Source organism: Tardiphaga sp. 841_E9_N1_2, from assembly GCF_051811065.1.
GTDB lineage: Bacteria > Pseudomonadota > Alphaproteobacteria > Rhizobiales > Xanthobacteraceae > Tardiphaga > Tardiphaga robiniae.
The window spans coordinates 1590923-1700959 of record NZ_JBPWQC010000001.1 but is presented as its reverse complement, the minus strand read 5'-3'; the positions used below and the strand labels follow the sequence as shown (position 1 = coordinate 1700959).

Below are 110037 nucleotides of genomic sequence, written 5' to 3'. Positions count from 1 at the left end.
CGCACTGGCCAACAAGTTCGGTGCGCACCTGTCGTTCCGGCACGGCGAATCCACGGGAGTTATAGACCTGCGCGATCCCATGGGCGCTGGTGTCGCGCCGCAGCCCAAGACCTCGGCGCTCGATGTGGCGCGCGCGGTGGCCGACTATAACCGGGCCTATTGGGGTCTGTGGTTGAAGCTCGCCGGCTGGGGCAAATCGTCCTGAGCCAAGAAACTATCGCGACAAAGAAAAAGGCCTCGTGGTGAACGAGGCCTTTTTTGCGACTGCGGGGAGGGCTGTGAGCGCCCTCAAAATCAGATGCGCTTGTCGTTGCCGAATTTGCGCGTCACGCGACGTTCCACGACCACCGAACGCTGAGCGCCTTGCTCGCCCGCGATGACGCGGGTGACGCGTAGCGTGCCAGTCGAACGATTCGCCTTCTTCACTTCGGCCTGCACGGCGTCGAACGGCATGCCCATTAGCGACGCGGCGATCTCCGCCTGCTGGTCGAGATCCTCGGTGATACCCATCGCGGCGAAGATGGCTTCTTCCAGGGTCGGGGGATCGCGTCGCACACGCCGCGTTCCATATTTCGTGTTCCAGTCTTCGCTCATCGCTCGCCTCAGTGTTGATTTGCGATACCTAAGGGAGCTGTTGTTGCATTGCAATATGGAATTACCGCGACAAAGCAGCCATGCAAACTTGTTCCCGGAAAACGAGAAAGAGTTTGATCGGTAGCTTTACGACAAAGCGGATGGCGGGGCGGTATCCCGTTGGGGTTGCGGCCAACGTTTCAGCGCCGCGTAACCCGCATCGGTGAGCGCGTAGGTGCCGCGCGCCGGACTTTCGAACCAGCCATAGACGTTGCGATGCAGGATCTTCTGCGCATCCGGATAATCCGGCGTGAGCTCACGCACCTTGCGCGGACCGACGACGAGCATCGCTGCGCAAGCGAGCGCCTGCTGACGATAGGCCGTCATGATCGGCGCGCGCGTGCTGCCGCCAAGGGCAGGATCGCCTTGACGTTTCTTGTGTTCGGTAACGAGGCGTGAACGCTTCTTCGGATTGCGTCGGGGCGCGACAGTGGCAGGCGCGACGAGAACCTCGACACCGCCGGCTTCCGTAATTCCGAGCATGCCGAAACCGAGTCTGCGGCACAGGTTGCGGTAGCGCGCATCGCTTTCGCGCCCCTTGCCGCGGATGGAGAGCTTGGCGGCGACCCAGACTTCATCACAGGCGCCGGCGCGATCGACAGCCTGCAGGATCAGTTCGAGATTGAAGCTGAGCTTGAGCTCGCCGATCACGACGATTGGCGGATCATCGCCATTCAGCGCCACGAGATCGCAACCTGATATCTCGCCTTTGACGGTAAAGCCAAGGCCTTCGAGGAAGCGTTTCACCGGGAGGTAGAGCGAAGTTTCCAAATCGAACGTCCAAGTCGAAGTCCATGAGACGATGCGTCGCTGCAACCGCGACTCACCGGCGGAGTTTATCCGGGTTGGCCCGCGGCGACACCCGAGGGGCTTTATCCCTGTGCGATCGGAGACCCGGTGAAGACGCTTCTGGAAATGTCGGACAGCTTTGGTCTGTTGCCGCATCTGATCGCCATGTCGATCGCCTATGTTCTGGCGCTTCCCATCGGCTGGAATCGTGAGCGCGCCGAGCGCAGCGCCGGGCTGCGCACCTTTCCGCTGGTGGCGCTTGCCACCTGCGGCATCGTCCAGGCGACCGAGGGATTTCTGAACGGTCATCCCGAAGGCACGGCGCGCATCATCGAAGGTCTGATGACCGGCATGGGATTTATCGGCGGCGGCGCCATTTTGAAAGACAATGGCTCAGTGCGTGGTACCGCCACTGCAGCCAGTCTGTGGGCAACCGGCGCAACTGGCGCTGCCGTGGGCCTCGGCGCCTATGACGTGGCGGTCGTCATCTCGCTGTTCACCTTCCTGACTCTGTGGCTCCTGGTGCCATTCAAGCAGGAGGGGCCAAAGACGGAAGAGGACGTTACAAAGCCTCCAAGCGAAATTTGAGCGACAAAATACCGGTGCTGGCGCAATTCTGTGAGGGTTAACCTCATTTAGCCTGATTTCGCCGGCACATGGCAGCAATGATTGGCCTTTTGCTGCGAAGCAGCGTAAAGCTCCGTCGATCCCGATACGCACCGGACTCCTGGACCCGACGTGACCGCCAACTGAAGGGCGGCAGATTCGTTTCCGTTTGGTCCCAAGTATTGATCCCGTGGATCCCAATGAGTCCGACCGCGACGCGGTCCGCTGCAAGCAAGGTTTACATCTGTGTCATTTCTCTCGACTGGTCCGTCGCTCGCCCGCGCGTTGGCTGAGCGCAACTACAATGAATCCACCCCCGTCCAGGCCGCCGTCCTCGCTGACGATGCTGTCGGTCGCGATCTTCTCGTGTCTGCGCAGACCGGCTCCGGCAAGACCGTCGCTTATGGTCTGGCGATTGCCGAAAATCTGCTCGAAGGCGCGGAGAAGCTGCCGAAGGCGGGATCGCCGCTGGCGCTGATCGTCGCGCCGACGCGCGAACTCGCGCTGCAGGTGCATGGCGAACTGACCTGGCTCTATCAATATGCCGGCGCACGCGTCGTTTCCTGCGTGGGCGGTATGGATCCGCGCAAGGAGCAGCGCGAGTTGGCCGCAGGCGCGCACATCGTTGTCGGTACGCCCGGGCGTCTCTGCGACCATCTGCGTCGCAACCGCCTCGACGTCTCCGAACTGAAGGCCGTGGTGCTCGATGAAGCCGACGAAATGCTCGACATGGGCTTTCGCGAGGACATGGAGTTCATCCTCAAGACCACGCCGGCATCCCGCCGTACGCTGCTGTTCTCGGCGACGCTGCCGCGCGGCATCGCCAATCTCGCCAAGCAGTATCAGCAGCAGGCCTTCCGCGTCGAAGTCGCAGGCACCGAAGGCGGTCACTCCGACATCGAATATCGTGCGATCCGGATTTCGCCGAACGACGTCGAACACGCTGTCGTCAACGTGCTCCGCTATTTTGAATCGCCGAGCAGCATCGTGTTCTGCAACACCCGCAATGCGGTGAACCATCTGCAGACCGTTCTGCTGGAGCGCGGCTTCTCGGTCGTCGCTCTGTCGGGCGAACTGTCGCAGAACGAGCGTACTCACGCGCTGCAGGCGCTGCGCGATGGTCGCGCACGGGTTTGCGTCGCCACCGACGTGGCTGCGCGCGGTATCGATTTGCCCAATCTCGGTCTCGTCATTCACTCCGACCTACCGAACGATCCGGAAGTGATGCAGCATCGCTCGGGTCGTACTGGCCGTGCCGGCCGCAAGGGCGTCAGTGTTCTCTTGGTGCCACCATCGCGCCGTCGCCGCGCCGAGATGCTGCTCAATCTCGCTGGCACGGATGCCGTCTGGGGATCAGCGCCGACCGTCGAGGAAATCCGCGTGCTCGATCAGCAGCGCATGCTGCAGGATACGTTGTTCACTGAAGAGTCCACCGAGGACGATCTGACGCTGGCGCGCGCGATGCTCGCCGAGCGTTCGGCCGAGGAGATCGCAGCGGCGCTGGCGCGGCTGTATCGTTCGCGTCTTCCGTCGCCGGAAGATGTGCAGGATCCCGGCACGTTCCGCGGTCGCGAGGATCGCCCCGGCAGCCGTCGCCGGGACGAAGAAGGCGCTCCGGTCCGCAAGACCCCGAAGAAGAGCGAACCGATGGGCGAGGGCGCCAAGTGGTTCCGCGTCGCCATCGGCCGGCAGAAGAATGCCGAAGCGCGTTGGTTGCTGCCGATGATCTGCCGTCGCGGCGGCATCGAGAAGGCCGATATCGGCGCGATCAAGATCTATGACGGCAATTCGGAATTCGAGATTTCGGCAGCCGCGGCTGAGAAGTTCGCGACCATGATCAAGCGTCCGGACAAGGAAGACAATATCCACATCGAGCCGCTAGCTAACGGTCCGGAAGGCGCGGTCGCATCGAGCCGCACGGCGCCGGAAGATCGCGACTATTCCAACAAGCGCCCGCGCAAGCCCAGCTTCAGATCCGATGGCGACCGTCCGGACTTCAAGGACAAGGGTGCCTATAAGGAGAAGTCCTGGAAGGACAAGCCGAAGAGCGACAAGCCTTACCAGGGCGACAAGCCGCGCTACGAGGGCAAACCGCGTTTCGACGACAAGCCGAAGTATGAAGGCAAGCCCAAGTTCGACGGCAAGCCGAAATACGATCCGGTGCGCGCCGACAAGCCGGCTTATGCAAAGCCCCGCAGCGAAGACACGCGTTACGAAGGCAAGCCGAAGTTCGAAAAGAAACCACGCGCGGACAAGCCGCCCTACGTCGCCAAGGCCAAGCGCGATGGCGGTGCGCCAGCTGCCAAGCCGGCTTTCGGCAAGAAGAAAAAGATCTGGGGCAACGCCGGGTAGTCTGGGCTCCGACCTCATGGTGAGGAGCGCGCTACTTTAGCGCGCGTCTCGAACCATGAGTTGGTGATATGCAATCATCCTTCGAGACGCGGCCAAGCGGCCGCTCCTCAGGATGAGGGCGGAGCGTGGGACAAATAGTGGCTAAACCCGTCCGCTTACCGGCAGCAGCGCGCCGGTCAACGCACTCGCCGCATCGCTCGCCAGGAACAGGATCACGCTGGCGAGTTCGTCCGGCGTGACCCACTTTGAAAAATCGGCATTGGGCATATCGCGGCGGTTCGCGGCTGTGTCGATCGTCGACGGCAATACGGCATTGACCGTGACCTTGCCCTTCAGCTCGGCGGCGAGCGTTTCCGTCAGCCGATGCACGCCAGCCTTCGAGGCGGCGTAAGGCCCCATGCCGGCGCCGGCCTGTAGCGCACCCATCGCACCGATATTGATGATCCGTCCGGCCTTCGACGACGTCAGATGCGGGATTGCCGCGCGCGAGGCATTGAGAGCCGTGAGCAAGTTGAGCCGATGCATCGTCTCCCAGCTCTTGTTGTTACCGTCGGCAATATTCTCGAAGGTGAATGCGCCGGCGATATTGATCAGCACGTCGATCTTGCCGAATTGTTTGACCACTGCAGCGATGGCGGCGTCGGCTTGCGCGGCATCGGAGAGGTCGACGCCGCCGATCTGCAAGCGATCTGGCGTTGAGGCCGGCGTCTTGGCGGAATGGTCGATGGCGGCAATGGTTGCACCGCTCTTAACGGCGCGTTCGAGCACGACCTGACCCAGCGCACCGGACGCTCCGGTGATGACGACGATCTTTCCGTTCATGGGGTACTCCTGTTACGCGCGATGATCCTGCCCGGAATTGGCCTTGGGTAATAGCCACAGATAGATCGCGCCGGCGGCGAGCGCCATGCCGGCCATCAGGCCGGTCATCACCAGCGCCGGATGCCCGAACGGTTCGAACACCGCGATCATGGCGCTGGCGAAGGCGCCCATGACCATCTGCATACATCGCATCACGCCGGCTGCCGCACCTGCCACATGCGGCAGGTTCTGCAAGGCTTCGTGGTTGGTGCTCGGTGCAAGCAGGCCGAAGGAAAAGATCGTGAGCGCCATCAGCGGCATCAACGACAGCGTCGTGATGGCGCCGGCAGGCACCAAAGCGACGGCTACAACAGCGCTGGCGATCATCAGCAGCAGACCGGCCATGATGATCTTGCGTGAGGCCACATGGCGGCGGCTCAGGCTTCCGCTGATCAGCGAGGCAACCAGCACGCCGCAGGAGGTCAACCCGAACAGCAGCGCAAACATCGTGGTGGAGAGACCGAGGCTGCCGATCAACACGGATGGCGCGCCCGAGATGAAGGCGAACATGCAGGCGAAGGCGAAGGCGTAGAGCAGGGAGAAGCCGACGAAGACGCGATCGGACAGCACCATGCGATAGCTCTCGATCAATTGCTTAGGGTTGAGCGAACGGCGTTTCTCGACCGGCTGGGATTCATCGAGGCTGATGGCGCCGACGATCAGCAGGATAAGTCCGACGGCGGCCTGGGCCGCGTAGATGGTGCGCCAGTCGCTGACGGTCATCACCCAGCCGCCCAGCACGGGCGCGATCATCGGCGCGATGCCGAGGACCGCCGCGATCTGCGACAGCTTGTGGCGCGCCGTGCCGTGTTCGAACAGGTCGCGCACGATGGCGAAGGGCAGGATGGCGCAAGCGCCTGCGGCGAGGCCCTGCAGCAATCGAAACACGAGCAGCACGGTGAAGGATGGCGCGAGCGCGCAGGCGCCGGCCGCGATCGAGAACAGCAGCAGCCCATCCAACAGGGTCGCACGACGACCGAAGCGATCAGCCAAGGGACCGCAGATCAGCGGCGAGATCGCAAAGCCCGTCAGGAACAGGCTGAGCGTCAGCGGCCCGCGTCCTGCGGCGTCGGCGAAACTCGCCTCGATCGCCGGAAGACCCGGCAATCCCATGTCGATCGACAGAGGGGGTAATGCGGTCAATGTGCCCAGAAAGGCAGTGAAGGCGAAACTGTCGCGCCTGAGGGCCAAAATCGATTCCTTGAAAATGCGAAAAAGTGTTTACGCGGTCGCGGCGCTATTCTGCCGGACTGATCTGCGCCGGCAAGATCCGGCGGTCAATGAAGCTGCTCAGCGTGAGCCCGAGCCCGGCCATGGCGACGAGCGCTGCGAGCAGCGGAAGCTGCGCGTAGTGCATGCCGGCATTCAGCGCGACGCCGCCGATCCATGCGCCGGTGGCGTTGCCGAGATTGAACGCGCCCTGGTTCAGGGTCGAGGCGAGGTTCGGCGCGTCCGTGGCCGCATCGACCACCCAGATCTGCAGCGGCGAGACCAGCGCGAAGGCGATACCTCCCCACAGGATCAGCAGCGCGAGCGTCGGCAGCGCCATGTGCACCACATGCGCAAGCGCGCCGAGCACGATGACGAGACAGATGAATGCACCGATGATGGTCGAGAGCAGGTTGCGGTCGGCGAGGCGGCCGCCGATCAGATTGCCGATGGTGAGACCGACGCCGATCGCCAACAGTGCGCCAGTGACACCGTGTGGCGTCAGGCCGGTGACCTCTTCGAGCAGTGGTGTGATGTAGGTGAACAGGCTGAACATGCTGACTGAAGCCATGGTCGAGATCAGCATCGGCAGCAGCACCGGCCAGCGGCCGAGCGCGCGAAACTCTTTCGCCAGTCCGCCGCGTGTGCCCGGCATGCCCGATGGAACGAAACGCGTGATCGCGAGGAACGCAACGATACCGATCACCACGACCGCCCAGAATGCCGCACGCCATCCGGCGGCCTGTCCCAGAGCTGTGCCGAATGGCACACCGAGCACATTGGCCAGCGTAAGGCCGGCGAACATCAACGACACCGCTTGCGTGCGCTGCTCACGTGGCACCAGATTACTGGCAACGACGGCGCCAATTCCGAAGAACGCGCCATGGGCAAACGCAGTGACCACACGTGCGGTCATCAGCAACCAGTAATCCGGCGCGAGGGCGCAGCCGAGATTACCGATCGTGAACAGCGCCATCAGAGCCAGGAGAGCAGTCTTGCGCGGGATGCCTGCGGTCGCCATTGCCACGATGGGTGCGCCGATCACGACGCCCAATGCATAACCCGACACGAGATAGCCGGCTTGCGGGATGGTCACCGACAGGCTGCGCGCGACGTCGGGCAGCAGGCCCATGATGACGAACTCGGTCGTGCCGATGCCGAAGGATGCCGCAGCCAATGCGAGAATAGGAAGGGATAGTCGGATAGGTATTCTCCTAAGCGGAAATATTGCGATGCAATATCAGGAGATGTGCCACGACCTCAGCGATTTGGCGACCGCCTCGCGGGGGAGGCAGCATTGCGCACCTCGGTCATCAAACTGTCGAGAGGCGTTTCGATGGAGCGGCTGTCAGCGGACAATAGGCCGGCTGTGCGATCTCGGCATAAAATGCAGGCGGACGGCTCAGACCGGAGGCCAGCTGCGCATGGCCATGTCGGCGAGTTTTCGCAATTGCTCGCGCGGTGCGCCGCCTGCGGCTTGCACGGCCATGCCCTGCAAGATGGCAGACACGTAGCGCGCGAGATCGCCGGCATCCGCGTCGGCTGGCAGATCGCCTTCGGCGAGGGCGCGTGTGAAGCGAAGGCGCAGATCGTCCTCGCTCTTCGAGCGACGCGCCATCAGTTCCTGCTTGATCGTCTCCGCGGCATCACCGCAGCAGAGGGCGCCCTGGACCGCGAGACAACCGGGATTCCTGGGATCAGTCACCGCCTCAACGGATTCGTAGAGGATATGTTCGACCGCTTCGCGGGCCGTGGCCTTCTCCAGGCCGGTGCGGAAATAGCCGCCGGGGCCATCGACGTAGCGATCCAGCGCCTTGCGGAACAGATCTTCCTTGTTGCCAAACGCTGCATAGAGACTGGGCTTGGTGATGCCCATGGCTTCGGTGAGGTCGGCCATCGACGCGCCTTCGTAACCCTTGCGCCAGAACACATGCAGCGCGAGGTCGAGGGCCGTGTCGGTATCGAATTCACGAGGACGTCCCAGTGCCACGACGGGCCCTCCAAAGTTTTCTACCGTTCAGTAGATAAGTCTCTTGACAGTGGATGTCGATAGTCCATCTATACCGGACGTTACGAATGTGTGCGTTGCAGCGAGGTGCCCGGCGGGACCGGCCAGACGCGGAATGTACAGCTTAGCTACTGAAATGACAGGGCTTTACAAGGCCCACGCAGATTAAATGGGGTTCACAATGGCACATAATCTCCCTCGCAAGATCGCTTTTGGCGCCGGAATCGCATTGGTGGCGGTCGCCGTTGGCGGCGGCGCGGCGCTGATGAATCTGTCCAGCGTAGCGGCTCAAGCCGAGTCCGGCGCGGTTGTTCCCGCTGCTGTTCAGGCTTCGGTCGCCTTGGTGGAAGCCAAGGCTACGGCGCCTTCGGACGAGTTCTCGGGCCGCCTTGAGGCCATCGAGCGCGTCGAGATTCGCTCCCGCGTCGCAGGCGCCGTCCAGGAGATCCACTTTCGCGAAGGCGCGCTGGTCAAGAAGGACGACCTTCTGGTGCTGATCGATCCGGCGCTCTACGCCGCCGACGTCGATCGTGCCCAGGGACAGGTGTCCGCGTCGCGGGCGCGCCTGATCCTGACCAAGGCCGATTTCGACCGCGGTCAGCAACTGACCAGCTCCAGCATCACCCAGCGCGACCTCGACAATCGTATCAATGCGTATCGTGAGGCCGAAGCCAACCTCAAGGCTGCAGAAGCCGCGCTCAAGACCGCCGAGCTCAATCTCAGCTACACCGAAGTGCGCGCGCCGGTCGCGGGCCGGGTCGGCAAGGTGGAGATCACCGTCGGCAACCTGATTTCGGCCGGCCCGTCCGCGCCGCTGCTGACGACGCTGGTCTCGGTCAATCCGATCTATGCAAGCTTCAATGCCGACGAACAGGTGGTGTCGCGCGCGCTGAAGACGCTGGCAGACGAGAAGACGCCGGGCGATATCGATCGCATCCCGGTTCACATGACCACCGTCACTGATAGCGCACCGGTGAAGGGCCGCATGCAGTTCATCGATAATCAGGTCGATCCGCGCAGCGGCACGGTGCGGGTGCGTGCGATGTTCGACAATGCCGATGGCCGGTTGATGCCCGGCCAGTTCGCGCGGCTCACAATGGGCCAGCCGAAGGCAGAACAGACGCTGCTGATTAGCGAGCGGGCAGTTGGCACCGACCAGAACAAGAAGTTCGTCATGGTGGTCGATGCCAAGGACAAGGCGCAATATCGCGAAGTGATCCTGGGGCCCTCGGTTGATGGCATGCGCGTGATCCTCAACGGCCTCAAAGCCGGTGAACGGATCGTCGTCAACGGACTTCAGCGCGTGCGGCCGGGTGTGACCATCAAGCCGGAGATGGTGGCGATGAACGCCGCGTCTCTCGTCTCGATCAAGGCCGTTGCGCAGAACTGATAACGACCGCCCTGTCCGCAGGGGGGCAGGGCGCACTTCCCAATACACAGCACGTCATCGAGGTCGAGCAATCGGCCGCGCGGGGCCATTGTGCCCCGCAGGTCTGGATCATCACGGAATAGCGCCATGAACTTTTCAAAATTCTTTATTGATCGTCCGATCTTTGCCGGCGTGTTGTCGACGGTGATTTTTCTCGCCGGCCTGTTGTCGATGCCGGTGCTGCCGATCTCCGAATATCCGGAAGTCGCGCCGCCGACCGTGGTGGTGACAGCGAATTATCCCGGCGCCAATCCAAAGGTGATTGCGGAAACGGTCTCGACGCCGATCGAAGAGCAGATCAATGGCGTCGAGAACATGCTTTATATGAGCAGCCAGGCGACCACCGACGGCAGGATGACGCTCAACGTCACCTTCCGCCTTGGCACCGATCCCGACAAGGCGCAGCAACTGGTGCAGAACCGCGTCTCGCAGGCCGAGCCGCGCTTGCCGGCGGAAGTGCGCGCGCTGGGCGTGACGACGATCAAGAGCGCGCCAGACCTCACCATGGTCGTTCACTTGCTGTCGCCGAACGACCGCTATGACATGACCTATCTGCGTAACTACGCCGTGCTCAACGTCAAGGATCGCCTCGCGCGCATCGAAGGCGTCGGTCAGGTTCAGCTGTTCGGCTCGGGCGACTACTCCATGCGCGTCTGGCTCGATCCGCAGAAGGTCGCCGAGCGCGGTCTGTCGCCCGGCGACGTGGTGCGTGAGATCCGTGCGCAGAACGTGCAGGCGGCAGCGGGGCAGGTGGGCGGTTCGCCCAATGAGCCAGGCCTCGATCTACAGCTCTCCATCAATGCACAGGGACGCCTGCAGACCGAAGAAGAGTTCGGCGAGATCATCGTCAAGAACGGCGACAATGGCGAGGTGACGCGGCTGCGCGACATCGCCCGTATCGAACTCGGCGCCGCCGACTATGCACTGCGCTCGCTGCTGAACAACAAGTCCGCAGTGGCGGTTCCGATCTTCCAGTCGCCCGGCTCGAACGCGATTCAGATTTCCGACAACGTGCGCAAGACGATGAAGGAGCTGAAGGAAAACATGCCGGACGGTGTCACCTACGACATCGTCTACGACCCCACGCAATTCGTTCGCGCCTCGATCGAGGCGGTGATCCATACGCTGCTCGAGGCCATCGCACTGGTGGTGCTCGTCGTCATCCTGTTCCTGCAGACGTGGCGAGCCTCGATCATCCCGCTGATCGCCGTGCCGGTATCGGTGGTCGGCACCTTCGCCGTGATGCATGTGTTCGGCTTTTCGGTGAATGCGCTGACGCTGTTCGGCCTCGTGCTGGCCATCGGCATCGTCGTCGACGACGCCATCGTCGTGGTCGAGAATGTCGAGCGCAATATCGAGCGCGGGCTCGATCCGAAGAGCGCGGCCTATCAGGCTATGCGCGAGGTGACCGGCCCGATCATCGCGATCGCGCTGGTGCTGGTCGCGGTGTTCGTGCCGCTGGCCTTCATCACCGGCCTGACCGGGCAGTTCTACAAGCAGTTCGCGCTGACGGTGGCGATCTCGACTGTGATCTCGGCCTTCAATTCGCTGACACTGTCGCCAGCACTCGCCGCGCTGCTTCTGAAGGGCCATGACGCGCCGAAGGATGCGTTGACGCGCTTCATGGACAAGACGCTCGGCTGGTTTTTCGTCCGCTTCAACCGCTTCTTTGCCAGAAGCTCCGACGCTTATAGCGGCGGCGTGAAGCGCGTCGTCTCGCGCCGCGCGGCGGTGATGGGAATCTACGTTCTGCTGATTGGCGTCACCGGTTATCTGTTCCACGCAGTCCCGGGCGGTTTCGTGCCCGGTCAGGACAAGCAGTATCTGGTCGGGTTTGCGCAGCTCCCCGACGGCGCTACGCTGGATCGTACCGAAGAGGTGATCCGCCGCATGGGCGAGATTGCGCAGAAGGAGCCCGGCGTCGAGAATTCGATCCAGTTTCCGGGCCTGTCGATCAACGGCTTCACCAACTCGTCCAACTCCGGCATCGTCTTCATCGGTCTGGATGCGTTTGACAAACGCAAGGATCCGAGCCTGAGCGGAAATGCCATTGCGTTGTCGCTGAACAAGAAGTTTGCCGGCATTCAGGACGCCTTTATTGCCATGTTCCCGCCGCCGCCTGTGTCGGGTCTTGGCACGATCGGTGGCTTCAAGCTGCAGATCGAGGATCGCGCCGGTCTCGGCTATGAGGCGCTGAACGACGCCACCAAGGCTTTTATCGGCAAAGCAATGCAGCAGAAGGAGCTGGCCGGTCTGTTCTCAAGCTATCAGATCAATGTGCCGCAGCTCTATGCGGATGTCGATCGCACCAAAGCGCGGCAGCTCAACGTGCCGGTTACTTCGGTGTTCGACACGATGCAGATCTATCTCGGCTCGCTCTATGTGAACGACTTCAACAAATTCGGTCGCACCTATTCGGTGCGCGTCCAGGCTGACGCCAAATTCCGGGCGCGGGCCGACGATATTGGCCAGTTGAAAGTTCGCTCCGACAGCAACGAGATGATCCCGCTCTCGACGCTGCTGCGCGTTAAGGAAAGTGCAGGGCCGGAGCGCGCCATGCGCTACAACGGCTTCCTATCGGCCGACATCAATGGCGGCGCGGCGCCCGGCTATTCCACCGGCCAGGCGCAGGACGCCGTGGCGCGTGTCGCCAAGGAGACGCTGCCCAAGGGCATCGACTTCGAATGGACTGAACTGACCTATCAGGAAATCATCGCCGGCAATTCGTCGCTGATCGTGTTCCCGGTGGCGATGCTGCTGGTGTTCCTGGTGCTCGCCGCGCAATACGAAAGCCTGACACTCCCATTGTCGATCATCATGATTGTGCCGATGGGCTTGCTGGCGGCGATGTTCGGCGTCTGGTTGACCAAGGGCGACAACAACGTCTTCACCCAGATTGGTTTGATCGTGTTGGTGGGTCTGTCGGCGAAGAACGCCATCCTGATCGTGGAGTTTGCCCGCGAGCTGGAATTTGCCGGGCGGACACCGATCCAGGCCGCGATCGAGGCCAGCCGTCTGCGGTTGCGGCCGATCCTGATGACGTCGCTGGCCTTCATCATGGGCGTCGTGCCGCTGGTGACGTCCACTGGCGCAGGCTCGGAGATGCGTCATGCCATGGGTGTCGCGGTGTTCGCCGGCATGATCGGCGTCACGGCCTTCGGCATCTTCTTCACGCCGATGTTCTATGTGCTGCTGCGCGCCATGGCAGGCAACCGTCCGCTGACCCAGCATGGCGAAGCGACGGTCGATCAGGCGGCGCCGCTGGCACCGGGATCGCACGAAGCGGAATCGCGCCCGCACGCCACGTCGCATTCGTAACGCCCGGGACCGGGGAAGGAGACGCCTGATGAGGGCTGCTGGTCCACGAATGCGCCGTTTCGATCCATTCTAAGGCGAGGAATTGCGTAGCCTGCGTCCAAGGCTGTTGGAATCGCCCCCAATTGGCCGGGTGCGCTTTCCTCCACTGCACATCTTCCGCTACAATGCGAAAGGCACTGCAGGGGAATGACGGGTTGCGGACGGGCTTCTACAAATGCGAATACCGGGTTGATGAGGCGGTCGGTCGCAGTGTGATGTTTGTCGAGCATGGCAGCATGCTCGGCGGCAATTCCGCTTTTGCCCATATCGGCAGCTATGAGCTCCGGGGTGACGAGGTGGTGGCGGAGATCGAGAGCCGCCGCCACATGAACGATCCCAACTATCCCTCGCTGCTCGGCCAGGATGTGGCGACCATCAGCGTCACCGGCCGGCCCTATGGTGACACCTATCGTTTTCAGGGTTCGTCGCCGCAAATGCCGGGTGCGAAATTCGAGTCGGTCATGACGACGATCGATGACGGCGAGATGCCTCCGGCCGGACCGATCGGTGCGGGTGGCATCGCCAACGGGCTGTATTCGATCCATCTGCGCACACTCGACGGCATCGATGGCGGGCTCAACGGCGTGATGCTGCTGCATGACGGCCGCATCCTCGGCGGAGACGCGTTCTTCTATTATCTCGGCGCCTATTCCTCCGCGGACGGACGCTGGAAGGGCGAGATGCTCAATCAGGAACACACGCCGGCAAAGGGCGAGAACCCTGTCTTTGGCGGCCATGAAATCGGTATCGGCTTTTCCGGCACCTGCGACGAAACCGGTGCCGAACTGGAAGCCACGGCGCTGGCCGGCAAACGGAGCCTGCGGTTGCAGGCAGTGCTGAAGCTGATCCGCAAGGCCGTGTAAGTTCCAGGCTGGCGCACGGCTTGATGGGGTGCACGCCTGTCCGTAATGTCACCGGCGAATGACACAGGTGGCGACAAATCCATGACCCAGCGTATCGGCGCGACCGCTCTGATCTGTTTGCTCGGCGTCGCCGCCGGACTGGCTGTGCTGTCCGCGCCAACACGCGCGCAGGCCCAGTCCGCCGATCTGGTTCTGTGCGATCGCCTCGCGGCCGATCCTGCCGATCCCGACAAGCCGGCCGATGTGAAGGGCGTGGCCGATATTGCCAAAGCCGATATTGCCACCGCCATCAAATTCTGCCGGACCGCGTCCGGCGGGTCGCGCCGTGCGATGTTCCAGCTCGGGCGTGCTTACGCGGCCAATGCGCAGGCAGCTGAGGCGCTCGCGGCATGGCGCAAGGCGGCTGACAAAGGCAGTACCTCGGCCATGGTCGAACTCGGTGTCGCCTATGGCAACGGAACCGGCGTCGCGCGCGACGAGGCGCAGGCGCGCAAACTGTTCGAGCGTGCGGCTGAAGCCGGCAATCCGCGTGGCGTCAGCAATCTTGCGGCACTATCCGGAGGCGCAGGCGCGGGTTCAGACCCGGTGCGCGCACGGCAATTGCTGGCGAAATCTGCAGAGACCAATGCCGAAGCACAGTATCAGCTTGGCATGATGCTGTCGGAAGGCATCGGCGGCGCGAAAGACGATGTTGCGGCACGCGGCCTGTTCGAGAAGGCGGCAGCACAGAACCATGCGGGCGCGTTGGAGCGCATGGGCGCGTTCGCGCAAAGCGGCCGCGGTGGTGCGTCGGATAAGGATGCCGCGAAGGCCTATTATGAGAAGGCCGCAGCGCTCGGCGACGACGATGCGAAGAAGGCGCTGGAGCGCATCAAGTGCCCTTATGTGCTCAAGGACAAGCGCGGCAACGTGGTCAGCAATATGTGCTTCTGATCAGCCTAGCCTGACTGCGGTCTGTCGCAGGCGCGCGCCGGCGTACCCACGTCGAATTCGCGCCGGTCATTCACCGACGGATCAACGAAATAGGTGACGGCGTTGAACGGCACCGTGACGCGCGACTTGATCCCCTTGAACCACAGGTTGACGCTGAAGCGATCCGCGGTGACGTTCAGTCGTTCGAACTGGTGCTGCAGCACGAACGTCATCTCTTCGGGATATTTGGCGCGCTGGGCATCGGGCACGATGACGCCGTCGAACGCGGTTTTAAAAGTGATTTCGTAATAATGACGGCCGCGCAGACCGCGTCTAGCGACGTCGGCAAGCGTGGATCTCACCTCGGCATATTGGGTGAGCGGGGCGGTGGTGCAGGGCTGTTGTGCTGCCGCGTGTGATGTGAGCGCGGCCAGCATCATCATGGCAACGGCGAGGGTGCGGAGGTCGCGAGGCAAGGATGGTGTCATGATCCTTTGTCGCGGCGGCAGCGGGCGGGTTCATGGGGCTGCGACAGCGATTTGCCGCATGCGTCCGCAACCATTTGTTTGAAATTGGCCGCCTAAACTCCCGACTCTGAGTCGCCTTTTGCGTTTCCCTGGAGCCGCCTGTGAACGAGAGCCTGATCGCCATCTGCCAGTTGTTTCTGGTGCCGCTGACCATTCTGTTTGCCGCGGTGGGGGTGGCCAATGCGCGCTTCGTCAAGCTGTTGGTGTGTTTGCTAGGCGTCGGTCTCGCCGGCCTCTGGCTCTATCGCATCTATCTCTGGACCGGCCTGTCGGTGATCGATCGCCGCACGGCCTACGGGCTCGCGGGAGCCTTTGCGCTATGCTGGGTGCTGACGCTGCTGCATCAGATCAAGAGCAGCTTCGGCGGCGGATACGATCGCTAGGCTCAGGCAAATCTGAATCAGGCCAGCCCGAGCGAGAAGGCCAGCGTGCCGATCGCGGCATGCGACAGGATCACCGGCCAGATGTTGCGCATCCGCAGATAGGCGAAACCCCAGACGATGCCGACCAGGAACGTGTTGAGCAACAGGACGCTGTCGCCATAGGCGACATGGATCAGCGAGAACACTGCTGCGGAATAGATCACATAGGTCCAGGGCCTGACCTGCAGCCGATCGGTCATCAGTTTCGGTATAGACCGGCACACGACTTCCTGGCAGGGGCTCGAGACCAGGACATAGAACGGCGCGAAGCTGAGCCAGACCGGCGGTTTGTGGTCGAAGGTCAGAAAGCGGGTCTGCGCCACCATGGCTGCCGCGATGCCTGCCGTGATCGCGGCACAGAACAGCCAGTGCCTGATGTCAGAGGGACGGCTGAGGCCGAGTTCCGCGACCGAGAAGCCGGCCAGAAGGCACAGCGCGATGCACAGCACGGACACCAGCAGCAACGCGGGAATGCGATATTCGAACGGCAGAAAGCCCCAGTGAATGGCGAGACCAGGCGCCAGCAGCAGCGCGGCAAATCCCGGCAGTGGAGCGATCAATCGCCATTGGAATCGTTGCTGTCGTAAAACCGTCATGATGTTCTTTAGCGGACATCATGCGGTGTTTTAATGGCAGAGCGGTCGTGCAAGCCGCTATAGACGAAAGCGTGATCGGCAACATGGTGACACGCGTCGGCCAAAGCGGCGCGTTTTGAACGTCGGTCAACGGCAATGCCGGCGGTGGATCACCACGGCCGTCTATTCCGGTTTGATACCAGCGTCTTTCACGACCCGGGCCCATTTCTGGATCTCGGTCTTGATCTGATCGGCGAATTGCGCGGGCGTGCCGCCAACGGGTTCTACGCCCTGGTCGATGAAGCGACGCCTGACGTCGTCCTGTTTCAGGATCGCATTCATCTCGGCATTGAGCTTGCGCACGATCTCCTCGGGCATGCCCGCGGGACCGACGACGCCGAACCAGACATTGACCTCATAGCCGGCCACGCCGGCATCCGAGACGGTGGGAATGTCGGGTGCGAGTGTGGATCGCGTCTTACTGCTCACTCCAAGGGCACGAAGCTTCCCGCCGTTCACTTGCGGCAGCACGTTGGGCGTGTTGTCGAAGGCGACATCGATATGGCCGCCGAGCATGTCGTTCACCATCGGTGCGCTGCCCTTGTAGGGAACGTGCACGATGTCGATCCGCGCGAGACTCTTGAACAATTCCATCGACAGATGGTTCGACGAACCGATACCGGTCGAGCCGTAGCTGACCTTGCCGGGATTCTTGTTGGCGTAGTCGATCAGCTCCTTGACCGTATTGATCGGTAGTGACGGCTTCACCACCAGCAGGTTCGGTGTCTGCCCCGCAAAGACCAGCGGCGTGAAATCCTTCACCGTGTCATAGGGCAGGTTCTTGTAGATGCTCGGATTGGAGCCGAACGGAAAGGCGACCCCGAGCAGCGTATAACCATCGGGGGCGGACTTGGCGACGGCTTCGGTGCCGATCAGCGTGCCGCCGCCGGGCCGGTTCTCGACCACCACCGGAACGCCCCAGGCGTCCTGCAGTTTCTGCGCGAAGATCCGCCCGAGCGTGTCGTTGAAGCCGCCGGGCGGATAGGGGACGATGTATTTGATCGTCTTGCTTGGAAAGGTCTCGTTTGCGGGCGCGGTCGCCTGCGCATGAACACAGGCGGTGCCGGCCAGCAGGAGAATGAGTGTGCGGCAGGCGAAGTGAACGAGACGCGAGGCGCGCAGTACAACTTCAACCTGTCGCGAATCAGACATAGCAGGGACCCTCGATCAATGGATGAGCGTTGATGAAGGCTTCGTCGATCTCGACGCCAAGGCCTGCGATCTCCGACGGCGCAACGCAACCATTGGCGTCAAGCTTGTAGGGAATGCCGCCGACTTCATCGCGGAACGGGTTGTGCTTGGCGACGTCACCTTCGAAGTAACCGGGGTCCTCGACGGCGGCGAGCACGTTGATGGTCGCGGCCATATTGATCCCGGTCGCCGAGGTGTGCGGATTGAACGACAGCTTCCACGCCTGAGTCATGCCGGCGATGCGCATGGACTCGGTGACTCCGCCGGTCTTCGACAGATCCGGCTGCACGAAGCTCACGGCGCGATCCTCGATCAGGCGATTGAACTCATAGCGCGTGAAGTGGTTCTCGCCGGCAGCAAGCGGCGTCGACCCCATCGCGGCGGCGGCCTGATAGGAGCGATAGTCGAGCGCCGGGAACGGCTCCTCGAGCCAGCCGATCTGCAGATCGTCATAGGCCGGCATCACGCGGCGGACATCGTCGAGCGTATAGCCGGTGTTGGCATCGACCAGGATTTCGATGGCATCGCCAACGGCCTTGCGGACGGCAGTGGCGCGGGCGACGTCGTCACGCGGATTGTCGCCGACACGCAGCTTCACCGCGCGGTATCCTTTCGCGATGTAACCCTGCGCTTCCTCGGCGAGCGACTCCGGCGCCTGCCAGCCCAGCGAGATGCCGCCGGCATAGGCCTTGATCGGCTTCGACGCACCGCCGAGCAGTCTGTAGAGCGGCCAGCCGGCTGCCTTGGCGCGGATGTCCCACAGCGCCAGGTCGAGACCGCTCAGCGCCATGGCTGCAGCATAACCCATGCCATGGCTCGACAGCTGCATCTGATAGACGCGGTGCCACACGCCGACGACATTCATCGCGTCCATCCCGATGACGAGTTCAGCGATTGTTGTGTCGATAAGCTTGGCGATCGCACCCGGGCAGCGACCGTGATGCGCTTCGCCCCAGCCTGTAACGCCGTCGTCGGTCGTGACCTTGACCAGCACGGCGTCACGCTTGACGGCGCGGCCGATACCGAGGCGGACATTCTGTCCCTGCGGAACGCGATAGGAAATCGGAACGGCTTTGATTGCAGTAATCTTCATGGGAGCCTCACGCTGCCTTGTGACCGGGATTGACGAGATTGAGCGGTTGTTCGCCGCGCAGGATGCGCAGCATTTCTTCGGCAGCGCCGATGGCCATGCTGCGGCTGCTGCTGGCGGTAATCGCCGCCGAGTGCGGCGTCAGCAAAAGGTTGGGACAATCGAATAAAGCGTTATCCGCGGGCAGAGGCTGGATGTCGAACACATCGAGTGCCGCGCCACCAAGTTTGCCGGCCTTGAGCGCGGTGATTAGCGGGGCGCTCTCGACGACGGCGCCGCGCGAAACGTTGACCAGAACTGCATCGGGTTTCATCTGGTCGATGCGCGCGGCATTGACGAGGCCGCGCGTCTCGTTGGTGAGCGCGCAGCAGATCACGAGGGCATCGCTGCGAGCGAACAGCTGATCCAGCGATACTTCCTCGACATCGGCGGGCAGCGATCCCTTGCGCCGAGATGTCCCGATCACCTTCATGCCAAAGCCTTGCCTAGCGATCTGCGCGACACGGCGACCGATGGTGCCGACGCCGAGAATGCCGAGCGTCGAGCCGTTCAGCTCGATAAAGCTCTCGGCGGTCGCGCGCGATGCACCCCATCCCTTGTCGCGCATCAGCGCGTTCATGAGATGAATCGGGCGGCGCTGATGCAGCAGTGCCGACATCGCATATTCCGCGACGGCACTCGTATTGCTGCCCGGTAGATTAGCGACCGCAACGCCGCGTGCCGTAGCCGCATCGACGGGGATGAAATCGAGGCCGACGCCGTGACGGACCATGCCCTTCAGGCGCGGCGCGTGATCGACGATGTCGTCGGGCAGTTTTGCGCGTACGATGATGCCGTTGGCGTCTTTCGCCCATGCGCGCAGCGTGTCCGGCTTGGTATCGGGCGCCGTGATCAGCCGCGCATGCGGCGACAGGATCGCTTCGCCATCGGCATGCATCGGGTTAGTCAGGAGAACGGTGGGCATGTCAGGCATCGAAAGCCGGTCCTTCGGTAATGGGATTGGCGAGCTGGCCAAGTCGCTCGACACTGGCGGTCACGGTCGAGCCGGGTTTCAGCCAGGCCGGTGGCCTGTGCATGGCCGCGACACCAGCCGGTGTTCCGGTCGCAATGACGTCGCCAGGCTCAAGCGGCCCGCGATGCGACAGCCAGGACACGAGGTCGGCAACGCCGAAGATCATGTCCTTGGTCGATCCCTTCTGCAGTACCTTGCCGTCGATGGTCAGCGACACCTGCAGCGCCTGCGGATCGGCGATCTCGTCAGATGAGGCGAGGAACGGTCCGAACGGGCCGAAACTCGAAATGTTCTTGCCACGGTCGAAATGGCCGTCGGCCTTGATCATTTCGCTGGCGCTGATGTCGTTGAAGCAACCATAGGCCGCGACGCATTCGAGTGCTTGTTCCTTCGAGACATTCACGGCGCGCTTGCCGATCACGGCGGCGAGTTCGGCCTCATAGGTGACGCCGCCGATCCCTGCGGGCAGGATGATCGACCGGCCGGCGGCACTGACTGTGCGCGCAGCTTTCATGAACAGGACTGGTTCGGATGGCGGGACGATGCCACGTTCGGCAACCGCGTCGCGATAGTTATGAGCAATCCCGAAGATGCGCCGCGGCGCGGGGAGCGGCGCCAGCAACGTCACTCGGTCCGCAGTCAACCGCGCGGCATCGGCCAGCCCGTGAGCCGTGATGATACTGACGACCTTGCCAAGACCTGCGTCGAGAAACGCCTGAATTTGTGGTGCTATGCCGTTGAGGCCCACCCGCATCGCCGGGTGAGCCAGATCGATGACAATATCAGTCGGACGCGTGGCGTCGCCCACAAGGACGCCGGCGCGTGTCAGGCCGGACTCGACGAAGGTGACAAACTTCATGCGTGCGTCCTCGTCATCACGCTACGCGATACTTGTCGATCACCGCGCGGTCGACCTCGACGCCGAGGCCTGCGCCGGTCGGGACAGCGATGACGCCGTTGACCTGCTGGATCGGTGTTTTCGCGAGATGGTCGCGGAACGGGTTTTCTTCCTGTTCAAATTCGAGCATCGGCGGCATCGGGAACAAGCTGGGCGGCTGGTTCGGGATCGAGGCGAGGAAGTGGATCGTGGCGGCGAGGCCGACCACCGAGCCCCAGGCATGCGGCACGCATTCGACGCCATGGGTGCTGGCGAGCGCTGCGATCTTCTTGCATTCGGTGATGCCGCCGGCGGCGCAGACGTCCGGCTGCACGATGTCCATCGCCTTGCGCACGATGGCGTCGCGAAATCCCCAGCGGGTGAATTCGTTCTCGCCGCCGGCGACCGCCATGTCGAGTGCGCGGGTGACTTCGATATAGCCGTCGATATCCTCCGGCGAAATCGGCTCCTCGAACCATTCGATATCGAGCTCTTCGAGCTTGCGGCCGAGCTTGATCGCTGCGGGCACCGTGAGGCAGTGATTGGCGTCGACCATCAGCTTGATGTCGGAGCCGATGGCTTCGCGCACGGCCTTGACGCGCTCATAGTCGCGCTTGATGGAGCCGAGGCCGATCTTCATCTTGATCGCCTTGAAGCCGGCCTTCTTGTAACCGACGGCTTCCTCGACTGCTTCATCGACAAGACGTTCCATGTCGGTGAAGTATAGGCCCGTCGCATAGCAATCGACTTCGGTGCGGAAGGCGCCGCCGATCAGCTTGTGCACCGGCTTGTTGCAGGCCTTGCCGATGATGTCCCAGAGCGCGATGTCGATGCCGCTGATGGCGGCGATCGACATGCCCTTCGGGCCATAGTCCTTGATGCGGTTGTAGAGATCTTCCCAGATCACCTCGACATCGAAGGGATCGCGGCCGATGACGCGCGGCGCCAGCTGGGTGTCGATGAAGGCCTTGGCGACAGCGGAGGGGCCGTAGCATTCGCCCCAGCCGACGATGCCGTCGCTCGTTTCGATTTCAACGAGGCAGGTGCCACGCGTCTTGTAGAGCCAGCCGCGTGACGACGTGAACGGACGCTGCACGGGAGCGGCGACGACATGGCAGGTGATCTTCTTGATATTCAATGTGGTGTCCTCGTCGAGATCGATCAGGTGGATGCGGCCGGCGGGTGCCGGCAGCGGTTATTCTTTCGGGAAGGTCTGCGCCGCGACCTTGCCAATCGCGGCGGCAACGCTGTCGACTTCCCTGGTGAGCGCGTCGCCGGTCACGTCGTCGACCAGGAAGACGTTCTTCTTGGCGAATTCCTTGAATCGCGGATCTTGGATGGCGGTGCGGAAGGCGGTGGTCAGCTTGGTGCGGACATCGTCCGGCAGGTTCGCAGGGCCGACCACATAGGCCATCTGCACGACGGGCCCATACGGGAAGACGTCGATGCCCTTTTCCTTGAAGGTCGGGACATCTGGAAACATCTCAAGCCGCTCATTGGCGAAGATGCCAATGGGCTTAAGCAGGTTGTCCTGAATCTGGCCGAGCGTTTCGGACGGTTTGAGCACGCCGGAGTCGACATGCTGTCCGATCAGATCGGCAACGACTTTCGAGCCGCCGGTATAAGGAACATTGACATAGTCGACGCCGGCTGCGCGTGCGGTCATGGAGGCGAAGATGTGGTTGAGATTATAGTTGCCGGGCGTGCCGATAGTGACCTTGCCGGGCTTCGCCTTCATGTTGGCGATGTAGTCGGGGAGGGTCTTGATCGTGCCGGTGGAAGGCACAAGCAGCATCAGAGGATCGGTGGAGACGCGCGCGACGTGGGTGAAATTGCTGTTGGTGAGTCCGTTCGCCTTGTTCTGGGCTATCAGCGCCAGCGTCGAACTGGTCCCCATGCCGATGGTGTAGCCATCCGGCGTGGAGCTCGCGACGCGTTTCATGCCGATGACGCCGGTGGCGCCGACGACATTCTCGATCACGATCTTGATGCCATGCTCGCGCAGGATCGGGTCCAGCGCACGTGCGGCGACGTCGTTGGAGCCGCCTGCATTCCACGGCACGATGAAGGTGATGTCCTTCTGCGGAAAGTTGGATTGCGCGTGAGCAGGCAGGGACCAGCATCCCAATACCAATCCGAGCGCGGCAAAGCTGACGCGTTGAACAAACATTGTTTTCCTCCCATTTTTGGTGTTTGTTATAACAAACATCTTAATGGGTCAATGGAACATTTCACCGCGGGTTGCAGGGCACGAATTTGCGGGACTCGGCAGGGTGAGGTAGCGAGCACGGAATGACCGCACTGAAACGGATCGAACGCGAACCGCTCTGGGACTTGGCGCATGCGCAGCTCCGGGACGCGCTACTGGCTGGCCGTTTCGCGCCGGGCACGGTGCTGACCTTGCGCGCGCTCGCAGAGAGCTTCGGCACGTCGATCACGCCGGTACGTGATGCAGTCACCCGGCTCGTCGCACAGGGCGTGTTGCAGCAGGGACCGCGCAATGCGGCGATCGTCCCGCATCTGACGGCGCGCGAACTCGCGGACCTGACGGTGGTACGCTGTGCACTCGAGGGGCAGGCGGCAAGGGAAGCCGCGACCCGACGCAACACGGCGGGACTCGAACGTCTGAAGTCACTACTGGCGACGATGCAGTCGCTGATTGCGGCAAAAAATCTCGAAAGCTATCTCGATTATCATCGCGAGTTTCACTTCGAGATCTATGCGATGTCGGGCGTCCCGATCCTCGTGGAGACCATCGAGAATATGTGGCTGCGCTGCGGCCCGGTGCTGTCCTTCGTGATCCCCGAATATGTCGTGCTGCTGAAGGGCTGGGATCATCACACGGCAGCGCTCAAGGCTATCGTCGCAGGCGATGCCGATGCCGCCGAGCGCGAGATCGTCGCCGATATCACCGAGGCCGCCGACTATCTCGCAAGCCTTGCCGATGCCAACGGACAGTTGTGCCGGCCGCTGCGCGAGGCGCTGGCGACGTTGTAGCTGCTGCGCTCACACATCCGTCCATGACGTGAACAGCGCCGCCTGACCGCGTCGCTCGCCGTTCTCACTTCTCAGTTCCCAGACGATGCCACCTTCGATCCAGAAGCGGCGACCGGACTTCGCGATCCGCAACCCACGATAATTGTCGATGAAGCCGTTGCGCGCGACGGCATCCAGCAGGCGCTGGCGCTCGTCGCGGTTCGGCGCTTCCGCCGACAGCCGCGACGGGATGGTGACGAATTCGTCCCACTTATATTCGAAGCAAGATTGCGCGGTGCGATTGGCATAGGTGAACGCCGGATCGGCGTCGGTGTTATGTGCGAGCACCGCGAATGGTGCGTCGCTGTAGAGCCACGCTGCATCTTGCCCAGGCGCCAACAGGGGCTTCCCGACAGTGCGGAGATAGCTCCCGGTGAGGAGTTTGAAGAAGGGTGCATCGAGTGCGAAAGCAGGGAGCGTCGGAGCGGTCACGGGACTCTCTCGGGGATAGGCTATGAGGACATAGCCCGCATGGCTCTATACGACATCGGCAGCGAAAGCGGTGCTGACTGCCCCGGAATGCATGGAGCAGCCGCTATCGGTCGGCAGGAAGGATCAGGTCGTGATCAACCTGTTTTCGAACGCCACGGTGCATTGATTCACCGAGACGGCCGCGTCCCGTTCGTCGATTGCGCGTCCCGTGTAATCCGATAGCTGCCCGGCTTATTTAGTCGTCGCATCGGCTGGGCTCTTGTTTTAGCCTCTCCCGAAAATGTCGTTCCAGGCGAAAGCCCAATGGACCGGCGCAAAGGGAGAAAACGTGAGCAACAACAAGAAGGGGCGATGGTTTGCCATCGCCGCGGTCCTTGCCGCATCGCTGTTCGCCGTAGCGCCAGGGCAGGCGCAGCAATATCCCGAGCGCAACATCATCATGGTCGTGCCATTTCCGCCCGGCGGAACGACCGACATCGTCGCGCGCATCCTCACCGAACAGCTCAGCACCGAACTCGGCAAGCAGGTGGTGATCGAGAACCGCGGCGGCGCGAGCACATCGATCGGTGCGCAAGTCGTGGCCGGTGCCGACAAGGACGGTTACACGCTTCTATTCGCCAGCGCGACGACCTTCACGACCAACCCGCATCTGCTGGCCTCCATCAAATACAAGCTCGAGGACTTTGCGCCGGTCGCGATGGTGGTGAAGGTGCCGTTTGCCTTCGTCGTGAAGAAGGACTTTCCGGCCGCCGACGTCGCGGCGTTTCGTGCCTATGCGCTGGCCAATCCGAGCAAGGTCAACAATGCCACCAACGGACCGGGCAGCACCGTGCACCTCATGGGTGAGATCGTGGCCCGCGGACTCGGCGTGAAGCTGCAGCATGTACACTATCGCGGTGCTGCGCCGGCGATGAACGACATGCTTGCGGGCATCGTCGACAGCAATGTGGAGGCACTGACCAATACCGTGCCAAACCACAAGGCGGGCATGTACCGCGCGCTGGCGGTCTTGTCCGAGGAGCGCCTTCCGCAATTGCCTGATGTGCCGACCTTCAAGGAGCTCGGATTCCCCTCGATCGTCGGCGCGACATGGTTCGCAGTCTTCGCGCCCGCGGGTACGCCGCAGCCGGTGCTGAACAGGCTCAGCGCCGCCATCACCCGCATCGTCAAGACGCCGGAATTTGCAAAGAAGATGGAGCCGATCGGCAATCAGCCGTGGCCGATGACGCCGGCAGAACTCGAAACCCATGTGAAGAACGAGCGCGACCGCTTGGGCAAACTCATTCGCGAAGCCAACATCACGGTCGACTGACCGCATGAACAAGATCAAGGGAGAACATCAATGAATGCAGCCGTCAGCTCACCCGCCGTGAAAGTCGTCCGTTCGGTGCAGGATCAGGTCAGTCCCGAGGAGTGGCAGTCGCGCGTCAATCTCGCGGCCTGCTACCGTCTCACGGCGATGTACGGCATGACCGAGATGATCGCCAACCATATCTCCTGCCGCGTGCCGGGAACGGAAGATCAGTTCCTGATCAATCCGTATGGCATGCTCTATGAGGAGATCGATGCGTCGAGCCTCGTCAAGATCGACCTCGACGGCAACACGCTGTTCAACGCGTCCGACTACGCTGTGAATGCTGCGGGCTTTGTGATCCACAGTGCCATCCACATGGCGCGTCACGATGTCGATTGCGTCGCGCATACTCATACAGTGGCCGGCATGGCTGTATCGGCGATGGAATGCGGGTTGTTGCCGGTGGCGCAGACCTGCATGCGCTTCCTTCATGTCGCCTATCATGACTTCGAGGGCATCGCGGACAATCCAGAAGAGCGGGAACGACTGATCGCGCATCTCGGCAATCACGAGGCGATGGTGTTGCGTAATCACGGCCTGCTGGTGGTGGGCAAGACCATCGCCGCGGCTTTCAACGTGCTGTTCCGGATGGAGCGGGCCTGTCAGGTTCAGGTTGCAGCGTTGTCATGCAACACCAAGCTGATCACGCCGCCGCAGAAGGTCCTGCAGGACACTTATGACCGCATGAAGCCGCGCGACAATGTTCCGGGCCTCAGCGGCGAACTGGCCTGGCCGGCGCTGCTCCGCAAGCTCGACCGGGTCGATCCATCCTATCGCAACTGAGCTTGCGCTAGAGTCTGATCCATCTTCGATGGATCAGACTCTAGCTATTTTCTCTATGAGAGCATGATCTTGTCCGAAAACCGGTGTCCACTTTTCGGGATCATGCTCCAGCAGGCTCCGCGGCTGCCGGGCCCGCAGGCGTGGCATCCACCTGATGAACAGAAGGGATGCGCGGCATCAAGAATGCGGCGCATCATAGGTTCGGCAGTCAGATGCGCGACTGCAGGTCCGCCTACGGCTTGAAGAAGGACACTGGCGTCATCAACTGGTTTTCCTGGCTGATGAGATAGGCGGCCTCGGCGCTGATCTTCAGGTAGTCGGCCCAGGCCGGGTCCTTCTGCAGCGCCTGGCGCTTGGCCTCGCGATCGGCTGGGCTGTCATAGACCCAGATGTGCATGTAGCTGTTGACGTTGCCGGTCTCGGTTTGCATGTAGGCCAGCGGCTTGCCCAGATGGCGGCTCTGGATCTCGTAACCGTGCTCGGCATACAGCGCCAAGTGTTTCTTGATCGTGCCGGGGCGGCAGGTGTAGGTGCGAACGTCAAGCAGCATGGGGTTTCCTCGAGCGGTGGCGGATCAATAGGGTCATTCGGCGGTGGCGCCGGACTGCGCGACAAGCACGGCCCAGCGCGCCACCTCGTCGTTCACGTATTTCTGGAATGTTGCCCGATCGTCGCCGACGGGGTCGGCGCCGAGCCCTTTGAGCCGCTCCTGGACAGCGGGGTCAGCCACGCTCTGAACAATGGTCTGCGCAAGCTTCTCGACGATAGCGGGGGGCGTGCCGGCCGGTGCGAACAGGCCGAACCACGAGCGCGCGTTCATGCCGGGGAACGGCGTTTCTGAGAAAGCGGGCACGTCGGGCAAGGCGGCGTGACGCGTGCTGCCCGTCACCGCCAGCGCCTTGAGCTTGCCACTCTGCACCAGAGAGAGAACTTCGGGCAGGTTGGCGAACATGATCTGCACTTGACCGCCGATCATATCGTTGAGCGCCTGCGCGCCGCCCTTGTAAGCGACGTGCGTGATCTTCGCACCAGCCAGTGTGCTGAACTGCTCGCCGGACAGATGGGACGCGGTGCCCACGCCGCCCGATGCATAGTTGACGCTCGCGGCATTGGCCTTGGCGTAAGCGGCGAGTTCGCTCACCGAATTGACCGGTACCGACGGGTGCACCACCAGCAGCAGGGGCACCGACGCCAGGTTTGACAAGGCCGCGAAATCGCGCGTGAGGCTGTAGCTGAGCTTCTGGTAGAGCGATGCATTGATCGCGTGGCTCGATGTGGCCATCAGCAGCGTATAGCCGTCGGGCTCCGAGCGCGCCGCCGCGGCACCGCCTATATTGCCGTTGGCGCCGGCCTTGTTTTCCACCACGATCGACTGGCCGAGCCGTACCGACATGGCTTGCGCCACGGTGCGCGCAATCACGTCGGTGGCACCACCGGCGGCGAACGGCACGATCACGCGTAGGGGACGTTCTGGATAATCGGCCATCGCGCTGACTGAGGTGAGGGCCAATGCTGCGGCCACGACGAGGCTCCGCAACGGGATGATTGCTTTGTGCATTTTGTTTCCTCTGCCTCTTGTTTTTATGTCCTGCCGACGGCGCTCTCCGCAGATGCGGGGCGGTCGTGGCGGTGGGCGTCATGCCATGCCGACCTGCGCATACAAACGCGCAGGTGGCGATGGCAGCGCCCGGTCAGGCGTCCATGCGGGACACTCTATGCAGCCGCGCGGCGACGGCGCTAGGACGGATCAGACGTTGTGTTGGACTTTTTCGCGTGTCAGTCCAGTGGACGGCAATGCTTCCTCCGGAAGTCGCCCGGCGTGAGGCCGGTCTGCTTCTTGAAGAAGCGCGCGAAGTAGGCCGGATCCTCGATATTGAGGCGGAACGCGATCTCGGCGATGCCCGTTTCGGTGTTGCTGAGCCAGCGCTTGGCTTCGAGGACCACGCGCTCCTGCACCACCTGGCTGGCCGTGCGCGCCACAGTGCGCTTGACCGCATCGTTGAGCTGGCGCTCGCTCACGCCAAGCGCCTCGGCGTACTGGCCGATGGTACCGAAGCGCAGGTAGTGCGTTTCCACCAGCATCGCGAAACGGCGCGCGAGCGCCTGGTGTGGACCAACGCCACCGGCGGGCTCGTTGTCGGGGCACACACGGCGCAGGCGCGTGAGCAGGATCAGCAGGCTGGCCCGCACCACATCGGGAAATCCCGGCTGGCGATCGCGTGCCTCACGCTCCATCTCGCAGAGCAGTGGCAGCATGCCGTCATGCTGAGCCTGCGTGAGATAGAGCGCGCTGTTGCCGCGCGCAGGGTGGAAGAACGGAAGTTTCGCGACATCTTCGGCGCGCGGAAACATCCGCGCGAAGAAGTCGGTGCTGAAGTTCAGCACGTAGCCGTGAGGCTTGACCGATGACGTCCAGGCATGGACCTGGCCCGGCGAAAGAAAGAACACTGAGTGGTCGCGCACGTCGAAATGCGCGAAGTCGAGTGTGTGCGTGCCGCTCGCCCGGGTCATCCAGAGCAGATGGTAGTAGTTGTGCCGGTGCAGGAAACCGCGCGGGATGTCGTCGCGGTCCTCCAGTCGTACGAGGTCGAAGTAGAACGAGCCTTCGCCCGCGAAATCCGAGGTTTCAAAGGTCGGAAACTCGCCGGAGCGGGCGGAGAGGAGAGCTTCGGGCAAGTGAAGGTGTCCTTGCGGTTTCGGGGCACGGTTATCAGCGTCATCCTATCGCAAAAAGCCGGAGAGTACCGGGTGTTGGCGAATGCGACGCCGGACGGTCTCTCCGAGGAGTTCGGCAGCTCTATAAGAATTCTGGGTGCCGCTCCATCACACCCGGGAAGTTGCGTCGGGGGATGCTCCTGCAGGCATTTTATGGCGTTCGCTCGGAAGGGGACCTGATGGAACGGACGCAGACGGCGGGTCGTCGCAACTGAGCTTGCGCTGGATCAATTGCAAAACGGATTTCGGGCGATGGCGGTTGCCGAGCTGGCCGCCGTCGCCTACATCAGGGCGCATGACGCAGACCTCCGAAATCGGCTTCACCAGCTTCCAGCCCTCCCTGAATGAAGAAAATATCGCGCTTCTGGTGCAGACCTTTTACGGCCGTGCCCGCGAGGATGATTTGCTGGGGCCGATCTTCAACAGCGCCGTGACCGACTGGGATCATCACATCGCGCAGATCAGCGATTTCTGGTCGTCGATGATGCTGAAGACCGGCCGCTACAATGGCCGGCCAATGCGTCCACATCTCGTGCTGCCGCTGAAGGGCGAACATTTCGATCGCTGGCTTTTGCTGTTCGAACAGACCGCGCGCGAGATATTTCCGGCTGAGGTCACCGAGGCCTTCATGATCCGCGCGCGCCGTATCGCTGACAGTTTCGAGATGGGCGTTGCCTCTGTGCGCGGCGAAATCGCTGCGCCGCGACATAGCGTTTAAGCGGTAGGCACGTGATGCATAGCCGGTCTTGCGAGAGCCCGTGGTTGCGCTAGGCTGCAGCTCCAACAAACCGGGAGTCGGTCCATGAAACGTCTGTCTGTCCTCGTTCTCTTGAGCCTGTTCAGTGCTGCGCCCGCAATGGCGCAATCCTGCAACGCCGTCAGCGGCGACGGCAAGCCGCTCGCGGGCGCTGCCAAGAAGAGCTTCATGAAGAAGTGCTGCGAGGACAACGCCAAGAGCGCCGAGGGCAAGCCACTGGCCGGCGCCGCCAAGACCTCATCGGTCAACAAGTGCATGAAGGGCTGAGGCTGCTGCCTCACGCATCCAGACGTGCAAAAGCCCCGCGCGCGCGGGGCTTTTCGATTCCGGGCTGAAGCGACGTCAACTCGAAGTCTTCGTCTCAGCTCTTCGCTTCGAGCTTGTCCTGCGTCTTCGTGTCGAAGTCGCTGGCGTCATGGCGTTCGCGCAACTGGCCGGCCGGGTCGCCCGAGGTGCGATTGACCATGCGACCGCGCTTCACGGCAGGACGTGCTGCGATCGCCTTGGTCCAGCGCTGCAGGTTCTTGTAGCTCTGCACATCGAGGAACGTGCCGGCATCGCCGTAGATGGCGCTCTCCGCAAGGCCGCCATACCAGGGGAAGATCGCCATGTCGGCGATGCTGTAATCCTTGCCGGCGATGAATTCGTTGTTGGCCAATTGACGATCGAGCACGTCGAGCTGGCGCTTGGTCTCCATGGCGTAACGATCGATGGCATATTCGATCTTGCTGGGCGCATAGGCATAGAAGTGCCCGAAGCCGCCGCCGAGGAACGGCGCGCTGCCCATCTGCCAGAACAGCCAGGATAGGGTTTCGGCCCGTTCGGCTCCGTCCTTTGGAAGGAAGGCGCCGAATTTCTCGGCGAGATGCACCAGGATCGCGCCGGACTCGAAGATACGGAACGGCTTGTCGCCGCTGCGATCCATCAGCGCCGGGATCTTGGAGTTCGGATTGACATCGACGAAACCCGAACCGAACTGGTTGCCGTCGATCCGGATCAGCCATGCATCGTACTCCGCGCCTGTATGGCCGGCAGCAAGCAGTTCCTCGAACATGATCGTGACCTTCTGGCCGTTCGGCGTCGCCAGCGAATAGAGCTGGAACGGATGTTTGCCGACCGGGAGCTCCTTCTCATGGGTGGGGCCGGCGATGGGCCGGTTGGTCGAGGCAAATTTGCCGCCGTTTTCCTTGTCCCAGGTCCAGACTTTGGGAGGCGTGTAGGGGGCGTCGGTCATGTCAGGCTGGCTCCGGAAAAGGGGCAGGGTTGATGGTTGCCGGGGACAGGTAGGGATGAATGCAATTGCATGCAAGATGGCGAGGCGTCCTATGCCGGAAGCCGCCTTGTGCCGGGCGAAGACATGCGATGTAACGAGTCTGCGCCGTAATTGCCGATGGCGGCGTTTCCCTCCGTCCGAAGATTCCCCTCCCGATGAGCGACACCCCAGCGCAGACCGTCGGCGCATCGCCCACCAAACGATCCTTCGCGGCGCTCCATCACCCGGGATTCCGCGCCCAATTCATCACCTATGTGCTGGCCATGATGGCCGACAATATCGAGCATGTGATCAGCTACTGGGTGGTGTTTCAGAAATTCCAGTCGCCCGCGCTGGGTGGTTTCGCCATCGTCTCGCACTGGCTGCCGTTCCTGCTGTTCTCAGTCACGTCTGGCGCGCTGGCGGAGCGTTTCGACCCGCGGCGCGTGATCCAGTGCGGCATGGCGCTGTTCATTCTGGCATCGCTGGGCTGGGGCTATTTCTTTGTCACCGATAGCCTGCAGATGTGGCAGGCGATGGTGCTGTTGGTGATTCATGGCTGTGCTGGCGTGCTGTGGCAGACGCCGAACCAGATGCTGCTCTACGACGTCGTCGGTTCCGCCGACCTGCCGAGCGCGGTGCGTCTGAACGCCATGGCGCGCTATCTCGGCGTCATGGTCGGGCCTGCGGTCGGCGGCGTAATCTTGCTCGCGCTAGGGCCGGCCTATGGCATCATGCTCAACACCATCTTCTATCTGCCGCTGGTGCTGTGGCTGATCAAGGCGCCCTATGGTCCGCGCTTTCGCACCGGCGCGCCCGCGCCTCAGCGCGCCGTGCGGGGCTTTGCGGACATCGTCCAGACCATGCGCGACGTTCGCCACCGTCCAGTGATCGTGTCCATGATCGCGCTGGCCGGCGCGGCATCGTTCTTCGTCGGCAACGCCTATAGTTCACAGATGCCGGGCTTCGCCAGTGATCTCGGCCATGGCGATCCCGGCATGTCCTACAGCATGCTGTTGGCGGCTGACGCAGCGGGCGGATTGCTTGCCGGCCTGGCGCTGGAGGGCAGGCAATTGCTGGCGCCGAAGCCGCGCACGGCGATCTTGCTGGCGCTGCTCTGGTGCGGCGCGCTGGCGATCTTCGCGCTGACCGGTCATTACGCCATCGCGCTGGTGTTCCTGTTTGCGGCGGGTTTCCTCGAACTGTCGTTCAACGCCATGGCGCAGAGCCTCGTGCAGCTCGATGCGCCCCTGGACAAGCGCGGTCGCGTCATCGGCCTGTTCAATATGGCGAGCCTGGGGCTGCGTGCCTTCAGCGGCATCTCGGTCGGCGTCGTCGGCAGCATGATCGGGATCCACTGGTCGCTGGCGCTGTCCGCGCTGGCGACTATGGTTGTCGCGGCGGGACTGTTGGCGCTGCCCTAGCGAGGAAAACCTCGGCTGTTTACCAGTCCACCATTCGGTCGTCGCCGCCGAACGCCGCGGGCATGGCAGCGTAATGTGGCAGGCCGTCGCGGACCGGAGCAATCGCCTCGCTGCAATTGATATGCAGGCTCGGCTTGAACGCATCCCCGAGCAGATAGCCGTTGATGCTGCGCATGCCGATCCCGTCGAGTTCGATAATCAGCCGCGTGGCACATTTTGCGCAACTGAGGCGCGGGGTCGTCTTCAGCGCGAACGACGTCGTGTCGCCTTGTACGACTTCAACGCCGTCAGCCGGATAGACGGCCTCGGCCACATAAGCCGCGCCGTGAACGGTCTGGCAGTCGGCGCAGTGGCACCAGAAATGAGCGATGGGATCGGCACTGATCCGGAGTTTGACAGCGTTGCAGGGGCAGGCGAGTTCCATGGCGCACCTCATGTGACGCGCAAAACTACCAGCCGACCGCAACCGCCGACAACGGCTGCGGCTTGCGACAAATCGCTCGCCGCAGTGCCCTGTCGTTATTTACCGTTCTGCAGCGCAACCGTCTGCTTGGCGAGCTGCTTGTCGAAATCCTGTTCGAGCGTTGCAGCGTAAGTGGCAAGCTCGCCTGGTTTCACGAACGGGTTCGGTGCGCCGTCCTTCATCGCCGCGCGCTTGACCTGCATGCCATAGACTTCCGGATGCGGTCCGAGCAGCACGTCGATCTTCATCGCCCTGGCCTTCGCATAGGTCGACCGATAGTCGTCGACGATGCCGGCATGGGTCGGATTGCCGACCAGCCGGTTCAGCGCCACGGTGCCGCTGCAGAAGAACAGGACCTCACGGTTCTCGCTGCCGTCCTTTACGGTCATCTCCCAGCTCGTGCAGCCTGGCGAATGGCCGGGCGTTGCATGCGCCGTCAGCGTGGTGCCGCCGAGCGTGACCTTGTCGCCTTCCGTGACGGTGCGATCCACCTTGACCGGCGGGAAACCGATATCGGTGTTCTTTTCATCGCCGGGATAGGTGCCGCTCTCGAGCAATGGCTTGTCCCGTAAGCCTGCGATCAGTTGCGCACCGGTGTCCTTCTTGATCTCCGCAAAACCGCCGGTGTGATCGAAATGGGCGTGGCTGTTGAGGATGATCTTGATATCGGTTTCCTTGAAACCGAGCTTTGCGATGTGCTCCTTGATCATCCCGGTCGATTGCGGGACGCCGGTGTCCATCAGGATGAGGCCGTCGGAAGTCTTGATGATATAGACCGCGATGCCGTCGGTGCCGACATAATAGATGTTGTCGATGAGCTGAAAAGGCTCGAATGGCGCGGTCCATTTGGCCATGGCCTGCACGAGGAAATCCTTGACGGTCTGCGCCTGCGCGTTGCCTGCAACAAGTAGCGTCAGAGCGCAGATGGCTCCTGCGAGCGTCTTCATGATGGCCTCCCGGTCTGATTCTTATTGGTTCTTCTGAACGCCTGGATTGAAACGCGATTTGGGCAGATCCCTCAAGTGTCATTCCTGCATGCCGGCCTCGCGCATGACAGGCACGGCCGGGCGGCGAATGTTGCGAGCGTGTTGAACCATCCCGGCCGTTTCGGGTTAGACTTCACCCATGAAACAACTGATCTGCCCCAGCTGCCAGACGCGCGTGTTCTTCGAGCAGAGCGATTGCGTGCAATGCGGCGAGGCGCTGATCTTCGACACCGCGCAGTCCAATGTCGTCAGCGCCGCGTTGGCCATATCCTGTGCCAATCGCGATCTGATCGCCTGCAACTGGGCCACGGATGAGAGCGATCCGTTCTGTCCTTCCTGCCGGCTTACGCGCACGATTCCTAATCTGGTGTCCGATCGCAATGTCGCGCTCTGGAAGCGGGTGGAGCAAGCCAAGCGGCGTCTGACCTACGACCTGATGCGGCTCAGACTGCCCCTTGCTGTGTCGAGCGGCGCGCATATCGCGTTCGACATTCTCTCGGACGAGACCGCCGGACATCCGATCATGACCGGGCATTTGTCGGGGCTGATCACCATGAACCTCTCGGAAGCGGACGATGCCGAGCGCGAGGCGCGCCGCGCGGCATTTCGCGAACCGTATCGGACGCTGCTCGGGCATTTCCGCCACGAGGTCGGGCATTTTTACTGGGAAGCGCTGGTCGATCAGTCGCAGCTCATCGGTCCGTTCCGGATGATCTTCGGCGATGAAACGCGCGACTATGGCGAGGCACTCGCGGCTTATCACAATCGCGCCGATCGCTCGTGGAATAGCGGTGCCTTCATTAGCGAATATGCGACCTCGCATCCGTGGGAAGACTGGGCCGAGACCTTCGCGCATTTCCTGCACATCGTCTCGACGCTGGATACCGCATCGTCGCTGCCGCTGTCACTGGACGAACGCTCGCGCCATACGCTGGACGATCCCTATCTCGAGCGTGACTTCGAAGCGTTGCTGTCGCTGTGGGATGCTGTGTCCTACAGCATGAACGAACTCAATCGTTCGATGGGCATGAGCGACGCTTATCCGTTTCACCTGACGCAAGCGGTGAGGGGAAAGCTACATTTCGTGCATCTGGCGATTCTGAAAACGCGCAGCGAAAGCTGAAAGGCCTTACGCTGTCATTCCGGTTCGGGCCGAAACGCGAAGCGGTTCGGCCCGAACCTCGGCCACTCCAATTGGAGTGGCGGGGAATCTCCAAGTGTTCATCACTCTTCAGCGCCGCGGAAGGAGGAACTCTCGTCTTGAGATTCCGGGTCCGCGACCGCCAAGTGGCGCTCGCGTCCCGGAATGACGAGGTTGGCTCTTACTGCTCCATCTTGATCCCGGCGTCCGTGATCACCTTCTTCCAGCGCGCGATTTCGTCGGTGACGAAGGCGCGGAATTCATCCGGGGTGGTGCCCATGGGGACGATACCCTGATCGTCGAGCTTCTTCTTCAGGTCGGGATCGGTGAGCGCCTTCTTTGCCTCCGCCGCCACGCGATCCACGATCTCCTTCGGCGTGCCTGCGGGCGCGATGATGCCGGACCAGGTGCCGGAGACGAAATCCGGCACGCCGGCTTCCGCCATGGTCGGCACGTCGCCGGCCGCCGGGACGCGCTCCTTGGCGGCGACGGCGAGCGCCTTGGCATTGCCGGACTTCACCTGCGACATCAGCGGGCCGATGACGTCGAACATCACATTGATCTGGCCACCGACTGTATCCTGCAGCGCGCCGGATGTGCCCTTGTAAGGAATGTGCTGCAGGTTGATGCCTTCGCGGCTTTTCAGCATTTCCATGGTCAGATGCGCCGCCGAGCCGATGCCTGACGAGGCGAAGTTCAGCGAGCCGGGCTTCGCCTTGGCGAGCGCGATGAACTCCTTCATGTCCTTGGCCGGCAGGGACGGCGTCGCAATCAAAATCAGCGGCGCGACCGAGGTCAGCGACACGTAAGTGAAGTCCTTCATCGCATCATAGGGCAGCTTCGGATTGAGCGTCGGATTCACCGAATGCGCCGCGATCACGGTGCCGAAGGTGTAGCCGTCGGGGGCTGCCTTGGCGACGGCGTCGGTGCCGATGGCGGCATTGGCGCCCGGCTTGTTCTCGATGACGATGGGCTGGCCCAGCGCCGCCGACATCTTTTCGGAAACGAGGCGCGCCATCAGGTCGGTGTAGCCGCCTGGCGTATAGGGCACGACCATGCGGATCGGCCGGTTCGGCCAGCTCTGCGCAAAGGCAGTCTCGGCGCTGCCGGCGCAGGCGGCCATCACGGCGATCACGCTCGCGGCGCGGACGAAGCTCTTCATCATGTCATTTCCTCGACTGCCGGCGCGCTCCAAGGTGGCGGGAGCGCCAAAGCGCCTGCCTCGAATCGCAGACCGTTCTTCTTGTTGTCTGCCCGTTCTGCGCCGCGACGGATGTCGCGGAATGCAGAGTCCCGTAGGCAGGCTACCGCATCGCATGGTAACGGGGAAAGTAGACGAAAGGCCGCTAACGTCTGCTGCCGCAGCGTGGAATTTGTCGATGTGAGACGCGGATGCTTGTGACCAAGGAGCATGTGACCTCCCGTGACGACCTTGTTGATTGCTGTGATGCAGGTGAGGGGATGGGCGTACGCCATCGATGCCCGCGCCTGAGCGCGTGAGTGGCAGTCCCGGTGGTCTCCCTCAAGAATGAGGGAGATGAAGCGCCGAAAGGCGCGACTTGGGTACAGTGCCGCAGCGTGCTGTCCGGATCGCCGGACCACAGAGGCCGCGGAAACGCCTTTCGACGCTCCACCGTGGCGATTTCTGTCCCCGGGACCGTTCTTCCGGGCAAAGGCGCAGAGCTCCGCACTCCGCTGATCCCGACGGTTTCCCGCCGTTCACCAATGCCACGTCCAGCCAGCATGAGTGGCAGACCCCCGTAGTGGGGCCGGACGGTGACCCAAGGCCTCCCGAGTGCGTGAGGAAACGTCTTCCTCCCGCCCGCAGGCGCCACATCCCGCCCCGCGCCAGTCGGCGTCCCGGTAACGCTCCCTCAAGTGGAGCGGGATGGATGGGAATATATACTGGAATGGATTGGCGTCAAGGATTATGTTCAGAATTGTCGCCGCGGGGCGAGGATGCCGGCGATGAAGAGATGGCATGTCAGACTCAGGAACGCCCTGAAACACCGGCGCGCGCGGGCTGTTCGGAATATTCAGCCCAGGCCTGACGGAGTATCTGCACCGAGGAGGAGAGAAAGATGAAGGCCATCACGGCGGCCACCGCCAGATCCGGCCACGCACTCGACGAGCCCCAGACTCCCAGGGCTGCGAACATGACAATGACATTGCCAATGGCGTCGTTGCGGGAACACAGCCAGACAGAGCGCACATTGGCATCGCCGTCCTTGTAACGCATCAGCAGCAGCACCGAGGCGAGGTTGGCTGCCAGCGCCAGGAAGCCGATCGCGCCCATGACCTCGGCACTTGGAACGCCGAGGATAAGCGTGTGATAGACGGTCGAACCGAACACCCACAGAGCCATGACGCTGAGCGAAAGGCCCTTGAACAAAGCCGCCGTTGCCCGCGTCCTGATGCCGGTGCCGATGACCGCGAGGCTCAGCCCGTAAGTGACGGTATCGCCGAGGAAGTCGAGCGCATCCGCTTTCAGCGCCTGCGATCCCGCGATTTGTCCCGCGATCATCTCGACAAGAAACATGATGCCGTTGATGGCAATGACCGTCCACAGCACGCGCTTGTAGCGGGGATCGACGCCGTCGAAGACCGGAACGCCCCCGGAGCAACCGCATGCCTCGGTCTCGCAGGCCGCCGGGGAGACAGGCTTCGCGTTCGCCTTCGAAAAATCGATGGGCGGCGGCTCGCAGCAGGTGTCGGTGGTGCAACAGGTCTTGTCGGACATCGGCTTCCTCTCAATGTGAGACAAGCGTACAATCTCTAGCGACTAGAGGTTCAAGGGAAAAATGGATTACGCAATCGGAGAAGCGTCGCGTCTGACGGGCATCAAGGTGCCGACGATCCGTTACTATGAGGGCATTGGCCTTCTGGCCGCGCCCACGAGGACGGAGGGAAAGCAGCGCCGTTATCGCCCGGAGGATGTCGCCCGTTTGAATTTCATCCGGCACGCACGCGAGCTCGGCTTTGAGATCGTCGACATCGCCGAATTGCTGACCCTGAGCGAGGGACCCGATCAGTCTTGCGCAGAGGTCGATCGGATCACGCGCCGGCACCTGTCGGACGTCGAGCGCCGGATTGCGCAACTCACCGCTTTACGCGGAGAATTGAAGCGCATGGTGGAAGAGTGCAGTCATGGCAGGGTCGGTGACTGCCGGGTCATCGAGACGCTGTCCGGATGACACGAAGCACGGCGGCTGCTCGCCACGTCCGAGGTGCCCGTCCTCATGAAGATGTGATGACCGATATCGGGCGACTCGTCGCGACGTGATCGGTTGCGAGCTTTGTTGTTCGCGGCATCAGACCGGATGGTCACAGTTGATCGCTAAAATGGCGCGCGACGTCGACGCGTCGGCGCACTCCCACCTTGGTGCGTGCGCATCCTCAAGCCCATGAGCCCGCGATGCCGATCCAATTCCGCAAGACCTCAATCAGATCTCGCAAGCGAACATTGGGACTGGCCGCCTTCGGCCTGATCGTGGACGCGATCGTCAGCCATCCCCGCGTCGACGTGCCGGCGATGGTGAATGTCGCGATGATGTCGCGCTTTGCCATAGCGCCTGTCATGGCGTCGCTCGGCGGTCTCTCATGGACGACCAGCACAGGTTCGAGCGACACCGTTGCGCCGACGCCGGTGATGAGCGTGGATCATGTGACACGGATGTGCGCGCGGGCGCATGGCAGCGCAAGTTGACTGACGACCGGATCTCTTAAACAACAAAGGCCCGGATGAAGCAGGCGCTTCATCCGGGCCGTGTTGGATCAGACGGTGTGTGGACTCAGGCGACGCGCTTGATGGCGTCGCTCAGGATCGAAACGATCTCGTCGATCTGGTTCTTCTCGACGATCAAGGGCGGCGACATCGCGAAGGCGTCGCCGCTCTGGCGCAGATAGAGGCCGCGGTTGAAGCAGTCGACCATGACGTCATAGCCGCGCGCAGCCGGTGCATCCTTGCGGGGCGCAAGTTCGACGGCGCCCATAAGGCCGCAATTGCGGATGTCGATGACATTGGGCAGGTCGCGGAGCGCGTGCAGGCTATCGCGCCAGTAGTCGGACAGCGAGGCACCGCGCGTCAGCAGTCCCTCGCTCTTGTAGATGTCCAGCGTCGCGATGCCCGCGGCGCAGGCGACCGGATGCGCCGAATAGGTGTAGCCGTGGAACAGCTCGATCTGGCTTTCCGGCCCGGTCATCAGCCCGTCATAGATCTTGCGGCTAGCGAACACGGCGCCGCAGGGCACGGTGCCGTTGGTGATGCCTTTCGCGGTGGTCATCAGGTCCGGCGTCACGCCGAAATAATCTGCGGCGAAAGGCGTGCCGAGACGGCCGAAACCGGTGATGACCTCGTCGAAGATCAGCAGGATGCCGTGCTTGGTGCAGAGCTCGCGCAGGCGCTGCAGGTAGCCCTTCGGCGGCGGCAGCACGCCGGTCGAACCGGGCACCGGCTCGACGATGACGGCGGCAATGGTGTCGGCGCCATGTAACGCGACCAGCCGTTCGACGTCATCAGCCAGTTCGGCGCCGTGTTCGGGTAGATCCTTCGAGAACGCGTTGCGTGCGAGATCGTGGGTGTGGCGGATGTGGTCGGTGCCGGGTAGTTGGGCTGACGAGAAGGCGCGGCGGTTATTGACCATGCCGCCGACCGAGGTGCCGCCGAAGCCGACGCCGTGATAGCCGCGCTCCCTGCCGATCAGGCGCGTGCGCGAGGCCTGGCCGTTGGCGCGATGATAGGCCAGCGCGATCTTCAGCGCGGTATCGCCCGACTCCGAACCGGAATTGGTGAAGAAGATGCGGTCGAGGCCGGCGGGTGCGATCTCGGCCAGACGATTGGCGAATTCGAAGGCGAGCGGATGGCCCATCTGGAACGCGGGGGCGAAGTCGAGGGTGGTGAGCTGCTTCTCAACTGCACTGGCGATCTCGCGGCGGCCGTGGCCGGCATTGGTGCACCAGAGGCCAGCCGATCCGTCGATCACCTTGCGGCCGTCTTCGGTGGTGTAATACATGCCCTGCGCGGATGCGAACATGCGCGGTGCCGCCTTGAACTGGCGGTTGGCCGTGAACGGCATCCAGAACGACTCGAGTTGTAGCGTGTTCGGAATCTGATGAACGGTCACGGCGCGGCTCCCTTGGCTGATTCAGCATCTGGATCATGTTCGCCCGAATGCAACAAGTCCTTTTCTCGATCTGATTAACCTGTTGATTTTATTGAATGGGCCGGGTCATATTTGTTCGATCCGAAACACTCGCAACAGGGATTTGGCGTGACCATCGATCTAGGCGAACGGCTGCGCTTCGTGCGTGGGCGTCACAAGCTGTCGCAGCGTGAACTGGCCAAGCGCGCGGGTGTGACCAATTCGACGATCTCGCTGATCGAGTCCAACCAGATGAACCCGTCGGTTGGCGCGCTCAAGCGTATTCTCGATGGCATTCCGATGGGGCTCGCCGACTTCTTCGCCATCGAGCCGGACCGACCGCGCAAAGCATTTTACCGCTCCGACGAACTGACCGAAATCGGCAAGACGCCAATCTCCTATCGCCAGGTCGGCGATAATTTGTTTGGCCGCAGCCTGCAGATCCTGAAGGAGCGCTACGAGCCGGGCAGCGACACCGGACGGGTGCCGCTGGTGCATGATGGCGAGGAAGGTGGCATCGTGGTCTCAGGCCGGCTGGAAGTGACCGTCGACGAGGAGCGCCGCATCCTCGATCCCGGCGATGCCTATTATTTCGAAAGCCGCCGTCCGCATCGCTTTCGCTGCGTCGGCGCGAAACCCTGCGAAGTGATCAGTGCGTGCACGCCGCCGACGTTTTGAGGACCTAAGCTCACGCCCGGGCTAACGGGAAGTATCGATTCCTCGCATCAGCAGGTCGATACTGGCATCGGTGAAGACCGCGACGTCGATCTGCCTTCGCGTTCCAAATAGCAGTGACCACACGGTCAACAGCAGCGCCGGGCTCATCACGATCTCGGTGAATGTGCTGGCCTGCGACGGGCGGAATTCACCAGCCGCGACTCCCGCCTCGATCACCATCCGGAACTGGTCGATAACCGGCCGCATGAACTCGTCATAGTGCCGGTCCACGAGGTCGGGGAAGCGGGAGCCGTCGGCGATCAGGAAGCGGAGTGTTTCGCGGAAAGGTCTGTCCTCGGCAATCTTGCGATACACGAAGACCATGAGCGCACGCAGGCGTGCGTTGTATGATCCTTCCAGTGTCCCGGCATAGCTTTCCAGTTCGGGAAAGAACGCCTGGGACTTGTATCGGATCATCTCGTCGAACACGCGCTCCTTGGTTTCGAAATAGAAATAGATCGTGCCCTTGGTGACGGATGCGCGGGCGGCGACATCCTCCAGCCGGGTCGCCGCATAGCCGTTTTTGGCGAATTCCTCGAAGGCCGCGTCGAGGATCTCGATCGGTCGTTCCGCTTTTCGTCGGGCGCGCTTCTTCAGCTCAGCATTCATGGGGGCAGGATAATCGATCCCTTGCAGGGGTGCTATTGACTTTTGAGTCAGTCAATAATAGTGAGTGATTGCTCACTTAACGCGCGCGGTCAAATGCATAGTGCTTTCAAAATGATGTCTCCGTTGCCAGCCGATGTGGCCGGCACTGCAGATCGGCGACGCAAGCTGATCGAAACCGTGGCCACAGCGAAAGCGAAACTGATTGCCCATCAGGCGCCCGACCGGGCGAGGGCTGCATGATGAATGCGGATAGTGACGCATCGCCGCCGCGACTGTTCCGTGGTGCCCGTGTCCGGATGAGCGTTCTCGGTCGTGAGCGGCATCCCAAATACGGCGATCGCCAGGGAGTCATCGTGGGCCGCGGCTCGCCGAGCAGTTGGCGGGTCAAGTTCGACGAGCGCACGACCGTCCAGGCGATCCACCGGGACTACCTCGAACTCGTCGCTCAACCCGCGGCGGCATCCCTTCAGGTCGCGCAGCGACGCGGTTCTATGGACGGGGCGTCGAACCCGTGAGCGCTCTCCTGACCGAACATGTCATGCGTGGCTATCGTTGGCGGCCGTCGGTTTCGTTGCTTGTCGCTGCGGCGCTGAGCCTTCTGGTCGCCGGATGTTCGTCACTGCCACGGACGCCGCATAGCGCCGCGGATGCATCCAGTGCGCGCGTCCTCGATCTTACGGACCTGCGCCGTTATGCGGACGAACCGGCCTCGACATTCCGAAGCGGTCAGAATCAGGTCGTGTTGCGGGGGCCTCGAACCTATCTGGCGCTGTCCGGAGGCGGGGCGGACGGCGCCTATGGCGCCGGCGTGCTCAATGGCTGGACCGAGGCAGGGACGCGCCCGTCGTTCTCGATGGTATCCGGTGTGAGCACCGGCGCACTGATCGCGCCCTTCGCATTTCTCGGTCCCGACTATGACGCGACCTTGCGTGATGTCTACACCAGCGGCGTTGCCGCGAGCCTGCTCGATGCACCCAATCCGTTCAATGCGATCTTTGGTTCTGGCCTGTTCGGAAATACGCGGCTACGCGAGCTGGTGGCGAAGTATATCGACGAGACCTTTGTCGCGGCTGTCGCAGCCGAACATGCGAAGGGGCGGATGCTGTTCGTCGTCACGACCAATCTGGACTCCCAGCGGACCGCCATCTGGGACATGGGACGGATCGCTTCGCTGCGTACGCCCGAAGCACTGAACCTGTTCCGGGATGTTGTCGCGGCTTCGGCAAGCTTGCCCGTGGTGTTTCCGCCGATGCTGGTGACCGCGGAGGCGAACGGCAAGCGCTTCGAGGAGATGCATGTCGATGGCGGCGTCACCGCGCCTGTCCTGACATTGCCGGAGGCCTTCCTGCTGCGCGACGCCACATTCGCCAGGGCAGAGAAGCTGCAACTCTACGTCCTGATCAACAACAAGATCGAACGGGAATTTCAGGTCATTCCCAATTCCACCATCGAAATCGCTGCGCGGGCGTCATCGACTGTGACGAAGATTCAGACACGCTCCATCCTTTACAACACCTATGCCTTCGCTCGCCGCAACAAGTTCGGATTCAATCTGACCTATATCGAGGGCGATCGACCGCCATCGCCGATGTCCGGCTTCGACACCGCCTATATGCGCGCGCTGTTCCAGTACGGTTATGAGAGGGCGCGGGGCAACCGTCTCTGGTCGAAATCCCCGCCCTCCGACGATCAGGATTCCGTGGCGGCGTCACACACAGCAATCACGCGGCAAGTCGCAAGCGGCAACTGATGCGCGATGCGACGTTCAAACCCGGCACATGCGTGCTGAAACAGGAGTGACCTCATGAGACTTTCCATGCTTCGCAAGATCGTTTCGCCCCGCCGGCTTGCCCTGGTGTCGATCCTGCTCGTCGCCGCCTCAGGTTCGGCGGCGGCGCAGTCGTTGCCGTTCACAGGCCTTACCGGATCCTGGGCAGGCGCAGGAGCGATCTCGCTGTCCGACGGATCGAAGGAGCGGCTTCGCTGCAAGGCGACATACCAGGTCAGCAATGGCGAAAGGCGGCTTCTGCAAAGCTTGCGTTGTGCGAGCGACAGCTACCGCTTCGATCTCAACAGCGACGTGGTCAGCCAGGATGGGACCATCGCCGGCACATGGAGCGAAACCAGTCGCGGAATCAGCGGAAGCATCGCGGGCAGGGAGTCCGGCGGCCTCATCTCGGCCGTCATCGACGCGCCGGGCTTCTCGGCCAGCCTGTCGCTCTCGACGCGCGGCAACAAGCAGTCTTTCTCGATATCGTCCGAAGGCGACATCCGGAACGTCACCATCAACATGAGCCGAAACTGATCGGGGGATCGCGTCGCAGCGATCGGAGGTGTTTCACAGGGGCACGTTGCGAGGCGAGGCAGGGTGCAAGTGCCAATGACTCGCGGGAGGTGAACGTCCACGAAGAACGGCGCATCCTCACTCCCAGCGATTCCTGTTGTTTCTAGCCGACGCACGCATCGCTTTCGCTGCGTCGGCGCGAAACCCTACGAGGTGATCAGCGTCCGCACGCCGCCAACGTTTTGGATGATCTAAGCTGCGCTCTCCGAGCGATGCGTGACGTCACCACGACCGGCGATCAAGCCGGCGATTGAGATATCCTCGTCAAGGGCTTCCCAATGCAGACCATGGCGGCCGATCTCGACCTGATTGCGCTGCTCGGGCGTGGCATTCAGCAGGCGCGGATACCAGGCGAGGGGAACGCCGAGCGTTCGCCCGTCGGTCAGTTCGACCCACATGCTTGCGTCATCGAAACGGACGCTGGTTGCCGAAATGGTCATGCCATGCCTTCAGGATCAGGTCGCGATTGTTCGCAACGGTGCGCAGAATAGCCGAAAGTTCGCGCGGGTTGAAGCCGTAACTGTCGGCGATCTGGATGTCTGGCGCGATCCAGACCTTGGCGTCGCAGCCGTTGCCCCTGATGTGGATGTGCGGCGGCTCGGGCGGCCGTCCTTCGTTCGAGTAGAAATAGTAGCGCAAGCCGCCGGAGCGAAATACGACGGCAAGATAACCTCCGCATGGCTTTCGCGTGATGTTCCGTGAGTGTAGCCCGGATCACGTGAAGTGCAACCTAGGGTGGATTCCTGATGCGCGGCGAGGTCACGGACGACACAACGATTCCTCTGTGTCGACGTGAGCGCGGCGCACCTGAATTTGAATGGCCGCCCGCGCGCCAAATCTCTATGCTGCGGGCATGTCGCGATTCATGTGTCTATCGATTGCTCTCGTCCTGTCGCTCACGTCCGCCGCTGCGCTGGCGGCGCCGGTCAAGAAGAAGCCGCAGCAATGGAAGGGCTACGGTTTCCTGCCGGGCTATCACCAGCCGCTCAACAACAGCGTTCCGCTGTTCATGCAGAAGCGCGCGGACCTGCGCATGGCCAAACGCGACCGGCGCCATTGGTATATCGACCGCACTCCGGTCTATTACCGCTGGTCCGACGGCGAGAAGTATTATTTCGGCCGGCCCGGCTTCTATCGCGGCCAGTACAATGGCGGCAGCATGGGCCCATGCTGGACGCGAACCCCGATCGGACCGATCTGGAATTGCGGGTGACTTGTTGATCACTCAAGCCCATAGGCGGATGAGTGAAGTGGGCCTTATTGTGCCAATCGTGGAGGACGAAAGGCGGCAGAGTCAGCATCCCTTGCAGACGTTTCCGATCATCTGTTTTATTTTTCTCTCATTCTCTTCGTAACTCTGCGCACCTGGCCGGGTCGCGAACCGGATTGGCAAACCAATCTCTTGGGGGGCCTCTTCACCGGCCGGAATGGTGGGGAACGGCTGCAGCTTCGCCAACCATTCCAGCAAATCCTGATCGACCTTCGGAGAACCCGTTCCCTTTTCGACTCTCGGTTTCAACAGCTTGCCGTCCCGGTCGAGCGAGAACACCAGAAGCACATCGATGGGGAGACGCTCGCGCGGCAATTCTGCTGGGTAACTCATTGCGTTCGCATTTACATATGACATGAGCTGCTTCTTGAAGAGCGTTGGATCCTTGGCCCACGCATGCGTCTGGACGCAGCCAATGGCTAACAGACAACAAAACAGAAGTCGCATCACGGTCGCCTAAGCTCGCGGGGCAGGGATTCATCACGCTTCATGGTCACTTCGGCGGCGAATGCGGCTCGCTGACATTCTCCTCAGTGAGTGCAGGTAACATAGAAGCTGGGCGGCGAATCTGTAAAGCAATTAAGGCAGATAAGTGCGCGCCATCCGCTACACCAATCAATGCCGCGCGGAGGAAGTCGGCTCGCTTGCGGCAGCCGGGCTCGCGGATACCGAGCTTCTTCATGCGGGTTCTGACGGCGAGGGGTGATCGCTTCAACCGCAGCGCGATCTCATTAATGCTGCGGCCGGCCGACAGTTGCCGCCGCAACTCCTCGTCCCCTGCGACGTCCGGATTTCTTGCTCAGCTTCATGGGACAATCCTAGCCAATCTTTGGGGCCGAGCGAAGCATGTTGCGCCGTGGCGATGGCGGCGGATGACGCCAAGGCTCCATCCGGTCTAGGCTCGCACCAACCGAATCTCGAATTGGACGTGCGACATGACATTGGCGATGAGCTGGGACGAATGGGCCAAACACGACGCCGTGGCGCTGGCCGCGCGCGTGCGCAAGGGCGACCTGACGCCGGCCGATCTGGCGGCGCAGGCCGCGGCCGGCATCGCCAGCACCAATCCTGCGCTCGATGCCGTCGTCGAAGTGTTCGACGACGTGGTTGCCGATCCTGCCAAGGACGGTATGAATGTCGAGGGCGCGTTCGCTGGCGTTCCTTACCTGATGAAGGACCTCGGCCCGACCCTGAAGGGACGGCTGCAGGAATTCGGCTCCATGATCATGCAGGGGCATCGCCCGGCGCAGGACAGCTTCCTGACCGGCAAGATCCGCGGCGCCGGGCTCAACATCATTGGCCGCAGCACCACGCCGGAATTCGGCGTCTGTAGTTCGGCCGAGAACAAGCTCTATGTCACCCGCAATCCCTGGGACACCGACTACACCACCTGTGGCTCCTCCGCCGGGAGTGCGGCGATGGTGGCAGCCGGCGTGCTTCCCATTTCGCATGCCACCGATGGCGGCGGTTCGATCCGTATTCCCGCGGGCGTCAACGGGCTGATCGGCCTGAAGGTCTCGCGCGGCGTCTATTCGCTGGCGCCGGCGCTGTCGGATCTCTCCGGGTTGGTCTCGATCCAGGGCTGCGTCAGCCGCAGCGTCCGCGACACTGCGGCTTTCGTCGACAATTGCCGCGGCGGCGCGCCCGGCGAATTCATGCCGTTCTGGTCGCCATCCGAGCCTTATAGCGAGCTGATCAAGCGCGATCCCGGCAAATTGCGCATCGCGCTGTCGCATGAATGGGGCGACTACAAAGCGCCGCCGCATTTCGTTGCCGAGCTTGAACGCGTCGGCAAGATGCTCGAAGGGCTCGGACATCATGTGGAATGGGCACTGCCGGAGGTGGATTTCCGCAAGGCCTTCGCCGCGCAGACCACCTGCTATATCAGCAATTTCGCGCAGGTGATTGCCGGCCATCTGGCGCGGCTCGGTCTCGACAAGCCAACGCTCGATCTGCTCGAGCCGATCAACATCAAGATCTGGGAGAGCGGGCTGAACACGTCCTACACCGAGCGCAACGCGATGCAGGCGGTGTTCAACACGACCTCGCGCGCGTTCGGCAATTTCTTCGAGCGCTACGATATCATCCTGACGCCGATCACCGCCAAGCCGACACCGAAGGTCGGCACATCGGAATATCTCACCACCAGCACCAATCCGTCGGTCCATGACTGGTTCGCCAACCTGTGGAAGAATTTCGCCTATACGCCGCTCGCCAATCTGTGCGGCATCCCCGGCATCTCGCTGCCGCTCGCGGCGCAGGAAAACGGGCTGCCGCTCGGCATCCAGGCGCAGACGCGTCAGGCCAATGACGGGCTGCTGCTGCAACTGGCCGCGCAGATCGAGCGGGCGATCGACGGCCAGTGGAATGGCGGTAAGCTGCCGGCAAAGCATGTCAGCCCGCAATAGGCGTGTCGGCGTATCTTGTCTTCGTCGCGCTAAAGATGCGTGACACAGCGGATATCGAATGGATCGAACATGGTTTCAAGCTTACCGGCTCCCGTGTCCCAGTCGGTCGCTGCCAGGCTGACGCGGGCGGCGATATTCCTGGTCGTGACGATCAATCCCGGACCGGCCCCCGAGAAGGCGGTTCGTGGCTTGTGCGGCGACCTGTCCAGCCTGTTGCGCGGCGTGGGCTTCCGCAATCTCAACGGGCAGTTGTCCTGCATCATGGGGGTCGGCTCCGAGGCTTGGGCTCGGCTGTTCGGAGCGCCGGGTCCGAAAGACCTGCATCCGTTTCGCGAAATTCGCGGCGTGCATACCGCCGTTTCGACACCCGGCGACATCCTCTTTCACATCCGCGCGGCGAGCATGGATCTCTGTTTCGAGCTGGCGACGCACATCATGTCGCGGCTCGCCGACGCGGTTTCGGCCGTGGACGAGGTGCACGGTTTCAAATTCTTCGACGACCGCGATCTGATCGGCTTTGTTGACGGAACTGAAAACCCTGTCGGTCAGGCCGCTGACGCGGCCACCCTTGTCGGCGATGAAGACCCCGGCTTTGCCGGAGGCAGCTACGTGATCGTGCAAAAATATCTGCACGACGTCGCGCGATGGAACAAGGTGCCCGTCGAGGAACAGGAGAACATCATCGGCCGGCACAAGCTGTCCGATATCGAACAGCGCGATTCCGAGAAGAAGCCGTATGCGCACAATGTCCTGACGTCGATTGAAGAGAATGGGGAGCAGCTTCAAATTCTGCGCGACAACATGCCGTTCGGCGAGGTAGGCAAAGGTGAGTTCGGCACCTATTTCATTGGTTACGCCCGTTCCCCGCAGCGCATTGAGAAGATGCTGGAGAACATGTTCATCGGCAACCCGCCGGGCACTTACGACCATCTGCTGGATTTCAGCCGCGCGGTGACAGGGACGCTGTTCTTCGTACCCACAGCGACATTCCTGGACGATGTCGATCCCGAGGCTTAACCGGTGTTCGCTTATCTGCCCGCGGCTTGCTGAAACAGGAGATTGTGCATGGGTGTCGATCTCTTGAATATCAAGGGGCTCAAAGAGATGGAGCATCAGGGCCCGGTCGTCATGGTCAATCTGATGCGCTTCCGCGAGCGTTCGCTCGACGGTGACGGGTCGGGCTGGGATGCCTATCTGCGTTACAGCGCGCTGACCGTGCCGATGATCAAGGCCCGCGGTGGCACATTGCTGTGGACCGGTGACGCCAAGGCCGTCGCGCTCGGCGAACCGGATCACCAGCAGTGGGACTATCTGGCGCTGGTGTATTATCCCTCCGTTGCAGCCTTCATCGAGATGATGACGTCACCGGACTATGAAAATCTCTGCGACCCGCACCGGACCAACGGCTGTGCCGAGCATGTGATCATTTGCACGAGCGAGGCTTACAGCAAGTTCAAGATCGGCTGAGGGGATCGACACCGGATTCCGACTTATTCGAGCCACCAAACCTCATATGAGCCGGGTGGCGATGAGGACGGAGATCACGAGCAGAACCGCGGCGATGACCACGACGAAGGGGAACATCGCGCGATAGGCGTCCCGCTCGTGGCCGGGCGTGCCGGCGAGATTGCAGACGATCGACATTCGCACCGGCGAGACCATGTTGAGCGACAGCGCAGCGGCATGCTGAAGCGCGACGACGGCGGCGACGTCGAGGCCGGCCTCGGTGGCGAGGCTGAGCTGCGAGGGCATGAACAACCCGTTGGCCGCATTGCCGCTATTGGCCAGCGCGCCGAACACGGCGGAGATCATCGGGGTGACCGTCACCGACCAGACCCCGAACGTGTCGTACATGCCGCGGGCGAGGCCGCCGGCGATGCCAGAGCGCGACAGCAGTTCGGCCATCATCGAGAACACGATCACCGTAAGGACGGCGAGCCGGCCGGTCTTCCAGGCGGCTGCGATCTCCGCAGGGAAGGCCCGCTGATGGCCGTGCAGCAGGGCGGTCAGCACGGCGGCTGCGACCAGCCAGGTGCCGGCGTGAAACAACGGCGCCCAGATAGGCACGCCTGCGAAAGGCTGGATGCTCCAGGACGACTGCAGGAGGTGATTGAGCGGCGGCACGAGGCGCGTCAGCGCGAGCCAGCCGATCAGCAGTGTGAATGGCAGCATGCGCCGTGCCGCAGCGGCGATCGCCGCGCGGTCCGGCTTTTCGTCGATCAGATAACGCAGCACGATGGCCGGCCCGAACGCCGCCAGCATCGCCGGCTCCGGCCCGAGAAACGCCGTCGCGACGATGGCGAGGCCGAGACTGCCGAGCAGCCAGACCGCTTCGCTGGCGCGCTCGCGCCAGTCGGCATGGATGCCGGCGCGCTCCGCCATGCGCCAGTAGATCGGCAGCCACAGGATGTTGAACACGAGGTAGATGAGGCTGGTGCGTAGCGCGAGCGCCGTGGGATCGGTCCGCGCGAAGGCGGCGCCGACCACCGCGCCGCTGCCCATGGCGCCCCACACGATCATGGTCTGGCTGATCAGCGAGAAGGCGAGAAGCTCGATCGGCTTCAAGCCGAGGCGGCGGATCAGCACCATCGTCCCCATGATGCCGATGCCGAAGCCCGTCGCGGATTCCGCGAAGGGGCCGATCAGATAGCAGGCGGTGAACAGCAGGCGGCGCCGCGCTCGCGCATCCGGCAGCGACGTCTCGACCGGCATGGCCGCGTCGCCAGGGCGGATCGCCATTTGCCAGAACAGCAAGCCGCCGAGAATGTAGGGCACGACGATCCAGCCGATCCATGCGCCGCGCAGCAGCGCCGTTCCAGCGTCAGCGATCCCAAACAGTTGCGGGGCGGTGGCCAGTGCGACCGCAAGTGCCGTGGCGAGGCCGATCAGCGAGGCGGGAAGCGTGCCGGCGAGCCCGCTCGCGATGGCGCCGATCACCGCCAGCGCGGGCAGCGCCCAGATCAGGTAAAGCACGTTCCGCCCCCAGGTTTCTCGTTGGGGGCTGGATGCGCGGGAAAGGCAGGGACGTCAACCGCGCTGCGCGCATAGGGCGCGTGCAACGTCGATCCGCCCAGCGCTTGCTGAACCGCAACGCGTTTTGCCCGACCAACCCATGGTGAGCGCTATCGAGACGCGGCGTCACTCAATCAGCCCCGGGAGAATGCACGTGACGTCGAAAGCATTGGTGATCGCGCTGGCGCTCCTGGCGTCTCCGGCATTCGCCGCCTGCAACGAGCCCGGGACCGGTACCAAAGACACGCCGATCTTTTCGCCGCCGCTCGGCGCCGTCGTCACCGGTACGGGGCGCCTGCAATTCCATTCGGCGCCAAGCGCGCATTGCGCGATGGCCGGTGTGTTTGTCATCCCCAGGGATCATCTGGTCGCTTATGCTGAAACGCGCGACGGGTGGACCTCGGTGATGTATGCGCGTGCGACGGGCGGCGGCGTCACAGGCTGGGTCAGATCATCCCGCCTGAAACACACCGGCACAGTCGGACCGCAATAGGCGACACGTTAGTTGTCGAAGCCGACGAACACCGTCGCTTCCTCGACCGACTTGCGTTCGGACACCACCGCATTGGCGGGAAAGCTGTCATCGGGCCATCCGAGCGCAATGCTTTTCATGATGACCTGATCGTCCGCAATCCCGGCATGCTCGCGCACCACCGGTGACTGCATGATGCCCTGGCTGTTGATCACCGCGCCAAGGCCGCGCGACCAGGCCGCGTTGACGAGCGCGGTCGCCACGGCGCCGCAATCGAACGGCGTATCGTCGCTGCCGTCCAGCACGCGGTCATAGGTCACGATCACGCAGACCGGCGCGTCGAACTGACGGAAGCCACGCAGCACCCAGTCCTGCCGCATCTCCTTGTCGTCCCTGGCGATCCCCATGGCCGAGAACAACTGCTTGGCGACGCCGACCTGCCGGTCGCGGTGATGACCCCCGAAAGCCTGACCGGTGCGAAATTCGCGTGACTGCGGGATACCTGCGATCATCCGTTCGGTGTTGCCGGCGCGGATCCTGTCGAGCGGCTCGCCAGTGACGACATAGAAATTCCATGGCTGGGTGTTCATCGATGACGGCGCGCGCATCGCAAGGTTGATGATTTCCTCGATCAGCTTTTTGGGAACCGGATCGGGTTTGTAGCCGCGGATGCTGCGGCGGCCGAGAATGACGTCATCGAACTTCATAGGCCTGGAATCTCCCGGGGGGCGTTTCTGAATTGGGCGGGATATTCCCGGTTTCCTGGGCCGTGTGCAAGATTGACGTGAGGGGCAGGAGGGGGTCGCCGTTCAGTTGCAGGGCGGAACAGCGAAGCGTATTCCGCTGCGCAAACATCTCGATGGTGGCGGATTACGCTTCGCCAATCCGCCCTGCGATTGCTAGTGTTGTTGTTCAATCCCATCATGCCGGGCCGAGGGCGATGAACACACGCAGCGATCATCTTGAAAAGCCAATGACGTTCGATGGCGTGACGCTCACGCCGCAGAAGGAAGTGGTCCGCGCCTTCTACAAGGATATGTGGGACCATGCGGACGTGACTTTGATCCCGCAAATTTTCCATGAGGATTTCACCTTCAGGGGATCGCTCGGACCGGTGCTGGTCGGACATGCCCAGTTCGCCGACTATGTCCGCTGGGTCACCGGCGTGCTGCAGAATTATACGACGGACATTCTCCTGATGATCGAGGAGGGCAATCGCGTTTCCGGCAAGGTCTACTTCCATGGCGTTCAACGCGAAGCGATGTTCGGCAATCCGCCGACAGGAAAGCTCGTTGGTTGGCTTGGAGCGCCTATCTTTTCGTTCGACGGGCCGAAGGTGCGCGACCTCTGGGTGCTCGGTGACATCTACAGCCTGCTCGGGCAGATCAGGACAGATGGCATGCAGGGCAACGAATTTTCCACGTCTCGGTGAGACTGGCTGAAGCGAACTTAACCCATCCGATTGAGTTCCTCTCCTGCAGCCACGTCCAGCGATCATGACCATGTGGCCAGACGTCGCGCTTGCCACATTTGCGATCTGGTTACTCGTTAACGTGGTAACACGCGGGCAATGCGGTACCCTGCGCATAACCATATGTTGTTACATTGTTGCGGATCGACATGAATCGCCGATCCGTGCTACCTCGCTCGCAGAGTTTGAAAGAGACGCTCAAAGTGACGATTTTCGCCCGCATCTTCCGCCATGGCCTGCTGCGCATCTCGCGCAGGGCGTTGGTGATGGTCGTGCTGGCGACGTACATGTTCGCCGGCGCCATGCACGGTCTCTGCGAATTCGATGTGACCAATCTGTCCGGAGCGACGATCGTCTCGCTTGCGGAGAAGGCGATCGGCCATTCCGACAAGGGAGTCGTCGCGGATAATCACTGCCACGGCTGCTTCTCTGTGACGGCACAGCCGCTTGTCTTCGCGGCGATGCCCGTCTCCATCGAGACCCGCACTGCGGTTTTCCATGATGTCGAACGTGGCAGCCTGCCGCGCGGGATCGATCCTCCCCCACCCAAATTCCTGACCTGACCGTCCTCGCCGGGCGCTTGGCGCCCAGACTCCGTCATTCGTCAGGTTTCCATCATGTTCTCGAAGATCGCCACGCGTTTTGCGTGCGCGGCTGTGCTGTTCGTCAGTTCGTCGCTGACGGGGGTAGCCCATTCGCAAACCCTCACCATGGGGGCTGCGCTGCAGCGCGCGCTTGCCGCCAGTCCGCGTCTGACAGCCGCCGAGCGTGACGTCGGGATCGCGCGCGGCCAGCGCATCCAGTCAGGCGCGCTGATCAATCCGGAGATTTCTTACGAGCAGGACAATTCGTTCGGTTCGGGCGCCTACAGGGGAACCCGCTCGGCGGAGACCACGCTGCAGGTCAGCCAGATGTTCGAGCTGTGGGGCAAGCGCGATGCGCGCATCGCTTCCGGTCAGGCGGGCCTCGATGCTGCGGGCATCGGACGCCAGGCCGTCCGGCTTGAAGTGCTGTCCGAGACCGCGATCGCCTTCGTGAGCGTGCTCGGCCTGCAGCGACGGATTCAGATTCTCGACGAACAGATCGAGGCCATCGACAAGATCTCGCCGCTGTTGCAGAGGCGCGTCGAAGCTGGCGCCTCATCCATCGCAGAGACCGGACGCGCCGAGGTCGCATCGGCACTGGTCAAGGCCGACCGTGAGCGCACCAGGTCGTCGCTCGCGAGCGCGCGCCGTGAACTGGCGATCCTGATGGGCGATAGCGCGCCGAAATTCGCGGCCGTCTCCGGACGGCTGGAAGCGACCGGCAAGCCGCCGACCTTCCAGTCGGTGGTCGCGGCGATTGATGCGAATCCGCAGCTCGTCCGCTGGAAGGCGATCTACGCGCAGCGCAACGCCGAACTGCTGCTCGCCCGGCTGAAGCCCTATCCGGACGTCACGGTATCCGCCGGATGGCGCCGCTTCAGTGAGACCGGCGACAACGCCGTTCGGCTTTCGCTGTCGGTGCCGATCCCGGTGTTCGACCAGAACCAGGGCAACATCCTCTCTGCGCAGGAAAGCCTCGCCAAGACCGCCGCAGAACGCCAGGGCAACCGCAACATGCTGATCGTGGTGGCGGGCCGCGCCTACGACTCGCTGCAGGGCTCGCTGCGCGAACTCGCCATCCTGCGCGAGACCGCGATCCCCAAGTCCAGGGACGCGGCCGACGCGATTTCCGAAGGCTACGGGCAGGGACGCTATTCGCTGCTCGAAGTGCTCGACGCGCAGGCCAGCGTCGCGCAGGCGCGCCTGCGCGAGCAGGAAGCCCAGCAGAATTTCCACGTTGCCGTCGCCACCATCGAGGGGCTGGTCGGCAATCCGTTTGCACTGGCGCGGGGGAGCGCACGATGAACAAGCCAATCATGGTCCTGGTGAGCGCCGCCGCGATCTTCGCGCTCGGCGCCGGCGTCTACGCCACCGCACCGAGCAAGTCCGACACGCAGACCGCGGCCACCTCCAAGGCTGCCAGGCAGGGCGACAAGGCCAAGGGTGAAAAGGCGAAGGGTGAGAAGGGGCACGACGAGAAAGGCCACGGTGAAGAGGGCGTCGTGGAAATGAGCGACGCGCGCGTCGCCTCGTCCAACATCGAAATCCTCTCCGCCAGAAGCGAGACGCTGCACGATTCTCTGGTGCTGAACGGCATCCTGCAGCCCAATCAGGAAACGCTGGTGCAGGTGACCCCGCGCTTCCCGGGCGTCGTGCGCGAGATCAAGAAGCGCATCGGCGACACCGTCGAGAAGGGCGAACTCCTCGCGAAGATCGAGAGCAACCAGAGCCTGAGCGTCTATGAGATGCGGGCGCCGATCTCGGGGACGGTGATCGACCGCCAGATCTCGCTCGGCGAATATGCCTCCGAGCAGAAGCCGGCCTTCATCGTCGCCGACATTTCGACGGTCTGGGTCGATCTGTCCGTTTACCGCCGCAACCTGCCGCGCGTCCGGATCGGCGACAGGATCCTGATCGATGTCGGCGATGGCGGAAAGCCGATCGAGGCCAGCCTGTCCTATATCTCGCCGGTTGGCAGCAGCGATACGCAGAGCGCGCTCGCACGCGCCGTCGTGCCGAATATCGACATGCGCCTGCGCACCGGCCTGTTCGTCTCGGCACGCCTGATCCTCTCGGCCAAGCCGGTCGCGATTGCCGTTCGGGCGTCGGCGATCCAGACGGTCGAGAACCGCAGCGTCGTATTCGTCCGCAGCGGCGACAAGTTCGAGGCGCGCGACGTCGAACTCGGTGCGCGCGACTCCGACAATGTCGAGATCCTGTTTGGACTGCTCGACGGCGACAGATACGCGGCGAAGAACAGCTTCATCGTGAAAGCGGAGCTCGGAAAGGGATCGGCGTCCCATGAACACTGAGCTCGCTCCGGGAATTCAACCATGATCGACAGGCTTCTCGCATTCTCCGTGCACCAGCGCTGGCTGGTCATGATCGCCGTGTTGATGATGGGCGCCTTCGGCGTCTGGAACTTCACGCGCCTGCCGATCGACGCCGTCCCTGACATCACGAATGTCCAGGTTCAGATCAATACCAACGCGCCGGGCTTCTCGCCGCTGGAGGTCGAGCAGCGCATCACGTTCCCGATCGAGACGGGGATGGCCGGCCTGCCGAACCTCGTGAACACGCGCTCGCTGTCGCGCTACGGCCTCAGCCAGGTCACCGTCGTGTTCAAGGACGGCACGGACATCTATTTCGCGCGTCAGCTCGTCAATGAACGCGTCCAGCGGGTGAAGGACTCGCTGCCGACGGGCATCGAGACGGCGATGGGACCAGTCTCCACCGGCCTCGGCGAGATCTACATGTACACGGTGGAGGCGAAGGAGGGCGCGAAGAACGCCGAAGGCAAGCCCTACACGCCGAGCGATCTGCGGACCGTGCAGGACTGGATCATCAAGCCTCAGCTTCGCAACGTGCAGGGGGTCAACGAGGTCAACACCATCGGCGGTTTCGAGAAGCAGTTCCACGTGCTTCCGGACCCGGCCAGGCTGATGGCCTATCGCCTCAGCTTCCGCGACGTCATGACGTCACTCGCCAACAACAACGCCAATGTCGGCGCCGGCTACATCGAGAAGAACGGCGAGCAGTATCTGGTGCGCACGCCCGGACAGGTCGCTGACGTCGAGGAGATCCGGCAGATCGTCATCGGCTCCCGCAACGGCGTTCCGGTCCGCATCCTCGATATCGCGGAGGTCAAGGAAGGCACCGACCTGCGCACCGGCGCGGCGACCGTCGACGGGAAGGAAGTCGTGCTCGGTACGGCGATGCTGCTGATCGGCGAAAACGGCCGGACCGTCGCGCAGCGTGTCGGGCAGAAGCTGGAGCAGATCCAGAAGTCGCTGCCGGAGGGCATCTCTCTGCGCGCGATCTACGACCGGACCCATCTGATCGATGCGACCATTGCGACCGTCGAGAAGAACCTGGTCGAGGGCGCGCTGCTCGTCATCGCGATCCTCTTCCTCATCCTCGGGAACTTCAAGGCGGCCTTCGCCACCGCGCTCGTCATTCCGCTGTCCATGCTGTTCACCATCACGGGCATGTTCGAGAACAAGGTCAGCGCCAACCTGATGAGCCTCGGCGCCATCGATTTCGGCATCATCATCGATGGCGCCGTCATCATCGTGGAGAACTGCCTGCGTCTGCTCGCCCATGAGCAGGCGAAGCGAGGGCGCCTGTTGACCCGCGAGGAACGCTTCGAGACGATCATCGAAGCGTCGCGCGAGGTCATCAAGCCCAGCCTGTTCGGCACGCTGATCATCGCTGTGGTCTATCTGCCGGTGCTCACGCTGACCGGCGTCGAAGGCAAGATGTTCACGCCGATGGCGCTGACCGTGCTGATGGCGTTGCTGGGCGCCAGCATCCTGTCGATGACCTTCGTTCCGGCCGCTGTCGCGCTGTTCGTGACCGGCAAGGTTTCCGAGAACGAAAACCGGTTCATGCGCGCCGCGCGCCGGACCTATATGCCGTTGCTCGATCTCGCGATTCGTCTGCGTGTCGTTGTGGCGGCCGCGGCTGTGGCGCTCGTTGTCATCAGCGGATACGCCGCGACGCGGATGGGCGGCGAGTTCATCCCGAGCCTCGACGAGGGCGACGTGGCGATCCAGGCGATGCGCATCCCCGGAACGAGCCTCACGCAATCGCTCGAGATGCAGATGGCGCTCGAGCGGCGGCTGGCCAGGATTCCGGAGGTGAAGGAATCCTTCGCCCGCACCGGTACCGCGGAGGTGGCGACGGACCCGATGCCGCCGTCGATCTCGGACGGCTATGTCATGCTCAAGCCGCGCGACCAGTGGCCGGACCCGAAGAAGTCGAAGCTCGATCTGATGAAGGAGATCGAGGCCGCATCCGAAGAGGTCGCAGGCAGTCTTTATGAACTCTCGCAGCCGATCCAGCTTCGCTTCAACGAACTGATCTCGGGTGTCCGCAGCGACGTCGGCGTCAAGATCTTCGGCGACGACCTCAATGTGCTCGCAGGGATCGCGGGGCAGGTGCAGTCTGCGCTACAGAACATCCAGGGCGCCGCGGACGTGAAGACCGAGCAGGTCGCAGGGCTTCCGGTGCTGACGGTCAAGCTGGACCGCAAGGCACTGGCGCGCTTCGGCATCAGCGTCTCGGACGTGCAGAACCTGGTCGAGATTGCTGTGGGCGGCAAGACCGCCGGTCTGGTGTTCGAGGGCGACCGCCGCTTCGACCTCGTCGTGCGCCTTCCGGACGAACTGCGGACGGATATCGAGGCGATCAAGGCGCTGCCGATCCCGCTGCCGCCGCTGGAGGGCCAGCCGAGCCAGAGCAAGGCGATGCCGGCGGCGTTCGGCACCTCGCCGCTGGCCCAGATGCGCTACGCGCCGCTGTCGGAACTGGCGGAGATCTCGGTCGCGCCGGGCCCGAACCAGATCAGCCGCGAGGACGGCAAGCGCCGTATCGTCGTCTCCGCCAATGTGCGCGGACGCGATCTCGGCTCCTTCGTCGGCGAGGCGCAGCAGCAGATCGCGCAGAAGGTCAAGCTGCCCGCAGGCTACTGGATCGGCTGGGGCGGCCAGTTCGAGCAGCTCGTCTCGGCGACGCAGCGTCTGACCATCGTGGTTCCGATCGCGCTGTTGCTGATCTTCCTGCTGCTGTTCATCAGCCTAGGGTCCGTGGCAGACGCGCTGCTGGTGTTCAGCGGCGTGCCGCTGGCGCTCACGGGCGGCATCTTCGCGCTGCTGTTGCGTGACATTCCGCTGTCGATCAGCGCGGGCATCGGCTTTGTCGCGCTTTCGGGCGTGGCGGTGCTCAACGGTCTCGTCATCATCACCTTCATCGCGCGGCTCCGCCGCGACGGCAAGGAGGTGGTGGAGGCCGTGCGCGAAGGCGCGCTGACGCGCCTCCGGCCTGTGCTGATGACGGCGCTGGTGGCATCGCTCGGCTTCGTGCCGATGGCCATCGCGACGGGGGCGGGCGCCGAGGTGCAGCGCCCGCTCGCGACGGTCGTCATCGGCGGCATCGTCTCGTCGACCATCCTCACGCTGCTCGTTCTTCCCGCGCTCTACATCCTGTTCCGCCGGGAATCGTCACCTGCCCATGTGGAGGCGATGCCTGTCCACGCCACTCACGGAGACCATTGATGAAGACAATCCTGCTCGTCCTATCCGCGCTGCTGCTGGCGGCTCCGGCGATGGCGCAGCACGCTCATCAGAAGGGGCCGAATGGCGGGCCCATGGAGGATGTCGCCGGCGTGCATGTCGAGATGATCGCTGCGGGGAAGGTGCTGACCTTCAACATCCTCGACGAGGCCAACAGACCGCTCCCGGCCAGCGGCTTTTCCGGCGCGGTGTTGCTGATAGCCGGAAGCGACCGCGAGACGCTGCCGCTCGTCACCTCCGGGACTGCATTGAAGGCCGAAGCGAAAAGCGACATCGCCAAGGGCGCTTCGGTGAGCGTCACGCTGAAGACCGCCGACGGCAAGTCTGGCCAGGCCAGGTTCAAGCACTGAGGGATCAATCCCGGATGACGCAAGAGCTTCATCCCGGCGGCGCTTGCTCGACCCAAACTACGCGCTATTTGTCGCTATCGGATGCCATCAGCAGGAACTTGAGCTTCAGCGCGTTGACCCTGGAGACGTAACCCGCAACGGAATGGTCGCCGCATCGCTCATTGGCCGTCATCTGGAAGCGACGGCGCGCATAAGCGGTGGCGGGTCCTCCACCGCACAGATGGATGAAGGCGGCGAGATCCTGCACCTGTTGCGGGGTCGGCGCCACGCCGCCGGCGCGCGCGAGGACCGCGGCGACATTGCGGTCCAGATAGATCGATGCGAGCTCGGTGGCATGGCTCGGGATGGCGCGAATATAGGGGCCGAAGCCGCAGCCCGTATCCTGAACCGCGTTCGCGCGGATGCAGAAGCGCGAAACTTCGGCATAGGCCGGATCGGTCATTTGAAAGAGACCGACGGCGCTGGATGCGGGTCGATAGATCGCGAACGGATTGAAGCTGAACCGCCAGCGCCAATAGGTGCGATCCAGGGGATTGCCGGAACTCTCGACCTGCGCCAGCGCAGCGAGCAATTCGGGCGTGATCGACCGCGTCGAAAAGGCGCGAAACAGCGGCCCGTAATGCCGCCACGTCTCGGCCGGCTCCTTGTCCAGCTTGTGGCCGACAAAGAAGAACAACTCGGTCGGCTTGTGGATCACGTGATAGATGAGGTTGGACAGCACGAGGGTGACAAGCACGATTGCGACGGCGCCAATGATTTGAATGGTGCGCGGCAGTTTCGCGAGCTTCCGTTGCGCCGAGCGCAGGCTGCGCCGCCAGCGGTGACAGCGTTTGGCGCTGAAGATGAACGGGACCTTCGTCATGGCTGATGGCAGCGCGTTAATCCGCCTGCGGCTGGCTGATGCCGAGCTTCTTGACGCGGGTGCGGACTGATAGCGGTGACCGCTTCAACCGGATCGCGATCTCGTTGACGCTGCGACCGACCGACAATTGCCGCCGCAATTCTTCGTCCTGCTGCGAGGTCCAGACAGCGTCGGATTTCTGGCTTAGTTTCATGAGAACTTATAATAGTCTGTAGCCCGGATGAAGCCAACGGGTCGCGCGTCGCGCGCCCGATGATAAACTCTGCGTAATCCGGGCTACGCTTGCTTTCGCGATACGCAGTCGCCCCGCTTCACAGCGCCGGACGGCGAGCGGCCGGGTTTCGTGATGCGCGGGTCGCGATGGTTTCGCCGGCAGCAGACGTCTCGACGTTGGTGCATCCGATTACTGGTTCTGGATGGAGACGCTCATTCCGCTCAGGTCGAAATCGAACTGGAGGCCCAGTTGCTCGCCTTCCAGCGTCAGGACGACGCCCTTGGCGTTGCGCATCTGGATGGCGCGCCTGCCTGCGCCGACCGCCACACCTGCACCGAGCGCCGTATAAATGCCTTCGATGTCCGAAGCCTGATGCATATTTTGCGCCGCGCCGACCAGATCGGTCGAGGAGCCCCCAAACGTCAGGCCCGCGCTCACGCCGCCGATGCGAAACGGATACATCTCCCCACGGAAACTGAGGATTCCGCTCCCAGCCTGCGCTCCGATGAACCATCCGGCCTTGAAGAACTTGAAGCGGACTTTGCCGGTGTCCGCGTGAGCGGGCAGCGACAGTGCGGCGGACAGCAGAGTTGCGACGGTGAGACGCGTGAGGCAGCGAGCAATTTGAAAGCGCATATTGATATTCCGGTCATCGGGCTGCCGCGTGACGGCCCCGCGGCAACTAGATAGAGCATCGCAGGACTCGTCAATGACGCAGGTCGACGCGCGGTCGCCTCCCAGCGGGCGCAACGTCCGACGTCAACGCGTGGCGCGCAAGTGCGACCTGTCCGCCGTAGCTCGCAGAGCGAAGGCGGAAGCGTATTGCGCCGATATGACGATGGCGGATTACGCTGCGCTCATCCGGCCACCGCTTGCTGATGGACATGCAACCAAAATTGTCATTATATCGCCGGAATGTCATCGCCTACCTGATGACACTGACGTGATGACGATACAGACCACTCCGCCCACCCTGCGGCACTCATTCGCATTCGAAAGAACACGATGACAGGTCTCTCGCGCAGGACGACGCTGGTGAAGGCGACAAGTGCAGCCGGGGCGTCGGACATTTCAGAGCGCACCATGATCGCGCGCCGCCAACTCCTGCGTTTTTTCGCCGCCAGTCCTCTTCTCACGGCGACCTCTCTCGGTACGATCACCACCCTGTTGACGGCTAACTCGGATGCGCTCGCGCAGAGCTACGACGTGCTGCGCGGCTCGCGAAGAGCGTTCGGCCCGGACGGCATCATCACCGCTCCGGCCGATGCGCTGGATGTGTTTGAGTTCGAGCCGGCGGCGAAGAAGGCCGTGCTCAGCCAGGATGCGCCGGCCCACTGGGGCTACCTCCAGAGCGGCGTCGACGGCGACGTGACGCGCGACGCCAATCACACGGCCTTCGCGAAGTACAACATTCGCGTCCAGCGTCTCATCGATGCCCGAAAGATCGACACCAGCGTGAAGATCTTCGGCGAAACCTGGACCAGCCCCATCTTCATGTGCCCGGTCAGCAGCCTCGGCGCCTACGATCCCGAGGCGGGGGTCACCGTGGCGCGCGCCGCTGCCAAGCGCAACCATCAGATGATTCTCTCGACGGTCGATAATGCGAGCATCGTCGACGTCAACAAGGCGCACGGCCGGCCCGCCTGGTTCATGTTGTATCCGACCGATGACTGGAATGTGACGCGGGCGCTGGTGCAGCGCGCCGAGAGTGCGGGCTCTCCGGCGATCGTTCTCACGGTCGACCGCCAGGGCGGCCGCAACACCGAAACCCTGTTCCGCGAGCGGCGCCAGGACCTGCGCGAGTGCTCGGGCTGTCACACACCGGGCTTCACCAACGAGGTCAGCCGCAAGGCCAACTTCGCGGACATCGACGTTTCCAAGGTCACCAACCTCTACGGCACCGGGATGACGTGGGAATTCGTCGATCGCCTGCGCGGGATCGTCAAGGGCAAGCTCGTGCTGAAGGGCATCATGACGGGTGAGGACGCCAAGGAGGCGTTGCGCCATGGCGTGGACGGCCTGATCGTCTCCAACCACGGCGGGCGCGCGGAAGAGAGCGGGCAGTCGACGATCGGTGTGCTGGCGGAGGTCGTGGATTCGGTGGGCGGCCGCATCCCGGTGCTCATCGACGGGGGCGTACGCCGCGGCACCGATGTCCTGAAGGCGCTCGCCTTGGGCGCCACGGCCGTCGGCATTGGCCGGCCTTACGTGTGGGGCCTGGCGTCGTTCGGCGAGGCCGGCGTGGACCGGGTGCTGCAGATCCTGGACGATGAGTTCATCACGATCATGCGGCAGGTGGGTGCGCTGGACATCAACCACATCACGCGGCGCTGCGTCACCAGCGCCTAGCCGTGCCCGACCTCCGATGAATGAACAGCGCCTCATGCCTCGACAATGGCCGTCGGCGGTTTGACCGGGCACGACAAGGCTCCAAGGGACTAGGGAAAACGCAGCGAGTAGGGCGCAACAGCGAAGCGTATCGCGCCAAGAAACAGTTGCGGCGGATTACGCTGCGCTAATCCGCCCTGCGCTTGCGCAGTTCATCACGCTCAGCGCGGTGCTCGCCACGACGATGTCCGGCTATTCGAGCGTCTTCAGATACGACAGCACATCGTGAATCTGATCCAGGTCGAGTTGGAACTCCGGCATGGTCGGATGGCCCGTGGAAATGCCTTCCGCCAGGGCTTCGCCGAGGGATTCGATTGGGTAGCGTAGATGCAGCGTTCGGAAGGGCGGCGCAATTTTCAGCGGGCTTGGGGTCACCTTGTCGATGGAATGGCACTGCGCACAATTGTTCAAGACAAAGGTCTTGCCCCGCTGTTCTGCAGGCGAAGCGGCTACCGCTTGCGTCAGCATGATCAGCGTCAACGCCAGAGGCCTGAATATCTGTCCGATCATTGCAGCCTCGATTTCGGGAGAACACGGATCATAGATCAATTGCACCATGAAGCTTTGAGTCGCGATCTGGCTTGATCTGGATCAATGGACCGATCCAATAAGGTTTTTTGAGCGGCGATGAACGCTCTATTTGCCGCAGGTTAAGATCGGTCGGAGCGGGGAGGCACCATTTCTCATACCCACGACGTTGCCGGCCGTTCGGTTGTACCGGTCATTGCCGCTGCATGCGATCCGCATTACGTGCCGATACGCTCGTTTCAGCGAGTAGGACGCTGGTGCGACGCGTACTGCACCAATTGTGGAGAACGAGAGCGGCAAATGACGCTTCCGCCTTCGCTCTGCGAGCTACGGCGGACAGGTCGCCAATCCGCGCTACGCTTGCTGGTTGGATGTCGCAGTGAAGGGAAACGCATTGACGTTGGTGTATCCGATTACTGGTTCTGGATGGAGACGCTCATTCCGCTCAGGTCAAAATCGAACTGGAGGCCCAGTTGCTCGCCTTCCAGCGTCAGGACGACACCCTTGGCGTTGCGCATCTGGATGGCGCGCCTGCCTGCACCGACCGCCACACCTGCACCGAGCGCCGTATACGAATGGGGCGCAAGTGCGACCTGTCCGCCGTAGCTCGCAGAGCGAAGGCGTCGTTATCGCCATCGCGGCCGGATGCTCAGTTTTGGTCGGTGGGGGGCTTGGCTGTGTATTGGGTGCGCCGCTTCCCGTCGTTTTCATACTGAGCGCGCTTTATGTGTGCACGATCTTCAGCGATGCCGGTGCACTGACCCCGGCTGCGATCGTCTGCGTGCCACCTGACGATCGCGGAGCCGTTCTGGCGCTGCAGGCAGCGGCATCGAATGGTGCCGCCTTCGTATCGGTCATTGTCTGCGGCGTAGTGCTCCACGCTGCCGGGGGCGTCGGGTCCGAAACCGCGTGGCGATATGCCATCATCGTGCTCATTACCGGCTCGGCCATCACGACATTCGCGATGCTGGCTCTCAACCGGCGAAAGCAAGAACGTCGTCTCAGCGTCTGAGGAAGTCTTCTCGAGTCGAGGGAGGTTCACCGATCCACGCACCGGCTTCTGGCGACCGCCCACTTGCTTTCTTTAGTCTCAGGATCTCGGAACCCGTTCTTATGCGGAATCCATTTGAAGGCCACTGTCGTCAGGCCACGCCTGACGCACTCCTCGTAGCTGATGGAGTCCACGTAGATCTTCGTCTTTGCGCCGAATTCGCCCGAGAGCGGGTCGGGGATGGCGAAGACGCCGGTTCCAAGAGTCACTCCGCTCTCGAAAACAGTCTGCTCCGTCAGGTTTTGAATTCCGGCCATCTTGCAGATCCCCTTTGCCCACGTGGTACTTGCCGATACCACAATCACCGCGAGCGCATTGGAGGATTTCGCCGACGGCCGAAGACGGGTTAGGGCTCGCGCAGGCTGGGATTACGGCTGCATCGGTTTGGCGTAGGGCACGTCGAACCGCGCCATGGACTGCTCCACGTGCTCGTCGATCTTGGCGAACACGTCGTCCGGAATGAGCTCCGCTGCGGGTGAACGTTTCCATTCATCCCAAGTGCGGGTCGACGTCTCCTCGACAGCGGTCCAGACGGCTTCCGCGGGCAGCCTCGCTTTGTCTGCGAAACGCTTGGACCTTTCCCGGTCGACCGGGAAGAAGTCCTTCGAGCCGCCGAAATTCAGCGCGAGCTTGTCGCTCGGGATGTACGGGATCGTCGACAGGTAATCGTAGGCTGGCGCGAGTTTCGGGGTCTTGCCGTCGGGATAGACGAGGGACCAGTTCTTGAGGTGCATGTCGCCGTTGCCGACGATGGCGTTGAAGATCTGCCTGCGAACGAACTCCAGGCCGGCGTCGAAGCCCATCTGATCCGTGATCACGGCCGCGATGTTGGAGAAGTTGCGGTTCTTGTACTTCTGCTCCGGATACTGGTTGAATATCTGGGCGAAGTCCTCCTGATGGACGCGGGCGCCGTCGGACGGGCGGTCGTAGCGTCTCACGGCCAATGCCTTCCCCTTCAGCTGTCCGACGCCATCCGGAAGGCCCTGGATCTCCGACGGATCCAGTAGCCTGCGGTCCGGCGTCTCGATGCCCAGCGCGGCGGCGATGCCGAGCATGACGAATTCGTTTTCGGAGACGCCTTCGTGGGTCGTGGACGGCAGCTTCAGTATCCAGTCGCCGCCCAGGCCGTTCACAGGGACGGTCATGCCGCCCGTCGCCGAAGCCAAAGCCGAGAACTTCAGCTGCACGCCGGCCAAGGAGAACTTGAGCGGGGAGGTCTCGGCACGACGCACGTCCGCATCCTTGCCCTCATCCTGCTGGGACATTTCCAACGCGCGGACCTTGATAGCGCCGGGGAGGTCCTTTCCCAGGGCCCACAGGAGCAGGAATTCCCGCTGAGGATGGATGTCCGCGGCCTCGGCCACGTAGTCGCGCAGCTTGCCTTCGGGGAGCAGGTTGGAGAAGTAGGGCGGCAGCCTCGCGTTCGTCGTAGGGACGTCGTCCACAAGACCTCCCGTGTCGGCAAGGAAGCCGAGGCTGAGGGTCGGCCGTTCGTCGTTGGCGCGGTATGCCGGATCGAACGCGAAGCTGTTCTTGTCGCCGGGCACGTTCGTGATCGTGCCCACGAGGGTGTCGTTCAGCGAAATCTCGAGGGTATGAGGTCTCTCGGGCATGGACGATGTCCTCTCAGGGGCGCGGCGCGGGTTCGTCTTCTTCGTCATCGTCCATCTCGGTCGATCCGTAGAGCGGCTGCGACGGGCGTGCCGTGTTCGGCTCCGGCTTCACCATCTCCTTCTTCAGGAACTGGACCGCCGGTACGACCTCTCTGGGCAGCAGAAGAAGTTCAAGGCCCAGAGCCCTCGTCCAGGCGATGAGCGTGGAGGCGCGCACGTCGACAGTTCCCGCCTCCATCGCTGAGACGTGGGTCTGCGGGATCCTCAGGCGATTGCCTAGGGCTTCCTGGGTCAGACCTTGCTTGCGCCGGGCGTCTCGAAGCGTCTGCGCCAAGGGAAAATCGGACATTTATATGCTTCTACATATATGAGATGATGCTCTATATGCCATGGCATGTGAGGAGTGTCAAGCTGATCATATGTCAAAGCATATAAAACAAGGTATACATACGCCAAGGCATATATTCCGATGCAGATCCGAATACCGCGCAACATGCGCGCCCGCTGCGCGCATGGCGCGCACAGGTCCCTCGCGGAGCGCGATAACTTCACGGCAGCAACAACGGCGCGCGCGCAGTGCGCCGCTGCGCGTACTTAACGGTTGGTCACAAGGCTATGTGAACTTCACCAGATTGAGGACAGGCAGCGGACCGCCGGGAAACTGCGTGAGCCTTCGCCTATCCAGCATTCACCCGCTGGATCAATTCCGAGATCCAAGGCGATTGGTGGTGCTCCTGGTAGATGAGACAGAGCTCCTTCCGCGGACGCGTGACGCCCACGTAGAACGACCGATGCGCGTCTCTGAGCTTCGCGGGGCTCTCCAGGTCCCGCTTGTTGGGAAGATCGCAGGCGTTCACGCCGTACAGGATCACAGCGTCGAACTCGCGGCCTTTGGCGCTGTGCATGGTGGTGATCCAAAGGTCGACGTGCTGCAGGAGTTCGGAGCAGTCGCTGGTGTAGGCCGACGATAGGAGGTCGGTTTCTGTGCCCGCTTTCATCGCGTGGCGAACGCATCCACAATGAGTGATGACGACCCGGCGATTAACCATTTGCGCCACCAGGCTCTGAGCACGTCGATCGATCCGTTCCATGCAGCTTCTCAATCGCGAACTGATTTGGAGGTCGAGAGCCTAGATGGTTTCGGCCTCAAGTCTGTGGGTGTCGAAGGCCTTTCCGCTATAGAGCACGCTCCAGGCAATGCGGGCGAGCTTGTTGGCCAGAGCGGCGGCGAGCTTGTTGCGATGCATCCTCGGCGCGGCATTGGTCAGCCACTCTCCGAAGCTGAACTTCGCCCAGTTTTGAGGTCGCATCAAAAGGACCTTGGCAGCCTGGATGAAGAGGGTTCGCAGGTATCGGCTGCCGCGCTTGGAGATGCCGCCCAGGATCGAGCGCCCTCCGGTGCTGTACTGTCGCGGCACCAGCCCAAGCCAGGCGCCAAAATGCCGGCCTCGGTTGAAAGCCTCGCCCGTGCCGATCGCTGCGACAACGGCCGTCGAGATTAATGGCCCAACGCCAGGCACACTCATGAGGCGGGTGCAGTTCTCCTCGTGCTCGCTGATCTCTTCGATCTCGCGCGTGGTCGTCTCTATGCGCTCGTCGAGCCGGAGCCAGTCCTCATGGAGCCCGATGATCAGATCGCTCATGCGTAGCGACATCTCGTCTTTGCGGTTCTTCAGAATCTCGAATAGTGAGGCGCGCAAGGCGCGCGAGCCGGTTCGTACGGCAATGCCCTGTTCGATGAGGAAGGCTCGGATCTGGTTGATTGTCGCTGTTCGGCGGGAGACCAGCCGAGAGCGAACCCGGTGGCAGGCCTGCAGATCAAGCTGATCTTGACTTTTCTCCCGGACGGTACGCAGGTTACTTAAAGCGGCTTCGGCAATTGCCTCAGCGTCGTTGTAGTCGTTCTTCGCCCCTTCACGAATGACTTCACATAGATCGCCGGAATGATCCGTGGCTCATGGCTGAGCTGTCGCAAAGCGCGACTGACGAAGTGGGCGCTGAGGCAAGCTTCCATGCCAACGATGCATGGCGGTAGCTTCTTGAACGTTTCCACAAGGGCTAGTCGCTTGATCTCGCGACGGAACGCGATCTTGCCGTCGGTGCCGAAGCCGACGAGGTGGAAGACTTCCTTGCCAATATCGATGCCGATCGAGGCGAGTGGCGCAATGGTCGTATCCATGGGCTGCTTCTCCGGTTGAAATGCAGCAGTCTAGGCCGACTGCCGCGCGGGAGAAGCAGCCGGTCCATCCCATTAGCGGACAACATGTGTTGTCGAAGCGCCTGTGGAAAAAAGAACCCGAGTATCTATTTCGAGGGACGCTTAAGCGAATCGTCCGGCATCCTCGAAAGAAAGACGCGGATCTCGCGGATGCAACGAGGCGGGATCGCCGACGCCTATGCTGCAGATGAAGTTTGATTCGATGCGGGTGCCAGAGAAGAACGCGGCGTCGACGGCAGCATTGTCGAAGCCCGACATCGGCCCGCAATCGAATCCCAACGCGCGAGCAGCCACGATCAGATAGGCGCCCTGCAGGGAACCGTTGCGCGCCGCCGACTCCCCGGCGATCGCCGGCGACGCGAAATGCTCCTGCATCTTATCGGCTGCGTGCGGCAGCAGTTTCGGAAACCGGTCGGGGAAGTCGAGGTCGTTGCCGATGATGACCGTCAACGGCGCCACCAGAACCTTCTCCTTGTTGCCTTCCGAAACCACCTCGGCGAGCCTGCTCTTGCCCGCCGGGCTACGAACCCAGACGAACCGCGCCGGGCAGGAGTTCGCCGAGGTAGGGCCCCATTTCATGAGGTCGTATAGTTCGCGCATCTTTTTCTCGTCGACGGGCTCGTCGGTCCACCCCTTGTAGGTGCGCGCCGACCGGAAAAGCTGATCGAGCGCGTGGGATGTCAGTCTGCGTTTCATGCGTGCTCCTCCTGCGTGCGTTCGGCGCGGCACGTCTTCTCGCCTCAGTGGGTTTCCCGCAGAAAATCGACCAGCGCATTGCTCACGATCTCGGAGGCCTCGAGCTGCGGCCAATGGCCAATGCCCTCAATGGGAAGGAAGCCCGTGAGGTTGGGCGCAAGCGCGCTCACATCTTCCTTCTTCAGCGCCCGCATCTTGATCATGCCATCCGACGTGCCGAAAACGAAGAACGCCGGCTGCTCGATCTTCTTGCCCGCAAACGCCTTCGCCTGGTCGAAATAGGGCTGCATGCCGCGATAGATGTTGAGCGGACCGTGAAAGCCGTCGCGCTGGAAGTTCGCGATCATGATCTCGGCGTCGCCCCGGTCGGCAAAGGGCGGGACACCGATCGGAGACGGCCGCTGCATGGTCTTGCTCGGATCCATCGGCGTCCAGCCTTCGGATGCCTCGGGCAGGCCCGACATCCAGTAGAGCGCGCCCGGATAGGTCGTGGCGGCGTCCGCCCATTGCTTGTCGGCCTCGAGCTTGATGTGCTGGAACATGTAGAACACGTCCTCCTTGCCGGCCTTCTTCAGCGCCTCAAGGATGAAGGGCCCGTCGGTTGGCAGGGCCGGCGGCACGGCGACACCGAAGACCGCGTCGAAGAGGTCCGGCCGCATCATCGCCGCGTTCCAGGCGACGCTCGCGCCAAAATCGTGACCGACCAGCGTGGCGCGCTCGATCTTAAGGTTGCCGAGGATGCCGACCAGGTCCCCGACATGGTAGAGGATCGTGTAGAGCGCGGGATCTTCTGGCTTAGAGGTGTCGCCATAGCCGCGCGTGTCGAGCGCGATGGCGCGGTAGCCTGCGGCCGCGACCGCCGCCATCTGCCGGCGCCAATCGCGCCAGCCGCCTGGGAAACCGTGCACGAACAGCACGGCCGGACCATGTCCCTGTTCGACGACGTTGATCGTCACGCCATTGGCTTCGACAAACGTTTGCTTGATTGAACTGTCTCGATCTTTGAACGACATGAGGTTGTTCTTTTTCTAGTAGATCTGGCCCGCGCATCGGTCGGCCCGGCGCGGATGTGAGATTGGGCAGGTGGCTTCCTGGACTGGAGCCGCTGTGAGGGATCGAATACGAAGCTGCCCGACCTTGGCGGCGATGGACTGGTGATGCGCTACCGGCCGGAAAATTCGTTCTCGGAGACCGGCCGGTGCTCCCGCCCTGCAGCTACAGCGACCATTCCGCGCCGTCCTTGGTATCAAGGGTGTCCTTGACGAGTTGGGCGGTATGGCGTCCGCCGCTGGCCGGCCGCGGCGTTTACGCAGGTAGCTTGTTGAACATGTACCGCGTGATCTTCCACGCGCCATTTCCGTTCTTGAGGACAAACAACTCGCGATTCTTTTCGTTGCTGACAGCGTTCGCCTGCCTCACCGTGACCTGTACGTCGGAGTGCGTCAGAACGAACGCATACTCGCCGCTCACGGTGATTTCGTCGAAATGTATTTTCGCGTCGATTATTAGCTCTCCCAGGCCATGAACGAAGAAGGCGTTGACCTGTTCTGCGGCCTGCACCGTCGGCGCGTCCGGGGCCATCACGATCCCGTCGTCCGTGAATAGAGACGCCAACACATCGGGCTGCGAGCGACCCATCGCCTCGATGTAGTTTTCGATGACCTGCTTGATGCGGTCCTGTTCCGCCCGGTTCTGTTCGTTTTGCATTATTTTAACTCCATCATAGCCATGAGCCGTTCAATGGCTTGCTGACCACAGATGGACCGCGCCCTACTGTTTGATTAGAGCGGATATTTCGATTATACTTTTCGCACAGACGGATAATCGATGGATTTGAACAGTGCATTCGTTTTTGTTCGGGTCGCGCAGCTCGGGAGCTTCACAAAGGCAGCCCGGGCGTTACGCATGCCTAACTCGTCCATCAGCGACAGGATCTCGGATCTCGAGAAGGCTCTCGGCGTGCGTCTGCTCGTTCGCACGACCAGGAAGCTTCACCTTACTGATGCGGGCTCGAAATTTCTGCGAAAAGCCGAACTCGCCGTAACCGCCCTGATGGAGGCGGGAGAAGAAGCATCGTCATCTCAAAGCCAGCCAACCGGCCTCCTGAGAATAACAGCTCCGGTCGAATTCGATCTGTCGTCCATTTCCGCTGCCGTGGCGGAATACCTTGGAAGATTCCCGAAGGTCAAAATGCAATTTCTTCTGACCGAGATGTCGACCTGATAGGCGAAGGTTTCGATATCGCTATCCGGGTGGGACAGGCAAAGCCATCAAGCCAGTCGGTTATCGGCCTCGGGACCACCAGCTTCATATTGGTCGCAAGCCCGGACTACATAAGCAGATCGCCAAAGATCAGTCGTCCGCAGGATTTGACCGAACACGACTGCCTGTCGGTCTCGACCGAGAAGGAAGGGACCAACACTGCCATCTGGGACTTGATCTCCGCGCGCGGCCAAAAGGCCAAAATAGAGATCCAGGCGCGCATCGCCTCCAACTCTCTCAGCGCAATCAGACATCTCGCGTCGGTCGCCGAAGGCGTTGCCCTCATTCCCGCAAGCGTCGTGTGCGATGATGTTTCAGCAGGCCGATTGATCCATGTACTCCCGGAATGGTCGACGGCCACGCAACCCGTCTACCTCGCGCACGCAGATCGGAAGAATTCATCCCGCAAAGTCGAGGCGATGCTCCCGCTTCTTGAGCCCCATCTTCGGAACAGCTTTGGATCGCCTATGAAGGCCGCCAAGCCGACGCGCAAACCGCGCTGATCGGTTCGGCATATCTAAGCCGAATTCAATGATGCCTGAATGACCGCTAATGGCGCAGAGCTGACGTCGAGATGCAAATTTGACCTATTTGATCTGACCCGTACTTGACCTGGCGTCGCCATCATCGGGTCCAGCGACCTTTGTGGAAATCGCGGTTGTTATTGATCGTATTCACTTGAGGACAGCAGCGCTTCGAGAGATGTTCTCTGCCAAGGTCTTAAGGCTGGGCAGGAAGGTTTTTAGCAACTCACGTCGATCGATTGCAGACATGAAATATGTCATGCCAACGGTCGCAAGCACCTTGTCGCCACTCATGATTGGGATGGCGATCGTCCCGGATGAGCGAGGGGCGACGGCACGATCCCGCTCGGCATAGCCTTGCTTCCGGATTGATCTCAGCATCGACAATGTCTGTGCGCGATCCCCGATGAGTTGATCTTCATCATCCGTCGATCGCGAAAGGAGATCGAGCAACATCAGACGCTCCCCGATGGGGCAGAATGCCAGATAGGCGCGACCCAGTGCGCGGCGCAGCAGGCTGAGATGCATGTTGATCGTTCCGTGGAACGGCGACACTGGACTGTCCGCAATGGTGCTGAAGCGCACGACCACGGACGTGTGGTCGAGAACGCCGATCGCCAACGGCCACTGATGCTGTGACGTAAAGGACAGCGCCCAGGGTCGCGCGGCTTCGACCACCAGTGGGTCGCCGTGAAAGCCGTTGCTCAGGGATTTGACGCGCGACGCCACCGTGTAGCCGCCCTGCCTGCGGTCATTGGCGGCATAGCCCATGGCGCACAGCGATTTCATCAGCCGAACGATGGTCGACTTTGGCAGGCCCGTCGCGAGATGAAGGATCTGGATCGACGCGACGCGATGCCGGTTCAATTCCTCCAGCAGGATGAGCGTGCGGGCTGCCGCTTCGACCTTCGGTGAACAGGGGGCCATACCAAGATTCCATTCTGCGGAACGCTGGCGAATAGATATGGCAAATGGCCCGGCTGGTTGCAATATCGGCCCAACAGAATGCGCCGGTGTCCTTCAGGCCACCGAAGCGCCGCCGTGTCGTGGGAGGAAGTGCCGTGTCTTGCGGAGAGGTCAGGGCGCCAATGGCGTCGTCGCGCCGCGCCAGTATCGCGTGGCTGTCAGTTCACCTGCGATGTCCGGAAAACGTCAGGCGTTGTCGCGATCTGTCGCGCACGCGATCCGGGCGTGTCGCGCGATGAGGCGCCGGCTGCAGCCCCCGCCATTCATCGGCAGATCGTCATTTTCTCAGAACCAGCATCCACTGAAGGGCAGCCATCATGGCCGAGAATTCCATTTCATATCCTGACACTGTCGCGCTCCCGCCCCTCTCGCGTCCGAAGGAGGTCGAAGAGCTGCTGGTCGATGCGATCGATCTGCACTGTCACAGCGGGCCTGCCGCGATGCCGCGGATACTTGATCACTATGAGGAGATGCAGGACGCTGCTGCTGCGGGTTTTCGCGCGGTGCTGTACAAGGATCACTTCTATCCCGGGATGGCGCATGCCATCATTCTGGAGAAACTGTTTCCGCAGTCCGGCGTTCGCCTGTATTCGGGCGTGGCGCTGAACAATGCGTCGGGCGGCATCAACCCGCACGCGGTCGATCATGCGATCAAGCTCGGCGGCAAGATCGTCTGGATGCCGACGCTTTCGGCGGCGAACCATATCAACGTTCAGGCCAACGGTCAGGCCAAGACATTCCCGAAGACATCCCAGAAGATGCTGGATCCGATCCCGCTCACGGCGCTGGACGCCAACGGCAAGCTCACGGATGACACGAAGAGGGTCATCGATCTGATCGCGGAGGCAAACATCATCCTGGCTGGCGGTCACCTCCACGTCTCGGAACAGCACGTCCTCTTCGAGGAGGCCAAACGCCGCGGCGTCAAGAAGATGATGGTCAATCATCCGACCTACGTAGTCGGCTTTGCCGATAACGATATCCGCCAGTTGGTCGCGCTCGGCGTGACGATGGAACATTCCATCTGCATGTTCATCGAAGGCAAGTCGAAGAAGTTCAGCGGAGACGATCTGGCCCACCTCATCGAGGTCGCCGGCGTGGAGAGCACCATTCTGTCGTCCGATCTGGGCCTGCTCGGTTCGCAGCGTCCGGTGGATGGTTTCCGTAGCATCACGCAGATGCTGCTCGATCTGCAGATGCCGCGCGCCACGATCAAGAAACTGATCAGCGAGAACGCGGCGGCATTTCTCGATCTGCCGGCGAAGCGCGCCGCTCAATAGAATCCTGACCGACAAGAACGACCGGGGAAGGTCGGCCAACAAGATCGACGAGGAAACCATGAACGTGGATCGCGAAAGCGAAGAAGCCCTGATGAATCGCATCATGTGGCGGGTCATGCCGCTTGTGATGGCGATGATGATGCTGGCCGTGATCGACCGGTCGAATGTCGGCTACGCCAAACTGCAGATGGCCAGCAGCCTGGGCATGTCCGAGACCATGTACGGACTGGCGTCCTCGCTGTTCTTTATCGGCTATTCGTTCTTTGAAATCCCGAGCGCCTTGGCCGCGCATAAGTTCGGCGCGCGGCTCTGGTTTGCGCGTATCCTGCTGACATGGGGCATGCTGACGGTGCTGCTGGGTTTCAGCATGACCGGCTCGATGTTTGCGGCGGTGCGCTTTCTGGTCGGCGTGGCCGAGGCGGGGGCGTATCCGGGCATCATCTTCTACCTCACGCTCTGGTTTCCCAAGCGCTACCGCGTGCAGGCCGTGGCGCTTCTCACCATCGGCAGTCCGCTCGGCAACATGTTCGGCTCGCTGTTTGGCGGCATCCTGCTGGATTTCGATGGCATGCTTGGCCTCGCCGGCTGGCAGTGGGTCTTCATCGCCACCGGTGCGCCTGCGGCCATCCTGTTCGTTCTGGTGATGCGCTATCTCCCCGACAATCCGCAGACGGCCGGTTTCCTGTCGTCCGAGGAGAAGGAGCGGCTGGCGGCCGCGCTCGGCCGCGATGAAATCGCCACCACCATGCATACCAGTCCGCTCCGCGTCCTGATCGACGCAAGGGTGTGGTGGTTTTCGTTCGTCTACACGCTGATCACGCTGTCACTCTACGGAATCATCTATTGGTTGCCAACGGTCGTCAAAGGATTCGGCACGACCGGCACGCAGAATGGTATCTTGAATGCACTGCCATGGGCTGTGGCTGCCGCGGTCCTGGTCTGGCTCCCGCGCCATCTGCGCGAGCACCGCACAGTGCTGATCGGCATGGCGGTGATCGCTTTGTGCGGGATGGGGGCGTTCTTCACCTCGACCCTGCTGACCGAGAACTGGATGCGTTATGTGGCGCTCGCGGTTGGCACCCCATGCGTCTCGCTGATGTTTCCATGCTTCTGGTATTTGCCGTCGCAGATCTTCAAGGGGGCGCATGCGGCGGCGGCGATTGCAGCCATCAGCACGATCGGCAGTCTCGGGGGCTTTGCCGCGCAGAATCTCATGCCCTGGGTCGCGGGCTTGTCGGGCAGTGCGCTGGCTGCGATGTCGGTACCCGCCCTCAGCCTGGGTCTGCTGGCCGCCAGCGCATTCGCGATGTTGCTGACATGGCGCGTCCTGCCGAAGACGGACGGCGAGAGTGAGGTCACTGTTGCGGCTGCTGCCGCTCGCCGGCAGGTCGTGTCATGACGGCGCTTCCGTCGGACATGCGGGCGGTCAGGATCGCCCGCTTCGGCGGTCCCGAGGTGCTGGCGCTTGGCGAAGAGGCTTTGCCGACTCTGGCGCGCGGCGAAGTGCTGGTGCGTGTGGTGGCGGCCGGCGTGAACCGGCCAGACATCCAGCAGCGCCGCGGACTCTATCCGCCGCCGCCCGGTGCAACGGAGATTCCAGGCCTCGATATCGCGGGTATTGTGGTCGCGACAGCGCCAGATGTGAACTGGCCGCGGGTCGGCAGTGCGGTCTGCGCCTTGGTCACAGGCGGCGGCTATGCGGAGTATTGCAGCGTGCCTGCCGTGCAATGCATGTCGATCCCTCGGGGATACGACTTCGCACAGGCTGCGGTGCTCCCCGAGGTGCTGTTCACCTGCTGGAACAACGTCATTCTGCTCGGCAAGCTTGCGGAGGGTGAGAGCATCCTCGTACAGGGTGGCACCAGTGGTGTCGGCATGGCGACCATCCAGATCGCAAAACTGCTGCGATCCGCGCGTGTCTTCGCCACGGCCGGGTCGGAGACGAAGCGTCAGATCTGTCGCGATCTCGGCGCGGAGATTGCGCTCGACTATCGCTGCGATTGGGTCAAGCCCCTGGTGGAGGCGACCAAGGGGCAGGGCATCAATGTCATCCTCGACTCGCAGGCTGGTCCTTACACCAATCTGGAACTGGAACTGCTCGCCTTCGATGGCCGCCTTGTCCTGATCGCGAGTCATCTCGGCGAACGCGCCGATATCAATGTCCGGCAGATCGTGCGCCGCCGGCTGACGCTGACGGGGTCCACGATCCGGCCGCGTCCGCCGGAATACAAAGGCTGGATTGCCAAGGCCCTGATGCGCGAGGTCTGGCCATTGCTCGAGGATCGGCGGATGCGACTCAACATCTGCGCGGCATTTCCGCTGGAGGACATGGCCAAGGCGCATGCCCTGATGGATGCCAATGAGCAGATCGGCAAGGTCGTGCTGATCGTCGATCCGGCCCTTGCCTATGTGGTGCCGGATGGCCGGTCGAACTAGAGCACGAAAGACGACGTGATGAGTGATGTCCTGTCAATGCCGGTCGCGGCGGCCGAGGAGTTTCTCGCGGATCTGTTCGAGCGCGCCGGCCTTCCGTCGCTGGCATCCGGGCAGATGGCATGCGCGCTGGTCGACGCCGATGTCGCCGGTCTCCCGTCGCACGGCCTGTCGCAGGCCGAGATGTATATCCGCCGGCTTCGCCTTGGCAGCGTGTCCTCCGCCGTGAAGCCGATCGTGGTTGAGAGCCGCGCGGCTATGGCTGTGTTGGATGCGCAGGGCATGTTCGGCCATCTGGCGGGTGACGCGGCCATGCAGATGGCCATTGAGCGCAGCAAAGAGACGGGCGTCGGTGTCGTGGCCGTTCGCAACAGTTTTCACTTCGGCGCGGCGGCCCGGTATACACGTCAGGCAAGCGCTCGTGATTGCATCGGCATCGCCATGTGCAACACTAAGCCAATGATGCCGGCGCCCGGCGGTCTTGAGAAACTGGTCGGCAACAATCCGCTCTCGATCGCTCTTCCGGTGTCTGACGGGCCCGAATTCGTGCTGGACATGGCGCTGAGTGAAGCGGCGCTCGGCAAGATCCGCGTCTATGAGCGGGAAGGGAAACCGCTCCCGCCGACATGGGCTGTCGACCGCAACGGCCAGCCCACGACGGACGCCAAGGCCGCGATCGACGGCATGTTGTTGCCGTCGGGCGGTGCGAAGGGCTTCGGCCTGTCGCTGGCGATCAATCTCATGTCCAGCTTGTTGTCGCAGGGGCCTGGCGGTGACGAGGTTGCGCCGCTCTATGGCGACCTCTCGAAGCCGTTTCTGTGTTCGCTGCTGTTTCTGGCGATCGATATCGAACACTTCCGGCCGGCCGACGGCTTCCGCAATGAAGCATCCGCCGAACTCGCAAAAATTCGCGGGTCGCGCGCGCAGGTACCGCCACACACGCCGGGTGAACGCAGCTGGACGAAGCGCCAGAGCGACGGCGACCGGATTGATATTCCACGCGCATTGTCCGCGACGCTGAACGCGCTCGCAGAGGAAATGGGATCGCCAGAGCGTCTGCCGTCCTGACGGCACGCGCTGCCAAAATGCAGCACCGTAAAAATCGCAATGAGATCGGCCGTCATGTCGATGGCCGCAGAACGAACAGGAGTAGGGGCGATGCAGGCGCCGCGTCAAAAGGTCTTCATCACTTGCGCCGTCACCGGCAATCTGACCACGCCGGAACAGACACCGCATCTGCCGATCACTCCGGCGGAGATCGCCGAGGCCTGTCTCGGGGCGGCCGAGGCCGGCGCCGCGATCGTGCATATCCATGTGAGGGACCCATCGACCGGGAAGCCTTCAATGGAGCTCGCCTATTACCGGGACGTCGTTGAACGGATACGTGCTAAAAACACCCAGCTGATCCTCAACATCACCACGGGGCCCGGCGGCCGTTTCGTTCCATCCACGGACCAGCCGCGAGTCGCAGCGGCGGGAATGACACTGATCGCACCTGAAAAACGTGTCGACCACATCGCTGCGCTTCGCCCGGACATCTGTACCCTCGATCTCAACACCATGAATTCGGGCAGGGAAGTCGTCATCAATACACCCGGCAATGTCAGGCGGATGGCGAAGGTGATCCGCGAAGCCGGGGTCAAGCCGGAGATCGAGCTGTTCGATTCCGGCGATATCGCGCTGATGAATGATCTGCTGAGGGACAACACCCTCGACGGGCCCGTACTCTGCTCGTTCGTCATGGGTGTTCGCTACGGCTTCCAGCCAAGTCCCGAGACGGTCATCTACGCCCGCAACATGTTGCCGCCGGATGCTCAGTTCACCGCAATCGGCATCGGCAAGACGTCATTCCACAATGTCGCGCAATCGTATTTGTGTGGCGGACATGTTCGCGTCGGTCTGGAAGACGCCGTCTATCTGTCGCGTGGACAGCTCGCGCCATCGAACGCGGCCATGGTGGAGAAGGCCCGCCGCATCGTCGAGGAACTCGGTGGAGCGATCGCATCGCCACGCGAGGCGCGCGAGATCATTGGCCTTCCTACCCGCCTTGCGGAACACTGAGAGGACTGACGGGATGACGCGTCTTAACGTGGCCGTCGGTCGGACGGCTCTCAAGAATCCGCTGATAGCGGGATCAGCCGAGCACCATATCAACGCTGAAGGCGTCCGCCGCGCGCTGCGTGCCGGCGTCGGCGCGGTGGTGGTCAAATCCGTCAACGAATCCGAGCGTGGTCGTGATCAGCTGCAGCGGGCGGAGTATATGTTGCTCGACAGCGAGTGGCGCGAAATGGCGTGGACGCCGAATGCGCCTGACACGGCTTTCATCGCCTGTCGCTCCGGCCTGACGCCGCAGAGCTTCGATGCGTGGCTCGATCAGACGGCCCGGCTCGATCGCGAAGCGAGAGTGGTGGACGCTTATGCGGTCGCGAGCTTGATTGTTGCGGATGTCGCGCGGACGGTCGAGATGGCCAGGCAGGTCGAGCAGGCCGGCGTGCGCGTCCTCGAACTGAATATCGGCACGCCCTATGCCAGCCAGGCAAAAGGTGTGGTGTCCACCGAACTCGATCCCGCGCGGGTGTCCATGATCGTGTCTGCGGTACGGCAGGTGATCGGCATCCCGCTATGGGTCAAGATCACCGGACAGAGCGAGCGCGTGCCGGACCTGGCAGATGCTGCATTTCGTGCAGGCGGCGAAACGGTGGTGATGGCCGGGCGGCTGCTCGGCTTCATACCGGATGTCGAGACGATGCAGCCGTTTCTGGGAACGACGCTTGGCGTCGGTGGCTACTGGAATCTGCCGCTTACCTGTCACTGGCTGGCCGTGTCGCGGCAACAGCTTGGCGGCGACAAGCCTCTGATCGCGACCAACGGCGCACGCACGGGTCTCGATGTGGCGCGCATGATGCTCGCCGGCGCCAGCGCGGTGGAGATGGCATCGGCGGTGATGCTGCGCGGCGCAACCGTGCTGTCATCCGCGCTGGAGGAATTCGACGCTTACCTGCGCGGCAAGCGTATGACCGCTGTTGAACTGATCGGCAGGGCTGCAGACCAGCGCAAGACGTTTTCCGACATGCCGCTGCGCACCGACAACTGGAGAAAATACATTGCCGATCAGCTTTAACGCGGGCGCGCCGTCCGCGCGCTGCGCTTGACGGGTGTTGGCTGATGAGTGCCGCGTCCGTGCCCGAGCTTGTGCGAGATCTGGCGTGCCGCCTCGATGAGCTGGGCGACGTCGGACGGCCGTGTCTTCTCCGGGAGGACCTGGATCGATGCCACGATGGCGACCGAGGCGATGCAGGCATCCTGCGCGTCAAAGATCGGGGCGGCCACCGCATTCATCCCGATCAAGCTCTGCTCGGGGGCCGTGGCAAAACCAAGACGTACGATCTCAAGATATTCCTGTTCGAGCTTGCGGACGGACACGACGGTCTTGTCGGTGAAACGCTGCAAGGGCTGCGCGAGGACACGCGCCCTCATGGGGCTGGGAGCGAAAGCCAGCAGGACCTTTCCTTGCGCCGACGCATGGAAGGTCAATTCGCTGCCCGGCCGAACGCCGAGTTCAATCGCTGCCGTGCCCGACAGCTTGTGCAGGATCAATGCGCCGCGCGGCGTCATCTCGGAGAGCACGACGAAATGACCAAGGGCATCACGCAACTGCCGCATCGGGCCTTCCGCGAGCTGGGTAAGATCCGCATCCGGCGCATGCCGGGCGAGCAGCCGGCCCTTCGGACCGATGCTGTAGCGCGAGGTGCTGGAGTTCTGCGTGAGATAGCCGCGGTCGACCAGCGTCTGCAGATGTCGATGCACCGATCCCTTCGTCATGCCCAGACGGTCGGCGATCTGCGTCACGCCCAGTTCATCGTCCGAGAATGCAACGGCCTCCAGTACGTCGATAGCCAACTGCACGGAGTGGACGCCGCCGCCTGATCCTGAATCGCTCATCGTTTCTCAATTTCATGTTCCCGAGTGCTGAACAACGTAGCGGAGTGGATTGCAAGCGCAATGTGATTCATGGGTGGAGGTTCGCGATTGCAGTCCCCGAAACTATTGACACGACCGTGCGCCGACCACTATCTTTAAATGAAACGATGTTCCGCTCTCGCGAACATCAACGCAGTCCACGGTCTTCAAGGCCGTCGGGCTAAAATGCGGTGAGGGAATGACAGAGATAACAGACCCCAAGGTCGAGGCGCGCATCGACGCGTTGCTGAAAGGCGCGATCGATCCGCATGTTCATAGCGGGCCGTCCATCGCGCCGCGTGGCGTCGACCACGTCACGCTGCTTCGGCAGGCCTCGCAGGCGGGGTTTGCTGCGGTCGTTACCAAGGATCACGACTACAGCGGCGTCATGACGGCCGAGCTGATCCGGCAGCACTTTCCTGAGCTGAAAACAAAAATCTATTCCAGCATCGTGCTCAATAATGTGGTGGGCGGCCTCAACCCCTATGCAGTCGAACACACCGCTGCGCTGGGCGGCAGGATCGTCTGGCTTCCGACGCTGGCCGCCGCAAACCATCTGCGATGGCAGGCATCGGCCAATTGGGTTCATCCCGCATCCACCGATCGGATGCGACCGGTCACCGCCATTCCCGTCCTCAACGACGACAAGTCGGTGCGCGACGACATGAAGGAAATTCTCGATATCGTCGCGCGCAACGACATGGTTCTGGCCAGCGGCCATCTGCATGTCAGCGAGACCTGGGTGGTCTTCAAAGAAGCGCAGCGCAGGGGCGTCAAGCGCCTGGTGTTCACTCATCCCGAGGACATCGTCGATGCGTCGTTAAACGACGTCAAAGGCATCGCAGCGATGGGGGCCTTCGTCGAACACTCGCTCTGCATGTTCCTTGACGGCTGCAAGTTCAAGAGCCGCGAGGCCGAGGACCTGCGCGACCAGATCGAGGCCGCGGGCGTGGAGCAGACGATGCTGTGCTCGGACCTCGGCCAGACCGGGACCTTCAGCCCGCTCGATGGCTTCCGCCGCGGCATCAGGCTCTGCATGGATCTGGGCTACGACGATGATCAGATCCGCAAGATGGTCTCCGGCAACACCGCGCGCGCGCTGGGTATCGAAGCGGACGTAGCCGCGGCGCGGGCCAGTTAGCTTTCCGGACAAGGCACAATCTCAGGCCGGCGCATTGTGAAACGCCGGCTCCCCGAATTGATATCAAGGGAGATTCCATATGTACGACACCACCGATCCGAGGGCCAAGCTTGCGCCCGCAGCCGCAAACGCAACGCCTGCGGGTCCTTTCGGCCAGGCGGAGTATCTGCGCTTCTATGACGAGCCGCCGCAGGAAGATGGACCGTCAGGCAAGAGCTGGTATGGGCGCGGTCAGAACTTCTTGCTCGTGCATACGGAGGGAAAGGCGGGCGGCGTGCTCGCGCGCGAGGAGCAGCCGGACGAATACGCCGTGCTGTTGTCCGACCCCAAGGTGGTCGTGGAGATCACCACGGCGGAGGGCACGAAGCGCGTCAACGGCCGGTCGCTGGCCTTCGTGCCGCCAGGACGGTCAAGCATCAAGATCATTGAAGCCGGCAAGATCGTTCGCATCTTCACCACGCGGTCGGAGGATCTTGCGGCGAAATGCGCCAATGCGGCATCATATGCCACGGCCAAGCCTTACGTCGGACCGCTGGAGCCGTGGCCCGCGCCGAAAGATGGCTTTCGTCTGCGCGTCTACAGCCTCGACGTGCCGCCGGAGCCGGGCCGCTTCGGTCGTATCTGGCGCTGCACCACGATCATGGTGAACTATCTCGACGGCTATAAAGGCCCCCGCGATCCCAGCAAACTGTCGCCGCATCATCACGACGATTTCGAGCAGTGCTCGCTCGCGGTTGAAGGGGAGTTCATTCACCATCTGCGCTGGCCCTGGACGATCAACAAGAAGAACTGGCGCAAGGACGATCACGAACTGTGCAAGACCCCGTCCATCGCAGTCATTCCGCCCCCCTCGATCCACACAACCGAGGCCTGTGGGAGTGACTTCAACCAGCTCGTCGACATCTTCTGTCCGCCGCGGCTCGACTTCTCGCAGAAGCCCGGCTGGATTCTGAACGCCGATGAATATCCGATGCCGTAACCGGCAGTCCACCCAGCAACGGCAACAGGATTATCAAAGATGACAACTGCTTCCACATTCCGGCAGCGTATGCTTGGCGGCCAGAAACTTGTCGGAACGTTTCTGAAGACACCGACCGGTCACGGCACCGAAATCCTCGGCGATATCGGCTATGATTTCGTCGTGATCGATCAGGAGCACGGTCCATTCGATCGCACCAGCAGCGACATCGCGCTGATGGCTGCGCGGGCAACCGACACGCCGGCGCTAGTTCGGGTGCCGGGACCGGAGGCCATTCTCTCGGTGCTGGATTGCGGCGCCACCGGCGTCCTGGTGCCCCATGTGAAGAGCGCGGCCTATGCGCGCGAGGTGGCAGCAATGTTGCGCTATCGCGGTGGCAGCCGCGGCTTTGCGACCAGCACGCGTGCGGGTCGCTATTCCGGCATACCGATGTGGCGACACATTGCGGATTCGGATGCCCGGATGGTGTTCGTAGCCCAGATCGAGGATCCGGTGGCGCTGGACGAGATTGACGCCATCGCCGCCGTCGACGGCGTCGACTCGCTGTTTATTGGGCGGGGCGACCTGACCGCGGCCTTTGGCGATGAATCGAAAGATCCGCCCGATGTGTTGCGCGCAGTCGAACGCATCTCGGAGGCAGCACGCAAGGCCAACAAGCCGATCAGCGTCTATGTTGGCAATGCGAGCGAGGCCGCCTGGTTGAATTCGCTCGGCGCCAACGTCTTCGTGCTTTCGTCGGATCAGGGCTTTCTGCGCCAGGCGGCGACTGCCGCCTTGCGCGATGTCCGGGACAAGGTTGGATGAGCACGCGTTAGATCGATCAATCTGCAATCAGCGCTCAAGCTGAAAAAACAGACAGGGGGACGGAGACATGAGACCACACAAGGCGTCAATTTGCGCCACGCTGTTCGCGCTCGCGCTGGCACTGCCGGCGTCAGCGCAGCAGACGATCAAGATCGGATCGTCGCTGGGTTTGACGGGATACGGGTCGGCGACCGACGGTCACTGGCGTGACGGGATGCAGATCGCCATTGAGGCGGTCAATGCGCAAGGCGGTGTCCTGGGCAAGAAGCTCGAACTGGTGATCGAAGACAACAAGTCGACGCCGCAGCAGGCAGTGGTCGTCTATCGAAAAATGATGACAGACGACAAGGTCGCCGCCTTCGACAGCGGCTGCATCTCGGCCGGCAACTTTGCCGCCGCGAGCTTCGTCTCCAGAGCCAAGTTGCCGATGTTTCTCTGTTCCATTCTGCCGCGCCAGCCGGACGAGCAGAAGTGGGCCTTCCAGTTCCTGCCGCCACCCAAATTCGAGGTGGATGCGCGCTATCAGTATCTCAAGGACAAGACCGATATCCGTAAGGTCGGAATCCTCTCCGATCCGAGCCCGTACAGCCTGTTGATGCGCGGCCTAGCGGAAAAGGGCGCCGAGGAATTCGGACTGACCGTCGTGGCCAATGAGTCCTACCAGCAGGACGACGCCGACTTCAGCGTTCAGATCGGGCGCATCAATGCGGCTGGCGCCGGGGCGATCATCATGCTGGGGCAAGGCAATGCGGTGGTAACCGTCGTCAACAACATCCGCAGCCTCGGCCTGACCAAGATGCTGATGCTGGGCAGTATCAACGAGCTCGATATTCTGCTCTCGGCGGGCAAGGTGCTTGGCGACCAGTATCTGGTCCCGTCGCCGCTTATTCAGGTGGCAGCCGACGACATCAAGGTCATCACGGATCCCGCCGCCCGCGCGGCCGCGGAGCCGTTCGTCAATGCGATGAAGGCGAAGTTCGGCAAGTCCGACAACGCGCAGGCCTCGCGCGCCTGGGACTCGATCATGATGATGGCTGCCGCCATGAAGAAGGCGAATTCGACCGATGGGACGGCCGTACGCGATGCGTTCGAGAAACTCGGCCATTACGACGGTGCGGGCGCGTCCTACGACTTCAGCGCGGAGAACCATATCGGGATTATCAAGAATCCCTACGTGATCGCCTCCGTGAAGGACGGCGTTCTGGTTCTCAAGAAGTGACGGCGATGGCGGGCATTGTCCCCCTGATCGCTGTCCGCGATCTGACGGCCCGCTACGGTAATATCGAAGCGCTGCGGTCGACCGCGCTCCATGTGGCGCCCGGTGAGTTCGTGACCATTCTGGGACCGAACGGAGCCGGCAAGACCACCTTGCTTCGCGCCATCACGCGGCTGATCGCCAGCACCGGGCAGATCGTGTTCAACGGCCGGGATGTCACTCATCTACGCACCCATGAGCTGGCCGGGCTCGGTATCATCATGGTGCAGGAAGGGCGGGGCCTGTTCGGTGACATGAGCGTGCGGGAGAATCTGCAACTGGGCGCCTACAAACTGTCCGGACCGCAGGCCCACAGCGAGCGGCAGCTAGAGAAGGTGTTCTCCCTGTTTCCACGGCTGCGCGAGCGTATCGACCAGACCGCATCGTCTATGTCGGGCGGCGAGCAGCAGATGCTGGCTGTCGGCCGGGCACTGATGGCCGATCCAAAACTGCTCATTCTCGACGAGCCGTCGCTCGGCCTTGCGCCGCGCGTCGCTTCCGAAATCCTGTCGACGCTCGGCGCCCTCAACAAGGAGGGTCTGGGTATCTTGCTGGTCGAGCAGAAAGCGCCGCTGGCGCTCAAGCTCGCCCAGCGCGTTTACATTCTTGCCTCTGGAAGCGTTCGGGCCGAGTTGCCGACGCACGAGATTGAATCGCACCATGACCTTGCTCGCTATTACTTCACCTAAGCCGGTTGCGCGTCTCGACCGGTTCTCCATCGGCCTGCTTGGGGCGGGCGCGCTGCTGTTTGTCGCCGTGCTGATCTATGGCGGCTATCTGCTGACGGTGATGCAGCTCGCGATGATCTATGGCATCTTCTGCCTCGGATTGAATTTCTTCATGGGCTATACGGGGCAGGCGTCGTTCGGCCAGAACGCCTTCGCCTGCATCGGCGGCTATGGCAGCGCCATTCTCTGTGTGCAGTACAACTGGGAGCCTGCGCTTGCCCTGATCGCCTCGATGGGCGTGGCGGGAATAGCCGCGCTGGTGATTGGCTATCCGACGCTGCGTCTGCGCGGCCACTATCTCGCGATGGCGACCTTCGCGCTGGGCCTCATTACCTATGACATCTCGGTCCAGTGGACCAGCCTGACCCAGGGCTATATGGGCTATGCCGGCATTCCACCGCTCGGCATCGGCAGCCTGACCGTCGAGGACGAACGGCTGAAGCTGCTCTGCCTCGGAGGGCTGCTGCTGGTCGGTTTCTGGATCTCGCAGCGCCTGCGCGATTCCCGTTTTGGCCGCGGACTGCGCGCCATTTCCGGAAGCGAGAACGGCGCCGCTGCGCTCGGCATTCGGATTTCGCGCTTCAAGCTTATCGCCTTCGTCATCGCCGGATTGTATGCGTCGGCCGCCGGATCGCTGTTCGCGCATACGGTCGGCTTCATCAGTCCCGAAGTGTTCGGCCCGCAGATGGTCATCGTGACCTTCACGATGCTCTATGTCGGAGGCGTCGGTACGCTGATCGGTCCGGTGATCGGCGCAATCGTCGCATCGCTGTTGCCGGAAATCTTCCGTAGCACCGGCCGCTTCCAGGACATCGCCTATGCGCTGGTGCTGCTGCTGATGCTGATCTATGCGCCTAAGGGCCTCTCTGCACTTGGTGGACTGTTTCGGCCGCGCAAAGACAAAGGGGAGGCGTGACCATGGCGCTCCTCAAGGTCAAGGGTCTGACCAAGCGTTTCGGCGGGCTGCTCGCCAATAACGAGATCGATTTCGACGTGCCGCAAGGCAGCCTGTTCGCGGTCATCGGTCCGAATGGCGCGGGCAAGACGACATTCTTCAGCATGATCTCCGGCTTCCTCAATTCGACCTCGGGAAGCATCGCCTTTGACGGCAGCGACATCACGCGCATGCGCCAGGATCAGATCGCCCCCATGGGGCTGATCCGGACGTTTCAACTAGTGCAGCTGTTCAAGGGCATGTCCGTCGCCGAGAACGTCGAGGTCGGTTGCCACCTCGCGACCCGAGGCGGTGTCGCTGCGGCGCTGCTGCGGCCCTCCTGGTTTCGCCGGCAGGAAGCCGAGGTTCATGAACGGGCGCGCGAATTGCTTGATTTCGTCGGGCTCGGCGCGCAGGCCGATCTCGATGCCGAACTGCTGCCGTATGGTCAGCAACGGCTGCTCGAAGTCGCACGCGCACTCGCATCCAAGCCGCGGCTGCTGCTGCTCGACGAGCCCGCCGCCGGTCTCAATACGCAGGAGACCGACGCGCTCGCGCACATTATCCAGAAGATCAACCGCCAGGGCACCACGGTGCTGTTGATCGAACACGATGTCGGTCTGGTCACACGGATCGCGCACCGGATCGCGGTGCTCGATTTCGGACGAAAGATCGCCGAAGGCACTCCGGACGAAATCAAGGTTCATCCCGAAGTCATTGCCGCCTATCTCGGCATAGAGGAGGCAGCCAATGCCTAGCGCAGTCGAACTCGTTCAGAGTCTGGTCAACGGCGTCGGTATCGGACTGATCTACGGACTGGTCGCGATCGGATTTTGCGTCATCTACAATGCCAGCGGTATCGTTAATTTCGCGCAGGGCGTGTTCGTCATGCTCGGCGGCATGTTCGCGCATACGCTGCTGACCCAGTTCGGCCTGCCGATCTACGTCTCGGCAGTGCTGTCCACGATCCTGGTCGCGGGTGTCGGCGTGCTGGTCCAGATCGCCATCATCAATCCGATGTGGCGTCGCAAAGCGCCGTTGTTCGCGATCATCCTCGCGACTCTGGCGATCCAGCTTCTGATCGAACAGGTCGTCATTCTCACGCTGGGCGATCAGCCGCGGACCTACCCTGAATTCACATCCGGCGGGCCGTTGAAGATCGGGCCGATCGCGATCGGCTATCAGTTGTTCTGGGTGCTCGGATGCGGCGCCTTGATGGTGTTCGCACTGACGCAATTCTTCAACCGCACGCGGATGGGGAGGGCCTTGCGAGCCTGTTCGCAGAACCGCGAGGCCGCCGCACTGCTCGGCATTCCCGTCGAGCGCATGCTGATCGTGTCATTTGCACTCAGCGCCGCTTTGGGCGCCGCCGCCGGCATTCTCATTACGCCAACGCAATACACGGCCTACAGCGTCGGCGGTCCGTTCGGCATCAACGGTTTCATCGCGGCGATCATCGGAGGCTTCGGCAGTGCGCCGGCGGCGTTGATCGGCGGCATCTTTCTTGGCGTTATCCAGTCCGGCGCCATCGTGTTCTTCGGCGCGGGCTTCAAGAACATCGTGGCGCTGACGGTGCTGCTCATCGTCCTCCTGTTCTTCCCGAGCGGATTGTTCGCCGGCAGGGCGAAGAGCGCCTGATCCGATGACGTCGCTTGTGAGAGTATCGCGATGAATGTCTTGATGGTCTATGCACATCCCGAGCCGACGTCGTTCACTGGCGCCCTGAAGGACGCCGGTGTCGCGACGCTGCGGCAGGCCGGCCACGCGGTGGTGGTTTCCGATCTGTATGCCGAGCAATTCGATCCGGTCGCCGGGCGGCACGATTTCAGTGCGGTGGCGGACGCGGAGCGGTTTCACTATCAGACCGAACAGGCCCATGCGCATGGCACCGGCGGTTTCGCGGCCGACCTGGTGCGTGAGCAGCAGCGTTTTCGCGACGCCGATCTCGTCGTCTGGCTCTACCCGATCTGGTGGGGCGGCATGCCGGCCATTCTGAAGGGCTGGTTCGACCGCGTCCTTGCCTTTGGCTTCGCCTATGCCGATGGCCGCCGCTTCGACAGCGGTTTCTTTCCCGACAAGCGGGGTCTGTTGTGCCTCAGCACCGGCGGCACCCGGCAACGGTTCTCGGCCGCCGACGTCTATGGCGATATCCAGACTGTGCTGTGGCCGGCACAGCGCCTGATGATCGAGTATCTTGGCATGACAGCTCTTGAACCGTTCGTCGCTTACGCAGCGCCGCGTGTGGATGCCGAAGGCCGCGAAGTGTATCTGCGGCAATGGAGCCTGCGATTGCAAAAGGCAGTCGAAGACATAGCGCCGCACGCCGGCATCGCAGCAGTCACTCCCACGGAAACAGGCAGGTCATGAGCACCAGCGATCAAGGGCGGCCCGACCGGGATTCGTTGAGCAACAAGGTCGTGCTGGTCACGGGCGGGTCGCGCGGGATGGGAGCTGCGATCGCACGGCGTTTTGCCGGCGCGGGCTGTCGTGTGGCGATCGGCTACCGCAATGAGTCCGCGGCGGCGCATGCGGTACTCGGTGATATCGCCGAGTTGGGCCCGCAGGGCATCGGTGTCGCCGGTGACATTTCCAATCCGGACGACGCGCGGACGATGGTTGCGCAGGTCATTGCGCAGTTCGAGCATCTCGACATTCTGGTGAACTGCGCCGGCATTGCCGAATACCGGCCGTTCGAGGCGATCGACCTCGAGCTGTTCCGCGCCACCTTCGATACCAATGTCCTCGGCACGATCGCTGTTATTCAGGCGGCGCTCCCGCATCTGACCGCGCCGGGAGGACGGATCATCAATTTCTCCTCCGCACTCGCTACCCGGCCGATCCCGACCACCGCGATCTATGCGGCCTCCAAGGCGGCGGTTGCTGCCCTGTCGCATGCGCTCGCCAAGGAATTCGGCCCGCGCGGGATCACAGTCAACACGATCGCGCCCGGCGTGATCGAGACCGACATGACGACGCAGATCCTGGCCGAGCGCGGCGCAGGGATCGCGGCGATGACGCCGCTCGGTCGCGTCGGGCAGACCGACGACATCGCCGGTGTTGCGCTATTCCTCGCGTCGCCGGAGGCGAAATGGCTCACCGGGCGTACGATCATCGCCGATGGCGGCGTGAGCTGACGGAGCGCGCCAAACAGCAGTCCGCATCCGCTGCGGGATCGAACGACGCCGGTTCGACAATAGTTCGGCGGCATTCATACGCCGACCATGGATGCGCTGCCCTACACGCCCAATGATATCGCCGCGCGCGCGAGCCGCAGCGCGCGGCATCTTGCGGAGCGACTCACTAAATCGATAGCCGGCAGTTCCGCAGCGAGGCGATACGATACGAGCTCCATTGGCGGGCTCGCGATCATCGTTCTCGACGTGCGGCGCGCATGCGTTTTGATAGTTGTTCGCGATGACGAAACGGTACCCTTCGTTTGTGCGTCAATGCAACGCGAATGACACACTCCGTTCATCATTGGCCCGAAATTCGCCGCCATCGTTGACAGGCCGATCTCTCCATCAATATCCTATATCAAAACAGCGTTACGCCCTCGCGTACAACGAACGCGAGCCGGCGATGGGCGGCCAAGTAACATTTCACTGAGGAAACGAAGGCAATTCGGAGGGCTATAATGACGACGACTATCAAGACTCTTGTTCTCGGCTCGGCGGCAGGGATTCTCGCGATCGGCGGTGCATACGCAGCCGATCTTCCGGTGAAGGCCAAGGCGGTCGAATATGTGAAGATCTGTTCGCTTTACGGCGCGGGCTTCTATTACATCCCGGGCACCGACACCTGCATCAAGATCGGCGGTGCACTTCGCATCGATACCGCCTTCAATGCTGCGAGCAATTATGACGTGCCGTACTGGTTCGGCGGCGCCGGCGGCAACAATCTCTACACGAAGGACTATTTCAACACCAAGCCGCGCCTGACGCTGACCACCGATACGCGCACAGCGACCGAATACGGTCTGCTCCGCACATTCTCCAACATTCATTTCGATTTCGCGCAAGGACGTGAAAGCATCGCCGGTGGCTACGTCGAAGTGGATTTCGCGTTCATCCAGTTCGCAGGCTTCACCTTCGGCAAGGCCGTCTCGCAGTTCGACCCGCAATGGGCGCTCGCCAAGCCGACGATCGCCTCCGGCTTTTTCGCGGGCTCCAACAACGCGACCGGCATCCCGCAGCTGGCCTATACGGCGTCGTTCGGCAACGGCGTCTCCGGCACCATCTCGCTCGAGAATGCGTCGCCCTATCGCAATGCCGGCCTGTGGAACGTGAACACGTTCATCGTGGCGCCCGGTGCCTCGCAGTTCACCGGCGCATTCTACGGTTCGTCGTCGAACACGTTCCTCGGTAATGCCACCGGCGGCAACCATATGCCGGACGTTGTCGGCAACCTGCGCCTCGATCAGGCATGGGGCACGCTGCATCTCGCTGCAGCCCTTCATCAGGCGACGGCTCAATACTACACCAATGAACCCTCCGGCCACCCTGACGATGCCTATGGCTTCGCCGTAAGCGGCGCTGTCGAGTTCAAGAACCTGCCGACGGGCGCGGGCGACAGCCTCAAGCTGGAAGCCTCCTACGCCAAGGGCGCCGCGAAATACGTCTTCGCTGGGACGGTGGATACGCTGGGTGGCGGGCGGTTCGCCAAGTTCGATGGCAACACGGTCGGCTTCGGCTACGTTCTCGATGGTGTCTATGCGCCCGGCGGCCAGATCGTGCAGAGCTCGGCCTGGGAAGTCAGCGGCTTCTTCGAGCATTACTGGAACCCGGCGTGGCGCACCTCTCTCTTCGCCAACTACAGCCTCATCTCTTACGGCGACGCGGGCAATGCTCTGTTGGCAGGGGCATTCGCCTCGACCACGCGGGGCTTCGGCACCAGTTCGTCCTCGGCAGCGGCTTCGTCCGCCGGCGTTCTGTCCGGGACCAGCAACAACTTCGACTTTGCCACCACGCAGGTCGGCACCAGAACAGCCTGGACGCCCGTTCAAAATCTGACGCTCTCGGCGGAATTCATCTACAGCCGCATGGATCAGAGCCTGGGTGGCACCTACACCGGCAACGTCGTGGGCAAGCCAGCGGGCACATCCTACGCCGTGCGCGATCAGAACCTCTACAACGGCGCGGTTCAGATCCTGCGATCGTTCTGAGCCTGATCGACCACTGGGGCGGTGTTGAAAACAAGAGCCCCCGGCAGACGTGCCGGGGGACTGTTCACGCAAGCGCGTGAGCGAGCCATGCCGTACAGCGGAACGGCGGCACATTCCGCAACTTCGATAGCGGTTTGATTGTAGGACATCGAACAGGGAAAGCGCTGCGGAAGATGGCGCTGAACAAGTGGGCACAGCCTGCATCTTAAAAATCGGAGGAAACATGCGTGCATTGCTAGTCGGCCTGTGCGGTCTCGTGCTCGCCCTGACGCCCATTCACAACGCCGCCGCGCAAGGGTGGCCGGAACGGACCGTCACCATGATCGTGCCGTTTCCGGCAGGATCCGCCGTCGATACGCTCGCGCGCGCGGTCGGCCAGGCACTGAGCGAGGCGCTCGGCAAGCAGTTCATCGTCGACAATCGTGCGGGGGCAGGCGGTAGCATTGGCGGTGCGGCCGTGGCCAAGGCGAGCGCTGACGGCTACACGCTCCTGTTTGGCACGCCTGCGCCGATTGCGCTCAACAAGCTGATGTATAAGGGGCTGGCCTATGATTCCGAAAAGGATTTCACGCCGGTCGTTCTCGTCGCTAAGTCCCCGCTCATCGTGACCGCGCGCGCCGACTTTCCAGCGAAGACGTTCGAAGAGCTGATCGCTTATGCGAAGCAGAACCCCGACAAGGTCAATGTGGGACATCCCGGTAACGGCACGCTCGGGCACATCACGTCGGAATTGGTGCAGAGGTCCGTCGGCGTCAAGATGACCAACGTGCCGTATCGCGGCACATCACCGCTGATGACAGATTTGCTTGGCGGTCAGATCGATATCGTCATCGACTTCATGCCGACCTATGTACCGCTGGTTACCTCCGGAAAAGTTCAGGCGCTTGCCGTCACGACCAGCCAGCGGGCCGCGCAACTGCCGGCCGTGCCGACGGTGCAGGAGACGGGCTTCAAGGGCTTCGAGGCATCAGCGTGGTACGCCATGGTCGCGCCGACCGGGACGTCGCCAGAGATCGTCGCCAAGTTGAACAGCATCGTGAACGGCTTTCTTCAGAGTGAAAAGGGAAAGGCTATTCTCGGGCAGAATGCATTGCTGGGCGTCGGTGGATCGCCGGACGATCTCAAGGCATTCGTCGCGGCCGAACTCGCCAAGTGGCGGCCGGTAATCGAGGCGGCAAAAATTGCAATGTAGCAAGGGCGAGGCCGGCACCGCGCAGTGCAGCGTTATCCTGCTTGCGCTGGTCCGGGCTCGTCGTCTGACGATCGGGAGTGATTGAGTGACCGACATGATCCGCATCGATGTTCCCGCGCTATCGACTCCCACAGTGGCGCTCGTCACGGGCGGCGGCAGCGGGATTGGCAAGGCGACAGCGGCGCGGCTCGCCGCCAGCGGATCGGCTGTCGTGGTCGGCTACAACAGCCGCAAGGAGCTGGCGGAAGATGTCGTGAGCGGGCTGCAGGGTACCGGGCATCTCGCTCTGCGCATCGCGATCGACGATCCATCCTCTATCGCCGAAGCCGCGGCGCGGGTGGAGAAGGAGTACGGCCGGCTCGATGTACTGGTCAATTGTGGAGGCGCCACGACGCCAGTGCCCGCCAACGATCTTGACGCACTGACCGACGAGATCTTCGACCGGACCGTGACCGTCAACCTGCGGGGGCCTTTCGCCATGGTGCGCGCTTTCCGTCCATTGCTGGAGCGCGGCAGCGGCGCTGCCATTGTGAACATTTCGTCCATTGCCGCCCGCACGGGGCTGGGAAGCAGCCTCGCTTATCTCTCCGCCAAGGCGGGCGTCGACGCGTTGACGATCGCGCTCGCGAAAGTGCTCGCACCGAAAATCCGGGTGTTTTCCATTTCGCCGGCCGGCGTGGATACGGATTTCGTCGCCGGCCGGACGCGGGAACAGTTGCAGTGGGTCGCCGAAAAACTCCCGCTTGCCCGCATCACGACGCCCGACGATGTCGCAAGAGCGGTGATGGCCTGCATCGTCAGCCTGACGAGCTCGACGGGGATCGTCGTGCCCGTGGACGAGGGCAGGCACCTCTAAAGCACTCGGCGGCGGGAGTTGCGGCGAGATAGCGACGGCGGGGCCGCGAGCTCCAAACACAATGGCTATGTAGGCGTTACGGATGGAGAAGATGGACAAGCTGAAATTCTATATCGACGGCGCCTGGGTGGATCCCGTCACACCGTCAACTCTTGAAGTTTTCAATCCTGCGACGGAGGAGGCCTTCGCGCGGATTAGCCTGGGCTCTCGCCGGGATGTGGACCGGGCCGCGCAGGCCGCCCGCCGCGCCTTCGCGACATATTCCGAAGTGAGCGTGAAAGATCGCCTCGTCTATCTTCAGAAGATCATCGAGGGATTCAGGGCACGTCTGCCGGAACTGGCGCGGATGATGACGCTGGAAATGGGATCACCGATCACCTTTGCGACGGAGCGCCAGGCGACCGTTGCGCTGTTTCATTTCGAGGAAGCTGCGCGCGTGCTTGCGGACTACAGGTTCGAAGAACCAATGGGAGGCGGGGTCGTTCGCCGCGAGCCGATCGGTGTCTGCGGTCTGATCACGCCGTGGAACTGGCCGTTGAACCAGGTGGCTTCGAAGGTCGCGCCAGCGCTGGCCGCCGGCTGCACGGTCATTCTCAAGCCCAGTGAAATCGCTCCGCTGAGCTCCATGCTGTTCGCCGAGATCGTGCATGACGCCGGCATTCCAGCGGGTGTGTTCAATGTGGTGAACGGCGATGGTCCGACGGTGGGTGAGGCAATCGCCGGCCATCCCGAGATCGACATGGTGTCATTCACAGGATCGACGACGGCTGGTGTTCGGGTGGCGAAGCTTGCGGCGGATACGGTCAAGCGTGTCGCGCAGGAACTGGGCGGCAAGTCCGCCAATATCATCCTTCCGGATGCTGATCTGAAAGCTGCCGTGATACAGGGCGTTCACGCCTGCTACACAAATGCTGGCCAGAACTGCCAGTCGCCCACGCGCATGCTGATTCCGCGCGCACAGCGCGACGCAGCCTTCGCCGCGGCAAGTGAAGCCGTCGGCAGCATTCGTCTTGGCGATCCGCTCGATCCGGCGTCCACCATGGGACCTTTGGTGAGCCAGTCACAGTTCGAGAAAGTGCAGGACCTGATCCAGTCCGGCATCGACGAGGGCGCGACCCTAGTAACGGGCGGAACGGGCCGGCCGGCCGGGCTCAATCGCGGATACTACGTTCGCCCCACGGTGTTCGGCGACGTGACGTCGCAAATGAGAATTGCGCGCGAGGAGGTGTTCGGTCCTGTGCTGTCCATCATGAGCTATGACAGCGAGGACGAGGCCATTGAGATTGCCAATGATACGCCATTCGGACTGGCGGGCTTCGTGCAATCGCGTGACCGCATCCGTGCGCGCACCGTCGCCAATCGCATCCGCGCAGGACGTGTTTACCTCAACGGCGCTGCATTCGACCGGAGCCTGCCATTTGGAGGATACAAGCAGTCCGGCAATGGGCGCGAGTTCGGGGTTTTCGGCTTCGAAGAATATCTGGAGGTCAAAGCGATCATCGGGTAGCAAAGCCGGCTTCGCCCGCAAAACACGATAGCGGTTCGCCGCAAGTAGTCCGCCACGAGGCTGTCGTAGCTCTCGCGGTGCCGCGGTCGCGCGCTTCCTCCAAGTTGGCGCGCGGCCGCACATTTCTTCCCGCGGGGAAATTTGGGCTTCGACTTTGAGCCCGTGCCCGCAAATTGGCCGGGTCAGGTCATACGGCCTAAAGGACTAGACGTGACCTGTGGGCGGCTCTTGGCGCAAAGGAGACACTAGTAGCGCTGGTCTTCCATGGGACCGGGTCTTGGCTTCCAATTCGATGTCATTCGCACAGATGCTCAGTTCCTGAATAACATTTCCGCTCGCGGCCGGTCGAGGCTTGAAGGAGCACCTGGCGGCTGCTGGCGGTACAAATTTTCGGATGAAACCTCTTGGCTGAGAACTGGATGCCGACACCAATGGACCACTGCGAAGTCAGTATTCGACTTCAGTTAGCAGAGTGAGTGCAGAAACCCTCCCCGATGGGCGCAAATGGTGGGCCGAATGCAGACGCGGTGCCAAACGCACGATCTTGCGATGCCCGAACGCTAAATGGAAATAATTGTCGTCGGGCAGGAATTTGTTGTCCACGATTTCAACAAAACGCGTCGCCGTGACGGCTCGCAGGTCGAGAGAGAAACCGGCGTCGTCTTCACCAAGCACCGCACCAATCGTCTGGTCAACCGCCGACGTCGGGGGGCAAAGAAAATGAAAGGCCTCTCGAGGTTGATCGGAGTCCTCGGCTGCGAACGTTGCATGCACGGTGTCATGCGCCGCTGGCCCAAAGCGATAGCAGTGACCGGCGTCGAAGAACCGGTCGAACATCTCAAACGCCCCGATTGAAAGCTCGGCATGCGGTGCGATGGTCACATTGCGCACCGCTTCGATCACCGGCGTCTTGCCCTCTCTCAGGCAACGCAAGGTCAATTTGCCGGTGGCGGCCCGCGGCGTGTCGTTGACGAGATGCAGATAGAGCCCGTTGGTGCCTTCGTCAGTGATCGACAAGCGCAGCGGCTGCGAGGCGCGGCGCAGGGCGTAGAAGGCCGATTTCGGACGGCCGTCGGAATCCAGCAGGCCCCAGCCTGCGCCGGGCCGCGGGTCGCGCCACAGCCATATCAGTGCGCCAGCCGTAGTGGAGGCTGGGCGGCGCCATTCGTCGATCGTCCGTTCGATGACCTCGGCTGTGATCGCGCGCGATAGCTGGCGCCAGCGTTTGGGTTCGCTGGAGCGCAGGCTGCGGCCGTCTTCGTTCCACAGCGCCTGAAGATAATGCTCTCGCACATCGTCGAAATCCCAAGACGCGCCTCCGTCGCGCGGGACGCCGGCGAGCCAGCGTTCCGGATTGCGGACAGGATCGAGCCGATGGCTAGCGAAGTGACGATCGTCCGGCAGGTTGGCGAAAGCGAGACACTCGGAGGCAAAGCGGACATTGGCGCGGCGCGCATCGTCGAGGGGCCGCAAATAAGCGCCAACGCCGTAATAATGCGACGGGCCTGCCTCGGTCACGAAGGGCAGGGCGCCGCCCGACGGTGAACCCGGCACATAGGCGACGTCGCTGAAGCCTGCCAGAACCTCGGGAATGACGGTTTCCGCCAGCGGGACGTCGCGCATTTCGCGCGGCAGGCCCATCATCGCAGCTTGCTGACCAACCTCACTGTCAAGTACTGGAATTGTCGTGACCGAAAACAGCCAGGCCCGGCGCGGCCGGCCCGCCAACGAGGCGCTTGGCCAAACGATAGTCGACGCCGCGCGCGAACTTTTTGTGGAATTGGGTTTTCAGGCGACGACCTTGGACAAGGTCGCCCAGCGAGCGAAGATATCCAAGCTCAGCATCTATCGGCACTTCGAGAACAAGGAGGCGCTGTTCAGCGCGGCCATGGCGGCCAGCTGCCATCAGTTGTTTGCACCACAGGCCCTTCTTAAAGACGTCGACGGTTCGGTCGAAGATCAGCTCGTGGCGGTGGGATCATTACTGCTTCGCACGCTGTTGCGATCAGACGTCCGCAGTGTCGAAGCCATGGTCATGGCCGACAAGACGAGTCAAAACTCGTTAAGCAAGCTCCATTTCGAAGCCGGCCCCGCCCATGTCATCGCCCAAATCGAGGCCCTGTTGCGTGAGTTGCACGCGAAGGCGGTTCTAAACGTGCCCGATCCTCTTCGGTCCGCCCGCTTGTTTGCCGCGCTTTTCAAAGGATCCGATCTCCTGATTGTCGCACGTTTCGATGAGGCGAGAGCAGAGGACGAAATCGAATCCTATTGCCGGTCTGCCGTCGCCATGTTCATCGCCGCGCACTGTAGCAACGACCACGCGGGAGGCTCTTAAAGGCGGCTAACGATCTTCTTTACCGACGACAGAAGGCTTCGCTTCGCTGTCCGCGCGGTACAGCTGGGAGACCCCGAAATTGATTGGCCGCGGAGGGAAGCTAAATCAACTTAGCTTCCCTCCTACGACCACGAGTCCCGGGGCGCCCGTCCGCCCCTCATGGCGACGATGCGGTCGCAGCGCCGGCGGTACTGGGAGCTGCGAATGTCTAGGAACAGTCGGCGGCGCCAACCTCCACGGCATCTCTGCATCAGCTGAGAGTCCTAGCACCGCGGACGGTAGGCAGATTCGACCCGCTGCGAGAGATGCCCGCAACCGGGAACATGGCGCGGTGGTGCGCCTCAGCATGGGCATGAAGACAAGCAAGGTTTCCGGACGCAGCGACGGTTCACACAGCGTTGGCAAGGGACTCGGCGATCTGCGCCTTCAGCCAATGTACGAAGCTCCGTGCCTTCCGACTGAGCGGCCGGTGCTTTGGCCAGGCGACATAGTGGGCCATGCGGCGCTCGAACGGCGCGTTGAACAGCGGGACCAAGGTCCCGTCCTGGATCTCGTTTCGCAGCAGGAAGAGTTGACCGATCGCGACGCCGACGCCTTCGACGGCGGCCTGATAGGTGAGCACCGAACTCGGGAAGCTGATCCCGGCGTCGGTGAGCAGGTCCGGGCGCTTCACGGCCATCAACCAGTCCGGCCAGTCGGTACGGCGATATTGCGAATGCAGGAGCTGCACCTTCCGCAGATCGTCGAGCTCCGAGAGCCGCGTCTTTTTGAGGAGCTTCGGGCTGCATATCGGCTGGATCAGATCCTTGAACAGGAGTGCGGTCTCGACGCCCGGCCAGTTTCCACCGCCGAACTGGACGGCGAGGTCGACCTTGTCCTTCTCGAAATCGATCGGCGCCACCATGTTGCTGATGTTCAGCTTGATCTGCGGGTAGGCGACGTAGAACGACGGCAATCTCGGAATAAGCCACTTCGCGGCGAATGTGGTGTAGAGGCGGATTTTGAGCGGCTCGGCTTTTCCGGTTGCCGTGATGCTGGCGGTCGCGTTGGCGATGATCCGGAACGCCGGAGCGATTTGGCGCTGGAACTCCTCGCCCTCCGACGTGAGCCGCAGTCCGTGCTTATCACGCTCGAACAGCCGAACGCCGAGAAAGCTCTCGAGTGTGTTGATCTGCCGGCTGATCGCCGGCTGGGTGACGCGGAGCTCTGCCGCCGCGCTCGTGAAATTCAGATGCCGGGCGGCGACATCGAAGACGTGCAGCGGGTTCAGCGGAGGCAGCATGGGTCAGCCATTACCTTAAGTAATAGACCTATAACCGATGTTCAGTTGCAGGTCAAAGCCCGGGTTGGGAAACAGGGCGCACATTCCAGCAGGTGCGCCAGGCAGATGAATTTCGAACTGAACGAAGAGCAGCAGGCATTCGCGGACTCGGTCCGCCGTTTCGCGGAAGCCAATCTGAAGGATGGCGCTCTCGAGCGTACGCACGATCCGCAATTCCCGCGGGATGTCGCGCAGTTGCTCGCGAAGCAGGGGCTCATGGGCATCGCGTTCGATCCGGAGGACGGGGGCCAGGGCGGTACGCTGTTCGACTCGGTGATCGCCATCGAGCAGATTGCATCCGTGTGTCCTCGCAGCGCAGACGTGGTGCAGGCCGGCAACTTCGGACCGATCCGCACCTTCGTGGAATACGCGACGCCGGAACAGAAGGAGCGGTGGCTTCCCGATCTGCTCGCCGGCAACATCTGCATCAGCCTCGGCATGAGCGAGCCCGACGCGGGATCCGCCGTTACCGAACTGAAGACCTCTGCGACCCCGGACGGCGACGACTATCTCATCAACGGAAGCAAGGTGTTCGGCACCCACAGTCCGGACGCCGCGATCTATCTCGTCTACGTGCGGTTCGGGCCCGGCGTGAACGGCATCGGCTCCGTCATCATCGAACGGGATGCGCCGGGCTTCACGATCGGCAAGCCGACGCCGTTCATGAGCGGCGAGCAGTGGAGCCAGCTCTATTTCGAGAACTGCCGCATCCCGGCGAAGAACGTCCTGCTGGGTCCGGGCGGATTCAAGAAGCAGATCTCCGGTTTCAACGTGGAGCGCCTCGGCAATTCGTCCCGCGCGCTCGCCGTGGGGCGCTACGCCTTCAACCTCGCCCGCGAGCATGCGTTGATCAGGAAGCAGTTCGGCCGCCCGCTGTGCGAATTCCAGGGACTGCAATGGAAGTTCGCCGACATGGCGCTGAAGCTGGAATCCGCGCAACTGCTGCTGTACCGCGCCGCCAGCATGACCGAAGGTCTGCCGTCGCCGTACCAGACGGCATTGGCGAAGCTCGCATGCAATCAGGCGGGCTTCGATGCAGCCAACGAAGCGGTGCAGATCATGGGCGGGCTCGGCTACAGCCAGGAATCGCTCGCCGAATACTGCATGCGCCGGACACGCGGCTGGATGATCGCCGGCGGATCCACCGAAATCCTCAAGAACCGCATCGCGGAGGACGTGTTCGAACGCCGCTTCGACCAACGTGGACAGGCAGCACGTGCAAGCTGAGATGAAAAGACCGTCGCTCGGACAGGCGCTGTTCGCCCCGCGCAGCATCGCGCTCGTCGGCGCTTCCGACGACGTCTCGAAGACGTCGGCGCGTCCGCTGCAGTACCTGCGTAGCGCCGGATACGAAGGCACGATCTATCCGATCAATCCGCGCCGCGCGACTGTCCTGGGCGAACGGGCCTGGCCGTCGCTTGCCGACCTGCCGTCGGTGCCCGACCACGCATTCATCCTGACGCCCACCGAGGGAGTGATGGAGGCCGCCTCGGAGTGCGCGCGTCTGGGCGTGCCGGTGGCGACGATCCTGGCGTCCGGTTTCTCGGAAGGCGGAGATGAGGAGCTGAAGCTGGTCGCAGCACTGCAGAAACTTTGCGCGGAAACGGGCCTGCGGATTCTCGGGCCGTCCAGCCTCGGCGCCATCAATCTGCGCCACAAGACCATCATCACAGCCAACGCCGCGTTTGCAGAGCCGGACCTGCCGACCGGGGGCATCCTCGTCGCTTCCCACAGCGGAAGCCTGCTCGGAGCCCTGATCTCGCGCGGCAAGACCCGCAATGTCGGCTTCGCCGGGCTCGTCTCCGTCGGCAACGAGATCGACCTTTCTCTCGGAGAGATCTGTTCGGCGACGCTCGATGATCCCGAGATCACGGGCTACATGCTGTTCCTCGAGAGCATCCGCCATGCGCGCGATCTGCGGACCTTCGCGCTCGCCGCAGCCGAGTGGGGCAAGCCGGTGGTCGCCTACAAGCTCGGCCGTTCCGCTGCCGCCGCCGAACTCGCGCTATCGCACACCGGTGCCCTTGCCGGTGAAGACGATGTCGCCGCGGCCTTCTTGGCCGACTGCGGCATCGCGCGCGTGTTCAATTTCGAAACCCTCCTCGAATCCCTGCCGCTGCTGCATCGCATGCCTGCGCGCGCGGCGGGCGTGCAAAGCAAGCGCGTGGGCGTCGTCACCACCACCGGGGGCGGGGCGGCCATGGTCGTGGACGAGCTTTCCGTGCGCGGCATCGACGTCGTGAAGCCGAGCGACGAGACGTTCGCCCGTCTCGCCGGGGCTGGCGTCAAGGCCAACCATGAACGCATCACGGACCTCACGCTGGCTGGGACGCGCTACGACGTCATGAAGGCCGCGCTCGATACGATGCTCTCCGCGCCGGAATTCGATGTCGTGGTCGCGGTCATCGGCTCGTCGGCGAGGTTCAAGCCCGAGCTCGCCGTGAAGCCCGCTATCGACAGCGCTGCGTCCTCGAAGCCGTTGGTGACCTTTCTGGTCCCGGACGCTCCGGATGCGCTGGCTATGCTCACGGCCGCCGGCGTGCCAAACTTCCGCACCCCCGAATCCTGCGCCGACGCGGTCGCCGCGGCGCTGCTGCGGCGCCGGCCGGTGATCGCACCGACCACGCGGCACGATACGACGGTCGCGGCGACCCGACAGCTGGACGAACTCGCGGCCTACGAGCTGTTCGCGAAGGTCGGCGTACCGCACGCACCGGCCGTGGCGGTCGCGGTGGATGCAGCCTCGATCACGCTGCCTTTCGCCTATCCCGTTGCCGTCAAGCTTCTGTCCGCCGAGATCGCCCACAAGACAGAGGTCGGTGGAGTGATCCTCAACGTCCGCAGCGATGCGGAACTCAAGGTGGCGATGACGAAGATCTCGGACAACGTGACATCGCATCGCCCCGACGCGCAGGTGTCCAAGGTGCTCGTCCAGCCGATGACCTCGGGTCTCGGCGAGATGTTGCTCGGCTACCGGGTCGATCCGGAAGCCGGTCCGATGGTCCTGCTGGCGGCCGGTGGCATCTACACCGAGATATACCGGGACCGCAGCATTCGCCTCGCGCCCATCGATCTAGCCGGCGCGCGGAGCATGATCGCGGAGCTGTCGATCACGAAGGTCTTCCAGGGTTTCCGGAACAAGCCTCACGGCGACCTGGAAGCGCTCGCGCATGCCATCGTCGCGATGTCGCAGCTTGCTCATGAGAGCACGGTCGTGGTGGATGCCGAGATCAATCCACTGATCATAAATCAGGTGGGTGAGGGCGTCGTCGCGGTCGACGCGCTGATCGCGATAGCCTGAAGGGAGAAGACGCAATGATCGAAGACCTGATGAACAAGGTCAATGCCGACGAGGCGCTGGTGCAACGCGGTCGATGGCTGTCGACGACGTTTCTGCTGGAGGTCGGCACGACGCCCTGGCTGATCAACATCGTCGAAGGCAGGATCGTCTCGATCGTGAAGGGACCGTTCGTGATGCCGTCCTGGACCTTCGCGCTGCGCGCGTCGGACGAGGAATGGACGAAATTCTGGAGTCCGCCGCGGCCGGGCTCGCACGATCTCATGGCGCTGATCAAGCGTCGCGTTCTGAAGACGGAGGGCGACCTCCGGCCGTTCATGGCCAACCTCAGATACTTCAAGGAAGCGCTCGTCATGCTGCGCAAGGGAGACGCCGCATGAGCGCCCGTTTCGAACCCACCATCGGCGGCTATCTTCATCTCGAACTGTTCGGACGCGAGCACCGCATCTACGTCGAGGAGGCTGGCCAAGGCACGCCGCTGCTATGTCTGCACACTGCAGGCGCCGACGGCCGCCAGTACCGCGCGCTGATGAACGACGAGCGCGTCACGTCGAAGCACCGCGTCATCGCGTTCGACATGCCATGGCATGGGAAATCCTCGCCGCCGGTCGGATGGCACAATGAGGAGTACCAGCTCACCTCGACCCAGTTCACGACCATGATCCTCGAAGTCATGACCGCGCTCGAACTAGACAAGCCGATCGTGATGGGCTGCTCGATCGGCGGCCGCATCGTCCTGCATCTCGCGCTCGAACATCCAGAGCGCTTCCGTGCCATCATCGGCCTGCAGGCCGGCGCGCATGTCGATCCTTATTACGATCTCAACTTCCTGCATCGACCGGACGTGCATGGCGGCGAAGTCTGCGCAGCCATCGTATCGGGCCTCGTCGGCCCGGACGCGCCTGACGCCGATCGCTGGGAGACGCTGTGGCACTACATGCAGGGCGGTCCCGGCGTGTTCAAGGGCGACCTGTATTTCTACAAGCTCGACGGCGACATCCGTTCGCGTGTTGCGCAGATCGACACGTCGAAATGCCCGCTGTTCCTGCTGTCCGGCGAATACGACTATTCCTGCACGCCGGAAGAGACGATGGCCGTCGCCAACAGCGTCAAAGGCAGCCACGTCACCATCATGAAGGGCCTCGGCCACTTCCCGATGAGTGAGGATCCCGAGAAGTTCCTCGGCTATCTGCTGCCGGTGCTCGAACGGATCAAGTGAACCAAGCCTAACAACAAGCTTGAGAGGGGAAACGCGTGAAGATCAACAAGCTGCTCGTGACGGCTGCGATGCTGTCATTCGTCACATCTGCGTCTGCCGAAATCTCCAACGGCACCGTCAAGATCGGCGTGCTCACCGACATGTCCGGCCCCTATGCCGACAATGTTGGCGCCGGCTCGTTGCTTGCCGCGAAGATGGCGGTGGAGGATTTCGGCGGCAAGGTCGCCGGCATGCCGGTCGAGGTGATCTCGGCCGACCACCAGAACAAGGCCGATATCGGTCTCGCGCTGGCGCGCAAGTGGTACGACACCGAAGGCGTCGACACGATCACCGAAGTGGTGTCGTCGGGCGTGGCGCTCGCCGTGCAGCAGTTGTCGCGCGAGAAGGACAAGGTGTTCCTGGCGACTGGCCCCGGCACGCCCGATCTTACCGGCAAGGCCTGCTCGCCGAACGGCGTGCACTGGGCCTACGACAATTACGCCCTTGCGAACGTTGCCACTGCGCCGCTGGTGCAGAAGGGGCTGAAGACCTGGTACTTCCTGACCGCGGACTACAGTTTCGGTCAGGCGCTGGAGGGGGAGGCCTCCAAGGTCGTCCTCGCCAATGGTGGCAAGGTGCTGGGCTCGAGCAAGCATCCGCTGAATTCGTCGGACTTCTCTTCCTTCCTGCTGCAGGCGCAGGCCTCCAAGGCCCAGGTCGTCGGCCTCGCCAACGCGGGTTCGGACATGATGACGGCGCTGAAGCAGGCCAACGAGTTCGGGCTGACCGCGGGCGGGCAGAGCATGGCGGCGTTGCTGGTGAACCTGCCGGACATCCACGCGCTCGGCCTCGCCAGCGCTAAGGACCTGATCTTCGCCGACAGCTTCTACTGGGACGCCAACGACAAGACCCGCGAATGGAGCAAGCGTTTCATGGCCCGCTTCAACGGCAAGGCGCCCGGAAGCCTCCAGGCCGCGGTCTATGGCGCGGTCACGCACTACCTGAAGGCCGTCGAGGCCACCAATAGCGACGTCGGTTCGGTCGTCGTGCCCGAAATGAAGAAGCTGCCGATCAACGACTTCTACACGACGAACGCATCCATCCGCGAGGACGGCCGGGTGATCCGCGACATGTACCTGCTGCAGGTCAAGCAGCCCTCGGAGTCCAAGTATCCTTGGGACTACTACAAGATCCTCGACACCGTCCCCGGTGAGAAGGCGTTCCGCCCCCTCAAGGACGGCAACTGCCCGTTCATCAACGCTGCCAAGTAGGCGGCCGGCATTCCAACCAACACGCGGGCACGGTGTCGTCGTGCCCGTTTTTGCTCCCGACGGAGGACGCTCATGGTCGATTATCCCGCGCTCAAGCTTTTCATCGACAGTAAATGGCGGACCGGCGAAGGCCGAGATACGCAATCGGTGCTCAATCCGGCGACAGGTGCGGTGCTCGGCGAACTGCCGCATGCCGGCGAGGCCGATCTGGACGAGGCGCTGGCATCGTCGGCACGTGGCCACGAGCAGTGGCGCAAGATGTCGCCGGTCGACCGCGGCCGGATTCTCCTGAAGGCGGCGGCGCTGATCCGGGAACGCAGCGAGCGGATCGCCGGACTGATCGCGTTGGAGCTCGGCAAGCCGATTGCCGAATCCCGCGTCGAGGTCGAAACCGCCGCCGGAATGTTCGATTGGAACGCGGAGGAGGGCCGTCGGGCGTATGGTCGCGTAATTCCCTCGCGCAGCCGCTCCATCCAGCAGATCGCGGTACGTGAGCCGCTCGGTCCGATCGCGGCGTTCGCCCCTTGGAACGCGCCGGCTATCACTCCCGCCCGCAAGATTTCGAGTGCGTTGGCGGCGGGCTGCTCCGTGATCATCAAGCCCGCCGAAGAGACGCCGGCGACGGCTCTCGCCATCGCCGAGGCTCTCGCGGATGCCGGCTTGCCGGCCGGCGTGCTGAACGTCGTGTTCGGCGATCCCGCGCTGGTTTCGCGGAAGCTGCTGGAGTCTCCGATCACCCGCGGCCTGACCTTCACGGGCTCCACGCAGGTGGGCAAGCAACTTGGCGCGCTCGCCGTGCAGACGATGAAGAAAATGACGCTTGAGCTCGGCGGTCACGCTCCCGTGCTTGTCTTCGGCGATGTCGATCCGGAGGCGGCGGCGGTCTCGGCGGTCGCGGCCAAGTTCCGGAATTCCGGTCAGGTCTGCACCTCGCCGACGCGCTTCTTCGTGCATGAATCGATCCACGACCAGTTCGCCGCGAAGCTCTCGGAACTCGCCGACAAGATCGTCGTCGGCGGCGGCTTCGATGCGGCCACCAAGATGGGGCCGTTGGCGCATGCGCGGCGCGTGGAATCCATCGAGCGCTTCGTCGAGGATGCGCGAGCTCGCAACATCGCGGTCTCGGCTGGCGGGGAGAGGTGCGGCAACCAGGGCTTTTTCTACAGGCCGACGGTGCTGTCGAACGCTGACGACGACTGCATGGCGTCGAACGTCGAGCCTTTTGGGCCGCTTGCGACCACCGCTCCGTTCTCGGGGATGGACGATGCCATCAGGCTCGCCAACAGGCTTCCCTTCGGTCTGGCCTCCTACGTGATGACTAACGACATGCGCAACGCGTCCGCAGTCTCCGAGGCGATCCAGAGCGGCAACGTCGTCATCAACCATTGGCAGGCGTCGCTGCCGGAGACCCCGTTCGGCGGCTACAAGGATTCCGGCATCGGCTCCGAAGGCGGGATCGAGGGTCTCCAGGAATTCCAGACCGTCAAGTACATCAGCCAGTCGGCGGCCTGAGCCGTGATCAGGACCCCGCGGAAGAGGGGCGTCCATGCCCGGTGACATCATTCTGGAAGCCCGCGGACTGACAAAGCAGTTCGCTGGCTTCTTCGCCGTCGGCGGCGTCGACCTCAAGGTCAGGCGCGGGACGATCCACGCGCTGATCGGCCCCAATGGTGCCGGCAAGTCGCCGCTGAAGTCGTTCGACCTTGCGTTGCCTCCGATGGATCAGCGATTTCGCAGCTTGTGACCTATGTGCAGTGCGATGAGGCCAAATGGCTCGAACAGGAGGAGCTGGACCTAGTAATTCCGCAAGTTGGCTAGGATGGGTGGGAAAGTGACGGCACAGCTGATCGGTCATGGTGGCCATGAGCTGCGGGGGGAAGTCTTCTCGAGTCGAGGGAGGTTCAAGTTAGACCCCACGTAGTGTGCGATAGCTCTGTAGAACAGTTAGCTTCCCAACGGAGCAGTTCGGGCTCGGTGGTCTGGTCCGCGTGGCCTCCTATGTTGACGATATTCTCTGCCGATGACGGAGCGCTCACACACGCCGAACGCCCGACTACGTCGTACGTGCTTCGATTGCAGGCCGCGGGCTAAATCCCAAAAGAGAAGGCCCCGCCGATTGTGGCGGGGCCTTTGGTTTATTCTCGGTTCAGATGCTTGGGCAGGTTAGTCTGGCCAAAATGGACATCGGGACCTGCTAGATGGACAACTTCGTCCAATTTTCACACTTAATATTCGTTTTTAAGAACACCCCGTCGTGCTTCCGCACCTATGATGCGTTCTGACTTACTGTGTATGTATGTAGAAGCTATTTGTTACTCGGAACGTGCTCGCAGGATGTTCGGAGTTATCTATTCCGAACGGTCGATTCCGATAGAGGTGCTCGGGCTCACCATATATCAGACGTCTGATTTTCTGCGCTCACGGTCTTTCGGCTCATCCCTGCCACAGCCTTGCTCTCGCGCAATCGCGCGCTTAGCCCTTGCGCGATGCGCGCGCCATAGACCGCGGTCCGCCTGTGACGGCCGCTCCGGGGATCAGACTGTCATGCCGGTGGCGCGACTTGAGGAAGTCAGGACCAGCGAAGGCTTGGCCGGAGCGACCGGTGCCGGGCTCATTTGCGCCTCGTCGGCAGGTCAACGACGGTTTTACCGACCACTTCCTTGAGGAGCGCCGCATTCTGCGCCTCAAGCTCCGCGATCTTGCTGGCGGCTTTTTCCAGATCCGCCTGCGTTTCGCTCAACAAAATCTCGGCGGCGATATAATTCTGTCGGACTTGAGCGAGTTCTCCCTGAATGTGTTCGACGCGTTCGGTGATCCGGCGTCGGACGACCTTCGCGCCGGCATCCAGGGCCTTGGTCACCCGAGCTGCCCATTCGTCAACTTCGTTTCTCAGATCCACCAGCTCGGGCGGCTCGGACTTACGCAGATAGGCATCGCTCTTGCCGGCCCGCCGCAGGACCTCGGCGGCCGATACCCTGCCTTTGGCGTGCGGATAGATGCCGTCGTTCCCCTCGATTTCCGCCTCGATCTCGCGCATGCGTTTGCGGATCAGATCTCGGCTGGCCGCGAACTTCGCTTTCGCGGCCTTCGTGCCCTCAGACGCAATGCGCGCGTCGTTTTGCGCCTTGGTCAATTTCGATCGTTTCAAGATTTAGCCCCTTCCCAGATCTCGCGCGTTTCCGGGAAGGCCGCCAGTACCCGTTCCCGAACGTCGTCCCAGCGCTTCATCTCGGCCAGAATCTGGCCATCGAGATTGACCACGAGCATCTCGAGACCGTCGGCCAAGGCCGAGGCGCGCTCGGCGACCAGCGCTTCGAGAGTCTGCTCGCACTGCGTCCTGGCCATCGCGGTTTCAAGGCGTTTGTCGCACGACGTCCGGCAAGCCCCCGGGTCGGGCGCTCCGCGGCCGGCGGTGCAGGGGCCATACCCGCCGAGCCCTTTGGTGCAGATGACACCCGGCCTGACCAATGCCCAATAGCGGCCACCATGCGTCAGGATCTCGGCGGTCTCGCGTAGCGAAGCACTATCCAGCACGTCTTCGCCGCGCCGCATCGAGCGCGAAAGGCCTTCACGCAGCGCCTGCGCCGCCGCGCCCGCGGTTTCCTCGCGAATGGTCTCCGCCACGGCATTCTGCACCATCGCGTAGGTCATTTCTTGCGCCACCTTCATCGCTTCCTCGGCGATGTTCGGCGAAGACAGCATGTAGTGCAGGGTCATCTCCAAGTCACGGTGTCCGAACAGGTCGAGAAGCACCTGAGGCGCTCCGACCACCGCTAGCGCGACGAGCCGCGCGACCGTGTGGCGCCATCGATGCATGTGGGCGCTGCTGTCGTCCAGGAGATGATCGAGAGAGAACTGGGTCACCGTGCTTTGGAACGTAACGCTGGCGGACGTCAGACGGGTACCCCGGTCACCTTGGAGCGCGACCCACAGCTGCCGTTCGCCTTCTGGACGAAAGGCCTCCGCGATGCGATGCTGCAAGCGCATCGCCCGCACGGCGACGGGATGCAGCGGCCAGTCCCGTGGCTTGCCGCTAACCTCGTCCACTATCTTGAATGTAATCGAGTGATATCGACCTTCGGACTGACCGAGCGGCGTATCGTCCGCCGCGAGGATCTCGCTGCTCCGCGCGCCCGTGCAAAGATTGACAACGCCGAGATTGCAGCCTTGCAGCAGCCCGATGATGCGGCGGAAGGATTTCAAGGATTTCGGCGGCCAGGAAGCGGTTAACTCCTGTGTATCTCCATCATGTTGAAGGATCGGATATTTCAGCTCCGTGAGCGGAGCGCCGGTCGTGTCCTTCCATTCGAATTGCCGGAGGTTCTCCGCACGGGCGGCAACTACGTCGGGCCAGCGGCTATTGTGTCCCAGTTTGGCGAATTTATCCCTGATCTTCTGGTCAAGCGCCCACAGATCCATGGCCTGATCGCCGACGTTCTCCTGAAACCAGAGCGCGCGCTCGATAAAGTTTCCGACGAATTCTTCGGAAAAATGCTGATACTGGCGGGAAGGTGCCAACTGCAGCCGTTGCGGCGACGCTTCCCCTCTGCGCGATCGCTCGAGCGCATGTGCGGCCACGCCGTCCTGCCGATGCCGGAAGAAGCGTGGCCAGTCGGAGATGACCCCGCGCTACCCGGCGTCGATCAGACTGTTCAACACGACCTGACAGTCGGCCTTCATACCCGGCGTCGCTTCCATCGCTGGGTACAGGCCGGTCAGGACGTTGGCGATGGTGAAACGGGAAAAAACGGTGCCGTCGTCCAACGGGCAGTGCTTGAACTGCCAGGCCGCCATCCGGAGCAGCGTTCCGGCGCGCGCCTTCCATGTCGAATAGCCGGTTTCCCTCAGGCCGTTCCCCATGAGCCGCGGAAGAAAAAGCGCCAGGAGCGCACGCCGGATGCTCTCGTCCCGCACAGCAGCGTGAACCGGGTCGACAGGTACTCCGGCGCGCGCCGGCACTATCCGGCAAGTGCCTTGTCTGCGCAGTGTTCCGGCCGCCATCCATTCCTCGGGAATGATCAGAACCGCAGCGTCCAACCGGCAGCCCGGCAGGAACTCGATCCTGCGGATTTCGTCCCAAGGACGCGCCGCGAGCTCGTCGTAGTTGCCGAGCGATGCCATGAGGAGATCGCGCCACTCGTCGCGATCAGGCAGAGTAGCCGAAACCGCCCGCGAATTAGTAATTCGGATAGGTGGCATGTGGCTGGATCTCTCCGGATAGCAGTTTGTCCTCCCACGATGCGAGCTGGGCGAGGACCTTGATCTGATCGAACCCCAGCAGCGTCTGCTCCAAGGCTTGGTACTCGTCGTCGAACGACGAGCCCTCCCAAGCCGGCACCGGAATCGAGCGGCGGATATGGCGCAGTTCCGCCAACGCGCTCGCCAGAGCCGGCAGGCTCTCCTCGAAGACGATGCCCTTGCTGCATCCGACGCACCGTTGAACCCGGCACAGGGCTCCCTGAGGATGGTCCGGTGCGACTGATTTGTCGGGCGACCGCGGATCGAGACAGCCCGCCCCGAGACGGGTGCGCTGCCTGAGGTCGAGAAGGCGGGCTTCCTGATCGGAAGTGATCTCGCCATTTGCGACCAGCAGCCTGAGCCGTGTCGGATCGATAGGGCGGCGAGCCTCGATCTCGGAAAAGAGCGCGTGCTGGAGCTTGCGGATCTGGCCCTCGCTGTGGGCGCGGAAGCGGCGGAAACCCAGATAATGCTTCAACGTGCGGGAGCTCGCGTGCTGGCTCGCCAGGCGGGTCAGGAGCACATTGTAACCGCTCTGGACGTAAGCATAGCCGATCCAAGAGTCGCGCACGTCCGACGTCCTGAACTCGAGAAGGCGGGGGTGTGCTTCGGCCAAGCCCCGGCGTACCACGACGTCCCGCACCACCGCCCCGACATGGGTCGCCTCCATTTCTTCGTGAAAACCGGAAACCTTGCCCGTCGTGACCGAGGCGAAAAGCCACGGGCTCCGGGCAAGTCGCTCGTGGCGGTGAATCTC

114 protein-coding genes and 3 pseudogenes (2 of these 117 only partly in view) are annotated in these 110037 nt (G+C 62.5%); 65 read left to right on the top strand and 52 right to left on the bottom strand.

Annotated features, from left to right (window positions below):
* Positions 1 to 205 carry the final stretch of a GNAT family N-acetyltransferase gene (locus tag AB8A50_RS08110; RefSeq protein WP_439077363.1) on the top strand. It extends 428 nt beyond the left edge of the window, so 205 of the gene's 633 nt are visible here — the last part of the coding sequence; its start codon lies off the left edge, out of view; its stop codon occupies positions 203 to 205.
* Positions 206 to 294: 89 nt separating this feature from the next.
* On the opposite strand, the gene AB8A50_RS08105 is transcribed toward AB8A50_RS08110, so the two are convergent.
* Positions 295 to 594, bottom strand: a complete 300-nt coding sequence (locus AB8A50_RS08105; RefSeq protein ID WP_089263988.1) for a hypothetical protein — start codon at positions 592 to 594, stop codon at positions 295 to 297.
* A 126-nt stretch (positions 595 to 720) separates the two neighbouring features.
* Entirely contained in the window at positions 721 to 1404 is a 684-nt protein-coding gene (locus AB8A50_RS08100) for a DUF2161 domain-containing phosphodiesterase (protein WP_089263989.1), read from the bottom strand.
* Positions 1405 to 1530: 126 nt separating this feature from the next.
* Here AB8A50_RS08100 and AB8A50_RS08095 point away from each other — a divergent pair, with 126 nt between their 5' ends.
* Together AB8A50_RS08095 and AB8A50_RS08090 are read left to right on the top strand one after the other, a co-directional pair.
* Positions 1531 to 2010 carry an MgtC/SapB family protein gene (locus AB8A50_RS08095; RefSeq protein WP_439077362.1) on the top strand — a complete coding sequence of 160 codons (480 nt, stop codon included), beginning with the start codon at positions 1531 to 1533 and terminating at the stop codon, positions 2008 to 2010.
* Positions 2011 to 2274: 264 nt separating this feature from the next.
* Positions 2275 to 4380: a DEAD/DEAH box helicase gene (locus AB8A50_RS08090; protein ID WP_439064028.1), complete on the top strand. Its 2106-nt coding sequence runs from the start codon at positions 2275 to 2277 to the stop codon at positions 4378 to 4380.
* Between the two features lie 141 nt (positions 4381 to 4521).
* On the opposite strand, the gene fabG is transcribed toward AB8A50_RS08090, so the two are convergent.
* The 4 genes from fabG to AB8A50_RS08070 all read right to left on the bottom strand — a co-directional run bounded on the left by fabG (position 4522) and on the right by AB8A50_RS08070 (position 8440).
* Entirely contained in the window at positions 4522 to 5202 is a 681-nt protein-coding gene (gene fabG / locus AB8A50_RS08085; protein ID WP_439077361.1) for a 3-oxoacyl-ACP reductase FabG, read from the bottom strand.
* A 12-nt stretch (positions 5203 to 5214) separates the two neighbouring features.
* A complete protein-coding gene (locus tag AB8A50_RS08080) occupies positions 5215 to 6432 on the bottom strand; it encodes a multidrug effflux MFS transporter (protein WP_439077360.1) in 1218 nt (405 codons plus the stop codon).
* A gap of 46 nt (positions 6433 to 6478) precedes the next feature.
* Entirely contained in the window at positions 6479 to 7582 is a 1104-nt protein-coding gene (locus tag AB8A50_RS08075; protein WP_439079937.1) for an MFS transporter, read from the bottom strand.
* A 270-nt stretch (positions 7583 to 7852) separates the two neighbouring features.
* Positions 7853 to 8440 carry a TetR/AcrR family transcriptional regulator gene (locus tag AB8A50_RS08070; RefSeq protein ID WP_068736841.1) on the bottom strand — a complete coding sequence of 196 codons (588 nt, stop codon included), beginning with the start codon at positions 8438 to 8440 and terminating at the stop codon, positions 7853 to 7855.
* Between the two features lie 199 nt (positions 8441 to 8639).
* On the opposite strand from AB8A50_RS08070, the gene AB8A50_RS08065 reads away from it, so the two are divergent.
* From AB8A50_RS08065 to AB8A50_RS08050, 4 genes are all read left to right on the top strand, one after another.
* Positions 8640 to 9848 (top strand): efflux RND transporter periplasmic adaptor subunit, encoded by a 1209-nt coding sequence (locus tag AB8A50_RS08065; RefSeq protein ID WP_093758336.1) that lies wholly within the window; start codon positions 8640 to 8642, stop codon positions 9846 to 9848.
* A gap of 126 nt (positions 9849 to 9974) precedes the next feature.
* On the top strand, positions 9975 to 13205 hold the full coding sequence (locus AB8A50_RS08060; RefSeq protein ID WP_093758337.1) for an efflux RND transporter permease subunit: 3231 nt from the start codon (positions 9975 to 9977) through the stop codon (positions 13203 to 13205).
* A gap of 194 nt (positions 13206 to 13399) precedes the next feature.
* Positions 13400 to 14107, top strand: a complete 708-nt coding sequence (locus AB8A50_RS08055; protein ID WP_093759064.1) for a GrlR family regulatory protein — start codon at positions 13400 to 13402, stop codon at positions 14105 to 14107.
* A gap of 81 nt (positions 14108 to 14188) precedes the next feature.
* The gene (locus tag AB8A50_RS08050; RefSeq protein ID WP_439077359.1) at positions 14189 to 15040 is read left to right on the top strand and encodes a tetratricopeptide repeat protein; all 852 of its coding nucleotides are present in this window, start codon (positions 14189 to 14191) and stop codon (positions 15038 to 15040) included.
* A gap of 5 nt (positions 15041 to 15045) precedes the next feature.
* Here AB8A50_RS08050 and AB8A50_RS08045 read toward each other — a convergent pair whose 3' ends face one another.
* Positions 15046 to 15507 carry a ClpXP protease specificity-enhancing factor SspB gene (locus AB8A50_RS08045; RefSeq protein WP_439077358.1) on the bottom strand — a complete coding sequence of 154 codons (462 nt, stop codon included), beginning with the start codon at positions 15505 to 15507 and terminating at the stop codon, positions 15046 to 15048.
* A 140-nt stretch (positions 15508 to 15647) separates the two neighbouring features.
* Here AB8A50_RS08045 and AB8A50_RS08040 point away from each other — a divergent pair, with 140 nt between their 5' ends.
* The gene (locus AB8A50_RS08040; RefSeq protein ID WP_089263998.1) at positions 15648 to 15929 is read left to right on the top strand and encodes a hypothetical protein; all 282 of its coding nucleotides are present in this window, start codon (positions 15648 to 15650) and stop codon (positions 15927 to 15929) included.
* 17 nt (positions 15930 to 15946) lie between these two features.
* On the opposite strand, the gene AB8A50_RS08035 is transcribed toward AB8A50_RS08040, so the two are convergent.
* The 7 genes from AB8A50_RS08035 to AB8A50_RS08005 form a co-directional block, all read right to left on the bottom strand.
* Positions 15947 to 16564, bottom strand: a complete 618-nt coding sequence (locus AB8A50_RS08035; protein ID WP_439077357.1) for a lysostaphin resistance A-like protein — start codon at positions 16562 to 16564, stop codon at positions 15947 to 15949.
* Positions 16565 to 16726: 162 nt separating this feature from the next.
* The gene (locus tag AB8A50_RS08030; RefSeq protein ID WP_089264000.1) at positions 16727 to 17755 is read right to left on the bottom strand and encodes a Bug family tripartite tricarboxylate transporter substrate binding protein; all 1029 of its coding nucleotides are present in this window, start codon (positions 17753 to 17755) and stop codon (positions 16727 to 16729) included.
* The gene (locus AB8A50_RS08025; RefSeq protein WP_439077356.1) at positions 17748 to 18887 is read right to left on the bottom strand and encodes a mandelate racemase/muconate lactonizing enzyme family protein; all 1140 of its coding nucleotides are present in this window, start codon (positions 18885 to 18887) and stop codon (positions 17748 to 17750) included. The genes AB8A50_RS08030 and AB8A50_RS08025 overlap by 8 nt, the downstream gene beginning before the upstream one ends.
* Before the next feature lie 7 nt (positions 18888 to 18894).
* Positions 18895 to 19848, bottom strand: a complete 954-nt coding sequence (locus AB8A50_RS08020) for a hydroxyacid dehydrogenase (RefSeq protein ID WP_244558280.1) — start codon at positions 19846 to 19848, stop codon at positions 18895 to 18897.
* A 1-nt stretch (position 19849) separates the two neighbouring features.
* Positions 19850 to 20755 (bottom strand): fumarylacetoacetate hydrolase family protein, encoded by a 906-nt coding sequence (locus tag AB8A50_RS08015; protein ID WP_439077355.1) that lies wholly within the window; start codon positions 20753 to 20755, stop codon positions 19850 to 19852.
* A gap of 16 nt (positions 20756 to 20771) precedes the next feature.
* A complete protein-coding gene (locus tag AB8A50_RS08010; RefSeq protein WP_089264004.1) occupies positions 20772 to 21911 on the bottom strand; it encodes a mandelate racemase/muconate lactonizing enzyme family protein in 1140 nt (379 codons plus the stop codon).
* A 57-nt stretch (positions 21912 to 21968) separates the two neighbouring features.
* Positions 21969 to 22943 (bottom strand): Bug family tripartite tricarboxylate transporter substrate binding protein, encoded by a 975-nt coding sequence (locus tag AB8A50_RS08005; RefSeq protein WP_089264005.1) that lies wholly within the window; start codon positions 22941 to 22943, stop codon positions 21969 to 21971.
* Positions 22944 to 23065: 122 nt separating this feature from the next.
* Here AB8A50_RS08005 and AB8A50_RS08000 point away from each other — a divergent pair, with 122 nt between their 5' ends.
* Complete coding sequence (locus AB8A50_RS08000; RefSeq protein ID WP_439077354.1) at positions 23066 to 23770, top strand: GntR family transcriptional regulator; 705 nt, start codon at positions 23066 to 23068, stop codon at positions 23768 to 23770.
* A 9-nt stretch (positions 23771 to 23779) separates the two neighbouring features.
* Here AB8A50_RS08000 and AB8A50_RS07995 read toward each other — a convergent pair whose 3' ends face one another.
* Entirely contained in the window at positions 23780 to 24241 is a 462-nt protein-coding gene (locus AB8A50_RS07995) for an MEKHLA domain-containing protein (protein ID WP_439077353.1), read from the bottom strand.
* Positions 24242 to 24569: 328 nt separating this feature from the next.
* On the opposite strand from AB8A50_RS07995, the gene AB8A50_RS07990 reads away from it, so the two are divergent.
* On the top strand, positions 24570 to 25553 hold the full coding sequence (locus tag AB8A50_RS07990; RefSeq protein ID WP_439077352.1) for a Bug family tripartite tricarboxylate transporter substrate binding protein: 984 nt from the start codon (positions 24570 to 24572) through the stop codon (positions 25551 to 25553).
* A gap of 30 nt (positions 25554 to 25583) precedes the next feature.
* Positions 25584 to 26378, top strand: coding sequence for a class II aldolase/adducin family protein (locus tag AB8A50_RS07985; RefSeq protein ID WP_068736808.1), 795 nt, complete (start codon positions 25584 to 25586; stop codon positions 26376 to 26378).
* A gap of 232 nt (positions 26379 to 26610) precedes the next feature.
* Here AB8A50_RS07985 and AB8A50_RS07980 read toward each other — a convergent pair whose 3' ends face one another.
* The 3 genes from AB8A50_RS07980 to AB8A50_RS07970 form a co-directional block, all read right to left on the bottom strand.
* Positions 26611 to 26928 carry an NIPSNAP family protein gene (locus AB8A50_RS07980; protein WP_089264009.1) on the bottom strand — a complete coding sequence of 106 codons (318 nt, stop codon included), beginning with the start codon at positions 26926 to 26928 and terminating at the stop codon, positions 26611 to 26613.
* 33 nt (positions 26929 to 26961) lie between these two features.
* The gene (locus AB8A50_RS07975; RefSeq protein ID WP_089264010.1) at positions 26962 to 27936 is read right to left on the bottom strand and encodes a Bug family tripartite tricarboxylate transporter substrate binding protein; all 975 of its coding nucleotides are present in this window, start codon (positions 27934 to 27936) and stop codon (positions 26962 to 26964) included.
* A gap of 218 nt (positions 27937 to 28154) precedes the next feature.
* Positions 28155 to 29054, bottom strand: a complete 900-nt coding sequence (locus AB8A50_RS07970; protein ID WP_089264011.1) for a helix-turn-helix domain-containing protein — start codon at positions 29052 to 29054, stop codon at positions 28155 to 28157.
* A gap of 334 nt (positions 29055 to 29388) precedes the next feature.
* Here AB8A50_RS07970 and AB8A50_RS07965 point away from each other — a divergent pair, with 334 nt between their 5' ends.
* Together AB8A50_RS07965 and AB8A50_RS07960 are read left to right on the top strand one after the other, a co-directional pair.
* Entirely contained in the window at positions 29389 to 29811 is a 423-nt protein-coding gene (locus AB8A50_RS07965) for a group III truncated hemoglobin (protein WP_089264012.1), read from the top strand.
* An 84-nt stretch (positions 29812 to 29895) separates the two neighbouring features.
* Positions 29896 to 30117 (top strand): hypothetical protein, encoded by a 222-nt coding sequence (locus AB8A50_RS07960; protein WP_093758344.1) that lies wholly within the window; start codon positions 29896 to 29898, stop codon positions 30115 to 30117.
* Positions 30118 to 30211: 94 nt separating this feature from the next.
* Here the strand turns inward: AB8A50_RS07960 and yghU are convergent, their stop codons facing one another.
* A complete protein-coding gene (gene yghU / locus AB8A50_RS07955) occupies positions 30212 to 31084 on the bottom strand; it encodes a glutathione-dependent disulfide-bond oxidoreductase (RefSeq protein ID WP_439077351.1) in 873 nt (290 codons plus the stop codon).
* Positions 31085 to 31278: 194 nt separating this feature from the next.
* On the opposite strand from yghU, the gene AB8A50_RS07950 reads away from it, so the two are divergent.
* Positions 31279 to 32526, top strand: coding sequence for an MFS transporter (locus tag AB8A50_RS07950; protein WP_439077350.1), 1248 nt, complete (start codon positions 31279 to 31281; stop codon positions 32524 to 32526).
* A gap of 19 nt (positions 32527 to 32545) precedes the next feature.
* On the opposite strand, the gene AB8A50_RS07945 is transcribed toward AB8A50_RS07950, so the two are convergent.
* A complete protein-coding gene (locus AB8A50_RS07945) occupies positions 32546 to 32950 on the bottom strand; it encodes a GFA family protein (protein WP_093758347.1) in 405 nt (134 codons plus the stop codon).
* 95 nt (positions 32951 to 33045) lie between these two features.
* Complete coding sequence (bla, locus tag AB8A50_RS07940; protein WP_439077349.1) at positions 33046 to 33936, bottom strand: subclass B3 metallo-beta-lactamase; 891 nt, start codon at positions 33934 to 33936, stop codon at positions 33046 to 33048.
* A gap of 178 nt (positions 33937 to 34114) precedes the next feature.
* Here bla and AB8A50_RS07935 point away from each other — a divergent pair, with 178 nt between their 5' ends.
* The gene (locus AB8A50_RS07935; RefSeq protein WP_439077348.1) at positions 34115 to 35098 is read left to right on the top strand and encodes a zinc-binding metallopeptidase family protein; all 984 of its coding nucleotides are present in this window, start codon (positions 34115 to 34117) and stop codon (positions 35096 to 35098) included.
* Positions 35099 to 35297: 199 nt separating this feature from the next.
* Here the strand turns inward: AB8A50_RS07935 and AB8A50_RS07930 are convergent, their stop codons facing one another.
* Positions 35298 to 36281, bottom strand: a complete 984-nt coding sequence (locus tag AB8A50_RS07930) for a Bug family tripartite tricarboxylate transporter substrate binding protein (protein WP_315842406.1) — start codon at positions 36279 to 36281, stop codon at positions 35298 to 35300.
* An 825-nt stretch (positions 36282 to 37106) separates the two neighbouring features.
* A complete protein-coding gene (locus AB8A50_RS07925) occupies positions 37107 to 37856 on the bottom strand; it encodes a cation transporter (protein WP_231080516.1) in 750 nt (249 codons plus the stop codon).
* Positions 37857 to 37917: 61 nt separating this feature from the next.
* On the opposite strand from AB8A50_RS07925, the gene AB8A50_RS07920 reads away from it, so the two are divergent.
* Together AB8A50_RS07920 and AB8A50_RS07915 are read left to right on the top strand one after the other, a co-directional pair.
* Positions 37918 to 38310: a MerR family transcriptional regulator gene (locus AB8A50_RS07920; protein WP_439077347.1), complete on the top strand. Its 393-nt coding sequence runs from the start codon at positions 37918 to 37920 to the stop codon at positions 38308 to 38310.
* Between the two features lie 221 nt (positions 38311 to 38531).
* Positions 38532 to 38822 carry a hypothetical protein gene (locus AB8A50_RS07915; RefSeq protein ID WP_089264020.1) on the top strand — a complete coding sequence of 97 codons (291 nt, stop codon included), beginning with the start codon at positions 38532 to 38534 and terminating at the stop codon, positions 38820 to 38822.
* 85 nt (positions 38823 to 38907) lie between these two features.
* On the opposite strand, the gene AB8A50_RS07910 is transcribed toward AB8A50_RS07915, so the two are convergent.
* The gene (locus tag AB8A50_RS07910; RefSeq protein WP_439077346.1) at positions 38908 to 40239 is read right to left on the bottom strand and encodes an aspartate aminotransferase family protein; all 1332 of its coding nucleotides are present in this window, start codon (positions 40237 to 40239) and stop codon (positions 38908 to 38910) included.
* Positions 40240 to 40386: 147 nt separating this feature from the next.
* Between AB8A50_RS07910 and AB8A50_RS07905 the strand changes: the two genes are divergently transcribed.
* Positions 40387 to 40935 (top strand): cupin domain-containing protein, encoded by a 549-nt coding sequence (locus AB8A50_RS07905; RefSeq protein WP_089264656.1) that lies wholly within the window; start codon positions 40387 to 40389, stop codon positions 40933 to 40935.
* A gap of 21 nt (positions 40936 to 40956) precedes the next feature.
* On the opposite strand, the gene AB8A50_RS07900 is transcribed toward AB8A50_RS07905, so the two are convergent.
* Positions 40957 to 41583 carry a TetR/AcrR family transcriptional regulator gene (locus tag AB8A50_RS07900; protein ID WP_120292463.1) on the bottom strand — a complete coding sequence of 209 codons (627 nt, stop codon included), beginning with the start codon at positions 41581 to 41583 and terminating at the stop codon, positions 40957 to 40959.
* Between the two features lie 236 nt (positions 41584 to 41819).
* Between AB8A50_RS07900 and AB8A50_RS07895 the strand changes: the two genes are divergently transcribed.
* The 4 genes and pseudogenes from AB8A50_RS07895 to AB8A50_RS07880 form a co-directional block, all read left to right on the top strand.
* Positions 41820 to 42098 carry a hypothetical protein gene (locus tag AB8A50_RS07895; protein WP_231080520.1) on the top strand — a complete coding sequence of 93 codons (279 nt, stop codon included), beginning with the start codon at positions 41820 to 41822 and terminating at the stop codon, positions 42096 to 42098.
* 23 nt (positions 42099 to 42121) lie between these two features.
* Positions 42122 to 43333, top strand: a complete 1212-nt coding sequence (locus AB8A50_RS07890) for a patatin-like phospholipase family protein (protein ID WP_439079936.1) — start codon at positions 42122 to 42124, stop codon at positions 43331 to 43333.
* A gap of 66 nt (positions 43334 to 43399) precedes the next feature.
* Complete coding sequence (locus tag AB8A50_RS07885) at positions 43400 to 43888, top strand: hypothetical protein (protein WP_309945774.1); 489 nt, start codon at positions 43400 to 43402, stop codon at positions 43886 to 43888.
* 83 nt (positions 43889 to 43971) lie between these two features.
* Positions 43972 to 44122 (top strand): annotated as a pseudogene (locus AB8A50_RS07880) (cupin domain-containing protein); the annotation flags it as partial.
* Here the strand turns inward: AB8A50_RS07880 and AB8A50_RS07875 are convergent.
* Positions 44119 to 44367, bottom strand: a complete 249-nt coding sequence (locus AB8A50_RS07875) for a DUF2442 domain-containing protein (RefSeq protein ID WP_184517300.1) — start codon at positions 44365 to 44367, stop codon at positions 44119 to 44121. The pseudogene AB8A50_RS07880 and the gene AB8A50_RS07875 overlap by 4 nt on opposite strands.
* Positions 44333 to 44566: a DUF4160 domain-containing protein gene (locus AB8A50_RS07870; protein WP_439077345.1), complete on the bottom strand. Its 234-nt coding sequence runs from the start codon at positions 44564 to 44566 to the stop codon at positions 44333 to 44335. The genes AB8A50_RS07875 and AB8A50_RS07870 overlap by 35 nt, the downstream gene beginning before the upstream one ends.
* 214 nt (positions 44567 to 44780) lie before the next feature.
* Here AB8A50_RS07870 and AB8A50_RS07865 point away from each other — a divergent pair, with 214 nt between their 5' ends.
* The gene (locus AB8A50_RS07865) at positions 44781 to 45140 is read left to right on the top strand and encodes a hypothetical protein (protein ID WP_089264657.1); all 360 of its coding nucleotides are present in this window, start codon (positions 44781 to 44783) and stop codon (positions 45138 to 45140) included.
* A gap of 81 nt (positions 45141 to 45221) precedes the next feature.
* Here the strand turns inward: AB8A50_RS07865 and AB8A50_RS07860 are convergent, their stop codons facing one another.
* The gene (locus tag AB8A50_RS07860; RefSeq protein WP_439077344.1) at positions 45222 to 45644 is read right to left on the bottom strand and encodes a TonB family protein; all 423 of its coding nucleotides are present in this window, start codon (positions 45642 to 45644) and stop codon (positions 45222 to 45224) included.
* A gap of 46 nt (positions 45645 to 45690) precedes the next feature.
* Positions 45691 to 45963, bottom strand: coding sequence for a hypothetical protein (locus AB8A50_RS07855; protein ID WP_439077343.1), 273 nt, complete (start codon positions 45961 to 45963; stop codon positions 45691 to 45693).
* A 169-nt stretch (positions 45964 to 46132) separates the two neighbouring features.
* Here AB8A50_RS07855 and AB8A50_RS07850 point away from each other — a divergent pair, with 169 nt between their 5' ends.
* From AB8A50_RS07850 to AB8A50_RS07840, 3 genes are all read left to right on the top strand, one after another.
* Complete coding sequence (locus tag AB8A50_RS07850; protein WP_439077342.1) at positions 46133 to 47605, top strand: amidase; 1473 nt, start codon at positions 46133 to 46135, stop codon at positions 47603 to 47605.
* A gap of 69 nt (positions 47606 to 47674) precedes the next feature.
* The gene (locus tag AB8A50_RS07845; protein ID WP_439077341.1) at positions 47675 to 48622 is read left to right on the top strand and encodes a Dyp-type peroxidase; all 948 of its coding nucleotides are present in this window, start codon (positions 47675 to 47677) and stop codon (positions 48620 to 48622) included.
* A gap of 48 nt (positions 48623 to 48670) precedes the next feature.
* Positions 48671 to 49072: a DUF1330 domain-containing protein gene (locus tag AB8A50_RS07840; protein ID WP_439077340.1), complete on the top strand. Its 402-nt coding sequence runs from the start codon at positions 48671 to 48673 to the stop codon at positions 49070 to 49072.
* A gap of 42 nt (positions 49073 to 49114) precedes the next feature.
* Here the strand turns inward: AB8A50_RS07840 and AB8A50_RS07835 are convergent, their stop codons facing one another.
* The gene (locus AB8A50_RS07835) at positions 49115 to 50578 is read right to left on the bottom strand and encodes an L-lactate permease (RefSeq protein ID WP_439077339.1); all 1464 of its coding nucleotides are present in this window, start codon (positions 50576 to 50578) and stop codon (positions 49115 to 49117) included.
* Positions 50579 to 50765: 187 nt separating this feature from the next.
* Here AB8A50_RS07835 and AB8A50_RS07830 point away from each other — a divergent pair, with 187 nt between their 5' ends.
* A complete protein-coding gene (locus tag AB8A50_RS07830) occupies positions 50766 to 51110 on the top strand; it encodes a hypothetical protein (protein WP_439077338.1) in 345 nt (114 codons plus the stop codon).
* Positions 51111 to 51118: 8 nt separating this feature from the next.
* On the opposite strand, the gene AB8A50_RS07825 is transcribed toward AB8A50_RS07830, so the two are convergent.
* Entirely contained in the window at positions 51119 to 51796 is a 678-nt protein-coding gene (locus AB8A50_RS07825; protein ID WP_120292480.1) for a nitroreductase, read from the bottom strand.
* A gap of 233 nt (positions 51797 to 52029) precedes the next feature.
* Here AB8A50_RS07825 and AB8A50_RS07820 point away from each other — a divergent pair, with 233 nt between their 5' ends.
* The 6 genes from AB8A50_RS07820 (at position 52030) to AB8A50_RS07795 (ending at position 59067) form a co-directional block, all read left to right on the top strand.
* Positions 52030 to 52521 carry an ester cyclase gene (locus AB8A50_RS07820; RefSeq protein WP_439077337.1) on the top strand — a complete coding sequence of 164 codons (492 nt, stop codon included), beginning with the start codon at positions 52030 to 52032 and terminating at the stop codon, positions 52519 to 52521.
* Between the two features lie 242 nt (positions 52522 to 52763).
* The gene (locus AB8A50_RS07815) at positions 52764 to 53123 is read left to right on the top strand and encodes a hypothetical protein (protein WP_439077336.1); all 360 of its coding nucleotides are present in this window, start codon (positions 52764 to 52766) and stop codon (positions 53121 to 53123) included.
* 54 nt (positions 53124 to 53177) lie between these two features.
* On the top strand, positions 53178 to 54449 hold the full coding sequence (gene ihpA, locus AB8A50_RS07810) for a divalent metal ion exporter subunit IhpA (protein WP_439077335.1): 1272 nt from the start codon (positions 53178 to 53180) through the stop codon (positions 54447 to 54449).
* Positions 54446 to 55456 (top strand): divalent metal ion exporter adaptor subunit IhpB, encoded by a 1011-nt coding sequence (ihpB, locus tag AB8A50_RS07805; protein ID WP_439077334.1) that lies wholly within the window; start codon positions 54446 to 54448, stop codon positions 55454 to 55456. Before ihpA ends, ihpB begins: the two co-directional genes overlap by 4 nt.
* A gap of 21 nt (positions 55457 to 55477) precedes the next feature.
* On the top strand, positions 55478 to 58699 hold the full coding sequence (locus AB8A50_RS07800) for an efflux RND transporter permease subunit (protein ID WP_439077333.1): 3222 nt from the start codon (positions 55478 to 55480) through the stop codon (positions 58697 to 58699).
* Positions 58699 to 59067, top strand: coding sequence for a hypothetical protein (locus AB8A50_RS07795; protein WP_439077332.1), 369 nt, complete (start codon positions 58699 to 58701; stop codon positions 59065 to 59067). Before AB8A50_RS07800 ends, AB8A50_RS07795 begins: the two co-directional genes overlap by 1 nt.
* Positions 59068 to 59131: 64 nt before the next feature.
* Here AB8A50_RS07795 and AB8A50_RS07790 read toward each other — a convergent pair whose 3' ends face one another.
* The 3 genes from AB8A50_RS07790 to AB8A50_RS07780 all read right to left on the bottom strand — a co-directional run bounded on the left by AB8A50_RS07790 (position 59132) and on the right by AB8A50_RS07780 (position 60893).
* On the bottom strand, positions 59132 to 59929 hold the full coding sequence (locus AB8A50_RS07790; protein WP_439077331.1) for a lytic transglycosylase domain-containing protein: 798 nt from the start codon (positions 59927 to 59929) through the stop codon (positions 59132 to 59134).
* A 16-nt stretch (positions 59930 to 59945) separates the two neighbouring features.
* Positions 59946 to 60122, bottom strand: coding sequence for a hypothetical protein (locus tag AB8A50_RS07785; protein ID WP_158005736.1), 177 nt, complete (start codon positions 60120 to 60122; stop codon positions 59946 to 59948).
* Between the two features lie 210 nt (positions 60123 to 60332).
* The gene (locus AB8A50_RS07780) at positions 60333 to 60893 is read right to left on the bottom strand and encodes a hypothetical protein (RefSeq protein ID WP_439077330.1); all 561 of its coding nucleotides are present in this window, start codon (positions 60891 to 60893) and stop codon (positions 60333 to 60335) included.
* Between the two features lie 255 nt (positions 60894 to 61148).
* Between AB8A50_RS07780 and AB8A50_RS07775 the strand changes: the two genes are divergently transcribed.
* Complete coding sequence (locus AB8A50_RS07775; protein ID WP_439077329.1) at positions 61149 to 62492, top strand: alpha-hydroxy acid oxidase; 1344 nt, start codon at positions 61149 to 61151, stop codon at positions 62490 to 62492.
* A 231-nt stretch (positions 62493 to 62723) separates the two neighbouring features.
* Here AB8A50_RS07775 and AB8A50_RS07770 read toward each other — a convergent pair whose 3' ends face one another.
* Together AB8A50_RS07770 and AB8A50_RS07765 are read right to left on the bottom strand one after the other, a co-directional pair.
* Entirely contained in the window at positions 62724 to 62999 is a 276-nt protein-coding gene (locus AB8A50_RS07770; RefSeq protein ID WP_374725669.1) for a c-type cytochrome, read from the bottom strand.
* A gap of 473 nt (positions 63000 to 63472) precedes the next feature.
* Entirely contained in the window at positions 63473 to 63610 is a 138-nt protein-coding gene (locus AB8A50_RS07765) for a hypothetical protein (RefSeq protein WP_439077328.1), read from the bottom strand.
* A gap of 176 nt (positions 63611 to 63786) precedes the next feature.
* Here AB8A50_RS07765 and AB8A50_RS07760 point away from each other — a divergent pair, with 176 nt between their 5' ends.
* Complete coding sequence (locus AB8A50_RS07760; protein ID WP_439077327.1) at positions 63787 to 64071, top strand: hypothetical protein; 285 nt, start codon at positions 63787 to 63789, stop codon at positions 64069 to 64071.
* A 26-nt stretch (positions 64072 to 64097) separates the two neighbouring features.
* On the opposite strand, the gene AB8A50_RS07755 is transcribed toward AB8A50_RS07760, so the two are convergent.
* The 8 genes and pseudogenes from AB8A50_RS07755 to AB8A50_RS07720 form a co-directional block, all read right to left on the bottom strand.
* Positions 64098 to 64367, bottom strand: a complete 270-nt coding sequence (locus AB8A50_RS07755) for a hypothetical protein (protein ID WP_439077326.1) — start codon at positions 64365 to 64367, stop codon at positions 64098 to 64100.
* A gap of 111 nt (positions 64368 to 64478) precedes the next feature.
* Entirely contained in the window at positions 64479 to 65771 is a 1293-nt protein-coding gene (locus AB8A50_RS07750; protein WP_439077325.1) for a type II toxin-antitoxin system HipA family toxin, read from the bottom strand.
* Complete coding sequence (locus AB8A50_RS07745) at positions 65737 to 66072, bottom strand: helix-turn-helix domain-containing protein (protein ID WP_439077324.1); 336 nt, start codon at positions 66070 to 66072, stop codon at positions 65737 to 65739. The genes AB8A50_RS07750 and AB8A50_RS07745 overlap by 35 nt, the downstream gene beginning before the upstream one ends.
* Before the next feature lie 328 nt (positions 66073 to 66400).
* A complete protein-coding gene (locus tag AB8A50_RS07740; RefSeq protein WP_439077323.1) occupies positions 66401 to 66814 on the bottom strand; it encodes a 3'-5' exonuclease in 414 nt (137 codons plus the stop codon).
* A 39-nt stretch (positions 66815 to 66853) separates the two neighbouring features.
* Positions 66854 to 67902, bottom strand: a pseudogene (locus AB8A50_RS07735) (IS110 family transposase).
* 141 nt (positions 67903 to 68043) lie between these two features.
* Positions 68044 to 68637, bottom strand: a complete 594-nt coding sequence (locus tag AB8A50_RS07730; protein WP_439079935.1) for a malonic semialdehyde reductase — start codon at positions 68635 to 68637, stop codon at positions 68044 to 68046.
* Between the two features lie 44 nt (positions 68638 to 68681).
* Positions 68682 to 69554 (bottom strand): alpha/beta fold hydrolase, encoded by an 873-nt coding sequence (locus tag AB8A50_RS07725; RefSeq protein WP_439077322.1) that lies wholly within the window; start codon positions 69552 to 69554, stop codon positions 68682 to 68684.
* A gap of 388 nt (positions 69555 to 69942) precedes the next feature.
* The gene (locus AB8A50_RS07720; protein WP_439077321.1) at positions 69943 to 70344 is read right to left on the bottom strand and encodes a YybH family protein; all 402 of its coding nucleotides are present in this window, start codon (positions 70342 to 70344) and stop codon (positions 69943 to 69945) included.
* A 120-nt stretch (positions 70345 to 70464) separates the two neighbouring features.
* Here AB8A50_RS07720 and AB8A50_RS07715 point away from each other — a divergent pair, with 120 nt between their 5' ends.
* Positions 70465 to 70860, top strand: coding sequence for a LysR family transcriptional regulator (locus AB8A50_RS07715; protein ID WP_439077320.1), 396 nt, complete (start codon positions 70465 to 70467; stop codon positions 70858 to 70860).
* Between the two features lie 29 nt (positions 70861 to 70889).
* Positions 70890 to 71402: a LysR substrate-binding domain-containing protein gene (locus tag AB8A50_RS07710; protein WP_439077319.1), complete on the top strand. Its 513-nt coding sequence runs from the start codon at positions 70890 to 70892 to the stop codon at positions 71400 to 71402.
* 171 nt (positions 71403 to 71573) lie between these two features.
* Here AB8A50_RS07710 and AB8A50_RS07705 read toward each other — a convergent pair whose 3' ends face one another.
* Positions 71574 to 72350 carry a DNA-binding transcriptional regulator gene (locus AB8A50_RS07705; RefSeq protein ID WP_439077318.1) on the bottom strand — a complete coding sequence of 259 codons (777 nt, stop codon included), beginning with the start codon at positions 72348 to 72350 and terminating at the stop codon, positions 71574 to 71576.
* A gap of 356 nt (positions 72351 to 72706) precedes the next feature.
* Here AB8A50_RS07705 and AB8A50_RS07700 point away from each other — a divergent pair, with 356 nt between their 5' ends.
* The 6 genes from AB8A50_RS07700 to AB8A50_RS07675 all read left to right on the top strand — a co-directional run bounded on the left by AB8A50_RS07700 (position 72707) and on the right by AB8A50_RS07675 (position 79223).
* Complete coding sequence (locus tag AB8A50_RS07700) at positions 72707 to 73669, top strand: DUF6282 family protein (protein ID WP_439077317.1); 963 nt, start codon at positions 72707 to 72709, stop codon at positions 73667 to 73669.
* 58 nt (positions 73670 to 73727) lie between these two features.
* Positions 73728 to 75068, top strand: coding sequence for an MFS transporter (locus tag AB8A50_RS07695; protein ID WP_089265630.1), 1341 nt, complete (start codon positions 73728 to 73730; stop codon positions 75066 to 75068).
* Positions 75065 to 76105, top strand: coding sequence for an NAD(P)H-quinone oxidoreductase (locus AB8A50_RS07690; RefSeq protein ID WP_439077316.1), 1041 nt, complete (start codon positions 75065 to 75067; stop codon positions 76103 to 76105). The genes AB8A50_RS07695 and AB8A50_RS07690 overlap by 4 nt, the downstream gene beginning before the upstream one ends.
* 18 nt (positions 76106 to 76123) lie before the next feature.
* Positions 76124 to 77170, top strand: a complete 1047-nt coding sequence (locus AB8A50_RS07685; RefSeq protein ID WP_439077315.1) for an Ldh family oxidoreductase — start codon at positions 76124 to 76126, stop codon at positions 77168 to 77170.
* A gap of 90 nt (positions 77171 to 77260) precedes the next feature.
* Positions 77261 to 78163 (top strand): 3-keto-5-aminohexanoate cleavage protein, encoded by a 903-nt coding sequence (locus AB8A50_RS07680; protein WP_439077314.1) that lies wholly within the window; start codon positions 77261 to 77263, stop codon positions 78161 to 78163.
* A 13-nt stretch (positions 78164 to 78176) separates the two neighbouring features.
* Positions 78177 to 79223, top strand: coding sequence for a tRNA-dihydrouridine synthase (locus AB8A50_RS07675; RefSeq protein ID WP_439077313.1), 1047 nt, complete (start codon positions 78177 to 78179; stop codon positions 79221 to 79223).
* Here the strand turns inward: AB8A50_RS07675 and AB8A50_RS07670 are convergent.
* On the bottom strand, positions 79220 to 80044 hold the full coding sequence (locus AB8A50_RS07670) for an IclR family transcriptional regulator (protein ID WP_439077312.1): 825 nt from the start codon (positions 80042 to 80044) through the stop codon (positions 79220 to 79222). The genes AB8A50_RS07675 and AB8A50_RS07670 overlap by 4 nt on opposite strands.
* Before the next feature lie 217 nt (positions 80045 to 80261).
* On the opposite strand from AB8A50_RS07670, the gene AB8A50_RS07665 reads away from it, so the two are divergent.
* The 14 genes from AB8A50_RS07665 (at position 80262) to AB8A50_RS07600 (ending at position 94619) form a co-directional block, all read left to right on the top strand.
* Positions 80262 to 81203 carry a DUF6282 family protein gene (locus AB8A50_RS07665; RefSeq protein WP_439077311.1) on the top strand — a complete coding sequence of 314 codons (942 nt, stop codon included), beginning with the start codon at positions 80262 to 80264 and terminating at the stop codon, positions 81201 to 81203.
* Between the two features lie 79 nt (positions 81204 to 81282).
* Positions 81283 to 82182, top strand: coding sequence for a hypothetical protein (locus AB8A50_RS07660; RefSeq protein WP_439077310.1), 900 nt, complete (start codon positions 81283 to 81285; stop codon positions 82180 to 82182).
* A 39-nt stretch (positions 82183 to 82221) separates the two neighbouring features.
* Complete coding sequence (locus AB8A50_RS07655) at positions 82222 to 82986, top strand: HpcH/HpaI aldolase family protein (protein ID WP_089265623.1); 765 nt, start codon at positions 82222 to 82224, stop codon at positions 82984 to 82986.
* 67 nt (positions 82987 to 83053) lie between these two features.
* Entirely contained in the window at positions 83054 to 84205 is a 1152-nt protein-coding gene (locus AB8A50_RS07650; RefSeq protein ID WP_439077309.1) for an ABC transporter substrate-binding protein, read from the top strand.
* 5 nt (positions 84206 to 84210) lie between these two features.
* On the top strand, positions 84211 to 84930 hold the full coding sequence (locus tag AB8A50_RS07645; protein ID WP_439079934.1) for an ABC transporter ATP-binding protein: 720 nt from the start codon (positions 84211 to 84213) through the stop codon (positions 84928 to 84930).
* Positions 84902 to 85885, top strand: a complete 984-nt coding sequence (locus tag AB8A50_RS07640; protein WP_439077308.1) for a branched-chain amino acid ABC transporter permease — start codon at positions 84902 to 84904, stop codon at positions 85883 to 85885. The genes AB8A50_RS07645 and AB8A50_RS07640 overlap by 29 nt, the downstream gene beginning before the upstream one ends.
* Positions 85886 to 85887: 2 nt before the next feature.
* Positions 85888 to 86661 (top strand): ABC transporter ATP-binding protein, encoded by a 774-nt coding sequence (locus AB8A50_RS07635; protein WP_439077307.1) that lies wholly within the window; start codon positions 85888 to 85890, stop codon positions 86659 to 86661.
* A complete protein-coding gene (locus tag AB8A50_RS07630; RefSeq protein ID WP_439071886.1) occupies positions 86654 to 87541 on the top strand; it encodes a branched-chain amino acid ABC transporter permease in 888 nt (295 codons plus the stop codon). Before AB8A50_RS07635 ends, AB8A50_RS07630 begins: the two co-directional genes overlap by 8 nt.
* Before the next feature lie 30 nt (positions 87542 to 87571).
* Entirely contained in the window at positions 87572 to 88270 is a 699-nt protein-coding gene (locus tag AB8A50_RS07625; protein ID WP_439077306.1) for an NAD(P)H-dependent oxidoreductase, read from the top strand.
* Positions 88267 to 89037 carry an SDR family NAD(P)-dependent oxidoreductase gene (locus tag AB8A50_RS07620; protein WP_439077305.1) on the top strand — a complete coding sequence of 257 codons (771 nt, stop codon included), beginning with the start codon at positions 88267 to 88269 and terminating at the stop codon, positions 89035 to 89037. Before AB8A50_RS07625 ends, AB8A50_RS07620 begins: the two co-directional genes overlap by 4 nt.
* Positions 89038 to 89537: 500 nt before the next feature.
* On the top strand, positions 89538 to 91064 hold the full coding sequence (locus AB8A50_RS07615; RefSeq protein ID WP_439077304.1) for a porin: 1527 nt from the start codon (positions 89538 to 89540) through the stop codon (positions 91062 to 91064).
* Between the two features lie 223 nt (positions 91065 to 91287).
* Positions 91288 to 92256, top strand: coding sequence for a Bug family tripartite tricarboxylate transporter substrate binding protein (locus AB8A50_RS07610; protein WP_120286764.1), 969 nt, complete (start codon positions 91288 to 91290; stop codon positions 92254 to 92256).
* 94 nt (positions 92257 to 92350) lie between these two features.
* Positions 92351 to 93112 carry an SDR family NAD(P)-dependent oxidoreductase gene (locus AB8A50_RS07605; protein WP_231081046.1) on the top strand — a complete coding sequence of 254 codons (762 nt, stop codon included), beginning with the start codon at positions 92351 to 92353 and terminating at the stop codon, positions 93110 to 93112.
* Between the two features lie 91 nt (positions 93113 to 93203).
* Complete coding sequence (locus tag AB8A50_RS07600; protein WP_439077303.1) at positions 93204 to 94619, top strand: aldehyde dehydrogenase family protein; 1416 nt, start codon at positions 93204 to 93206, stop codon at positions 94617 to 94619.
* Between the two features lie 447 nt (positions 94620 to 95066).
* Here the strand turns inward: AB8A50_RS07600 and AB8A50_RS07595 are convergent, their stop codons facing one another.
* Positions 95067 to 96263: a hypothetical protein gene (locus tag AB8A50_RS07595; protein ID WP_439077302.1), complete on the bottom strand. Its 1197-nt coding sequence runs from the start codon at positions 96261 to 96263 to the stop codon at positions 95067 to 95069.
* Between the two features lie 43 nt (positions 96264 to 96306).
* Between AB8A50_RS07595 and AB8A50_RS07590 the strand changes: the two genes are divergently transcribed.
* Positions 96307 to 96954, top strand: a complete 648-nt coding sequence (locus tag AB8A50_RS07590) for a TetR/AcrR family transcriptional regulator (protein ID WP_439077301.1) — start codon at positions 96307 to 96309, stop codon at positions 96952 to 96954.
* A 388-nt stretch (positions 96955 to 97342) separates the two neighbouring features.
* Here AB8A50_RS07590 and gcvA read toward each other — a convergent pair whose 3' ends face one another.
* Positions 97343 to 98236 (bottom strand): transcriptional regulator GcvA, encoded by an 894-nt coding sequence (gcvA, locus tag AB8A50_RS07585; RefSeq protein WP_439077300.1) that lies wholly within the window; start codon positions 98234 to 98236, stop codon positions 97343 to 97345.
* Here gcvA and AB8A50_RS07580 point away from each other — a divergent pair.
* The 7 genes and pseudogenes from AB8A50_RS07580 to AB8A50_RS07550 all read left to right on the top strand — a co-directional run.
* Entirely contained in the window at positions 98186 to 99502 is a 1317-nt protein-coding gene (locus AB8A50_RS07580; protein ID WP_439077299.1) for an acyl-CoA dehydrogenase family protein, read from the top strand. The genes gcvA and AB8A50_RS07580 overlap by 51 nt on opposite strands.
* A 1-nt stretch (position 99503) precedes the next feature.
* The gene (locus AB8A50_RS07575; protein ID WP_439077298.1) at positions 99504 to 101576 is read left to right on the top strand and encodes an acetate--CoA ligase family protein; all 2073 of its coding nucleotides are present in this window, start codon (positions 99504 to 99506) and stop codon (positions 101574 to 101576) included.
* A gap of 14 nt (positions 101577 to 101590) precedes the next feature.
* Positions 101591 to 101953, top strand: a complete 363-nt coding sequence (locus AB8A50_RS07570; RefSeq protein ID WP_439077297.1) for a hypothetical protein — start codon at positions 101591 to 101593, stop codon at positions 101951 to 101953.
* Complete coding sequence (locus AB8A50_RS07565) at positions 101950 to 102792, top strand: alpha/beta fold hydrolase (RefSeq protein ID WP_439077296.1); 843 nt, start codon at positions 101950 to 101952, stop codon at positions 102790 to 102792. Before AB8A50_RS07570 ends, AB8A50_RS07565 begins: the two co-directional genes overlap by 4 nt.
* Before the next feature lie 68 nt (positions 102793 to 102860).
* Positions 102861 to 104042 (top strand): ABC transporter substrate-binding protein, encoded by a 1182-nt coding sequence (locus AB8A50_RS07560; protein WP_439079933.1) that lies wholly within the window; start codon positions 102861 to 102863, stop codon positions 104040 to 104042.
* A gap of 72 nt (positions 104043 to 104114) precedes the next feature.
* Entirely contained in the window at positions 104115 to 105554 is a 1440-nt protein-coding gene (locus tag AB8A50_RS07555) for an NAD-dependent succinate-semialdehyde dehydrogenase (RefSeq protein WP_439077295.1), read from the top strand.
* A gap of 34 nt (positions 105555 to 105588) precedes the next feature.
* A pseudogene (locus tag AB8A50_RS07550) lies at positions 105589 to 105726 on the top strand (ATP-binding cassette domain-containing protein); the annotation flags it as partial.
* 927 nt (positions 105727 to 106653) lie between these two features.
* On the opposite strand, the gene AB8A50_RS07545 reads toward AB8A50_RS07550, so the two are convergent.
* The 4 genes in view from AB8A50_RS07545 to AB8A50_RS07530 are tightly spaced (at most 55 nt apart) and all read right to left on the bottom strand, a layout consistent with a single transcriptional unit that may run on beyond the window.
* A complete protein-coding gene (locus AB8A50_RS07545) occupies positions 106654 to 107190 on the bottom strand; it encodes a hypothetical protein (RefSeq protein WP_439077294.1) in 537 nt (178 codons plus the stop codon).
* Positions 107187 to 108620: a hypothetical protein gene (locus tag AB8A50_RS07540; RefSeq protein ID WP_439077293.1), complete on the bottom strand. Its 1434-nt coding sequence runs from the start codon at positions 108618 to 108620 to the stop codon at positions 107187 to 107189. The genes AB8A50_RS07545 and AB8A50_RS07540 overlap by 4 nt, the downstream gene beginning before the upstream one ends.
* 51 nt (positions 108621 to 108671) lie before the next feature.
* Positions 108672 to 109163, bottom strand: coding sequence for a hypothetical protein (locus AB8A50_RS07535; RefSeq protein ID WP_439077292.1), 492 nt, complete (start codon positions 109161 to 109163; stop codon positions 108672 to 108674).
* A gap of 55 nt (positions 109164 to 109218) precedes the next feature.
* Positions 109219 to 110037 carry the 3' end of a hypothetical protein gene (locus tag AB8A50_RS07530; protein WP_439077291.1) on the bottom strand. It continues 1104 nt past the right edge of the window, so 819 of the gene's 1923 nt are visible here — the last part of the coding sequence; the start codon falls outside the window, past its right edge; the stop codon is at positions 109219 to 109221.

Bases quoted from the DNA above. Each gene is read 5' to 3' on its own strand.
- AB8A50_RS07930 (WP_315842406.1), bottom strand. From the start codon at position 36,281: ATGATGAAGAGCTTCGTCCGCGCCGCGAGCGTGATCGCCGTGATGGCC.
- AB8A50_RS07700 (WP_439077317.1), top strand. From the start codon at position 72,707: ATGGCCGAGAATTCCATTTCATATCCTGACACTGTCGCGCTCCCGCCC.
- AB8A50_RS07900 (WP_120292463.1), bottom strand. From the start codon at position 41,583: ATGAATGCTGAGCTGAAGAAGCGCGCCCGACGAAAAGCGGAACGACCG.
- AB8A50_RS07795 (WP_439077332.1), top strand. From the start codon at position 58,699: ATGAAGACAATCCTGCTCGTCCTATCCGCGCTGCTGCTGGCGGCTCCG.
- AB8A50_RS07950 (WP_439077350.1), top strand. From the start codon at position 31,279: ATGAGCGACACCCCAGCGCAGACCGTCGGCGCATCGCCCACCAAACGA.
- AB8A50_RS07985 (WP_068736808.1), top strand. From the start codon at position 25,584: ATGAATGCAGCCGTCAGCTCACCCGCCGTGAAAGTCGTCCGTTCGGTG.
- AB8A50_RS07790 (WP_439077331.1), bottom strand. From the start codon at position 59,929: ATGACGAAGGTCCCGTTCATCTTCAGCGCCAAACGCTGTCACCGCTGG.
- AB8A50_RS08105 (WP_089263988.1), bottom strand. From the start codon at position 594: ATGAGCGAAGACTGGAACACGAAATATGGAACGCGGCGTGTGCGACGC.
- AB8A50_RS07775 (WP_439077329.1), top strand. From the start codon at position 61,149: ATGACAGGTCTCTCGCGCAGGACGACGCTGGTGAAGGCGACAAGTGCA.
- AB8A50_RS07785 (WP_158005736.1), bottom strand. From the start codon at position 60,122: ATGAAACTAAGCCAGAAATCCGACGCTGTCTGGACCTCGCAGCAGGAC.
- AB8A50_RS07665 (WP_439077311.1), top strand. From the start codon at position 80,262: ATGACAGAGATAACAGACCCCAAGGTCGAGGCGCGCATCGACGCGTTG.
- AB8A50_RS07865 (WP_089264657.1), top strand. From the start codon at position 44,781: ATGTCGCGATTCATGTGTCTATCGATTGCTCTCGTCCTGTCGCTCACG.
- AB8A50_RS07860 (WP_439077344.1), bottom strand. From the start codon at position 45,644: ATGCGACTTCTGTTTTGTTGTCTGTTAGCCATTGGCTGCGTCCAGACG.
- AB8A50_RS08075 (WP_439079937.1), bottom strand. From the start codon at position 7,582: ATGGGCCTGCTGCCCGACGTCGCGCGCAGCCTGTCGGTGACCATCCCG.
- AB8A50_RS08020 (WP_244558280.1), bottom strand. From the start codon at position 19,848: ATGCCCACCGTTCTCCTGACTAACCCGATGCATGCCGATGGCGAAGCG.
- AB8A50_RS07560 (WP_439079933.1), top strand. From the start codon at position 102,861: ATGCTGTCATTCGTCACATCTGCGTCTGCCGAAATCTCCAACGGCACC.
- AB8A50_RS07620 (WP_439077305.1), top strand. From the start codon at position 88,267: ATGAGCACCAGCGATCAAGGGCGGCCCGACCGGGATTCGTTGAGCAAC.
- AB8A50_RS07705 (WP_439077318.1), bottom strand. From the start codon at position 72,350: ATGGCCCCCTGTTCACCGAAGGTCGAAGCGGCAGCCCGCACGCTCATC.
- AB8A50_RS08015 (WP_439077355.1), bottom strand. From the start codon at position 20,755: ATGAAGTTTGTCACCTTCGTCGAGTCCGGCCTGACACGCGCCGGCGTC.
- AB8A50_RS07615 (WP_439077304.1), top strand. From the start codon at position 89,538: ATGACGACGACTATCAAGACTCTTGTTCTCGGCTCGGCGGCAGGGATT.
- AB8A50_RS08030 (WP_089264000.1), bottom strand. From the start codon at position 17,755: ATGTCTGATTCGCGACAGGTTGAAGTTGTACTGCGCGCCTCGCGTCTC.
- AB8A50_RS07630 (WP_439071886.1), top strand. From the start codon at position 86,654: ATGCCTAGCGCAGTCGAACTCGTTCAGAGTCTGGTCAACGGCGTCGGT.
- AB8A50_RS07650 (WP_439077309.1), top strand. From the start codon at position 83,054: ATGAGACCACACAAGGCGTCAATTTGCGCCACGCTGTTCGCGCTCGCG.
- AB8A50_RS07770 (WP_374725669.1), bottom strand. From the start codon at position 62,999: ATGCTGACGCAAGCGGTAGCCGCTTCGCCTGCAGAACAGCGGGGCAAG.
- AB8A50_RS07645 (WP_439079934.1), top strand. From the start codon at position 84,211: ATGGCGGGCATTGTCCCCCTGATCGCTGTCCGCGATCTGACGGCCCGC.
- AB8A50_RS07750 (WP_439077325.1), bottom strand. From the start codon at position 65,771: ATGACGAAGAAGACGAACCCGCGCCGCGCCCCTGAGAGGACATCGTCC.
- AB8A50_RS07830 (WP_439077338.1), top strand. From the start codon at position 50,766: ATGCACGTGACGTCGAAAGCATTGGTGATCGCGCTGGCGCTCCTGGCG.
- AB8A50_RS08050 (WP_439077359.1), top strand. From the start codon at position 14,189: ATGACCCAGCGTATCGGCGCGACCGCTCTGATCTGTTTGCTCGGCGTC.
- AB8A50_RS08005 (WP_089264005.1), bottom strand. From the start codon at position 22,943: ATGTTTGTTCAACGCGTCAGCTTTGCCGCGCTCGGATTGGTATTGGGA.
- AB8A50_RS07685 (WP_439077315.1), top strand. From the start codon at position 76,124: ATGAGTGATGTCCTGTCAATGCCGGTCGCGGCGGCCGAGGAGTTTCTC.
- AB8A50_RS07850 (WP_439077342.1), top strand. From the start codon at position 46,133: ATGACATTGGCGATGAGCTGGGACGAATGGGCCAAACACGACGCCGTG.
- AB8A50_RS07920 (WP_439077347.1), top strand. From the start codon at position 37,918: ATGGATTACGCAATCGGAGAAGCGTCGCGTCTGACGGGCATCAAGGTG.
- AB8A50_RS07730 (WP_439079935.1), bottom strand. From the start codon at position 68,637: ATGAAACGCAGACTGACATCCCACGCGCTCGATCAGCTTTTCCGGTCG.
- AB8A50_RS07600 (WP_439077303.1), top strand. From the start codon at position 93,204: ATGGACAAGCTGAAATTCTATATCGACGGCGCCTGGGTGGATCCCGTC.
- AB8A50_RS07745 (WP_439077324.1), bottom strand. From the start codon at position 66,072: ATGTCCGATTTTCCCTTGGCGCAGACGCTTCGAGACGCCCGGCGCAAG.
- AB8A50_RS07660 (WP_439077310.1), top strand. From the start codon at position 81,283: ATGTACGACACCACCGATCCGAGGGCCAAGCTTGCGCCCGCAGCCGCA.
- AB8A50_RS07605 (WP_231081046.1), top strand. From the start codon at position 92,351: ATGATCCGCATCGATGTTCCCGCGCTATCGACTCCCACAGTGGCGCTC.
- AB8A50_RS07690 (WP_439077316.1), top strand. From the start codon at position 75,065: ATGACGGCGCTTCCGTCGGACATGCGGGCGGTCAGGATCGCCCGCTTC.
- AB8A50_RS07555 (WP_439077295.1), top strand. From the start codon at position 104,115: ATGGTCGATTATCCCGCGCTCAAGCTTTTCATCGACAGTAAATGGCGG.
- AB8A50_RS07935 (WP_439077348.1), top strand. From the start codon at position 34,115: ATGAAACAACTGATCTGCCCCAGCTGCCAGACGCGCGTGTTCTTCGAG.
- AB8A50_RS07945 (WP_093758347.1), bottom strand. From the start codon at position 32,950: ATGGAACTCGCCTGCCCCTGCAACGCTGTCAAACTCCGGATCAGTGCC.
- AB8A50_RS07575 (WP_439077298.1), top strand. From the start codon at position 99,504: ATGAAAAGACCGTCGCTCGGACAGGCGCTGTTCGCCCCGCGCAGCATC.
- AB8A50_RS07580 (WP_439077299.1), top strand. From the start codon at position 98,186: ATGCCGGGCGGCGACATCGAAGACGTGCAGCGGGTTCAGCGGAGGCAG.
- AB8A50_RS07625 (WP_439077306.1), top strand. From the start codon at position 87,572: ATGAATGTCTTGATGGTCTATGCACATCCCGAGCCGACGTCGTTCACT.
- AB8A50_RS08025 (WP_439077356.1), bottom strand. From the start codon at position 18,887: ATGAAGATTACTGCAATCAAAGCCGTTCCGATTTCCTATCGCGTTCCG.
- yghU (WP_439077351.1), bottom strand. From the start codon at position 31,084: ATGACCGACGCCCCCTACACGCCTCCCAAAGTCTGGACCTGGGACAAG.
- AB8A50_RS07925 (WP_231080516.1), bottom strand. From the start codon at position 37,856: ATGTCCGACAAGACCTGTTGCACCACCGACACCTGCTGCGAGCCGCCG.
- AB8A50_RS07595 (WP_439077302.1), bottom strand. From the start codon at position 96,263: ATGATGGGCCTGCCGCGCGAAATGCGCGACGTCCCGCTGGCGGAAACC.
- AB8A50_RS07680 (WP_439077314.1), top strand. From the start codon at position 77,261: ATGCAGGCGCCGCGTCAAAAGGTCTTCATCACTTGCGCCGTCACCGGC.
- AB8A50_RS07695 (WP_089265630.1), top strand. From the start codon at position 73,728: ATGAACGTGGATCGCGAAAGCGAAGAAGCCCTGATGAATCGCATCATG.
- AB8A50_RS08045 (WP_439077358.1), bottom strand. From the start codon at position 15,507: ATGACACCATCCTTGCCTCGCGACCTCCGCACCCTCGCCGTTGCCATG.
- AB8A50_RS07755 (WP_439077326.1), bottom strand. From the start codon at position 64,367: ATGGCCGGAATTCAAAACCTGACGGAGCAGACTGTTTTCGAGAGCGGA.
- AB8A50_RS07610 (WP_120286764.1), top strand. From the start codon at position 91,288: ATGCGTGCATTGCTAGTCGGCCTGTGCGGTCTCGTGCTCGCCCTGACG.
- AB8A50_RS07565 (WP_439077296.1), top strand. From the start codon at position 101,950: ATGAGCGCCCGTTTCGAACCCACCATCGGCGGCTATCTTCATCTCGAA.
- fabG (WP_439077361.1), bottom strand. From the start codon at position 5,202: ATGAACGGAAAGATCGTCGTCATCACCGGAGCGTCCGGTGCGCTGGGT.
- AB8A50_RS07915 (WP_089264020.1), top strand. From the start codon at position 38,532: ATGCCGATCCAATTCCGCAAGACCTCAATCAGATCTCGCAAGCGAACA.
- AB8A50_RS07535 (WP_439077292.1), bottom strand. From the start codon at position 109,163: ATGGCATCGCTCGGCAACTACGACGAGCTCGCGGCGCGTCCTTGGGAC.
- AB8A50_RS07975 (WP_089264010.1), bottom strand. From the start codon at position 27,936: ATGCACAAAGCAATCATCCCGTTGCGGAGCCTCGTCGTGGCCGCAGCA.
- bla (WP_439077349.1), bottom strand. From the start codon at position 33,936: ATGAAGACGCTCGCAGGAGCCATCTGCGCTCTGACGCTACTTGTTGCA.
- AB8A50_RS07670 (WP_439077312.1), bottom strand. From the start codon at position 80,044: ATGAGCGATTCAGGATCAGGCGGCGGCGTCCACTCCGTGCAGTTGGCT.
- AB8A50_RS07875 (WP_184517300.1), bottom strand. From the start codon at position 44,367: ATGACCATTTCGGCAACCAGCGTCCGTTTCGATGACGCAAGCATGTGG.
- ihpA (WP_439077335.1), top strand. From the start codon at position 53,178: ATGTTCTCGAAGATCGCCACGCGTTTTGCGTGCGCGGCTGTGCTGTTC.
- AB8A50_RS07845 (WP_439077341.1), top strand. From the start codon at position 47,675: ATGGTTTCAAGCTTACCGGCTCCCGTGTCCCAGTCGGTCGCTGCCAGG.
- AB8A50_RS07825 (WP_120292480.1), bottom strand. From the start codon at position 51,796: ATGAAGTTCGATGACGTCATTCTCGGCCGCCGCAGCATCCGCGGCTAC.
- AB8A50_RS07980 (WP_089264009.1), bottom strand. From the start codon at position 26,928: ATGCTGCTTGACGTTCGCACCTACACCTGCCGCCCCGGCACGATCAAG.
- AB8A50_RS07895 (WP_231080520.1), top strand. From the start codon at position 41,820: ATGATGAATGCGGATAGTGACGCATCGCCGCCGCGACTGTTCCGTGGT.
- AB8A50_RS07635 (WP_439077307.1), top strand. From the start codon at position 85,888: ATGGCGCTCCTCAAGGTCAAGGGTCTGACCAAGCGTTTCGGCGGGCTG.
- AB8A50_RS07740 (WP_439077323.1), bottom strand. From the start codon at position 66,814: ATGGAACGGATCGATCGACGTGCTCAGAGCCTGGTGGCGCAAATGGTT.
- AB8A50_RS07570 (WP_439077297.1), top strand. From the start codon at position 101,591: ATGATCGAAGACCTGATGAACAAGGTCAATGCCGACGAGGCGCTGGTG.
- ihpB (WP_439077334.1), top strand. From the start codon at position 54,446: ATGAACAAGCCAATCATGGTCCTGGTGAGCGCCGCCGCGATCTTCGCG.
- AB8A50_RS08065 (WP_093758336.1), top strand. From the start codon at position 8,640: ATGGCACATAATCTCCCTCGCAAGATCGCTTTTGGCGCCGGAATCGCA.
- AB8A50_RS08000 (WP_439077354.1), top strand. From the start codon at position 23,066: ATGACCGCACTGAAACGGATCGAACGCGAACCGCTCTGGGACTTGGCG.
- AB8A50_RS07885 (WP_309945774.1), top strand. From the start codon at position 43,400: ATGCTTCGCAAGATCGTTTCGCCCCGCCGGCTTGCCCTGGTGTCGATC.
- AB8A50_RS07675 (WP_439077313.1), top strand. From the start codon at position 78,177: ATGACGCGTCTTAACGTGGCCGTCGGTCGGACGGCTCTCAAGAATCCG.
- AB8A50_RS07655 (WP_089265623.1), top strand. From the start codon at position 82,222: ATGACAACTGCTTCCACATTCCGGCAGCGTATGCTTGGCGGCCAGAAA.
- AB8A50_RS07965 (WP_089264012.1), top strand. From the start codon at position 29,389: ATGACGCAGACCTCCGAAATCGGCTTCACCAGCTTCCAGCCCTCCCTG.
- AB8A50_RS08060 (WP_093758337.1), top strand. From the start codon at position 9,975: ATGAACTTTTCAAAATTCTTTATTGATCGTCCGATCTTTGCCGGCGTG.
- AB8A50_RS07820 (WP_439077337.1), top strand. From the start codon at position 52,030: ATGAACACACGCAGCGATCATCTTGAAAAGCCAATGACGTTCGATGGC.
- AB8A50_RS08035 (WP_439077357.1), bottom strand. From the start codon at position 16,564: ATGACGGTTTTACGACAGCAACGATTCCAATGGCGATTGATCGCTCCA.
- AB8A50_RS07890 (WP_439079936.1), top strand. From the start codon at position 42,122: ATGCGTGGCTATCGTTGGCGGCCGTCGGTTTCGTTGCTTGTCGCTGCG.
- AB8A50_RS07720 (WP_439077321.1), bottom strand. From the start codon at position 70,344: ATGCAAAACGAACAGAACCGGGCGGAACAGGACCGCATCAAGCAGGTC.
- gcvA (WP_439077300.1), bottom strand. From the start codon at position 98,236: ATGCTGCCTCCGCTGAACCCGCTGCACGTCTTCGATGTCGCCGCCCGG.
- AB8A50_RS07640 (WP_439077308.1), top strand. From the start codon at position 84,902: ATGACCTTGCTCGCTATTACTTCACCTAAGCCGGTTGCGCGTCTCGAC.
- AB8A50_RS07715 (WP_439077320.1), top strand. From the start codon at position 70,465: ATGGATTTGAACAGTGCATTCGTTTTTGTTCGGGTCGCGCAGCTCGGG.
- AB8A50_RS07960 (WP_093758344.1), top strand. From the start codon at position 29,896: ATGAAACGTCTGTCTGTCCTCGTTCTCTTGAGCCTGTTCAGTGCTGCG.
- AB8A50_RS07840 (WP_439077340.1), top strand. From the start codon at position 48,671: ATGGGTGTCGATCTCTTGAATATCAAGGGGCTCAAAGAGATGGAGCAT.
- AB8A50_RS07800 (WP_439077333.1), top strand. From the start codon at position 55,478: ATGATCGACAGGCTTCTCGCATTCTCCGTGCACCAGCGCTGGCTGGTC.